Origin of the sequence: Nitratireductor sp. L15S-10 (assembly GCF_045011005.1) — a bacterium.
In the GTDB taxonomy this organism is placed as follows: domain Bacteria; phylum Pseudomonadota; class Alphaproteobacteria; order Rhizobiales; family Rhizobiaceae; genus Nitratireductor.
This window is the reverse complement of sequence record NZ_CP120674.1, coordinates 1,846,188-1,961,530: the sequence shown is the minus strand read 5'-3', so window position 1 is coordinate 1,961,530 and position 115,343 is coordinate 1,846,188. Positions and strand designations below refer to the sequence as shown.

The 115,343-nt window shown below is 58.8% G+C and carries 103 protein-coding genes, 2 tRNA genes and 1 riboswitch (2 of these 106 cut by a window edge); of the genes, 61 read left to right on the top strand and 44 right to left on the bottom strand.

Annotation, left to right across the window (positions count from 1 at the left end; translation table 11 throughout):
• Positions 1-2,738, top strand: partial view of a hypothetical protein gene (locus P2W41_RS09335; protein WP_292895899.1) — the 3' portion only. 2,068 nt of this gene lie to the left of the window's left edge; only the last 2,738 of its 4,806 coding nucleotides appear in the window; the start codon falls outside the window, past its left edge; its stop codon occupies positions 2,736-2,738.
• 211 nt (positions 2,739-2,949) lie between these two features.
• Positions 2,950-3,990, top strand: a complete 1,041-nt coding sequence (locus P2W41_RS09330; RefSeq protein ID WP_404933002.1) for a zinc-dependent alcohol dehydrogenase family protein — start codon at positions 2,950-2,952, stop codon at positions 3,988-3,990.
• A gap of 19 nt (positions 3,991-4,009) precedes the next feature.
• Here P2W41_RS09330 and P2W41_RS09325 read toward each other — a convergent pair whose 3' ends face one another.
• The 4 genes from P2W41_RS09325 to P2W41_RS09310 all read right to left on the bottom strand — a co-directional run bounded on the left by P2W41_RS09325 (position 4,010) and on the right by P2W41_RS09310 (position 8,117).
• Positions 4,010-4,612 carry an ABC-type transport auxiliary lipoprotein family protein gene (locus P2W41_RS09325; RefSeq protein ID WP_292895903.1) on the bottom strand — a complete coding sequence of 201 codons (603 nt, stop codon included), beginning with the start codon at positions 4,610-4,612 and terminating at the stop codon, positions 4,010-4,012.
• Between the two features lie 110 nt (positions 4,613-4,722).
• On the bottom strand, positions 4,723-6,096 hold the full coding sequence (locus P2W41_RS09320) for an MlaD family protein (protein ID WP_404933001.1): 1,374 nt from the start codon (positions 6,094-6,096) through the stop codon (positions 4,723-4,725).
• A 9-nt stretch (positions 6,097-6,105) separates the two neighbouring features.
• Positions 6,106-6,918, bottom strand: a complete 813-nt coding sequence (locus tag P2W41_RS09315) for an ABC transporter ATP-binding protein (protein ID WP_404933000.1) — start codon at positions 6,916-6,918, stop codon at positions 6,106-6,108.
• Between the two features lie 8 nt (positions 6,919-6,926).
• On the bottom strand, positions 6,927-8,117 hold the full coding sequence (locus P2W41_RS09310) for an ABC transporter permease (RefSeq protein ID WP_292895909.1): 1,191 nt from the start codon (positions 8,115-8,117) through the stop codon (positions 6,927-6,929).
• 114 nt (positions 8,118-8,231) lie between these two features.
• Here P2W41_RS09310 and dgcA point away from each other — a divergent pair, with 114 nt between their 5' ends.
• Positions 8,232-9,215, top strand: a complete 984-nt coding sequence (gene dgcA / locus P2W41_RS09305) for an N-acetyl-D-Glu racemase DgcA (protein ID WP_404932999.1) — start codon at positions 8,232-8,234, stop codon at positions 9,213-9,215.
• 41 nt (positions 9,216-9,256) lie between these two features.
• Here dgcA and P2W41_RS09300 read toward each other — a convergent pair whose 3' ends face one another.
• Positions 9,257-10,087, bottom strand: coding sequence for a UDP-2,3-diacylglucosamine diphosphatase (locus tag P2W41_RS09300; RefSeq protein WP_292895913.1), 831 nt, complete (start codon positions 10,085-10,087; stop codon positions 9,257-9,259).
• Positions 10,088-10,396: 309 nt separating this feature from the next.
• On the opposite strand from P2W41_RS09300, the gene P2W41_RS09295 reads away from it, so the two are divergent.
• The 3 genes from P2W41_RS09295 to P2W41_RS09285 all read left to right on the top strand — a co-directional run bounded on the left by P2W41_RS09295 (position 10,397) and on the right by P2W41_RS09285 (position 13,979).
• Positions 10,397-12,712, top strand: coding sequence for an NADP-dependent malic enzyme (locus P2W41_RS09295; protein WP_404932998.1), 2,316 nt, complete (start codon positions 10,397-10,399; stop codon positions 12,710-12,712).
• 168 nt (positions 12,713-12,880) lie between these two features.
• Positions 12,881-13,474, top strand: coding sequence for a hypothetical protein (locus tag P2W41_RS09290; protein WP_404932997.1), 594 nt, complete (start codon positions 12,881-12,883; stop codon positions 13,472-13,474).
• Positions 13,398-13,979 (top strand): DUF2865 domain-containing protein, encoded by a 582-nt coding sequence (locus P2W41_RS09285; RefSeq protein WP_404932996.1) that lies wholly within the window; start codon positions 13,398-13,400, stop codon positions 13,977-13,979. The genes P2W41_RS09290 and P2W41_RS09285 overlap by 77 nt, the downstream gene beginning before the upstream one ends.
• Here the strand turns inward: P2W41_RS09285 and gltX are convergent.
• Both gltX and P2W41_RS09275 read right to left on the bottom strand, forming a co-directional pair.
• Entirely contained in the window at positions 13,897-15,270 is a 1,374-nt protein-coding gene (gene gltX / locus P2W41_RS09280; protein ID WP_404932995.1) for a glutamate--tRNA ligase, read from the bottom strand. The two genes, P2W41_RS09285 and gltX, sit on opposite strands and share 83 nt — an antisense overlap.
• Positions 15,271-15,316: 46 nt before the next feature.
• Complete coding sequence (locus tag P2W41_RS09275) at positions 15,317-16,534, bottom strand: MFS transporter (protein ID WP_404932994.1); 1,218 nt, start codon at positions 16,532-16,534, stop codon at positions 15,317-15,319.
• A 147-nt stretch (positions 16,535-16,681) separates the two neighbouring features.
• Here P2W41_RS09275 and P2W41_RS09270 point away from each other — a divergent pair, with 147 nt between their 5' ends.
• Genes P2W41_RS09270 through P2W41_RS09260 form a run of 3 tightly spaced genes read left to right on the top strand, consistent with a single transcriptional unit; the run spans position 16,682 to position 18,026 of the window.
• A complete protein-coding gene (locus P2W41_RS09270; protein ID WP_404932993.1) occupies positions 16,682-16,996 on the top strand; it encodes an ArsR/SmtB family transcription factor in 315 nt (104 codons plus the stop codon).
• The gene (locus P2W41_RS09265) at positions 16,993-17,349 is read left to right on the top strand and encodes an SRPBCC domain-containing protein (RefSeq protein ID WP_292895925.1); all 357 of its coding nucleotides are present in this window, start codon (positions 16,993-16,995) and stop codon (positions 17,347-17,349) included. The genes P2W41_RS09270 and P2W41_RS09265 overlap by 4 nt, the downstream gene beginning before the upstream one ends.
• Before the next feature lie 38 nt (positions 17,350-17,387).
• Complete coding sequence (locus tag P2W41_RS09260) at positions 17,388-18,026, top strand: ATP-dependent Clp protease proteolytic subunit (protein ID WP_292895926.1); 639 nt, start codon at positions 17,388-17,390, stop codon at positions 18,024-18,026.
• A gap of 21 nt (positions 18,027-18,047) precedes the next feature.
• Here P2W41_RS09260 and P2W41_RS09255 read toward each other — a convergent pair whose 3' ends face one another.
• From P2W41_RS09255 to rpiA, 8 genes are all read right to left on the bottom strand, one after another.
• Positions 18,048-19,733, bottom strand: a complete 1,686-nt coding sequence (locus P2W41_RS09255) for an NAD+ synthase (protein ID WP_292895928.1) — start codon at positions 19,731-19,733, stop codon at positions 18,048-18,050.
• An 86-nt stretch (positions 19,734-19,819) separates the two neighbouring features.
• Positions 19,820-20,413 (bottom strand): hemerythrin domain-containing protein, encoded by a 594-nt coding sequence (locus tag P2W41_RS09250; RefSeq protein WP_404932992.1) that lies wholly within the window; start codon positions 20,411-20,413, stop codon positions 19,820-19,822.
• Complete coding sequence (locus P2W41_RS09245; protein ID WP_292895932.1) at positions 20,410-20,841, bottom strand: GFA family protein; 432 nt, start codon at positions 20,839-20,841, stop codon at positions 20,410-20,412. The genes P2W41_RS09250 and P2W41_RS09245 overlap by 4 nt, the downstream gene beginning before the upstream one ends.
• Positions 20,842-20,941: 100 nt before the next feature.
• The gene (locus P2W41_RS09240) at positions 20,942-22,318 is read right to left on the bottom strand and encodes a class II 3-deoxy-7-phosphoheptulonate synthase (protein ID WP_292895934.1); all 1,377 of its coding nucleotides are present in this window, start codon (positions 22,316-22,318) and stop codon (positions 20,942-20,944) included.
• A 132-nt stretch (positions 22,319-22,450) separates the two neighbouring features.
• Positions 22,451-23,053: a gamma-glutamylcyclotransferase family protein gene (locus P2W41_RS09235; RefSeq protein ID WP_404932991.1), complete on the bottom strand. Its 603-nt coding sequence runs from the start codon at positions 23,051-23,053 to the stop codon at positions 22,451-22,453.
• A 1-nt stretch (position 23,054) separates the two neighbouring features.
• A complete protein-coding gene (gene gor, locus P2W41_RS09230) occupies positions 23,055-24,440 on the bottom strand; it encodes a glutathione-disulfide reductase (RefSeq protein WP_292895938.1) in 1,386 nt (461 codons plus the stop codon).
• Positions 24,441-24,604: 164 nt separating this feature from the next.
• Entirely contained in the window at positions 24,605-25,150 is a 546-nt protein-coding gene (locus tag P2W41_RS09225) for a DUF2059 domain-containing protein (RefSeq protein WP_292895940.1), read from the bottom strand.
• Between the two features lie 22 nt (positions 25,151-25,172).
• The gene (gene rpiA, locus P2W41_RS09220) at positions 25,173-25,874 is read right to left on the bottom strand and encodes a ribose-5-phosphate isomerase RpiA (protein ID WP_292895942.1); all 702 of its coding nucleotides are present in this window, start codon (positions 25,872-25,874) and stop codon (positions 25,173-25,175) included.
• Positions 25,875-26,019: 145 nt separating this feature from the next.
• On the opposite strand from rpiA, the gene P2W41_RS09215 reads away from it, so the two are divergent.
• The 11 genes from P2W41_RS09215 (at position 26,020) to P2W41_RS09165 (ending at position 38,957) form a co-directional block, all read left to right on the top strand.
• Entirely contained in the window at positions 26,020-26,703 is a 684-nt protein-coding gene (locus tag P2W41_RS09215; protein ID WP_404932990.1) for an HAD family hydrolase, read from the top strand.
• A gap of 78 nt (positions 26,704-26,781) precedes the next feature.
• Positions 26,782-26,856 (top strand) — tRNA-Val (locus P2W41_RS09210).
• A gap of 184 nt (positions 26,857-27,040) precedes the next feature.
• Positions 27,041-27,244 carry a hypothetical protein gene (locus P2W41_RS09205; protein WP_292895946.1) on the top strand — a complete coding sequence of 68 codons (204 nt, stop codon included), beginning with the start codon at positions 27,041-27,043 and terminating at the stop codon, positions 27,242-27,244.
• Positions 27,245-27,407: 163 nt separating this feature from the next.
• A complete protein-coding gene (locus P2W41_RS09200; protein ID WP_292895948.1) occupies positions 27,408-27,893 on the top strand; it encodes a hypothetical protein in 486 nt (161 codons plus the stop codon).
• A 498-nt stretch (positions 27,894-28,391) separates the two neighbouring features.
• Positions 28,392-30,188 carry a hypothetical protein gene (locus P2W41_RS09195; protein ID WP_404932989.1) on the top strand — a complete coding sequence of 599 codons (1,797 nt, stop codon included), beginning with the start codon at positions 28,392-28,394 and terminating at the stop codon, positions 30,186-30,188.
• Positions 30,189-30,353: 165 nt separating this feature from the next.
• Complete coding sequence (locus P2W41_RS09190) at positions 30,354-32,321, top strand: type I secretion protein (RefSeq protein ID WP_404932988.1); 1,968 nt, start codon at positions 30,354-30,356, stop codon at positions 32,319-32,321.
• 22 nt (positions 32,322-32,343) lie between these two features.
• Positions 32,344-34,470 (top strand): type I secretion system permease/ATPase, encoded by a 2,127-nt coding sequence (locus P2W41_RS09185; RefSeq protein WP_404932987.1) that lies wholly within the window; start codon positions 32,344-32,346, stop codon positions 34,468-34,470.
• Positions 34,471-34,483: 13 nt separating this feature from the next.
• A complete protein-coding gene (locus P2W41_RS09180; RefSeq protein WP_404932986.1) occupies positions 34,484-35,827 on the top strand; it encodes an HlyD family type I secretion periplasmic adaptor subunit in 1,344 nt (447 codons plus the stop codon).
• Positions 35,828-35,918: 91 nt separating this feature from the next.
• Positions 35,919-36,413, top strand: a complete 495-nt coding sequence (locus P2W41_RS09175; RefSeq protein WP_404932985.1) for a hypothetical protein — start codon at positions 35,919-35,921, stop codon at positions 36,411-36,413.
• A 159-nt stretch (positions 36,414-36,572) separates the two neighbouring features.
• Positions 36,573-37,373 carry a methyltransferase, TIGR04325 family gene (locus tag P2W41_RS09170; protein ID WP_292895960.1) on the top strand — a complete coding sequence of 267 codons (801 nt, stop codon included), beginning with the start codon at positions 36,573-36,575 and terminating at the stop codon, positions 37,371-37,373.
• A gap of 129 nt (positions 37,374-37,502) precedes the next feature.
• Positions 37,503-38,957 (top strand): TrkH family potassium uptake protein, encoded by a 1,455-nt coding sequence (locus P2W41_RS09165; protein WP_292900182.1) that lies wholly within the window; start codon positions 37,503-37,505, stop codon positions 38,955-38,957.
• A gap of 53 nt (positions 38,958-39,010) precedes the next feature.
• Here the strand turns inward: P2W41_RS09165 and P2W41_RS09160 are convergent, their stop codons facing one another.
• Together P2W41_RS09160 and P2W41_RS09155 are read right to left on the bottom strand one after the other, a co-directional pair.
• The gene (locus P2W41_RS09160) at positions 39,011-40,891 is read right to left on the bottom strand and encodes a murein L,D-transpeptidase (RefSeq protein ID WP_404932984.1); all 1,881 of its coding nucleotides are present in this window, start codon (positions 40,889-40,891) and stop codon (positions 39,011-39,013) included.
• Positions 40,892-41,016: 125 nt separating this feature from the next.
• Positions 41,017-41,970, bottom strand: coding sequence for an alpha/beta fold hydrolase (locus tag P2W41_RS09155; RefSeq protein WP_404932983.1), 954 nt, complete (start codon positions 41,968-41,970; stop codon positions 41,017-41,019).
• A 47-nt stretch (positions 41,971-42,017) separates the two neighbouring features.
• Between P2W41_RS09155 and P2W41_RS09150 the strand changes: the two genes are divergently transcribed.
• The gene (locus P2W41_RS09150) at positions 42,018-42,470 is read left to right on the top strand and encodes a MarR family winged helix-turn-helix transcriptional regulator (protein ID WP_292895966.1); all 453 of its coding nucleotides are present in this window, start codon (positions 42,018-42,020) and stop codon (positions 42,468-42,470) included.
• A 30-nt stretch (positions 42,471-42,500) separates the two neighbouring features.
• Here P2W41_RS09150 and P2W41_RS09145 read toward each other — a convergent pair whose 3' ends face one another.
• Entirely contained in the window at positions 42,501-43,343 is an 843-nt protein-coding gene (locus tag P2W41_RS09145) for a helix-turn-helix domain-containing protein (protein ID WP_292895968.1), read from the bottom strand.
• Between the two features lie 108 nt (positions 43,344-43,451).
• Here P2W41_RS09145 and P2W41_RS09140 point away from each other — a divergent pair, with 108 nt between their 5' ends.
• Together P2W41_RS09140 and P2W41_RS09135 are read left to right on the top strand one after the other, a co-directional pair.
• Entirely contained in the window at positions 43,452-44,654 is a 1,203-nt protein-coding gene (locus tag P2W41_RS09140; protein WP_404932982.1) for an MFS transporter, read from the top strand.
• Between the two features lie 18 nt (positions 44,655-44,672).
• Complete coding sequence (locus P2W41_RS09135) at positions 44,673-45,023, top strand: VOC family protein (RefSeq protein WP_292895972.1); 351 nt, start codon at positions 44,673-44,675, stop codon at positions 45,021-45,023.
• Positions 45,024-45,029: 6 nt separating this feature from the next.
• Here P2W41_RS09135 and P2W41_RS09130 read toward each other — a convergent pair whose 3' ends face one another.
• Together P2W41_RS09130 and P2W41_RS09125 are read right to left on the bottom strand one after the other, a co-directional pair.
• Entirely contained in the window at positions 45,030-45,656 is a 627-nt protein-coding gene (locus tag P2W41_RS09130) for a pyridoxamine 5'-phosphate oxidase family protein (protein ID WP_404932981.1), read from the bottom strand.
• Positions 45,649-46,002: a gamma-butyrobetaine hydroxylase-like domain-containing protein gene (locus P2W41_RS09125; protein WP_404932980.1), complete on the bottom strand. Its 354-nt coding sequence runs from the start codon at positions 46,000-46,002 to the stop codon at positions 45,649-45,651. The genes P2W41_RS09130 and P2W41_RS09125 overlap by 8 nt, the downstream gene beginning before the upstream one ends.
• Positions 46,003-46,176: 174 nt before the next feature.
• On the opposite strand from P2W41_RS09125, the gene moaA reads away from it, so the two are divergent.
• From moaA to P2W41_RS09075, 10 genes are all read left to right on the top strand, one after another.
• The gene (gene moaA / locus P2W41_RS09120; protein ID WP_292895978.1) at positions 46,177-47,181 is read left to right on the top strand and encodes a GTP 3',8-cyclase MoaA; all 1,005 of its coding nucleotides are present in this window, start codon (positions 46,177-46,179) and stop codon (positions 47,179-47,181) included.
• A gap of 149 nt (positions 47,182-47,330) precedes the next feature.
• Complete coding sequence (locus tag P2W41_RS09115) at positions 47,331-48,281, top strand: DMT family transporter (protein WP_366931267.1); 951 nt, start codon at positions 47,331-47,333, stop codon at positions 48,279-48,281.
• Between the two features lie 114 nt (positions 48,282-48,395).
• Positions 48,396-49,601, top strand: a complete 1,206-nt coding sequence (locus P2W41_RS09110) for a multidrug effflux MFS transporter (RefSeq protein WP_404932979.1) — start codon at positions 48,396-48,398, stop codon at positions 49,599-49,601.
• 8 nt (positions 49,602-49,609) lie between these two features.
• Positions 49,610-50,233: a molybdenum cofactor guanylyltransferase MobA gene (gene mobA, locus P2W41_RS09105; protein ID WP_404932978.1), complete on the top strand. Its 624-nt coding sequence runs from the start codon at positions 49,610-49,612 to the stop codon at positions 50,231-50,233.
• Positions 50,230-50,748, top strand: a complete 519-nt coding sequence (gene mobB / locus P2W41_RS09100; RefSeq protein ID WP_404932977.1) for a molybdopterin-guanine dinucleotide biosynthesis protein B — start codon at positions 50,230-50,232, stop codon at positions 50,746-50,748. The genes mobA and mobB overlap by 4 nt, the downstream gene beginning before the upstream one ends.
• A 140-nt stretch (positions 50,749-50,888) precedes the next feature.
• On the top strand, positions 50,889-51,674 hold the full coding sequence (locus P2W41_RS09095) for an ABC transporter substrate-binding protein (RefSeq protein ID WP_404932976.1): 786 nt from the start codon (positions 50,889-50,891) through the stop codon (positions 51,672-51,674).
• Positions 51,675-51,832: 158 nt separating this feature from the next.
• Complete coding sequence (locus tag P2W41_RS09090) at positions 51,833-52,546, top strand: ABC transporter permease (protein WP_292895988.1); 714 nt, start codon at positions 51,833-51,835, stop codon at positions 52,544-52,546.
• Positions 52,543-53,367: an ABC transporter permease gene (locus P2W41_RS09085; RefSeq protein WP_292895990.1), complete on the top strand. Its 825-nt coding sequence runs from the start codon at positions 52,543-52,545 to the stop codon at positions 53,365-53,367. The genes P2W41_RS09090 and P2W41_RS09085 overlap by 4 nt, the downstream gene beginning before the upstream one ends.
• 36 nt (positions 53,368-53,403) lie before the next feature.
• A complete protein-coding gene (locus P2W41_RS09080; RefSeq protein WP_404932975.1) occupies positions 53,404-54,273 on the top strand; it encodes an NAD(P)-dependent oxidoreductase in 870 nt (289 codons plus the stop codon).
• 81 nt (positions 54,274-54,354) lie between these two features.
• Positions 54,355-54,840, top strand: a complete 486-nt coding sequence (locus P2W41_RS09075; protein ID WP_404932974.1) for a DUF3299 domain-containing protein — start codon at positions 54,355-54,357, stop codon at positions 54,838-54,840.
• A gap of 5 nt (positions 54,841-54,845) precedes the next feature.
• On the opposite strand, the gene P2W41_RS09070 is transcribed toward P2W41_RS09075, so the two are convergent.
• From P2W41_RS09070 to P2W41_RS09055, 4 genes are all read right to left on the bottom strand, one after another.
• The gene (locus P2W41_RS09070) at positions 54,846-55,340 is read right to left on the bottom strand and encodes an Lrp/AsnC family transcriptional regulator (RefSeq protein WP_229449103.1); all 495 of its coding nucleotides are present in this window, start codon (positions 55,338-55,340) and stop codon (positions 54,846-54,848) included.
• Between the two features lie 99 nt (positions 55,341-55,439).
• Positions 55,440-56,042, bottom strand: coding sequence for a uracil-DNA glycosylase family protein (locus tag P2W41_RS09065; RefSeq protein ID WP_404934955.1), 603 nt, complete (start codon positions 56,040-56,042; stop codon positions 55,440-55,442).
• Between the two features lie 34 nt (positions 56,043-56,076).
• The gene (locus P2W41_RS09060) at positions 56,077-56,688 is read right to left on the bottom strand and encodes a glutathione S-transferase (RefSeq protein WP_292896000.1); all 612 of its coding nucleotides are present in this window, start codon (positions 56,686-56,688) and stop codon (positions 56,077-56,079) included.
• A gap of 7 nt (positions 56,689-56,695) precedes the next feature.
• Positions 56,696-57,298 (bottom strand): thermonuclease family protein, encoded by a 603-nt coding sequence (locus P2W41_RS09055; RefSeq protein WP_292896002.1) that lies wholly within the window; start codon positions 57,296-57,298, stop codon positions 56,696-56,698.
• A gap of 69 nt (positions 57,299-57,367) precedes the next feature.
• Here P2W41_RS09055 and P2W41_RS09050 point away from each other — a divergent pair, with 69 nt between their 5' ends.
• Positions 57,368-58,909, top strand: coding sequence for a sensor histidine kinase (locus P2W41_RS09050; RefSeq protein ID WP_404932973.1), 1,542 nt, complete (start codon positions 57,368-57,370; stop codon positions 58,907-58,909).
• 23 nt (positions 58,910-58,932) lie between these two features.
• Here the strand turns inward: P2W41_RS09050 and P2W41_RS09045 are convergent, their stop codons facing one another.
• The gene (locus P2W41_RS09045; protein ID WP_404932972.1) at positions 58,933-59,832 is read right to left on the bottom strand and encodes a nicotinate-nucleotide--dimethylbenzimidazole phosphoribosyltransferase; all 900 of its coding nucleotides are present in this window, start codon (positions 59,830-59,832) and stop codon (positions 58,933-58,935) included.
• 190 nt (positions 59,833-60,022) lie between these two features.
• On the opposite strand from P2W41_RS09045, the gene P2W41_RS09040 reads away from it, so the two are divergent.
• On the top strand, positions 60,023-60,256 hold the full coding sequence (locus tag P2W41_RS09040) for a DUF1289 domain-containing protein (RefSeq protein WP_404932971.1): 234 nt from the start codon (positions 60,023-60,025) through the stop codon (positions 60,254-60,256).
• A 2-nt stretch (positions 60,257-60,258) separates the two neighbouring features.
• The gene (locus P2W41_RS09035) at positions 60,259-60,960 is read left to right on the top strand and encodes a TIGR02281 family clan AA aspartic protease (protein WP_404932970.1); all 702 of its coding nucleotides are present in this window, start codon (positions 60,259-60,261) and stop codon (positions 60,958-60,960) included.
• A gap of 60 nt (positions 60,961-61,020) precedes the next feature.
• On the opposite strand, the gene P2W41_RS09030 is transcribed toward P2W41_RS09035, so the two are convergent.
• Both P2W41_RS09030 and P2W41_RS09025 read right to left on the bottom strand, forming a co-directional pair.
• Positions 61,021-64,353: a hypothetical protein gene (locus P2W41_RS09030; protein ID WP_404932968.1), complete on the bottom strand. Its 3,333-nt coding sequence runs from the start codon at positions 64,351-64,353 to the stop codon at positions 61,021-61,023.
• Positions 64,354-64,553: 200 nt separating this feature from the next.
• On the bottom strand, positions 64,554-69,455 hold the full coding sequence (locus P2W41_RS09025) for a DUF6923 family protein (RefSeq protein WP_404932967.1): 4,902 nt from the start codon (positions 69,453-69,455) through the stop codon (positions 64,554-64,556).
• 365 nt (positions 69,456-69,820) lie between these two features.
• On the opposite strand from P2W41_RS09025, the gene rpmG reads away from it, so the two are divergent.
• Positions 69,821-69,988 carry a 50S ribosomal protein L33 gene (rpmG, locus tag P2W41_RS09020; protein WP_007008183.1) on the top strand — a complete coding sequence of 56 codons (168 nt, stop codon included), beginning with the start codon at positions 69,821-69,823 and terminating at the stop codon, positions 69,986-69,988.
• 555 nt (positions 69,989-70,543) lie between these two features.
• On the opposite strand, the gene P2W41_RS09015 is transcribed toward rpmG, so the two are convergent.
• Together P2W41_RS09015 and P2W41_RS09010 are read right to left on the bottom strand one after the other, a co-directional pair.
• Positions 70,544-71,908: a PleD family two-component system response regulator gene (locus tag P2W41_RS09015; protein WP_404932966.1), complete on the bottom strand. Its 1,365-nt coding sequence runs from the start codon at positions 71,906-71,908 to the stop codon at positions 70,544-70,546.
• Positions 71,909-71,951: 43 nt separating this feature from the next.
• Positions 71,952-72,323, bottom strand: coding sequence for a response regulator (locus P2W41_RS09010; protein ID WP_292896020.1), 372 nt, complete (start codon positions 72,321-72,323; stop codon positions 71,952-71,954).
• A 235-nt stretch (positions 72,324-72,558) separates the two neighbouring features.
• On the opposite strand from P2W41_RS09010, the gene P2W41_RS09005 reads away from it, so the two are divergent.
• Positions 72,559-72,843 (top strand): DUF3572 domain-containing protein, encoded by a 285-nt coding sequence (locus P2W41_RS09005; RefSeq protein ID WP_292896022.1) that lies wholly within the window; start codon positions 72,559-72,561, stop codon positions 72,841-72,843.
• 21 nt (positions 72,844-72,864) lie between these two features.
• Entirely contained in the window at positions 72,865-73,518 is a 654-nt protein-coding gene (locus P2W41_RS09000; RefSeq protein WP_292896024.1) for a hypothetical protein, read from the top strand.
• A 96-nt stretch (positions 73,519-73,614) separates the two neighbouring features.
• On the opposite strand, the gene P2W41_RS08995 is transcribed toward P2W41_RS09000, so the two are convergent.
• Positions 73,615-74,199 (bottom strand): GNAT family N-acetyltransferase, encoded by a 585-nt coding sequence (locus P2W41_RS08995; RefSeq protein WP_404932965.1) that lies wholly within the window; start codon positions 74,197-74,199, stop codon positions 73,615-73,617.
• 83 nt (positions 74,200-74,282) lie between these two features.
• On the opposite strand from P2W41_RS08995, the gene P2W41_RS08990 reads away from it, so the two are divergent.
• Positions 74,283-75,593: a DNA polymerase IV gene (locus P2W41_RS08990; protein WP_404934897.1), complete on the top strand. Its 1,311-nt coding sequence runs from the start codon at positions 74,283-74,285 to the stop codon at positions 75,591-75,593.
• A 61-nt stretch (positions 75,594-75,654) separates the two neighbouring features.
• Here the strand turns inward: P2W41_RS08990 and dnaE are convergent, their stop codons facing one another.
• From dnaE to P2W41_RS08975, 3 genes are all read right to left on the bottom strand, one after another.
• The gene (gene dnaE, locus P2W41_RS08985) at positions 75,655-79,179 is read right to left on the bottom strand and encodes a DNA polymerase III subunit alpha (protein WP_292896028.1); all 3,525 of its coding nucleotides are present in this window, start codon (positions 79,177-79,179) and stop codon (positions 75,655-75,657) included.
• Positions 79,180-79,281: 102 nt separating this feature from the next.
• Complete coding sequence (locus P2W41_RS08980; RefSeq protein WP_404934896.1) at positions 79,282-79,968, bottom strand: HAD hydrolase-like protein; 687 nt, start codon at positions 79,966-79,968, stop codon at positions 79,282-79,284.
• 13 nt (positions 79,969-79,981) lie between these two features.
• Entirely contained in the window at positions 79,982-81,994 is a 2,013-nt protein-coding gene (locus P2W41_RS08975) for an acetyl-CoA carboxylase biotin carboxylase subunit (RefSeq protein ID WP_404934895.1), read from the bottom strand.
• A gap of 196 nt (positions 81,995-82,190) precedes the next feature.
• Here P2W41_RS08975 and P2W41_RS08970 point away from each other — a divergent pair, with 196 nt between their 5' ends.
• From P2W41_RS08970 to parE, 8 genes are all read left to right on the top strand, one after another.
• Positions 82,191-83,318 carry an S-(hydroxymethyl)glutathione dehydrogenase/class III alcohol dehydrogenase gene (locus tag P2W41_RS08970; RefSeq protein WP_292896034.1) on the top strand — a complete coding sequence of 376 codons (1,128 nt, stop codon included), beginning with the start codon at positions 82,191-82,193 and terminating at the stop codon, positions 83,316-83,318.
• Between the two features lie 4 nt (positions 83,319-83,322).
• On the top strand, positions 83,323-83,787 hold the full coding sequence (locus P2W41_RS08965; RefSeq protein WP_292900190.1) for a YaiI/YqxD family protein: 465 nt from the start codon (positions 83,323-83,325) through the stop codon (positions 83,785-83,787).
• Between the two features lie 4 nt (positions 83,788-83,791).
• Positions 83,792-84,631: an S-formylglutathione hydrolase gene (gene fghA, locus P2W41_RS08960; protein ID WP_404934894.1), complete on the top strand. Its 840-nt coding sequence runs from the start codon at positions 83,792-83,794 to the stop codon at positions 84,629-84,631.
• A 210-nt stretch (positions 84,632-84,841) separates the two neighbouring features.
• Complete coding sequence (locus P2W41_RS08955) at positions 84,842-85,225, top strand: helix-turn-helix domain-containing protein (RefSeq protein WP_292896038.1); 384 nt, start codon at positions 84,842-84,844, stop codon at positions 85,223-85,225.
• A gap of 125 nt (positions 85,226-85,350) precedes the next feature.
• Positions 85,351-85,449, top strand: a riboswitch (glycine riboswitch).
• A gap of 148 nt (positions 85,450-85,597) precedes the next feature.
• Positions 85,598-86,701 (top strand): glycine cleavage system aminomethyltransferase GcvT, encoded by a 1,104-nt coding sequence (gene gcvT, locus P2W41_RS08950; protein ID WP_404934892.1) that lies wholly within the window; start codon positions 85,598-85,600, stop codon positions 86,699-86,701.
• Positions 86,702-86,708: 7 nt separating this feature from the next.
• Complete coding sequence (gcvH, locus tag P2W41_RS08945) at positions 86,709-87,077, top strand: glycine cleavage system protein GcvH (RefSeq protein ID WP_404934891.1); 369 nt, start codon at positions 86,709-86,711, stop codon at positions 87,075-87,077.
• Positions 87,078-87,086: 9 nt separating this feature from the next.
• Entirely contained in the window at positions 87,087-89,888 is a 2,802-nt protein-coding gene (gene gcvP, locus P2W41_RS08940) for an aminomethyl-transferring glycine dehydrogenase (protein ID WP_404934890.1), read from the top strand.
• A 192-nt stretch (positions 89,889-90,080) separates the two neighbouring features.
• Complete coding sequence (gene parE, locus P2W41_RS08935; RefSeq protein WP_292900192.1) at positions 90,081-92,138, top strand: DNA topoisomerase IV subunit B; 2,058 nt, start codon at positions 90,081-90,083, stop codon at positions 92,136-92,138.
• A 13-nt stretch (positions 92,139-92,151) separates the two neighbouring features.
• Here parE and P2W41_RS08930 read toward each other — a convergent pair whose 3' ends face one another.
• A complete protein-coding gene (locus P2W41_RS08930; RefSeq protein ID WP_292896046.1) occupies positions 92,152-93,297 on the bottom strand; it encodes a DUF2336 domain-containing protein in 1,146 nt (381 codons plus the stop codon).
• 137 nt (positions 93,298-93,434) lie between these two features.
• On the opposite strand from P2W41_RS08930, the gene P2W41_RS08925 reads away from it, so the two are divergent.
• Together P2W41_RS08925 and P2W41_RS08920 are read left to right on the top strand one after the other, a co-directional pair.
• Entirely contained in the window at positions 93,435-93,887 is a 453-nt protein-coding gene (locus P2W41_RS08925; RefSeq protein WP_292896048.1) for a MaoC family dehydratase, read from the top strand.
• A gap of 2 nt (positions 93,888-93,889) precedes the next feature.
• Entirely contained in the window at positions 93,890-94,768 is an 879-nt protein-coding gene (locus P2W41_RS08920; RefSeq protein ID WP_404934954.1) for an HpcH/HpaI aldolase/citrate lyase family protein, read from the top strand.
• A 10-nt stretch (positions 94,769-94,778) separates the two neighbouring features.
• Here the strand turns inward: P2W41_RS08920 and P2W41_RS08915 are convergent, their stop codons facing one another.
• Together P2W41_RS08915 and P2W41_RS08910 are read right to left on the bottom strand one after the other, a co-directional pair.
• On the bottom strand, positions 94,779-95,387 hold the full coding sequence (locus P2W41_RS08915) for a flavin reductase family protein (RefSeq protein WP_292900196.1): 609 nt from the start codon (positions 95,385-95,387) through the stop codon (positions 94,779-94,781).
• Positions 95,387-95,947, bottom strand: a complete 561-nt coding sequence (locus tag P2W41_RS08910; protein WP_404934953.1) for a nitroreductase — start codon at positions 95,945-95,947, stop codon at positions 95,387-95,389. Before P2W41_RS08910 ends, P2W41_RS08915 begins: the two co-directional genes overlap by 1 nt.
• 207 nt (positions 95,948-96,154) lie before the next feature.
• On the opposite strand from P2W41_RS08910, the gene P2W41_RS08905 reads away from it, so the two are divergent.
• A complete protein-coding gene (locus tag P2W41_RS08905) occupies positions 96,155-97,066 on the top strand; it encodes a hypothetical protein (RefSeq protein ID WP_292896052.1) in 912 nt (303 codons plus the stop codon).
• A 73-nt stretch (positions 97,067-97,139) separates the two neighbouring features.
• Here P2W41_RS08905 and thrS read toward each other — a convergent pair whose 3' ends face one another.
• The 3 genes from thrS to P2W41_RS08890 form a co-directional block, all read right to left on the bottom strand.
• Positions 97,140-99,128 (bottom strand): threonine--tRNA ligase, encoded by a 1,989-nt coding sequence (thrS, locus tag P2W41_RS08900; protein WP_404934889.1) that lies wholly within the window; start codon positions 99,126-99,128, stop codon positions 97,140-97,142.
• A 111-nt stretch (positions 99,129-99,239) separates the two neighbouring features.
• Positions 99,240-99,557, bottom strand: a complete 318-nt coding sequence (gene yidD, locus P2W41_RS08895; protein WP_404934888.1) for a membrane protein insertion efficiency factor YidD — start codon at positions 99,555-99,557, stop codon at positions 99,240-99,242.
• A gap of 4 nt (positions 99,558-99,561) precedes the next feature.
• Entirely contained in the window at positions 99,562-100,008 is a 447-nt protein-coding gene (locus P2W41_RS08890; RefSeq protein WP_404934887.1) for an iron-sulfur cluster assembly scaffold protein, read from the bottom strand.
• Between the two features lie 242 nt (positions 100,009-100,250).
• Here P2W41_RS08890 and folE point away from each other — a divergent pair, with 242 nt between their 5' ends.
• From folE to P2W41_RS08875, 3 genes are all read left to right on the top strand, one after another.
• Entirely contained in the window at positions 100,251-100,916 is a 666-nt protein-coding gene (gene folE / locus P2W41_RS08885; protein WP_292896060.1) for a GTP cyclohydrolase I FolE, read from the top strand.
• Positions 100,916-101,362 carry a phosphoribosyl-AMP cyclohydrolase gene (gene hisI / locus P2W41_RS08880; RefSeq protein ID WP_292896062.1) on the top strand — a complete coding sequence of 149 codons (447 nt, stop codon included), beginning with the start codon at positions 100,916-100,918 and terminating at the stop codon, positions 101,360-101,362. Before folE ends, hisI begins: the two co-directional genes overlap by 1 nt.
• A gap of 192 nt (positions 101,363-101,554) precedes the next feature.
• Entirely contained in the window at positions 101,555-102,535 is a 981-nt protein-coding gene (locus P2W41_RS08875) for a patatin family protein (RefSeq protein ID WP_229449068.1), read from the top strand.
• 9 nt (positions 102,536-102,544) lie between these two features.
• On the opposite strand, the gene recJ is transcribed toward P2W41_RS08875, so the two are convergent.
• From recJ to P2W41_RS08850, 5 genes are all read right to left on the bottom strand, one after another.
• Complete coding sequence (gene recJ / locus P2W41_RS08870; protein ID WP_404934886.1) at positions 102,545-104,326, bottom strand: single-stranded-DNA-specific exonuclease RecJ; 1,782 nt, start codon at positions 104,324-104,326, stop codon at positions 102,545-102,547.
• A 51-nt stretch (positions 104,327-104,377) separates the two neighbouring features.
• Positions 104,378-105,355, bottom strand: a complete 978-nt coding sequence (gene glpX, locus P2W41_RS08865; RefSeq protein ID WP_292896066.1) for a class II fructose-bisphosphatase — start codon at positions 105,353-105,355, stop codon at positions 104,378-104,380.
• Between the two features lie 137 nt (positions 105,356-105,492).
• The gene (locus tag P2W41_RS08860) at positions 105,493-106,806 is read right to left on the bottom strand and encodes a homoserine dehydrogenase (protein WP_404934885.1); all 1,314 of its coding nucleotides are present in this window, start codon (positions 106,804-106,806) and stop codon (positions 105,493-105,495) included.
• 40 nt (positions 106,807-106,846) lie between these two features.
• Positions 106,847-108,067 carry an LL-diaminopimelate aminotransferase gene (locus P2W41_RS08855; RefSeq protein WP_292900198.1) on the bottom strand — a complete coding sequence of 407 codons (1,221 nt, stop codon included), beginning with the start codon at positions 108,065-108,067 and terminating at the stop codon, positions 106,847-106,849.
• An 86-nt stretch (positions 108,068-108,153) separates the two neighbouring features.
• Positions 108,154-108,576 carry a hypothetical protein gene (locus P2W41_RS08850; RefSeq protein WP_292896070.1) on the bottom strand — a complete coding sequence of 141 codons (423 nt, stop codon included), beginning with the start codon at positions 108,574-108,576 and terminating at the stop codon, positions 108,154-108,156.
• Between the two features lie 113 nt (positions 108,577-108,689).
• Here P2W41_RS08850 and P2W41_RS08845 point away from each other — a divergent pair, with 113 nt between their 5' ends.
• The 7 genes from P2W41_RS08845 to radC all read left to right on the top strand — a co-directional run.
• On the top strand, positions 108,690-110,519 hold the full coding sequence (locus P2W41_RS08845; protein ID WP_404934883.1) for a PHA/PHB synthase family protein: 1,830 nt from the start codon (positions 108,690-108,692) through the stop codon (positions 110,517-110,519).
• A 253-nt stretch (positions 110,520-110,772) separates the two neighbouring features.
• Complete coding sequence (locus tag P2W41_RS08840; RefSeq protein WP_404934882.1) at positions 110,773-111,924, top strand: D-Ala-D-Ala carboxypeptidase family metallohydrolase; 1,152 nt, start codon at positions 110,773-110,775, stop codon at positions 111,922-111,924.
• A gap of 80 nt (positions 111,925-112,004) precedes the next feature.
• A tRNA-Glu gene (locus P2W41_RS08835) sits at positions 112,005-112,080 on the top strand.
• 141 nt (positions 112,081-112,221) lie between these two features.
• The gene (locus P2W41_RS08830; RefSeq protein WP_404934881.1) at positions 112,222-113,196 is read left to right on the top strand and encodes a hypothetical protein; all 975 of its coding nucleotides are present in this window, start codon (positions 112,222-112,224) and stop codon (positions 113,194-113,196) included.
• A gap of 52 nt (positions 113,197-113,248) precedes the next feature.
• Positions 113,249-113,950 carry a DNA/RNA nuclease SfsA gene (gene sfsA / locus P2W41_RS08825; RefSeq protein ID WP_404934880.1) on the top strand — a complete coding sequence of 234 codons (702 nt, stop codon included), beginning with the start codon at positions 113,249-113,251 and terminating at the stop codon, positions 113,948-113,950.
• A 54-nt stretch (positions 113,951-114,004) separates the two neighbouring features.
• Positions 114,005-114,832 (top strand): type I methionyl aminopeptidase, encoded by an 828-nt coding sequence (gene map / locus P2W41_RS08820; protein WP_292896080.1) that lies wholly within the window; start codon positions 114,005-114,007, stop codon positions 114,830-114,832.
• A 42-nt stretch (positions 114,833-114,874) separates the two neighbouring features.
• Positions 114,875-115,343, top strand: the 5' portion of a protein-coding gene (gene radC, locus P2W41_RS08815) for a DNA repair protein RadC (protein WP_404934879.1). It continues 296 nt past the right edge of the window; 469 of the gene's 765 nt are visible here — the first part of the coding sequence; it begins with the start codon at positions 114,875-114,877; the stop codon falls past the right edge of the window.

Here is a 115,343-nt window from a genome sequence, read left to right as displayed (position 1 = left end):
GTATCGACGCAACCCAGTCGCGCATGAGCGAGGCCGCGCAGCGTCAAATCCAGGCTTTCGAGGAGACACACCAGCGGCTCTCCGGCGCATTCAGCACGGATATGGAGAAACTCGATCTGGCACGCGCCACCTTCGAAGCCGGGATCGGCGAGCAGGTGCAGCAGCTAGCCAAGACACGTGACAGTTTTGGTGAAGCGCTCGACGCCAACATTGCCAGGATCGATGAACACCGCACCGCGCTCAACGCCGTGATCGAAGACGAAGCGATCCGCGTCAACGAGATCTTCACCAAGCAGACCGGGATCATCGAAGAGCGCACCCAGACAATGGAAAAAGCGCTTTCCATTGGCGTGGAAAATGTCCGCAGCACCCTGGAGAACAGCGCCGTTGTCGTTGCAGGCGCCCTGCGCGACAAGGTCATAGAGGCAACCTCGACACTGAACGAGGAAGCAGCCAAGGTGTTCGAAGATGCAGACAAGCGCATTGCCGCGCGCGCCGAACAGACCGCGTCAACCCTCGGCGCACGCATTGAGGACATCGACCGGACATTTGACGATGCCTCGGCTCGCTTTACCGAACGTGCCGGCGTCTTCGCGCAAACCTTCGCAGAGGTCGACGGCCGGATCGCGGCACGCCTTGAGACGACCGCGGAGACGTTGTCGCAGCATACCAAGACAATCACAGACACCTTTGATGCAGCGGATCGCAAGCTTCTGAACCGGGTCGACCAGACCACCGAGCAGCTCACGGCGCGCACCGAAGATCTCTCGAAGACCTTCGAGAGTTTCGACCAGCGCGTCATCGCCCGCACCCACCAGACATCGGCCGAGCTCGACGCACGTGCCAGTGCCATGAGTGAATCGCTTTCGCAACTTCAGGAACGCCTGTCGAACAGTGCAAGCATGATCGCCAGCGCGATTTCCGGAGGCATCAACGAAGCCGATACGCGTCTGCGCGAAAGTGCCGAATCGGTTGCGCAACACGTCAACCAGCAGCTCTCCACCACGCAGGCCCGCCTCGTTTCCACTGCCGACACGATCGCTCAGACCTTTGCATCGGTCGACGAGCACATCGGCAAACGTACGAACGAAACCGTATCGAGCCTGGAAGAACGCACCCGCGAGCTCAACGCCATCCTGGCGGGTCGCACCGCCGAAATGTCCCGTATCCTGGATGAGACGGCGAAGCCGCTTGTGGAACGTTTCGCTGCCAGCGGCGGCGAGCTGCGTGACAGCATTCAGGCGATCACGACGGAAACGACGCAGCGTCTGCAGTCAGAGAACGCTGCTCTCCTCAATGCGCTGACCAACCGGACGAACGAAGCTCTGTCGGCTTTCGAAAATGTACAGACGAACCTGACCGGACATATCGACGAGCTTCTTCAGAAACTCGGCGTTTCTGGCCAGCGTTTGGGTGCGTTGATTTCCACGGCGTCGAAGAATCTCTCTGAGGTAGACGAACGCCTCAGCACCACTGCGACCAGCTTTGCTGAGAATGCGGAAAAGGCTGCCGAGACCTTCTCCAATTCGGCGAGCCTCATCAATGCAAATTCCGGTCGTCTGGCCGACTTCTCCGACAGGACACTTCGCGAAATCTCGGCCATAGCAAGCCGCTTCGAAGATCACAGCAAGGTGCTGGAGACAGCATCGGAGCTTCTGGAGCGCGCGCAATCGGGCTTGAGCGGCAATCTTGAGGATCGCCAGAAAGCGCTGGAAGCCCTCGCCTCCGGCCTTGCGGAAAAATCCGAGCACATCGAGCGCACCATGAACGCGTTCGAGGATTTTGTTGCCCGCACGCTCACCACAGCCGAGGGGCGCACGCAGCAGTCCGTCGAAGGCATCCGTCAGTCGATTGCCGAGGTCGTCGAAGCTGCCACAAGCCGCTTTAGCGGAGCAACAGAAGAAATCCGGCGCACGGCTGCGGAGATCCGCAACGAACTCGAGCAGACGCGCAGTGACGTGAAGCGCGGCATTGCCGAATTGCCGGCAGAAGCCAAGCAATCCACTTCGGCTATGCGCAACGCGATCACGGAGCAGGTGAACGCGCTGAAGGAGCTTTCTGATATCGTATCCAAGTCCGGTCGGATGCATGGACGGGATCGAGCGGGCGAAAATCGCCTGCCGGCAGACACGCCTCCACTGCGCCAGCCGTCGCCTTCGCCTGCTCCGCAGGCACCGGCTGGAGCTGCGCAGCCCGTCATCGAGAGACCGCGGCAGACCACCGCTCCGGCGCCGCGCCCCACGGAGACCGCGCGTGCGCCGCAGCCAGCCAGCCAGCCAGCAGCAGGCGGCGGCTGGATTCGCGACCTCCTGCGCAGCGCTTCAAACGACGAAGGTCGCGACGAGCGCGAACGCCCGGCCTCGTCCGTTCAGAAAGAAGACCGGTCAGCCCTGCATGTTGTGGAATCGCTGAACTCGCTCTCCGTAGATATCGCCCGGGCCATCGATCATGAAGCGTCGATCGATCTTTGGGACCGCTATCGTCGCGGCGAGCGGAACGTCTTTACGCGGCGTCTCTATACGCTCAAGGGACAACAGACGTTCGATGAGATTCAGAACAAGTATCGTTCCGATCCCGAATTTCATGCTGCAGTCGATCTGTACTGCCGCGATTTCGAGAAACTGTTGCGGGATGTCTCCCGATCCGATCGCGACAATATGATGACCCAGACCTATCTGACCTCCGACACCGGCAAGGTCTACACAATGCTGGCTCATGCCAGCGGTCGCCTCCGCTAGAAGTCGGTTTAGAATCCAAATGAGCGAACGGGCCCCATGAGGGCCCGTTTTCTTTTGCGATAGCAGGATTCGGATCCGCGTCTCCTGCAGTCAGACATCGGTTGCGCCAACGCACAATTTCTGCAGGAACAAGACAATCCCTTTGCCCCTGACACATCATCGGCAGCTCTGGTAACCCTGACCTCAAGATTTCAGCCATTGTGAGATCCGTATGAAAGCCGTTCTTTTCGAAAGTTTTGCGCAAACGCCGCGGATCGCTACCCTGCCCGACCCGACGCCGGTCAACCACGGCGTGGTGATCAAGGTCCAGGCCACTGGGGTTTGCCGCAGCGACTGGCATGGCTGGATGGGGCATGACCCGGATATCCAGCTACCGCATGTCCCCGGTCATGAATTGGCTGGCACAGTGGAAGCCATCGGCAAGGATGTTCAGCGTTGGAAGATCGGCGATCGGGTCACCGTTCCCTTCGTCGGGGGATGCGGCACCTGCCCCGAGTGCCACGCTGGCCACCAGCAGGTCTGCCACAATCAGTTCCAACCGGGCTTTACCCACTGGGGCTCGTTTGCAGAATTCGTCGCCATCGATCAGGCCGACCTCAATCTCGTCGCACTGCCTGAAACCATGGATTTCGTGACCGCGGCCAGCCTTGGCTGCCGTTTCGCAACGTCGTTTCGGGCGGTGGTGGATCAAGGCAGGGTTTCTGCCGGTCAATGGGTGTCAGTCCACGGCTGCGGAGGCGTCGGACTTTCCGCTATCATGATAGCCGACGCACTGGGAGCAAATGTGGTAGCTGTAGACATCGCCGACGACAAGCTTGAACTTGCATGTCGACTTGGCGCCACAAAGGCCATCAACGCCACCAAGGTGCCCAGTGTCGCTGAAGCGATCTTCGACCTGACAAATGGTGGCGCGCATCTCTCAATCGATGCGTTGGGTCACCCCCAGACCTGCTTCAACTCCATAGTCTGCCTGCGTCGACGTGGCAGGCATGTTCAGGTGGGATTGATGCTGGCCGAACACAGCACTCCGCAAGTGCCAATGGCCAGGATCATCGCGCATGAACTGGAACTGCTTGGCAGTCACGGCATGCAGGCACATCGATACGACGCGATGCTGGCCATGGTGCAATCGGGTAAACTCGCTCCAGATCAGCTTGTGGGACGAGAGATCAGCCTTGAAGAATCAATCCACGCCCTGATGGAAATGAACCGCTTCCAATCTGTCGGAGCCACCGTGATCAGCCGCTTTTGAGCCAAGCAGGCCTTCGGCCTCAGATATTGGAGACAGTCCAGTCCACCAGCCCGGCCATGGCCGTGCCGAAGGCACGGTCGAGCGCCGAGGCGAACGCTTGCCCGCCGTTTCCGCTCACGGGCACCGACGCGCTGAATATGCGGGAAGCCCGCACCACCCCGTTTCGATCATTCAGAATGCGAACGAAGATCTCGACTTCAGCGCGATCCTGCCCGTCGACACGAACATTGAAGGCGCGCAGGTCTGCCAGAATCTGGTAATCGATAGCCAGACCCTCGCCTGGCATACCGACACCTCCAAAGCGGCCCGAGCGCTGATAGAGATCGGCCATACGCGTCTGGACAATCCTCGGCAGGCGATCTGCCCACCGCACACCGCCAAGATACTGGATGGCGCCGCTTGACGTTTTAACGACAATATCCTGCCCATCCAGCATCTTTATGGCGGTGGGCTCAGTAACCAGGATTTGCTTCCGGCTGACGCGACGCCCATCCTGCGACACCGAGGGTGTGGTGAGGTCAAACGCATCGACAGGCGCAGGCCCGCCACCTGGCAAGGCAGCACAGCCGGACAGAACGCCCCCCAGCGCCAGCAGCGCAATAATCCTCGCCCTCGTCCTCAACAACCGCTCCTCAATCCGAACGCCGGTGAACCCGGCGGGACCAGCCCCTGAAATCGTTCAAAAAACTAAAGGCCCTATCCCAACTGGTTTGGGGTGATGCCGCATGAATGTCAACGTCGCACCCGCCCGTCATAACGACGAATTGTCCCCTCTCCGCCGGTTATGATGCGCTGCGGGTTTTGCTCGAAGTCCGTGACAGCACTTTCAATCCGGTTGATGGAGCGGCGAGCGTCGCGCACCAGCGACTCGACTTCTCGCAATCCGCCGCCCGAAAAGCGCTCGAGATTTCCGGAGATCGCATCGACCCGAACCGTAAGTGTTTCAGCCATCTTGCGAAACGATTTGAGTGTCTCACGCGCATCGGCCATGAGGCCTTCACCGTCACCGGATTCGAGCATGCCGTCGAGCTTGGCGAGAACCGAATCCAGCCGCACCGACGACTTGTTCAGCTGGCTGGCCAATTCGCTGGCATTGGTTATGAACTGATCGATGTCTTCTTTGCGCTTGTCCACAGTTTCGCTGACATCGGCGATGCTTTTGGCTGCCCGGTTCACCGTGGCGCTTGCCTCTTCGAAATTTCCGACGGCGGATTTCACCGTAGCGGGATCCACGCTGTCCAGAACACCATCAAGCTTGGCTAGCGTTTGGTTGGCGTTGGTCGAAAATGTACCGATCGAGCGCACGGTCTCCTCAACACTGGACATGACCGTATCGATGTTGCGGCTCGCCTTCTCCAGTCGACCGGAAAACTCGTCAAAATTGCTCACCATGGATGAAATCTTGTCGCGATCGACCGAAGCGATCAATTCCTCGGCGGCCTTCAGAGTGCTGTCGAGTTGACCCGACACGTTAGAGATCGTCTCTGAAAGCGAACTCACATTCGCAAGAAATGAATCGATGCCGGACGCGTTGCGCTCCAGGGCCTCGGAGAATCGCTGGACGTTTTTGACCGTGTCCGTCAGCGGTTGCCGGGCGTCCTTTGTAAATCCTTCAAGCTGCGACACCACATTGTCGGCCCGCGTCAAAAGGCTCTGCGCGGTCTGAAGAAGATTGGTGACAGCCGAAGGGCTCGCCTGAATTTCCGCGACCGTATCCTGCTCTTCTGCCAGATCAAAGAGGTTGGGCTCTCTGGGGTTGCCACCGGTCAGCTCGATGTTGGCCGTGCCCGTAAGCCCGGCCAATCCGACATCTGCCTTCGTGGATTGTGTGATCGGGGTCAGGCGGTCGACCTCCGCATCGGCGATCGCAACGCTTGGGTTGGAAAGATCCAGATAAACGCGTCGAACATCGCCCACCTTTACGCCGTTGAAGAGCACCGCGCTGCCACGCGAAAGACCGGATGCAGAGCCAGGAATTCTGAACCGCAGCACAGCCGTATCGCCCCGGTCCCCTATATTCGCGCTCCAGTACACGAAACCGAATGCAGCCAGAATGACCAGCACGGTAAAGAAGCCGACAAGAACGTAGTTGGCTCTGGTTTCCATGGTAACCTGCTAATCTCTCGCGGTACGGTCGATCTGCCGAGCCCGCTTTCCTCTAAAATAGGCTTTCACCCAAGGATCGTCGCATGCAAGCATGTCCTCGACCGTGCCTTCCACGAGCACACGTTTGCCACCCAAAACGGCAATGCGGTCGCACGCCGTCAAGAGACTATCGAGATCGTGCGTGACCATATAGACGGTCAGGCCCATCGTGTCGCGCAGTTTCCCGACAAGTTCATCGAACTCGGCCGCGCCGATCGGGTCAAGACCGGAGGTCGGCTCATCCAGGAATACGATATCCGGGTCCAGCGCAAGCGCGCGGGCGAGCGCTGCGCGCTTGATCATGCCGCCCGAGAGTTCGGAGGGATATTTCGGCGCCGCACTACGCGGCAGGCCGACGAGCTCGAGTTTCAGGTAAGCCAGTTCATCCATCAGTGCGCGCGGCAGATCCAGATATTCACGCATCGGCACCTGGATGTTCTCAAGGACCGTGAGTGCTGAAAACAACGCGCCGTGCTGAAACAGCACACCCTGATGCATGTCGACTTTCAGCCGCTCTTCATCCGTCGCCGCATCGAGATCCTGTCCCAGCAGGTGAATGGTTCCCGACCTTTTTCGGATAAGACCGAGGATCGTCCGCAACAGCACAGACTTTCCCGCGCCCGAAGCCCCGACAAAGCCCAGAATTTCACCACGGTACACGTCAAGCGAAAGACCGTCGAGCACCAGCGTGTCACCGAACCCCACTGTCACATCACGCACGGAAAGAACCACATCCCGGGACTGCACCGCCTGCTCTTCCTGCCGTTGTTCGATCAGCACCATCCCGCCACCTAAAAATCGATTGCCGCGTAGAAAATGGCGAACATTCCGTCCACGACGATCACCACGAAAATGGCCTTGACCACCGACGCGGTGACATGTGTTCCCAGTGACTCTGCGCTTCCCCCCACCTTCATGCCTTCGATTGAAGCGATAATCCCGACGATCAGAGCCATGAAGGGTGCCTTGATCAAGCCGGCAAAAATCGTTGAAAGATCGATGGAATCCCTCAGACGATCGATGAATGCCTCCGGTGGGATGCCAGAGTAAAGCCAGGCGATCAGCATCGCGCCGCCGAGCGCTGCGAAATTGGCAACGATGGTGAGACAGGGAACTGCCACCATGAGTGCCACGAGACGTGGAAAGACGAGAACACCGACCGGATTAAGACCGATCACGGTCAGCGCATCCACTTCTTCGCGCATCTTCATGGAGCCGATTTCAGCGGTGATCGCGCTGCCGGAACGGCCGGCGATCATGATCGCGGTCATCAGCACCCCGAGCTCGCGCAGAATGAGGATCCCAACCAGGTCGACAACAAAGATTTCCGCGCCGAAATAACGCAGCTGGAACGCACCCTGTTGGGCGATGATGGCGCCGACGATGGCCGACATCAGCACGATAATCGGCACCGCGCCCACCCCCATCCGATCAATCTGGTTGACGATGGCGGCTGGATTAATGGCGTGCGCGCGGCCAAGCTTCATCTGGGCGCCGCCTATGGTAGCCCCCAGAATATGAGCGCCATAGACGATATCGTCCCGCGCCTCGTACATTGCGTGGCCGATACGCCCCAACAGATTGACAAGCAGCGAGCCTTTTTCCTGAGGCCTGCTTTCGCTGTCCTGTTCGACCGCGCCCCGCACTGCCGGCAGAAGTATCTTGGCGGCCTCGCTTTCGCCGCTGATGGAGACCTCGGCCCCGCGCCTCTGATGCGCATAGACGAGGCGCTCGATGATCCAGGCTCCTGCCGTATCGAGGCTGCTGATACCGGAAAGATCCATCAGGACGCGCTGTGGCTCATCCTGCGCTTCCAGTTTGCGCATACGGGCATCGACCCGCGCAACGGTGCGTGTGTTCCAGGCGCCGGTCAGGCGGCATGAAAGCACACCGTCTTCGGTGCCTGTCTCCAGGTGAGGTTCCTCACTCTGGCCGGCCGGGCTCCCCGCGTCGCTTGCGTCGTCAACGGAATTGGTCAACATGGCACCATCATTAGTGTGGAGCAGGTCCAAAGGGAACCGCTTGCCGGCTCACAGAGCCTCCATATAAGGCATGTTCCTCTGATAATTGAGATTTTTGCGAGAAGAAGGGCGGAAATGACACGCGAACTGGCCACAGGCACCGAGAGCTTTCCCATAGCTGGCGTTTTCACGATCTCCAGGGGGTCGCGCACGGAGGCGCGAGTCGTCACCTGCACGGTGAGTGAAAACGGCGTCCGTGGGCAGGGCGAATGTGTGCCCTACCCTCGTTACGGCGAATCTGAAGAGAGCGTGATCAGCCAGATCGAAGCAGTGCGTGGAGACATCGCCAACGGCATCACCCGCGCCGATCTTGTCAAATCCATGCCTGCCGGAGCCGCGCGCAACGCTGTCGACTGCGCATTGTGGGATCTGGAAGCGAAACTCTCCGGTCGGCGCGCTTCCGTAACCGCATGCACCATTCCGCCGCGCCCATTGCAGACGGCCTACACGATTTCTCTTGCGGAACCCGAGGAGATGGCTGCCCAGGCGCGCGCGCACGCAACCCGCCCGCTGTTGAAGGTCAAGCTCGGCGGCGAAAATGATGCAGCGCGCATTCATGCTGTCGCAGGCGCTGCCCCCGACAGCCGCCTGATCGTGGATGCGAATGAAGGCTGGACAGAGAACAATATCCGCGAGAATATTTTGGCGGCGGCGGAATTCCACGTTGCTCTTATCGAACAGCCCCTGCCCGCCGGAAAAGACGAGATCCTGCGCGAAATTCCACATCCTGTGCCAATCTGCGCGGACGAAAGCGTCCACACCGCCGATAGCCTTCCAGACCTCGCGGGGCTCTATGACTTCGTCAACATCAAACTCGACAAGACGGGTGGCCTTACCGCCGCACTGGAATTGCGAGACCGCGCCCGTAAAATGGGCTTCGGCGTGATGGTCGGATGCATGGTGGGTACGTCGCTCGCCATGGCGCCGGCTGTTCTTCTTGCACAGGGCGCCGACTACGTGGATCTGGACGGGCCACTGCTTCTGGCCAAGGATCGCCCCCATGGGCTTTCCTATTCCGGCTCGCTGGTCTCGCCGCCTTCGCCTCAACTTTGGGGCTAGAATTGTTCCGGGGCTAGAAGCGCTTCGGGGGTCAGGGTCGTTCAGGCGGCCTTGATCCGGTCTCTCTGGAACGCAGTCACCACACCGTTTTCCCGAACGTCGCCGGCAACAGGTTGCGCATCGAGAATCTGTGCCCACGTAATGATTTCGAAACGACCATCGAAATGTTCCACCAGGGCTGTGCAACTCTCCACCCAGTCTCCCGTGTTCATGTAGGTGACCCCGCCGATATCCTCCATCGCAGCATGGTGGATATGGCCGCAAATAACACCATCAACCTCGGACCGCTGGGCTTCCTGCGCAAGCACATCCTGGAACGAACTTATGAATTTTACAGCCTTCTTGACCTTGATCTTCGCCCATGAGGAAAAAGACCAGTAAGGGCGCCCAAGCACACGCCGTACGCGCCCGATCACGCGATTGACGACTATGGCAAGATCGTAAGCCTTGTCGCCGAGATAGGCGAGCCAGCGTACATTATGCACGACCTGGTCAAACTGATCGCCGTGAATGACGAGGAACCTACGTCCGTCGCTCGTCTCGTGAACCACCCTGTCTGCCACGACGATTCCGCCGAAATGGACGCCCTGAAACGAGCGCAGAAATTCATCGTGGTTCCCGGCGATATAGGTAATCTCGGCTCCTTTGCGCGCCTTGCGCAGGAGCTTCTGCACCACGTCATTGTGTGCTGCTGGCCAGTGCCATGATCGCCTGAGGCGCCAGCCATCGACGATGTCACCGACCAGATAGATCTTCTCTGCATCGTGGTAGCGCAGAAAATCGATCAGAAACTCGGCTTTCGCCGGTTTCGAGCCGAGGTGAACGTCTGAAATGAAGAGTGCGCGAAATCTGCGGTGTTCAGCGCCGGTCATTGTCCCGCCTGAGCCTTGTTAAGTCGCGCATTCTATGGCCCGATTCATGTCACAGACATATGACGACTACCGTTTCAATACGGAAAATCGGCTCCATCAGACCACGAAATATCCGGTCGGCGCATGATTCCAGCGCATGAAACTGCTTCACGACATTCAACGCTGGAAAAAGCCTCTGCGAGCGCCTAAGCACAGGAGATGAATCAGACCATGTAAGCGTCGCGATCTTTTCAAAAGTCTGGGCGACGCTTGGATGCAATGCCGCAAGCCAAACGGCCACGCCGCCAGAGCCATAATGTGGAGCCGCCAATGTCGTCCGACAACAAGAAGCAGCAGCGATCAGAATTTGACGAAGCCGCGCTCTTCTTTCACCGTTACCCCACCCCCGGCAAACTGGAAATCCAGGCGACCAAGCCCTTGGGCAATCAACGCGATCTGGCCCTGGCTTATTCGCCCGGCGTAGCCGCCCCCTGTATGGCAATCCATGACGATCCGAAGAGCGCTGCCGACTACACGGCCAGAGCGAACCTTGTGGCCGTGGTCTCCAACGGTTCGGCAGTGCTGGGGCTCGGCAATATCGGTCCACTTGCATCCAAGCCGGTAATGGAAGGCAAGGCTGTCCTCTTCAAGAAATTTGCCGGCATCGATGTGTTCGACATCGAGATCGACGCGCCCGAAATCGACCGCATGGTCGAAACCATCGCTGCCCTCGAACCAACCTTCGGTGGCATCAACCTGGAAGATATCAAGGCGCCCGAATGCTTCGAAGTCGAGGAACGGCTGAAGGCCCGCATGGGCATTCCCGTATTCCACGATGATCAGCATGGCACCGCTATCATCGTGGCCGCCGCCGTGCTGAACGGTCTCGAACTGGCTGGCAAGGACATTGCTACCGCCAGGATCGTTTCGTCCGGTGCGGGAGCGGCTGCGCTTGCCTGCCTCAATCTGCTTGTTTCGCTCGGCGCAAAAACCGAGAACATCTGGCTGACCGACCGGCACGGTGTCGTTTACGAAGGCCGCACGGAAGAGATGGATCGCTGGAAAGCGCCCTATGTGAAGGATACCGACGCCCGGAATCTGGTTGACGTGATTGGCGGCGCGGATGTGTTTCTCGGGCTCTCGGCGGCTGGTGTTCTCAAGCCGGAAATGCTGGCGAACATGGCCGAAAAGCCGCTGGTCCTCGCGCTCGCCAATCCCGTGCCCGAAATCATGCCGGACGTGGCACGTGAGGCAAGGCCCGATGCCATGATCTGCACCGGGCGCTCGGACTTTCCGAACCAGGTGAACAACGTTCTGTGCTTCCCCTACATCTTTAGAGGAGCGCTCGATGTCGGGGCGACCGCGATTAACGAGGAGATGAAGCGTGCCGCCGTGAAGGCAATCGCCGGTCTGGCTCGCGAAGAGCCCTCTGATGTCGCAGCGCGCGCCTATTCCGCCGAGACGCCCATCTTCGGACCGGATTTCCTTATTCCCTCACCTTTTGACCCCCGTCTCATCCTGCGCATTGCACCGGCGGTTGCGGAAGCGGCGATGAAAAGCGGTGTCGCAGCCCGCCCGATTGAAGATATGGACCAGTATCTCGATCGGCTGAACCGCTTCGTGTTCCGCTCGGGCCTGGTGATGAAACCCGTATTCTCCGCAGCCAAGGTCGCGGGAACGAAGCGCGTCATCTACGCGGACGGAGAAGATGAGCGTGTTCTGCGGGCAGCACAGGTCGTGATTGAGGAAGGCATTGCCGAGCCCATCATCATCGGCCGCCCGCATGTGGTGGAAACGCGCCTGAAGCGTTATGGCCTGCGCATTCGACCCGGCGAGGACTTCGCCATCATCAACCCGGAAGACGACCCACGCTATCGCGACTATGTCGATCTGCTGGTGCAGCTGGCGGGCCGGCGCGGCGTGACACCGGAGGCTGCTCGGACACTCGTCCGCACCAACACGACGGTCATCGCCGCCATCGCCATGATGCGCGATGAGGCCGACGCCATGATCTGCGGTCTTGAAGGGCGCTTTGAAAAACACCTGCGCTATGTCGACATGATCATCGGCAAGCGCGAAGGCGTGTGCGATCTCTCCACCCTTTCCATGCTGATCTCGCAGTTCGGTGTAACATTCTTCACCGACACCTATGTCACCCTTTGCCCAACGGCATCCGAGATCGTGGAAACGACGATCCTGGCGGCCGAAGAAATTCGGCGCTTCGGCATCGAACCAAAGGCGGCGCTGTTGTCGCACTCCAATTTCGGCTCACGCGATTCAGAGAGCTCGATCAAGATGCGCGAAGCCGCTCTGACGCTGAAGCGCGTCGCGCCCGATCTTGTATCCGATGGTGAAATGCACGGCGATTCCGCGCTCTCGGAAGTGTTGCGCCAGCGCGTCTTTCCGCAGGCGTCGCTCTCCGGCGAGGCCAATCTTCTCGTCTTCCCGAACCTTGACGCAGCCAATATCACGCTAACCACGCTGAAGATCATGACTGATGCGCTGCATGTCGGTCCTATCCTGCTTGGAACGGCCATGCCCGCGCACATTCTGACACCTTCGGTCACCTCGCGCGGGGTTGTGAACATGACTGCTCTGGCAGCCGTGGAAGCATTGCAAAAAAGCAAGGCGGTCATGACCAGCTGAGTGCCAGTCGCGCGCCGGAATGAATTGAGAGGCGCATCGGAGAAAGACTGATGTCTCTAACCGTAGCTTAACCTGGTTGCCTTATCTTCGCGGCTCAACCGGTGATGTATAGCAAAGCGCGATGCGGACTGCTCGCGCGGCAGCCGGAAAGTGCAGGCGGGGCACAAGATGCGTCTGGGTGGTAAATACCTGTTGCGATTGATTTTACTGGCTTTTACAGCCATGCCAGTCGTAGCGATCACAATTTCTCCTGCCCAAACGGCATCGCGCATTTGCAAGACACTTGAAGCGCGGCTCGCAGCCATGCCCTCCGGATCCTCCAGCAAAAGCCGGAACTACTCTCGAGCCATAGCGAAGCAGCAACAACAGCTTGGCATCGTGCGTGCGCGCATGAAGCAGGCGAAATGTGGCTTCGGCATTTTCGGCAATCGAATTCCTGAATGCGCTCAGCTGAGAAAGTCGGCTGCGAGCATGGAGAACAACCTCGCAAAACTGCGCAGGCAGCAAGGCCGTATCGGTGGCGGCTCCGAAGCTCAACGCTCGCGAATTCAGGCAAGGCTGAAAGCCAACGATTGCTATGACAAGGGTGCCGTAAAAACGCGCAAAAAAAAGCAAAGAGCGCAGCAAGCAAAGCACGCCATCGGCGGCCCGCAAGCGGCAGCGCCCCAGCACGGTTTTTCAAACCATGTGCGTGCGGTCGTGCGACGGGTACTATTTCCCAATCTCGTTTTCAGTGTCCAGGGACAAATTCTCCCGGGATGAGAAGACCTGCATGGCGCGTTGCCCTGGAGCAGAAGTCGCACTCTATGCACATGACGTTTTGAACGAGGAAGCCGAGGACATGATTTCGACGGCAGACGGCACCCCGTACCGTGAGTTGCCGAAAGCATTCAGCTACCGTCGAACAGGGGTTTCTCGCGAAACGTGCAGCTGCCGTAAGGACAGACGGTTTACAATCCTGGCAGGAGAAAAAGCGGTCGATACCGAGAGCGCCTCAACTCAAGAGACCACTCACTCGTCAGACACCCAGGTGGTGGCCAAGGAGACAACCGGGGAAACGACATCAAGCTTTTATGTGGCGGTGCCTCCGAAACAGGAGTCAGCACAAAGTGAAATCGCAGGACCGATCCTGGACGACACTCCTCAATCTCGCTCGTTCGATGATGAAGCAGCCCAACGCCGCGTCAGGATAGTCGGGCCAGCGTTTCTTCCCGACCCAAAAGAGGCAATAGACCTGCGAGCTCCGGACCCTGCTCCCGCCCCGTAAGGGCAATGCGCAGCGGCATGAAGAGCCCGCGCCCCTTGCGCCCGGTCTCGGCCTTGACTGCTCCGGTCCACGCGCGCCAGGTGTCCGCATCCCACGGTTCCTGCGGCAGATGTTTTGCGGCGGCCCGGACAAATTCCCGATCCTCTATCGGCAGATCCGCATGCTCGACCGGGCTTTTCTTTACAATCCGCCACCAATCTTCTGCTTCGGAAACCGTCTCAAGGTTGCCGCGGACGGCGAGCCAGAAAGCCTCTGCATCCTCCCCGGCGATGCCCAGCCGCGAAAGACGGGCTGCTACCTGGCCGAATGGCAAAGCCTGAATGAGGTGTCGGCTGAGGCCCGATAATTCAGCAGGATCAAATTTCGCCGCCGACCGAGACGTGGAAGTCGGGTCAAAAAGCGCGGCCAGTTCTTCCATTGAGGGGGCTGCCGTCACGTTCTCCGACGTGCCGATAAGCACCGCCAGAGAAGCGACCGCCATGGGCTCTATTCCGGCCTCACGCAGGCTGGCGATGGAAAGGGCGCCTGTACGTTTTGACAGTCCCTCACCCGATGCGGTTGTCAAAAGATTGTGATGTCCAAAAGCCGGCGGCTGCGCCTCAAGCGCCCGGAACAGGGCAATCTGGGCGCCCGTGTTCGTTACATGGTCGTCACCGCGGATGATATGCGTCACGCCTAGATCAATATCATCGACCACCGAGGGTAGCGTGTAGAGATACGTGCCATCGGCGCGGATCAGTACGGGATCCGACATGGAAGCGAGATCAACAGTCTGCGGACCGCGGACAACGTCATCCCAATGCACCTCAGTTCGGCTGGGCGCAAATGGGTCGTCAGAGTAATTCGGCAGCAGAAAGCGCCAGTGCGGCTTGCGCCCCTCGGCCTCCATTGCAGCCTTTTCATCGTCGGTTAGCTTTAGCGCTTCACGGCCATAAACAGGTGGCAGGCGGCGTGAAAGCCGGATCTTGCGGCGGCGCTCGAGTTCTTCCGTGGTCTCGTAGCAGGGATAAAGAAGACCAGCGGCCTTTAACTTCTCGACGGCCGCGTCGTAGTGGGCGAAACGATCAGACTGGGCGACGGTGAGGTCCGGGTTGATCCCGAGCCAATCGAGATCACGGGCGATGCCATCGGCGTATTCCTTTCGGGAACGCTCCACATCCGTATCGTCGAAACGCAGAATAAATCGCCCACCCTGCTTCTTCGCGTAAAGCCAGTTGAAGAGCGCGGTGCGCGTATTGCCGATATGGATGTGGCCGGTCGGAGACGGCGCGAAACGAACGGTGACTGTCATGGGTGCGGGCCTATCCAAAAGCGCTGCAATTGGCAAGGAGAACCGGCTATGCGGCTAGCTGTCGGGCAGCGAGGCCACGGGATACAAACAGAAGCATCACGCAGGCTGCAAGGCAGTAAATCCCCATTATCCCGATCTGAAGCGGATAGCTGACGCCGCGATCAATCAGGAATCCGGTAATGCCCGGGCCCATGGCGGTTGCGAAGACCATGATGGCCACGGTCAGCGCCCGGATGGAACCCAGATGCCTGATTCCATAGACCTCCGGCCACAGCGCACCGAAGAGAGTGGATGAAAACCCATAGGAGACACCCATCAGACCCATAAAGACAAACGCACTCCATTGGGCATCGCTGGCCGCAAGTATGAGACAGGCCGAGCCAAGTGGAATGAGGAAGCCGGGAAGAAGCGCGACCGCAGAAAACCGGTCGATCAATTGTCCGGAGATCAGCGCGAATACAACCGTCATCGAGGCCATGAAGGTGAAGGAAGAGGCAAACACCTCCAGCGACCAGCCACGCAATTCCACCAGATAAACCTGATGGAAGAAGATCGTGGTGCCGATAAAGCCCGGCGCCATGACACCTAGCAGGAGCAGGTAGAAGACGGGATCGCGCAGAACCTCGCCGCGCGTCCAGTCGCGTGTGGTGCTGCGACGTTCGGCAGGATCGCTGGCGCGTGGCGCACGCTCAACGGCGACCAAGCCGGAAATGACCGGCAAGGCAAACAGCAGAAGCAGGGCTGCGGCAATGAACCAGCTGTTGCGCCAGCCGACGAGAGCAGCCACCGCAACGAAGGCCAAAGGCAGAATTGCCTCACCCACATTGTGGCCGAGGGTCGCGACAGACACCGCGCGCCCGCGCTGCGCAGAAAACCAGCGCCCCATCGCCGTCAATGAATTGTGCGTCATCATCCCCTGCCCGAACAGCCGCAGCATGTAGATCGTCACCACCAGAACGAGGAGTGAATGCGATAGCGCCATGAAGATGCAGGCCAGCGCCAGAAGGGGAATGATGATGAGAGTGACCTTGCGCGCCGGGTAGCGGTCAACGATCTGTCCCAGTCGCGGCAGGGTGAAAGCGCTGGCCAATGTCGCCACCATGTATAGCGTGCCAAACGCGCCGTGGGAGAGGCCATACTCTTCGCGGATCTCACCTGCAGAAAGCGAAATGAAGAATGTCTGCCCGAACGACGAAAATAGCGTCAGAAGAAATCCGCCCGCAAGCCAGCGCGCGTTCTCGCGAAGAAAGTTCAGGTAGGACATGAAAAGCTCTGATGTTTGACCCGTGAGGTCGTGGGACTGCCGCAGATGCGGTTTGGCGCATCCTAGCCCGCCAATGCGAATGCGCAATGGGCCAGTCAACACAAGCCCTCTTGCACAAAACATAAGAATCAACTTATGTTTATACCCATGACGGAAGCAGAGATATTTAAAGCTTTGGCGGATCCCACGCGGCGGCAAATTATGGAGCGACTGTGCGGCGGCGAGCGTAACGCGACCGAATTGCGCGAAGGCCTGGCGATGTCGCAACCCGCAGTGTCGCAGCATCTCGCCGTTTTACGCGGCGCTGGGTTGATCGAAGAACAAAAACTGGGCCGGCAGATACGCTATCGCATCAAGACTGGAGGGATGGAGCCGGTGCTTGATTGGCTGACACGCTATCGCGCCTTCTGGCCGGCGCGGGTCGACAAACTCAAAACGCTGCTCAGGGAGATGGATCAATGAGCGACGCCAAAGACGATAATGCAAATGAAAACATCGTTCTGGAGTATTTTTTGGAATCATCTCCCGAGAAGGTCTGGCGCGCGATTACCATTCCCGAGCTGGTAGAAATCTGGCTTGGGAAGCCGGATGAAGCAACAGGCACGCGGGACTATGAAATTCTCGACACGATACCTTTTTCCAGGGTTCGCTATGCCTGGCGCGACACCGAGACGAATATGCCGCACACCCTGGTGACCTTCGAAATCCGACCGGCAGAAAACGGAAAGACCTGGTTTCGACTGACCCATAGCCCGCGCGCCCTGCCCCGCATGGCGGCAAACAGCAATGGAAGCCCCACGGCGCTCGCCGCCTGAGGTCCATCCTAACGACATCGACAACAAGGAGATCGCGCATGCGCGACACGATGGCGCTCGTCCCCATGGTCGTGGAGCAATCACCGAGAGGCGAACGCTCTTTCGACATCTACTCCCGGCTCCTGCGGGAGCGGATCATCTTTCTGAATGGCGAGGTGAATGACGATTCGGCCGCGCTCGTCTGCGCGCAGCTCCTGTTTCTGGAATCGGAAAACCCGGAACGGGAAATTTCCTTCTACATCAACTCGCCGGGCGGCGTCGTATCGAGCGGCTTTGCCATCTATGACACGATGAACTTCATCAACAGTCCCGTGGCAACTGTTTGCATGGGCACGGCAGGTTCCATGGGATCATTCCTCCTGATGGCGGGCGCGCCTGGTCGACGTGCGGCCCTTGCCAATGCCAGCATCGTTCTCCACCAGCCTTCCGGCGGGTTTCGTGGCCAGGCATCCGACGTGCAGCGCCACGCAGAAGATATTTTGAAGCTGAAGCGCAGGCTGATCCGGCTCTATGCGGACCATTGCGGGCGCACTGAAGAGGACGTGGAGCGCACGCTCGACCGAGATTTCTTCATGACTGCACAGGAAGCCTGTGACTGGGGCCTCGTTGACCGGGTCTATTCAACCCGGAAGGAGCTGGAAGCGCAATCGAATACGGTGCCTTCTCAAGAGAAGTAAGGAAGCAAGGAAAGCATACACTTAGGAGCGATCCCTGAATCGGTTTGTGATCGGATAACGGCGGTCACGGCCAAAATTCTTCCGGGTAATCTTCACACCGGGTGCAGCCTGCCGGCGCTTGTATTCGGCAATATAGAGAAGATGTTCGATCCGGTGCACCGTTTCGCGGTCGTGCCCGCGCGCCACGATCGCGTCGACACTCATTTCTCCTTCAACGAGACATTCCAGAATGTCGTCGAGCACCGGATAGGGGGGCAGGGAATCCTGGTCCGTCTGATCCGGACGAAGCTCGGCAGACGGTGCCTTGTCGATGATGTTTTGCGGAATGACCTCACCCGAAGGCCCGAGCGCGCCGGGCGGAACGGTCGTGTTGCGCCAGGCCGACAGGGCATAGACCTGCATCTTGTACACATCCTTGATGGGGTTGAAGCCGCCATTCATGTCGCCATAGAGCGTGGCGTAGCCGACGGACATCTCCGATTTATTTCCCGTGGTCACGACCATGGAGCCGAACTTGTTCGAGACGGCCATCAGGATGGTGCCGCGGGTGCGGCTTTGCAGGTTTTCCTCCGTCACACCTTCTTTGGTTCCCTCGAAGAGTTGGCCAAGCGCGTTGGAGAACCCATCCACCGGTTCAAAGATGGGAACGATGTCGTAGCGGCAGCCGAGCGCACGGGCACAGTCTTCCGCATCCTTGAGCGAATCCTTGGAAGTATAGCGGTACGGCATCATGATGCAGCGGACCCGCTCCTCGCCCAGTGCATCGACCGCCAGCGCGGCACAAATGGCAGAATCGATGCCCCCCGAAAGACCCAGAACGACATTCTTGAAGCCATTCTTGTTTACATAATCGCGCAGGCCCAGCATGCAGGCTCGATAGTCGGCTTCTTCCTTCTCGGGGATTTTCGACATGGGACCGTCATCGCAGCGCCACCCCTCTCCCTCGCGTTTCCAGGTCGAGATGGAAACCGCTTCCTCGAACTGGCTCATCTGAAACGCGAGAGACTTGTCAGCCTGAATGGCAAAGGACGCCCCGTCGAAGACCAGTTCGTCCTGTCCGCCAAGCTGATTGGCATAGAGTATGGGCAACCCACTTTCGATGACCTGACGAATGACCACCTGATGGCGCACTTCAACCTTGCCGCGGTAATAGGGCGAGCCGTTCGGCACAAGGAGTAACTCTGCGCCCGATTCAGCCAGCGTCTCACAAACATCGAGGTCGCCCCAGATGTCCTCGCAAACTGGAATTCCAATGCGGACACCGCGAAAATTCACCGGTCCCGGCATATGCGGGCCTGGCTGAAAGACACGCTTTTCATCGAATTCGCCGTAATTGGGCAGGTCGAGCTTGAAGCGCTCGGCGACCACCTCGCCGCCATCCAGCACCATCACCGCATTGTGCAGCCCGCTGTCGCGTTTCAGCGGCACCCCTATGATAACGCCCGGACCACCATCCCTTGTCTCTTCAGCAAGCTCGCGAACCGCCCTTTCGCACGCGTCGACAAAGGCTGGCTTCAGCACCAGATCTTCCGGCGGATAACCGGCAATGAAAAGCTCGGTGAAGAGAAGGAGGTCGGCACCATGACGGGCTGCATCCGCCCTTGCCTCTCGTGCCTTTGACAGGTTGCCAGCCACATCGCCCACAATCGGATTGAGCTGAGCGGTGGCAATGCGCAGAATGTCGGAAGGGGCAGACTTGGGGGCCATGACGTTCCTGTTCGATGTGTCTGAGGACGCGAAGTGCCTTAAGCGTGTAGCCGTTGCCCCCCCTGCTGGCAACACTGCAGCTCTGGTCAGATACCCACACCCAGCCCCTCTTCGCTGCGATCGAGAATGAGCGGAATGATCAGGTCTTCCTCATCGCCCAGATGACGCAGGAGCATGGCGAGCAGCGCCTCGTTTTCGCTCGCATAGGCGTCTGCGGAAAAGCGTTCGCGACCGTTGTTTGCCTGAAGCGCCTGCAGGAAGGACGTGCCGGCCTGTGCATTGCGCTCCAACGCATCGTGGATCACATGGTGATCGCTATCGAGCAAATCAAAGCCGCGCTTCATGCGCGGCTCGGCTTTCGCGAAAACCGGGAAGTAGTGCGTATCCTCGATATGATGGTGCCCCTGAAGCTGTTGAAGAAAAAACCGCAGCCTCGGAGCAAACCAGCGCGCAAAATCATGCGGAGCGAACTTATCCTCCCGATAGTCTGCGACACCGGCCTTCAACATTCCGCCAAGCTCACGAAACATGTCATGGCGCTGCAGCCAGAACCGCGCCATCTCGCCAAGATTGGGGTGTGTCTGCCAGTCCTCACGAGGGTACTTTTCCACGAGATAACGCAGGTCCGCGGGGAGGCCGACGCGCGTTTCAAGCTTCAAAGGCTCCGGAACTTCAGTCACTTCTCCTCACACTCGTCCGCGACGATCACGCTGGGGCTACCGCGCAGATATTGCGGCAACCCATCCGAGATATCGTAAAAATCGCCTCTGTCGGCCACGAATATATGGCTTTCAGCAGTCAGTCCGGAAGGCGGGTCGAATGCACCAGCCAGAATGGAGATCTTCTCGGCCTCAAGCCGTTTCCAGAACAGGGCCGAACCGCATGTCCTGCAAAATCCACGTCGCGCAAAATCGGAAGCCGCGTACCAGGTGAGATGATCCTCGCCCTCGATGACGACGTTGGAGACGTCGACATCCGTCGCTGCGTAGTAAAGCCCCGTCTGCTTGCGGCATTGCGAGCAATGACAATAAACCACCCCGCGCAATGCGCCCCTGGTACGAAAACGGACCGCACCGCACAGGCACGATCCGCTACATTCTTTTGTCATGGCTCTCTCCCATCACGATCAAGTCGTATCAGGGACCATGTTTACCAGCGGCACGCCGCACGCGACATCAATTATCGCTGAAGCAATGGCTCAATCCGTTTCACCCGTTGGCAACCTTGCCGGCCGGCAATGACTCGCGGTCTTTCTTCAAAAGCTCCGCCACCAGGAAGGACAGTTCCAGCGCCTGATCGGCATTGAGACGCGGATCACAATGCGTGTGGTATCGATCCTGCAATTCCTCATCGCGAATGGCGCGCGCACCGCCCGTGCACTCCGTGACGTTCTTGCCGGTCATCTCCACATGCAGCCCACCCGGATGCGATCCCTCGGCGCGGTGCACCTCGAAGAATGTCTGAACCTCCTTGAGTATCCGATCGAAGGGCCGTGTCTTGTAACCTGCGGCGGTGACAGTGTTGCCATGCATGGGATCGCAGGACCAGACGACCTTGCGGCCTTCCTTTTCCACCGCTCGAATGAGCTTGGGCAGATACTCGCCCACCTTGTCCGCACCGAAGCGGGCAATCAGGGTCAGGCGGCCCGGTTCGTTCTCCGGGTTAAGGATGTCGATCAGCTCCAGCAGGCCGTCCGGCGTAAGCGAAGGACCGCACTTCAGGCCCAGCGGGTTCCTGATGCCACGGCAGTACTCCACATGCGCGTGATCGGGCTGGCGCGTGCGGTCGCCGATCCAGATCATGTGACCAGAGGTGGCATACCAGTCGCCGGAGGTGGAATCGACACGCGTGAGCGCTTCCTCATAGCCAAGAAGCAGACCCTCATGGCTGGTGTAGAAGTCCGTCTCGCGCAGAGCATGCGTGCTTTCACCGGTAATACCGATAGCGCGCATGAAGTCGACCGTTTCAGAGATACGATTGGCCAATTCCTGATACCGCTCCGCCTGCGGACTGTCGGACAGGAAGCCCAGCATCCACTTGTGAACGTTTTCGAGGTTGGCAAAACCGCCTTGTGCGAAGGCACGAAGCAGATTGAGCGTCGCGGCCGACTGGCGATAGACCATCTCCTGGCGCGAAGGATCGGGGATGCGCGAGGCTTCGTTGAACTCGATGCCGTTGATGATGTCGCCCCGGTAGCTCGGGAGAACCACATCGCCCTTGGTTTCGGTATCGGAGGAACGCGGCTTGGCAAACTGGCCGGCAATGCGCCCGACCTTCACGACAGGCTGTGATCCGGCATAGGTCAAGACCACGGCCATCTGCAGAAACGCACGGAAGAAGTCTCGGATATTGTCCGCGCCGTGCTCGGCAAAGCTCTCGGCGCAATCGCCCCCCTGAAGCAGAAAACCGTTGCCTTCGGCCACCGCAGCTAAATGCTTCTTAAGCTTGCGGGCCTCACCAGCAAAAACGAGTGGCGGATACGTGGCCATGCGTGCCTCGACCTCGGCCAGGGCGTCAGCGTCCGGATAGGCCGGAACCTGCTGGATTGGCTTGTTTCTCCACGAATTCGGCGACCACTTCGTCATCTTGCTTACTCGACAGTTGCTACAGGATCATGCCCTCTATCCGCTGAAATCTCAAAGACGGATACTGGAAGGCCGCTTCTTAACCAAAGGAAGCGCCCGATACTAGCCCGCAATTGTGGCACAGAGGAAACACTAACGCACGAAAGATGCAAAATCAGGAATTTTCTGCATTAAAAGTGCATCGAAGAACGCCTCTTCCTCGGCCTCAAGCGTCACCGCACGCGGATAAGTCGGCGTCTTGCGATCCGCGATCACTGCAGCATCGAACCCATCAGTGTCGCGGACAAATCGCTCGACCCCGGCACGGCCGTGTTCCCGCAGGAAGCCCTGAAGCACCGCATCCAGATAAGATTGTATGATCTCCAGGCGAACGTTACCCAGCGCAGCGGACGCCTCGTAGACGTAAAGGGGGCAATCAGACGGCAAATCTGCGGATAGCTCCAGCTCGGCTGCGTCGAGCCGCACACGCCGGTAACGCTCTTCTCGCAGATCAACTGCTGCCAGATTTTCCGCACGATCAATGACAAGCAAGCCATCAATTGTAGAACAGCTATCACGCCTGACACTCAAAAGCGCTCGACTGCTCCCGGCATCACGCCGCACCCACTGCCGACGCCAGCCCTTGAGCCTCGCGGGCTGGGCATCGAGTATCCCGGTGCGATGGGTATCGCGGTTGACGAGCGACCCGTAGCCGAAATACCCGACCAGACCAACAGCGCCCACGCTCTTTCCCATGTCAGTCGACCCGATGGCCCTTCTCGACGCGATAAGTCGGCTGGTACATCGTCACCAGCTCTTCTGCCGCAGACGGGTGCACTGCCATGGTGCGATCAAAGTCGTCCTTGCTGAGCCTTGCCTTGAGCGCAATCCCCAGCACTTGTGCCATCTCGCCGGCATCCGGCCCCATAACATGCGCACCAAGAACCCGTCGGCTTTCGCCGTCGACGACGAGCTTCATCAGCATCTTCTCCTGACGGCCCGAAAGCGTATGACGCATGGGACGGAAGCTCGCGCGGTAGATCTCCAGCGTCTCAAAGCGCTGTGCAGCCTCGTCCTCGGAAAGCCCGACCGTGCCGATTTCCGGCTGGGAGAACACCGCCGTGGCAATCGTGTCATGGTCGACCTCGGTCGGATTGCCCTTGTATTCGGTCTCGATGAAGCACATTGCCTCATGGATTGCGACAGGCGTCAGTTGCACCCGGTTGGTCACATCACCCAAAGCCCAGATATTGTCGACATTGGTGCGGGAAAAACCATCGACCGGGATTTCACCAAGCTTACCGGTCGTCACGCCGGCGGCCTCCAACCCGAGCCCTTCTGTGTTGGGGATGCGACCGATGGCAAGCATCACCTGACCAGCCTCAAGGGTGGCACCGGATTTCAGTTGAACGAGAAGGTCTCCCTCCCCGCGCTTTTCGACTTTCGTCAGGACGTCCTGACACAGGATGTTGATGCCTTTGGCTTCCATCGTAGCATGAAGCTCACGACGCAGATCCAGGTCGAAACGCGAGAGAATTTCCTTGCCCCGGTAAACCAGGGTCGTCTTGACGCCGAGACCATGGAAAATGTTGGCGAACTCCACGGCAATATAGCCGCCACCTTCGATGATGATGGAGCCAGGCAGTTTTTCCAGATCGAATGCTTCGTTGGAAAAAATGCAGTGCTCATGGCCTGGAAGCGCCAGGTGAGGATTGGGGCGACCTCCGACGGCGATGATGATCTTGTCCGCGGTCACGCGTTTTCCACCGACATCCAGCGTGTGCCGATCCACCAGCGTGGCGCGCGCCTCGAAGATCTCGGCGCCGGCATTCTCGAGCCCTTTGCGATAGAGCCCTTCAAGCCGGGCGATCTCACGGTCCTTGTTGGCGACGAGCGTTTTCCAGTCAAACGTGGGTTTGGAGACCGACCAGCCATACCCGGCGGCATCTTCGAAATGCTCAGGAAACTGCGAGGCATAGACATAGAGCTTTTTGGGTACGCAGCCGCGAATGACGCATGTGCCGCCGAAGCGGTACTCTTCGGCAATCGCAACGCGTTTACCAAGCCCCGCTGCAAGGCGCGCAGCGCGCACCCCCCCGGATCCACCGCCAATCACAAACAGATCGTAATCGAAATCGCTCATTGTCTGATCCTCGCCCCTTGAACATCAGGAGCTCGCCACGCCCATGCGCTTTTCGAGCTCCGCAGCAACAGGAATGCTGCATCGCCGCATTCACTTAGAAACGCCGGCAGAAGAATAAAAGCCCGGTGCGAAGACCGGGCTCTAACTGTTTCGTGATCGAAAGCTTACTGAGCTTTCGTGCCCTCCTCGGACGCCTCACCATTTCCAGTCGCTTCAGTTGCAGCCTGGATCTGCTGCCCGACCATCTGAGCGAGATCACGCGCGATACCGCGACGCCAGATTTCACCAGCCTTCAGAACCTCGCGAGTGACGATCGGTCCATCCTCGATCAACTTCATGCCTGTGGGAGAGGTATAGAACTGCGCAATCTCGGTGAGCTCCTGCTCCGAGAAGACGCGGGCATAAGCCTGTGCTGCTTCGCGCTCCAGATCGACCCGGCGGCTCGCCAGCTCAATGGCCTTTTCGTCAACCGTGGCATTTATCAGTGCAACCATGTCCGGATTCTTGCGAATGAGCTCGGACTTCAAGGCCGCCGCCGCCTGTGGCAGAACGCCATCGAAATCATCTGTCGCATTGATCGCATCGATCGCGGAGCGCGCCGCGGCAAGATGCGAAGCGGAAATCTCCTGCGCTCCGGCAGGGGTGAAAGCGAACGTCATCGCCACGGCTGCGGAAGCTGCAACAAGGCGGATGCGGGTTGCCAGATTCATATGTTTCTCACTCCATTCTTGTTCATGCGGCCCCGAGGGTTCGCACCTCGCCATCACCAGCCACGAAGGCGGTGTCCGCAAGGTCCAGGAACAGGCCGTGTTCTACAACACCCGGTATGGCGTTCAAAGCGCTTGCCAATGCTCTTGGATCGGGAATGCGGCCAAAAGATGCATCGACGATCAGATGGCCACCATCCGTAACGAACGGTGCTCCGTTCCTTTCCCGAACCTCCAGGCTCCCGTCGAGTCCGAGCTGGCGTGCAACTTTGCCGATTGCCCGCACCGTGGCGCCAAGGCCGAACGCATTGACCTCGATCGGCAACGGGAAACGACCGAGCGTTTCAACGATTTTCGACTTGTCGGCAATGACGATCATCCGTTCGGAAGCCGCTGCCACGATCTTTTCGCGCAGCAACGCACCTCCGCCTCCCTTGATCAGCCCGAGTTGCGGCCCGATTTCGTCGGCACCGTCGACAGTCAGATCCAGTTCTGGTGTTTCCTCGAGCGTGGTAAGCGGCACACCAAGTTCGCTGCACAACGCCGCCGTGCGTTCGGAAGTGGGAACACCGATCACGGACAGGCCACCAGCAACACGTTCGGCCAACAGGCGGACGAACTCCTCGGCGGTGGACCCTGTCCCAATTCCGAGTCGCATACCATCTTCAACCTGATCAAGTGCAGCCCGAGCAGCCTCGATCTTCAATTCCCGCATATCCGCCGACATTTCGCCCCCGGTCGTATCTCAGCGGTTCCTAACCCGTTTTATCGCTCCCCGCAATGCAGGCCTACGCACCTGCGCCCGGACAGTACCCAACTTGCTTCACCCAGCCTTGCGCGGTATCCCAGTGAAACTCAACGAAGGGGACATCATGTCAGCGCCAATCATTGTCTTCGATCTCGATGGAACACTGGTCGACACGGCTCCAGACCTGCTCGACAGCCTCAATCACTGCCTCGAGACTGTCGACATGGAGCCGGTGAAACAGGAAGACATCAACCGTATCGTCGGTTTTGGCAGCCGCGTGATGATCGAGCGGGCTTTCGCCCTTCGCAAAAGGCATCTCGCCAGGGACCAGTTGGACACACTTCAGGCGATCTTCCTCGATCACTATACAGCCAACGTTCCCGGACATTCCCGCCCCTTTCCAGGAGCAATCGAGACCATCGAACGCTTTCGGGCGGCCGGGTACACCGCGGCTGTGTGTACCAACAAGCTGGAAGGCATGTCCCTTTCGCTTCTTGAAGCGCTCGGTCTTGTCGGGCATTTCCGGGCAATATGTGGCGGCGACACCTTCCCCATGCGCAAACCCGATCCAGGCCATCTCCTGAGGACCATTGCCATGGCAGGCGCAGATCCGCAACGGGCAGTGATGATTGGCGATTCGCGTACGGATATCGACACCGCGAAGGCCGCCGGCATCCCCGTCATTGCGGTCGATTTCGGCTATACCGATCAGCACGTAAGCACATTCGAGCCCTCGCGCGTGATCTCCCGTTTCGACGAGCTGACGGTCGAAATGGTGGAAAATCTGATTGCTGCGACAGCATCCTGACTGCAGGGCCGAAAGCCCGCTTGACACCCCCCCGCCCCGCCCCTTATATCGCGGCTCGCTTGACGATACTTCGTCAGCGGGCGCGTAGCTCAGCGGGAGAGCACACCCTTCACACGGGTGGGGTCGCAGGTTCAATCCCTGCCGCGCCCACCATCGCATCTTACCTTATTCAGCTTTTCTGACAGACCTGACGGCCACGCTTTCCGCGGCATCAGGCCCGGCCGGATCATTAGAATTTTATTCTTATCTTATTGTTTTTACTTACTTCTCCTTCATCAGAATCATTGATCTCCTAACAGGCAAGGCATGGAGATCAACCCGATGCAGGAGACGGGAGATGACATCCCGCTACGAGATAATCCTGGACCCCTCAGAGCTCTGGACTGTCTGGGACAATCTGCGAAACGAACCGGCAATGATCGGCATGACGGTCGTGGCCGGTATCAGCAAATCTGAGGCAGAAGACGCCTGCTATGTTCTCAATGAGGTAGAGAAGCGCCGCCTCGCGCGCGAGGAACGCAAGAAAGTCGCCAACTCCTGAGCGGGTGCATACGGCTCTTTGCCGCGGGTAGAACGCACCCGCTATAGCGATGGTGGCGCGCCGACGATGCCGAGACCTTGCGCTGAAGTTGCGATTCCAGACTTTTCAAGACCCGCGGATCAGCCTAAGCGGAGGGAGTGACTGAATACCGGAGTGATCCCGCATGAACCGCACAGCGTCCGCCTTTCTTCTCGTTGCCGTTTTAACGGGATCGCTGGCAGCCCTTGGGTTTGCGCTTCAGATCAAGGGATACGGCTTTGGCAGCCTCGGCAATGAAAGGCTTGACGGATTGGCCAGCGCAACAAGCTTCGTGCCACTGGCCGCTCTCTACGCCCTCGCAGCCATGCTGGTCACGATACTGCCCATCCGGGCAGCAGCGGTGGTCCATGCAAGCGGCACGACCCCGGTCTATCTGGCGGCTGTTGTTCTTTTGGCGACGATAGTCGGTGTCCAGGGAGCGCGACTGGCTTTCGGCAATACGGAAGCACTACGAGCGCTTCTCGATTGGCAGTTCCTTTTCGCCGCGGGAATCGTAGCGGCTCATCTTTCGCTCGACACTCTAAGGCGCAATGTGCTCCTGCGGACACTGGCCTTTATCGGCTTCGGCGTGGCTACTCTCGCCTGTCTCTACTGGACTTTCCGATTCTGACAGGTCTCCCATACTGACGGCCCGTCGAATCGCTGCGATCCCGTACAGTAGCCTTATAGGTACAAAGCTGTGGAAAGCGGCATATTCCGGCCATGCGTTCCCCGACTCACCCAAACCTGGCTACCCCGTCTCTACCCATTTTGATGTGGTGGGTGGACCTATGGTCAGGCCTCGGTGCGCCCCAATCGACCGAATTTGCAGGTTTTTTGTTCGCTGCCCCGGCACGACAATTCCTCCCGTCGGATAAGCCCGTCCCTGACGTGAAAACTGTTCATGGGTCGCAACGATGATGTGGGCGGTGGGGATTCACACCTGGTTCACGGGTCTCATCCGGCAGAGGGAGGAGTGCATCTTCATTCGATGTCCGAACGTGGCTCTGCACTTCCAAAGGCGGCCCTTGGGTCGCGAAACAGCAGGACCGTGTAGACACAATATCACCTGAGAGATGAACAGTGATCGTGTCCACACGGTTCTCATTTTGAGGATGAGGACACGATCATGCCCAAGCAAAACGGTTTTGGCGTTTTCTTCCCTGGCTGGCCTGGCAACAATCAGGACCAGGACCAGCATCAACATCAGCATCAAGGTGAATGGCAGCATCAGGGCCAGGAACAGACCGCAATCAACGCAGCGGAAAACACCGCGGGCAACAATGCGGACAACGGCGCTACCAACGATGCCGATAACACCAGCAACAATGCCGGTACGAACGTCGCATCCAATGCGGCGCAGAATGCAGCAACCAATCAGGCTGGCAACACTGCTGAAAATGCGGCCACCAATGCAGCTGACAATGCTGCCAGCAACAATGCCCGCAATGCGGCGCAGAACAACGCCGAGAACAATGCGACCAACAATACCGACGTGGCCACCAACGTCGCCACCTCGGTCAACACATCCGTGAACGTCGGTCTGGACGGCTTTGTGCCTACCGACAACGACTTCGCTGATGTGGACATCTACGGAGGTGGAACGGTCGACCAGCTGTTCATCAACCGCGATGGCGAGATTTCATACGACCCGGGCGACGACATGTCGTTCGACGACATTCTCAACAACTCGCTCAATGGCGGTGGAAACGACAACGCCTTCGTGATCGGTCAGGTGAACGATCTGGTCGACAACGACACTCTTGAGAACCCGAACGTCTCAAATGAGGCCGCGTTCAATCAGAACGGCCATGCGACGGGCGGCAATGCGACAGCCGATGATGGCATCGTAGCCGGCGGCGACGGTGGCGAAGGTGGCGGCGATGCCGACGCGGATGGCGGCAATGGTGCGCACGGTTATGCCGACGGTGGCTATGCCCGCGGCGGCATGGCTGACGACGCCAAAGCCTATGGCGGCAACGGTAACGGCGCTGCAGGCGGGGCAGGCGGAACGGCGACCGGCACGGGTCTCGGCCTTGGTGGTCTGGGCGTCGGCGTCGGTCTTGGCGGCGATGGTGGCACAGGTGGTGCCGGCGGCGCAGGCGGAACTGGTGGCGCAGGCGGCCTGGGCGGTTATGGCACAGGTGGCGCAGGTGGTACCGGAACGGGTGGCGCCGGCGGTGAAGGCTCCGGCGGCGAAGGCGGCTCGGGCGGTGAAGCCGGCAGCGGCGGAAACGCCGCAGCAGACGCCGCAGCTGCAGCCGATGCAGCCGCAGCTTCCGGCGGTCTCGGACTTGGCGGCGCAGCAGACGCAGCCGCTGCCGCCGATGCGGCCGCAGCCGCAGGTGGTGCAGGCGGCGCAGCTGGCGCTGGCGGGGCCGGCGGAACCGGTACCGGTGCTGCAGGCGGTGAAGGCTCCGGCGGCAACGGCGGAACAGGCACCGGCGGCGACGGCGGTGTAGGCGGCATGGGCGGTATAGGTGGCCTGGGCGGCGCAGCCGATGGCGGCGCAGGCCTCGGCTTCGGCCTTGGCGAAGGAGAAGGCTTCGGCCTGGGCGCTGCACGCGGTGGCGACGGTGGAAATGGTGGCAACGGCGCAGGCGGTTGGGCTTCTGCTATCGGCGGTGACGCTGGTGACGCATGGGCCGGACCGGTCTCAGGTGGCAACGGCGGCGCCGGCGGCATGGGCGGCATCGCGACCACAGGTGCAGGCGGCGCAGGCGGCGCCGGTGGCATGTGGGGTTCCAACAATGGCGATGACGGCTATGTGAATGGCATCTCAGAAGCAAGTGCGGATGCACTTGTCGACACCAGTGCCTTCAATCAGCAGATCGTCATGGGCGCGAACGTGCTCGGCAACACCGTGGATACCACAGTGGTAGGCGGCGATCTCAACAGCACCGTCGTCGGTGAAGACGACGCCTGACGACAAGCGACTTCCGGCGCCCACCCCCCTGGGCGCCGGAATCGGAGGTTTGCGCCATTCACCCTTCGTCTGACACCCGCAAACCTCCGCACCTTTCAAGCGGTGCACAGGCAATGATGGTCGGCAGAATGTCGATCCAGCCAGGTCGAAGCAAGGTGATGCTTTATGCATATGGATCAAACCACGGAAGCTATCGCCCACTTCATAGGACTGTTCTCCCAGGCCGTTGAGGAAGCCAGGCTGCGACTGGACTATGAAGACTTCAAGGCGTTGCCCGACACCACTCTTGAGCCAAACGAACTTCTCAATGTGAAGATTAACATTGTCAGCCCTTACGCCCTTGAAGGCTTCTCCCCACAGATCGAATACACTCCACCGCCAACCGATGGATTTGACGCTCATGTCATTGTCCATGTGCGTTACAATCCAATCCCCTTCCAGCTCGGCGGCCAAAGCGCTGGTCCTGTTCCGACAGTTGGCGGCACACCCTCCTCGGCAGGCGACACGGAGTTCTTTGCCGAATACCAGCCGCCCGGCTCCCTCGCGTTTTATCTCAAGCAGCAGGCGTATCTGGAGGACAATGATTATCTGAGCATAGGAAATCACGGACTACGCCTCACCCCGGTCGCTGACGCTGACGCGGCACTCGCAAACCTCATCGAGGCAGCCTCGCCTCTACAGCCGTTTTCCGATCTTGAGGAGCCCGGCTCCGCGGCGGAGATCGGCGACTTCATCATGCATGCTCCCGACCTCGCCGATGCGTTCATCAGCACACTTGGCGAAGGTGACGGTGTGATTGTTCTGCGGGGCGAATCTCTCGAAGGCAGCTTTCTGAACGGTGAGGAAGTCGAGGAACTACCTGACTTGGAAGCGCATCTCCCAAAGAAAATCACGGGAAATGAAGACGCGGACGCGGTCGAGACCGATTTCTCAACGCAATCGACAATGCATGTAGAGGCGGGAGCGAACCTCCTGGTCAATGAAGCGACCCTCGTGAACGACTGGTACGGAGCTCCCGTACTCGCGGTAGCCGGCGACTATGTCCATTTCAACGCGATCAGCCAGTTGAACGTATGGAGCGATAACGACACGACGAGCGCGGCGCTCAACGGCTGGAAATCGCTGATCGAAACGCCAACCAAAGCTCTCAACACGGCCACCATCCAGACGATCGACAACCCGCCTCCGGCCGGTCTCCAGAATGCAGAAGGTGCCCCTGTGTTCCCGACTCACTGGCAGGTTTCAAGAATCGACGGCGACCTGATGCTGACCAACTGGATCAAGCAGGTTAGCTTCGTGGAAGACAACGACATAACCATAATGTCGGTTTCCGGTGGCGGAACGGAGATCATTCTCGGCAACAACACCGTCATCAACGCATCGTCGCTTGCCGAACTGGGCAATTATTATGACCTCATCATCGTCGGCGGCAATGTCTACCACGCGAACATCATAAGCCAGACAAACATCCTTCTGGACGACGATATCGTGGGAACGGTCGGCGACTTTCAGACCGCTGGTTCTGCCTCGTTGTCGACTAGCGGAAATCTCCTCTGGAACGAGGCTTCCATCACCCAGTATGGCACAATGTCGTTCGATGCGATGCCCCCGTCCTACATGGAAGCATTGAACCAGTTGGCCGGTGGGGCAGACCCTGCCCCGCAATCGCTTCTTTCGTCAGTGGATTTTGCCGGAGTGCCGGCCATTCGGGTTCTCTACATTTCCGGCGACGTGGTCGATCTACAATATGTCAGCCAGACCAATGTGCTGGGTGATGCAGACCAGGTCGCGCTTGCAAAAAGCCAGAGCTCGGCGCACGCCGATGCATCATGGGAGATTTCTACCGGCTCCAACGCACTCGTCAACCAGGCGACCATTATCGATGGGGGCGTTAACTCGACGACTTACACTGCGGGCTCTGTCTATTCGGACGAGTTGCTCATTCAGGCTGAACTGATCTCCAGCGATACCAACCTCTATACGCAGAGTGCTGACGCATTGATCAGCGAGGCCGTGGTGTTTCTGAGCGATGATCTCGTAGCGCCAGGCGAAGGAGACGCTAACCAAAATCCGTCCAATGCCTCCAACCCTGACGGTGGCACAGCGGACGTGATGCAGACAATGCTTGGATAGCAGAGAGCCGGGGGGGAACAACATGCTGGACAAACCTACAAAGCGACCGGCCCATGTGAATGATGCATCGTCCTGCGCGCCAGGCATGGAAGACCAAGCGCGCAAGCAGCGTATTCTGCGCGCTGCCGATGAAGAGATTTCACGCATTTTCAGGGAAGTGGATGCGCGGGCTGCAAAGCAAAGCCCCGAAGTGGGGAAGGAAAAATCCACTGACGATTTCATCCCCGGAGATGACAACGCGTCTGGGACGCCCGAGGACAAACCGGTTGCCAGGTCAGCGTGTCCCGACGACATTCCCGTCGAGGCACCGGTTCAGCAACCCCAAAGTGCCCCCGGGCAAAGCGAAGTCCATGAAGCTCGATCAAGCGGCAAAACTGCGGAAATGGCGAACAGCAGCGGCGCCAAAGGCTCGTTTCACCGCCGGCTTGGTCCAGTAGACTTTTCAAAGAGCCTCACCGCGGGTCTGTCAGCGGTTCGCAAAAACATGCTCATGGTGCTCCTCTTCACCAATGCGAGCAACATCCTCGTCCTCGCCATCCCGATCTATCTCTTTCAGATTTCCGACCGCGTTCTGACAAGTCGCTCAACCGATACGCTCATTATGCTGACGATTGTCATCGTGGGCGCGGTGCTGCTCCAGGCCGTTTTCGACGCTATAAGAAGATTTATCCTGATGCGCACTGCGGTCGAGGTCGCGGCTCAATTGGGGGCGCCGATCTTGAGTGCGGCGGCGCGCGCTTCGCTGCACGGAACTGGACGCGAGTACCAGACCCTCGGCGACCTGCAGCAACTGCGCTCATTTCTGGTGTCAGGCACGCTGCTCGCCTTCCTCGACATCCCTTTCGCCCCGATCTTCGTGCTGGCCGTATTCCTGGTCCATCCTCATCTGGGAAGCATAGTGGTCCTGTCGGCACTCCTCCTTACCCTGGTCGCCTTCATCAACCAGCGCGCCACAGCCGCCCCGTTTGGCGAAGCGAATGTCTATCAAAGCAAAGCCAATCTGCATCTCGACTCCATGGCGCGGAATTCGCAGATCATCAACGCTCTGGCGATGATCCCGGAAGCGGTGAAGATCTGGGGGCAGGACACGGCCGGTTCGCTGAAGGCTCAGGTCAAGGCACAGGACCGCAACATCGTTTCAGCAGCCACCTCGCGCGCCATCCGCCTTCTGACGCAGGTGGCCCTGCTTGGCTGGGGGGCATATCTCGCCATCCAGGGACACATAACCGGTGGCATGGTGATCGCTGCCTCCATCATCGCAGGCCGAGCACTGGCGCCGATAGAAGGTTCAATCGAAGGCTGGAACCAGTTCATTCTTTCCCGGGGAGCCTACCGGCGGATCAGCACGCTGCTCCGCTCCTCTCCCCTGAATCTCGAACGGCTGGTTCTCCCGAAGCCCGAAGGCAGGCTGGATGTGGAACGGGTGCTGTATGTGCCGCAGGGCACGAAACGGGTCGTTCTCAACGGCATCAATTTCTCTCTGCGACCAGGGGACTCCCTCGCCGTGATCGGCAATTCCGGCGCAGGAAAGACGACGCTCGGCAAAATGCTCGTGGGGTCGATATTGCCCACCTCGGGCAGCGTCCGGCTGGACCTCATGGACCTGCGCAACTGGGATCAGCGGCAATTCGGCGACAATATCGGTTATCTCCCGCAGGACGTTCAGCTCTTCCCCGGTTCGATCAAAGCCAACATTGCGCGCATGCGCGACGATGTGGAGGATCAGGAAATCTATCAGGCGGCAATTCTCGCCGATGTGCATGAGATGATCGCAACATTCCCGCAAGGTTACGAAACAATCGTGGCGGCCGACGGCTCCCCCCTGTCAGGTGGACAAAAGCAGCGCATCGCCCTCGCCCGTGCCTTCTTCGGCAATCCGCGCATGATTGTCCTCGACGAACCCAATTCGAACCTGGACAGCGCCGGCGATGCCGCCCTTGCGCGGGCGTTGAAGCATGCCAAGCAGAACCGGATCACTGCGGTCGTGATCACCCAGCGCCCGTCCCTGCTCCAGCATGTCGACAAGATCCTGCTGATGACGAACGGAACGATTTCCATGTTCGGCCGCCGCGAGGACGTGCTGCGCGCCCTTGCAGCCCATCAGGCCGGGCAATTGCAAAATGGCCCTCTGGCCACTCAGCTTCCCTGAAGGCAGGCTTCCGATGAGTTCCTCAGATATCGCAAAACTCCAGGACATGACATGGTACGCGGAAGTTCCGCGTTCGATACGCAAGCAATCCATAGCCGGGGTCGTTCTACTGGTTCTTTGTTTCGGCGGTTTCGGTGTCTGGGCGAGCTTTGCCCCTTTGGCCGCGGCCGTCATCTCGCAGGGCAGTTTCGTCGCCACTGGTCAGAACAAGATCGTCCAGCATCTCGAAGGCGGCGTCATCAAGGAAATTCTTGTTTCGGAAGGTGACCATATCATCGCCGGTCAACCCTTGTTGCAGCTTGATGAGACGTCAGCTCTTGCCAATGAGCGGCAGCTTTTTCTCCGGCGCGCCCGCCTGCTGGCCATCGTCGCCCGATTGAGCGCAGAGTATCAGGAAAGGGATAATATCGACTTTCCTGACGAGCTGACGGAGCGAATGATCGATCCGGAAGTCGCTGAAATCCTCGATAGCCAAAAACTCAACTTCGCGTCCTCAAAACGTAAATTGAACAGTGAAATTGAGCTGCTTAACAACAACATCGCCGCACTTGAAATTCGCGGCCGCGGCTACGAGGCTCAGCATCAGGCACTCACCCGCCAACTTGCGTTTCTTTCCGACGAGTTCAACGGCAAGCAAAAGCTCTATGAGCAGGGGCTGATGCGCAAACCGGAGATTTCGGCGATCAAACGGGCCATGGCCGAAGCGGAGGGACAGATCGGACGCCTTGCCGCCGAGGTGGATGAAACGCAGGCGCAGATCGCCCGGTACCGTCAGCAGGCAGCTCAAACCCTTGCAGCCTATCGACAGGCCGCCCTCGATGAGCTGCAGGCAATCGAAGCAGAGCTTGATGCGGTGCGCGAACAATCACGTGCAGCCGAAAACGTCTTGCGCCGCGCCACTATCAATGCGCCCGTTACCGGTACCGTCATAAGACTGTATTATCACACCCCGGGTGGCGTCATCGAAAGCGGCAAGAGTATCGCTGAAATCCTGCCTTCCGATGTTCCCCTGATCATCGAGACCCAGATACCGCGCACCAAGATCGACAGCGTGCGAGTAGGCCAGGAGGCCACGGTCCGACTGACCGCACTCAATCAGCGCACCACACCTGTCCTGATGGGCGAAGTCTTCTATGTTTCCGCCGACGCTCTGCGTGATCAGTCCGCTGCCGACAAGAGCGAGATCTATCTTGCGCGCGTGCGCCTGCCGCCAAGCGAACTCGCACGTGTCCGGGGTTTTCTGCCGACACCGGGCATGCCAGCGGAAGTTCTGATCCAGACAACGGAACGCACCTTCTTCGAATATCTCTCGAAACCAATCATGGACAGCATGAACCGCGCCTTCCGTGAGGACTGAACGGCTTTTCAGTGGCAGCGTGGACGCTGGAAATCAGCAGTGCTAGCATGGCTTCATTGAGCCATCCGAGCTGAGTGCGAGAAGTCTTGCGATGAAGGAAGGCAACCCGCGTTTCCGCGACTTACTGACCCTGCTGGGACAGCTGAACTACACATGGACCAACACGGAAAGTCTTCTGATCCATCTTATCGCGGGGCTCGCCCGGGTGGACATGGAAACCGCCACGGTGATTTTCCTGACCCTCAACACCTCCAGAGCCCGTGTCGATCTGGTTGAACGCCTCGCCAAGCTCGGTCGAACTGATCCGCAGATACGTCAGGACGTTCTAAGCGTCACACGCAGCATGATGAGTGAGGCCAGGCTTCGGAACAAGTACAATCACTGCATTTATTCCTTCGATGACGCCGGAGAGAATGTCTCGACACTACTCATGCGGATTTCGGATTCCGGCGACCGTCTGAAGTATGGAAAGGTCGACGCAATCGATGATGCCGAAATCGCCAACATCACCACTTCCATCAATCGTCTGATCGCCACGAACCGTGAGATCTGGGCGCTGGCGAAGAAGCATGGTTTTCCGGTCTGAAGCCTTCGGCATTGTGCGTCCTCCCTGCTCTCTAACCCGATTGGCTCTCCTCTCAGCCGGATTGATGAATTGGTAGATGCAGGCCGCTGAGGTTACGGTTTCGTCAGAACATCCGCTTTTTTTTAAGAAAACGGACGAAACGGGCCAAAATCTCCGAAAATGTCGCTGAACCATCTCAAACAGGGCCTCAAACAAGCGCATGGAACAGCGCTCCTGCCGTTTCGGGCGGCGGCGGGCCGCATACGGATGGTCGCGCATCGTTCGGTGCGCTTTTCCGGCGTCTACGCCAACTATGACGATGCCTTGAGCGCCGCCAGCCGGCGCGGTCTTGCCGGGTACGATCATGACGCAGTCGCTGGCGTGGCTTTCGAGCAGATGTGCCGATTGATGCCGTGGGACTACCCGGTTCTGTTCTGGCTCAGTCAACTACGGCAAGACATCCGTTCACTGCTTGATGCAGGTGGCCATATGGGCACGAAATTCCGCGCGTTCAGAAGCATTCTGCCTGAAATCGACTGCCTTGAATGGACCGTTTACGACTTGCCTGCCATTGTCAAAGCTGGAGAAGAACGCGCGCGCGACGATGATATCTGGAGTTTGCGCTTTACGGGCAGCCTGGACGATCGCGGCCCCTACGACCTGTTTCTCGGATCAGGCTTGTTGCAATATCTCGATCTTCCGTTGGCCGTTCTTCTGGGACGTCTGGTGGCGCTCCCAAAACATCTGCTCCTGAACAAGGTGGCACTGCGGAAGGGAAAAACCATCGTCACGCTGGAAAGGATCGGGCCGGCACTGGTCCCCTACCACATCCGTAGCGAGGCCTCGTTTCTGGAAGCGATCGAAGGGATGGGCTATCGGGTCGTTGACCGCTGGAATATTCCTTCACTGTCTCACGTCATCGACACGCACCCCGAATACGGTGCGAGCGAAAGTGCCGGTTTCTATTGCGTAAGGGACTGACCGGCATCACGCACCGGGTACCAGTACCCACAGTCATGCCGATTGCGCATGTCTGCACTTCTCCTGTGTCTCTTTCCTTGGAGCGCATTCTCCTCTACCACGGAGCCGGTTCATTTCGAGGTAGAGAAAGTGCAACCATCCACGATCCGGACGGCCACCTATCCAGCGGCCATTTTCGCTGTTTATGTCGCTGCTTCGATGCTTCTCCCAGCTGCAGTTGATCTCTATTACGGAAATGATGATTGGCAGATTTTCGTTGTCTGCTCGTTGGCGACGGGCGCCATCGCCCTCACAATTGCTGCAGCTACGCGTGCGCCGCTCACTCGTGGCTCCACGCAGTCGACGTTTCTGGTCGTGGTGCTGCTATGGCTAATGCTTGGCCTGGTTGGTGCCCTGCCATTCTACACGGCGTCGCTGAAACTCGACCTTGCCGAGGCCGTTTTCGAATCGGTGTCTGCCATCACCACCACAGGATCGACCGTCATCGCCGGACTGGACACCCTGCCTCCCGGGCTGCTGCTGTGGCGCTCGATCCTGCAATGGATTGGCGGTATTGGCGTGGTCGCGCTCGGCCTTTTCCTGCTGCCGCTGCTCAAGGTGGGTGGCTTTTCCTACTTTCGGGTCGAATCATCGGACATCGAGAACCGTCCCTTTGAACGCTTCATCAGCTTTCTCATCGCGCTTGTCGGCATCTACTGTCTTTTGACAGCGCTTTGCGCCCTTGCATATGCGGCCGCCGGCATGAGCAATTTTGATGCGGTCAACCACGCCATGACCACCATCGCGACAGGTGGTTTTTCCACGCATGACGCATCCTTTGGCTATTTTGAAGGCAATGCCGTGTTGTGGGTGGGAACAGTCTTCATGCTGCTCGCCGCCCTGCCCTTCTCAATCCTGGTGTTGTTCTTCGCGCGTGGGCGCCTTGACGCCCTGCGTGACCCGCAGATCAGGCTTTTCCTGAGTTATGTGGCGGTGATCGTTCTTGTTCTGGCCGTACAGCGTCGCCTTGCCAGCGGTGATCCATTCGACGACATTCTTGCGTCCACCGCTTTCAATTTCGCTTCGATCATCACCACGACCGGCTTTGCCAGCGAAGATTATACGCTTTGGGGGCCGTTCGCAGTGACATTGGCCTTTTTTGCGACCTTTTTGGGAGGTTGTTCCGGTTCAACCTCCGGCGGCGTCAAGGCATACCGCTTCCTCATTCTGGGAGCGATGCTGCGCAACGGCCTGCGTTTGCTCATTCATCCCCATTCCGTCCAGGCCCTGCGGTATGGCAAACGCGTCGTCGACGAAGAGATGCAGCGCTCCGTGGTTCTGTTCGTGACCGGCTTTCTGATATCGTGGGTGGTGGCAACGCTTTTGCTGGCTGCAACAGGTCTTGACTTCCTGACCTCGATAACCGGTTCGCTCACCGCGTTGACCAATGTTGGTCCCGGACTGGGGACGACGATCGGCCCCGCCGGTAATTTCGTACCGCTCAGCGATTTCGCAAAATGGGTCCTTTCCGGGACAATGCTGCTCGGCCGGCTGGAAATCCTCGCAGTTGTGGTTCTCCTGGTTCCGACATTTTGGCGCGACTGACCGGTGGCATGTTCGGTCCGCCGGGCGGTATCTCCCGCCGGGGCGGGGCGCAATCAGATGCTGGAAGAACGCAGATCCGTGGTCTTCTCCAGCGCAGCTTTCAAGTGCGCATCGCGCTCGTATATATCACCATGATAGGCAATCACCCCATCCGTCTGCGGCCAGGCAGTGAAATAGCCGATATAGACCGGTATGTCGCGCTCGACCTTGCGCCGGGTGGGACGGCTGCGGTCGCCGGTCTCGATAGCGCGCGAGACCTCGTCAACAGAGATGCCGAGGACCGCTGCCGCCATGGCGCGCGGGTCCGCAAGCCTAACACAGCCGTGGCTGAACGCGCGCGTGTCTCTCTGAAACAGGCTCTTGGCCGGTGTGTCGTGCATGTAGATCGCATGGCGATTGGGAAAGAGTATCTTAAGTTCGCCCAGCGCATTGCTGCGTCCGGGCTTCTGGCGAACGCTGTAGGGAACATTCGCTCCATAGCGTCCCCAGTTTACGGCGGAAGACGAGACCTTGCGTCCCTGACTGTTGATCACCTCATAGCCATTCCGGTCGAGATAGCTCGGGTCGCGCCAGAGCTTCGGAAGCATCTCGTTGACGATGATGGACCGCGGAACGCCCCAGTATGGGTTGAACTCCACGGTTTCCAGCTTGTCGTAGAAGAAGCTCGTCTGATTGGCATTGCGTCCAACCACCGTGCGCATGGAAAGCCGCGGTTCTCCATTCTCGAAGAAATCGACGTTGAAGGCGGCGGCATTGATGACAACGCGCGTATCACCCAGTTCCGAGGGGTGCCAGCGCAACCGTTCGAGCGCATAAAGCACCTTCTCGATCCGCGCGGTTTTTGAAACGCCCGCGATCGCCGCGACCGTCCGTGGCCCAATGATGCCATCCGGTTTGAGACCGTGAATTTCCTGCGCGGCCTTGATCACCGGAACAAGGGCATCATCGTACGCTTCACTGCCTTGATGCTCCTTCAAAACAGCGCCATGAGCCTCCAGAAAGGCATCGCTGGCATCACGTTCGATGATTTTGAGTAGCTTGGCGAATTCAGTAGATCTTCCACCGGGTCGGACAAACGCCTTCGGGTCAACGATGATCTCCCGCTCGGCAGCGCCGCGCAAAACCTCCAGCTCGGCACGAAGCTGGCGATAAACGTCATTGCGCGGGTGCAAACCCTCAAGATAGAGATCCGCCTCCGTCATGTTCGCCATGAAGCCAATGCTCTGAACCAGATCCATCGGTTTCTCGGGAAAGTCATGATAACCGGAGAGCTTGTTGGGATTGACACGGCCAGCATGCGCATCACGCGCGTACCGCAGAGCACGTGCGGTTAGCGTCATCTCGAAGCGGATCAGCTCTTTCTGGCGGCTTGCGATGTCGTCGTAGGAAAAGTCGCTCGAAGGGACCCCGACCGTATAATCGACATCGGACAGCCCGTGGCTGGAGGCTTCCGAGAGCACCCGCAGAACGCGTTTTGCCCGTTCGTTGACCTGGTAACCGGAAACCCAAATGAAGTCGGGATTCTTCGAGTAAAACGCTACGATTGCCTGGGCAATGTCCTTTTCCGCGTATAACTCGACCCCTTCCAGCATGGGTAGGGCTTCCCGGAAGGATACGCCCTCAAAGGTCGGCGCGAATGCCCCTTCAGCCGGCGAGAGCGAAATCTCGGAAAACTCGACATGAGCGAGCGGTTCCGCCTTGTAGCTATAGTATGAGGGACCGGCAATCCTCGGCGCTTTGGCAGGCTTCCGCTTTACCGGAGCGGGCTTGACTGGCCTCGGGGGCTCGCTTCGGACTCGGGCAGGTTTTCGATTGCTCCCTCCGAAGAGCATGTCAAAAAGATTATCCGACTGCGCATGGGCCTGCCCCACACCTCCAGCGAACAGCATAGCCGCCATACAGGTCAGCCCGCTTTTGCGCATGGACTTCAACATAATCGATCACCCCGCCGAGATTCGAACTCGTTGCCACAACCAGAATAGTCAGTTTCACAACCAAAATAACAGGTCTCCGCCACAAGGTCGCGGGCTGATCGATAAAATTGTTATGAAATTCACGCTCAATCGGAGACTGGTAAACAATCTTCTAATGCTACAGTGGCAGATGGCTTCAACCATCTGGACCTGCGCGTTGCCACGAAGGCCGCGGCACGTGCAGCAATGGCTCCGTCGGCAAGAATGCGGCGATGTCCAAGGCCGGGCGCCCATACCACGGTGACATGCTCCCCCGCCCCGCCCATTGCACTCGCATCCGATGCCGGCACCTCCTTGTCTTCCGGAGCGTGTATGACAAGTGTGGGAATCTGGATCTGCCGCAATTGATCAGCAGCGACGAACGCCTGCAAAGGCGTTCCGGCGATGTCCTCGACACAACCTTCAAGTGCCTTTTGTGTCCGTTGACCAAGACCGAGAAAAGCACCGAACTGTGAGAAGAGCTCTGGAAGCGCATTGGGTGACGCAATGGTCACCAGACGTCGTACACGCACGGGCGCGATCCCCGCGACGGAACCCGCAATCGCATTGAGCGCAACCGCTCCACCAAAGGAATGCCCCACCATGGCATCGAACGGCCCCAGCCATTGAGCGGCAGAACTTACCGCAGCAACTGCCTTGGGTATATTCAGGTTTCTCCCACCTGACGCTCCATGGCCAGGCAAGTCGACTGAAACGACTCGAAAACCTCGCTGAAGCAATGCTTCCACTATCACCCGCATATGTTCCGAACGTGAGCGCCACCCGTGAAGAACCAGTACTGCCGGACCATCGCGCCGAGCGCCCCAATTCGTGAATTCATAAGCGACGATCTCGCCATGCGACGTCGTCAGCGAGTGTCTGCGTGCCTGTTGCATGAACTCCCTGGACTGGGCGAGTATACGCCTTTCCTTCTCTGTCAGTCGCCTCGGGTCGGGCGTTCTGCAAAACAACCAGAACGCCACACGACCGCCGAGACTTGGCGCGACATATTCGAATGTGCCAAAAAGGTGTTTCAGGATGAGCAGGCTGAAACGAGTCATGGTGGAAACCCAGATAATGTTCAAGCATGAACAAAGTTAGTTCAATCATGAACAAAATACAAGAACTCCCCTGGGACAATCCGCGCTTTCGCACATGGATCGCCGTTGCACGTGCTGAGAAAGCCATTGTGCGAGCGCTCAGCAAGTCGCTCGAGCCCCTCGGCCTGAAGATTGCGCAACTCGACATGCTGATGAACCTCTATCGTCATCCCGGCCAATCTCAGCATGATCTCGCCCGGCGTCTTCTGGTCGGACGCTCAAACATCACCATGCTGTTGCCCCAACTTGAAACACAGGGATTGGTACGTCGCGAAAACGACGCCAATGACCGGCGTGTGTTACGCCTCTACCTGACGCCGGATGGCGAGGAGCGCTTGATGGAAGCGCTTGCGGTTTACACCAAGCTCATTGATCGCGTGATGGCACAATCGACGCCTGCACAATGTGAAGCGATGGGGGAGCAAATGCGCCGCATCAGTGAGGCGCTCGCCGAAGATTGAAGAGCCGGTTTTCGACCGACGCTGCCTTTCTTACGTGTCGCTTTCAGCGTCCGGTGTTTTCAGATAGTTGCGCGGCGATGCACCCAGCATTCGCTTAAACATCGTCGTGAAGGCAGCGACGCTCTCATAGCCCAGGTCCAAAGCCACAGTGGTCACGGCTTCTCCGCTTGCCAGCCTCGGCAACGCAGCAAACAGGCTGGCCTGCTGGCGCCAAAGCGAGAGGCTGAGCCCCACCTCCTGCTTGAAACGTCGAGTAAACGTGCGGCGGCTCATGCCCGCCGAATACGCCCATTGATCAATGGTGACGCGACTTTCCGGTGTTTCAAGAAAGGCACGACACATACGCGCAAGCCGCGGGTCAGACGGAAATGGCAATCCCAGCGGCAGTTCGGGCAAACGCGGAATTTCATGCATGATGAGCTCGTAGAGCAAACCGTTCCGGCCGGTCGGCTGAGCCACATGTGGCAGCGACGCCACTTCTTCCAGAAGGCTGCGCATAAGCGGGGTGATACGGACAACCCGGGGCCGCGATGGCAAATCAGGGATCGCTTCAGGCAGAACATAAACCGATTGCATACGCACATCGGTCATCATCTCCACCGCATGCTCCAGCCCCGAGGGTATCCAGATCGCCTGTCCGGTCGGTACAATCCAGTGGCCGAACCCTGTTTTGACCAGCGCCACCCCGCGGCTGGCATGAAGGAGCTGCCCCCGCCTGTGTCGGTGGACCGGCACCTCGGCATGTGCCGCCTGCGCGATTTCACCGATGACAAGATCGCCCTCAACTTCCTCGAGCCATGAGCGACGCTTTTCATCGTCGACCGGCCGGTCCCTGTTGAAAACAACCTTATTGGGACTGGGAGGAGAATTCATTTGGCCCACTTGCGAAAAAACTAGACCAAATCACCGAGGCAGGTCATTTGCAAGAGGCGTATAAGCGGCTGCCCTTCAATTGGCAGCCTCTTCCCATGGAGCATTGACGTGACCGACACCACCGCCGACCGGCCCTCCGTACCAGCAGAACAGACCGCGTTTGCGGTACTTCTGGCCGTCAGCTTCTGCCACATGCTGAACGACATCATGCAGTCGATGCTTGCGGCGATCTATCCAATGCTGAAAAGCGATTACGGGCTGGATTTCTGGCAGATCGGTCTCTTGACCATGGCATTTCAGGTGACCGCATCGCTGCTCCAGCCGGCAATCGGGCTGACCACCGACAAGAAACCCATGCCCTACTCCCTGCCGGTTGGCATGGGTTCGACCTTCATCGGATTGCTTCTGTTGGCGACGGCCGCCAACTACTCGCTGCTCCTGATCGGCGCTATGTTCATTGGACTGGGCTCAGCAATCTTTCACCCAGAATCCTCCCGTGTGGCGCGTCTCGCCTCGGGTGGACGGTATGGGCTGGCGCAGGCGGTTTTCCAGGTGGGCGGCAATGCCGGCACGGCAATCGGTCCGCTGCTCGCCGCATTTATCGTGGTACCAAGGGGTCAGGGCAGTGTCGCGTGGTTCTCTCTCGCAGCACTCCTCGGCATGATCGTTCTGTGGCGCGTAAGCGCATGGTATGCCGCATACCGCCAGCGCACTGCAAAACGTGCAGGACCTTCTCCGGCCCTCAACCTACCACGCGGCAAGATCGCCATGTCGCTTGCGATTCTGATCTCACTGGTGTTCGCGAAGAACGTCTACATGGCAGGAATTTCAAGCTATTATACTTTTTTCCTGATCGAAAAATTCGGCGTCACCGTCCAGCAGTCGCAGATCCTTCTGTTCGTTTTCCTCGGCTCGGTCGCGGCCGGAACCGTTCTGGGCGGATTGATCGGTGATCGTATCGGATCGAAGACGGTGATCTGGTTTTCCATTCTTGGCGTCTTGCCGTTCACCCTGGCTCTTCCCTACGCCAACCTCTTCTGGACTCCGATCCTCACTGTCGCGATCGGCCTTATCCTCGCATCCGCTTTCCCGCAGATCGTGGTCTTCGCGCAGGAGCTGCTGCCGGGCCGTGTGGGCATGGTTGCCGGCATGTTCTTCGGCTTTGCCTTCGGCCTCGGCGGCCTCGGAGCAGCGGTGCTGGGGATCATCGCGGACAGCTCGGGGATCGAGTTCGTCTACAAGATCTGCTCCTTCCTGCCGCTGCTTGGCCTGTTGACCGTGTTTCTTCCAAACCTCAAGAAGACAGGGTGAAGCTGAACGGAGCCTGACGTGAAAGTAAAGCGAATTGTCGCCAACATCGCCTCGGACCAAATCGACAAGGCGAAGCAATTTTATGCCGATGTCCTTGGGCTCGACATCCTGATGGACCAGGGCTGGATCGCAACCTACGGCGCGCAGGAGAAGATGAGCCTGCAGGTGAGTGTCATGTCACAGGGCGGATCGGACACGCCAGTGCCCGATCTTTCCATAGAGGTGGACGATCTCGATGAGGCACTTGAGAGGGTCCGGAAGGCAGGATACCCGGTTGAGTACGGGCCAGCTGTAGAGCCCTGGGGCGTCAGACGCTTCTACACCCGGGACCCCTTCGGAAAGCTGGTAAACATTCTCGTTCACCGCTGAGAGAAACTACCACATGGTCTTTCGGGCACGGCCGGACCACTCCCTGTCATAGGAAGCGCCGTCGATCTCCGCCCGGCTCGTCACCTGGAGAATCTGCCCGGGCGTCGGCAGGTTCTTCGGATCCACATACTTTTCGCTGTTCCAGAGGTCGGAACGAACGATCGCCCGCGCACACTGGAAGTAAACCTCATCCACCGAAAGGACGATGACCGAACGCGGTGCGGCTTTGTCGACGGCAAATGAAGCACACAGGTTCGGATCGGCCGAAAGCCTCGCACGGCCGTTGACGCGCAGCGTGGTTCCCGTACCCGGAATAAGGAAGAGAAACGCAACCCGTTCATCACGAACGATATTGCGCAGCGAATCCATACGATTGTTGCCGCGCCGGTCGGGCATCATCAGCGTTTGCTCATCATGGATGCGCACGAAGCCGGGTTTGTCGCCGCGCGGCGAGCAGTCAATCCCCTCAGGCCCGATGGTGGCGAGGGCGACGAAGGGCGACGCTTCGATCAGCGTCGCATACTCTGGTATCACCCGGTCCGTGACCTTGACGAGTGAGGCTTGGCCGGGCGTCCCGTAAAGCGCTTCAAGGGCGTCAATCGACGTAATGGAATGTGCGTCCTGCTCAAGCATCACGGCTCAATCCTTTTTGCTGCAAGTCGTCCAGATACCACTGCCACTTGGCCTCTTTGCTCGTGACGAGTTCATGCAGATAGACCCAGGTGAAAATGCCGCTTTGATGCCCGTCGCTGAACACAAGCCGAACAGCATAGTTGCCGACGGGCTCTGCCCGACTGATGGTTACATGCCGTTTTCCAGAAACTGTCACGCGCTGTTCGGGCGAGTGTCCCTGAACCTCAGCCGAGGGGGATAGCACGCGAAGCATTTCAGCCGACAACTCTGCTGGTTCGGAATCCGAAAACAGAACCGTCATCACGGCACGATCCTTTGAAACACGTAGTTCCTTGGGAGGTTTCATCCGCCACCACCTTTCGGATGTAGACCTATTCACCTTTGGTCCAACTGAAAAGCCCTGCCCTGCAATTGCCCGGACGATTGCACCAATGCTAGCCTGCAGCGCTTGACCAGCGAACCTTGTGTCACGACATAACAGAGTACCAACCCGATGAAGAATGCCAGCGGAAGCGAGCCCATGACGCAGAGCACCATGATCGATCCTTTCGGGCGCGCGATTGACTATCTGCGTGTTTCGGTGACCGACCGCTGCGATTTTCGTTGTGTTTATTGCATGGCGGAGGACATGACATTTCTCCCCAAACGGGATTTGCTCAGCCTCGAGGAACTGGACCGACTCTGCACCGTCTTCATCGAAAAGGGCGTTCGACGCCTGCGTCTGACCGGCGGAGAACCGCTGGTACGCAAGAACATCATGCATCTGGTGCGCCAGATTTCGCGACATTTGAAATCCGGTGCGCTCGACGAGCTTACCTTGACAAGCAACGGCTCTCAGCTCGAGCGCTTTGCCGGTGAGCTGGCCGACTGCGGAGTGAAGCGCATCAACGTTTCGATCGACACGCTGGACCCGGACAAGTTTCATGCAATCACCCGGTGGGGTAGGCTGGAAAAGGTCATGCGCGGCATTGACGCAGCAGAGGAAGCCGGCCTGAAGATCAAGCTCAACACTGTGGCACTCAAGGGGTTCAACGAAGATGAAATTCCCGCCATGTTGCGCTGGGCGCATGGTCGCGGAATGGATATGACCGTGATCGAAACGATGCCCATGGGCGAGATCGACGGTGACCGCACGGACCAGTATCTTCCGCTGTCCCTCCTTCGGGCTCAACTGGAGCGGCAATTCACACTGAAAGACATTCCCTTCAAAACAGGTGGCCCGGCGCGCTATGTCGAAGTCGCTGAAACCGGCGGAAAGCTCGGCTTCATCACACCGATGACGCACAATTTCTGCGAAAGCTGCAACCGCGTGCGCATCACGTGCACTGGCATGCTTTATATGTGCCTTGGCCAGGACGATTCAGCCGATTTGCGCGCCGCTCTCAGAGCATCGGAAGGCAACGACCTTCTGGCAACAGCCATCGACAGCGCCATCGCCCGCAAGCCCAAAGGGCATGATTTCATCATTGACCGGCGTACCAACCGCCCGTCGGTCTCACGGCATATGAGCGTCACCGGCGGCTAGATCGCAGCCTCCGGTTTTTCAGCCATGAACCGATTGCCAATTCCATAAGGTATACTTAGCATCGGATCCCATAGTGGAGGTGGGATTCGTTTTTCCCGAAGACCATAGGAACTCATTCCAGGTGGGCACAGTGCGTTGAAAACCGCCGCGTGTTCGCCACTGTGCATCGCGAGGTGGTCGTGTCGTTTTCGCCAAATGCGCGCGGTGCGCTTTTCATGTCCATTGCCATGGCTGGTTTCACCGTCAATGACGGCCTGACAAAGCTCGTGGCCGAAAACATGAACATGGCGCAGGTCATGCTGGTACGAGGGGTCATGGCCACACTGGTGATGCTTCTGCTGGCCTGGCACTGGAAGGCACTGAAGGCGCCGCGTGCGATCTTCCACCCCATGGTGGCATTGCGCGTCGCCGGAGAGACCGGCGCGACCATATGTTTCCTTTCGGCCCTTGCCAATATGCCGATTGCAAACCTTTCAGCCGTCATGCAGGCGCTTCCTCTGGCGGTCACACTCGGCGCAGCCTTCTTTCTGGGCGAGCCCGTCGGCTGGCGCCGCTGGAGCGCGATTCTGGTGGGGTTCATCGGCATCCTGATCATCATCCGGCCTGGCTTTGGTGCCTTCAACGCCTATTCGCTTTACGGCGTCGCAGCGGTCGCCTTTGCCACGATGCGTGATCTCACCACCCGAAAGATCCCACCCGATATTCCCTCGCCCCTGATTTCGGCCGCAACCGCCGCTTCGGTGACGAGCGCCGGCGCGGTTTTACTCGTACCCTACGGAGGCTGGGCCCCGATGAGCGGAACAGATTTCGCTGTTCTCGTGGGCGCCACATTGTGCATCGTTTGCGGCTACCATTTCATCGTGCTGTCCCTGCGTGTTGGCGAGCTCTCCTTCATAGCCCCGTTCCGCTACACAGCACTCCTGTGGGCTATCGGCCTTGGCATTGTATTTTTTGCCGACTGGCCCGATCGCGTAATGATTGGAGGCGCGTTGTTGGTCGTATGTTCGGGTCTCTACACGCTTTACCGCGAACAGATCGTCAACCGGACAAAACCAGCCGCTAAAAGCACCAGTCCTGGAATGGCCACTGAAGGCACATGACGTGCTTCAGCAAATCGCCCAACTCCGCCGGCCAAAGTGAGCATCTCCCGACAAGGCCGGCACCACTCGGCCAAAGTCCTCAGGCCGATGAACATGCAAGGTTCGCAAGACGTTATGGAAAAAATCTTATCCCGCTCCGCAACACCACCTCACATCGTGACACTCGTGATCGCGACCGCAACGGCGGCCGTTTCCATGAACGTTTTTCTGCCATCCCTTCCCGGCATGGCAGAGTATTTCCAGGCGGACTACAGCATCGTTCAACTGGCGGTCTCGCTTTACCTTGCGGCCACAGCCGTCCTCCAGCTGGGGATCGGCCCCGCTTCGGACCATTTCGGTCGCCGTCCGGTCATGCTCACCTGCTTCGCAATATTCATTCTGGCAACCATCGCGGCATTGATGGCGCCCAACATCACCATTTTCCTGATCTGCCGGGTGATGCAGGCCTTCGCGGCCGCCGGCATGGTTCTCTCAAGGGCAATCGTGCGCGACACCGTTGGCGCGGACGAAGCGGCCAGCCGCATTGGTTACATCACCATGGGCATGACGCTCGCCCCCATGCTCGGCCCCCTGATCGGAGGATTTCTGGATGAGCTTTACGGATGGAAAGCAACGTTCTACCTGATCCTCGGCTTCGGGATCATCTCGTTCCTCGTGGTGTATCTCGACCTGGGCGAGACAAACCGCAACCCATCCGCCAGCATGACCGCACAGGTAAGGAATTATCCGGAGCTCTTCCGGGCGAGGCGCTTCTGGGGCTACACGGCAACGGCTGCCATGGCATCCGGCGCTTTTTTTGCCTTTCTTGGGGGTGGACCCTACGTCGCCACCGAAATCCTTGATCTGACGCCATCGCAATACGGGATGTATTTCATCCTGATCTCGGTTGGTTACATGATCGGAAACTTCCTTTCAGGCCGTTTTTCAAGGCGCATCGGCATCAATCCCATGATGCTAGCGGGCAATATTCTTGCCGCTCTCGGCCTCGTTCTTTCACTGGTGCTGTTTGCAGCAGGGCTTTTTCATCCGATGTCGCTTTTCGGCCCATCGTTTTTCGTCGGTATCGGCAACGGCATGACCATGCCAAATGCCAATGCCGGCATTGTCAGCGTAAGGCCGCATCTTGCCGGTTCGGCCTCCGGCCTCGGCGGAGCGCTCCAGATCGGCGGCGGAGCGGCGCTCTCAGTGATAGCCGGAGCTGTTCTTTCTCCGGAAACCGGGCCATTCCCGCTAATATGGGTGATGCTTGCATCTTCCACGCTCGCCATCGTCGCATCGCTCTACGTGATCTATGTGGCCCGCCAGGCAGGAAACATCTGAGGGAGACGATGGGCTTGGGCGTTGCTGGAGTAATCCTTGCCGGCGGAACGGCACAGCGCATGGGTGGCGGCGACAAGGGATTGCTGCGTCTCAACGCGTCAACGATCATTGAGACGGTAATGGAGAGGCTCGCGCCTCAGGTTGACCGCATGGTGCTCAACGCCAATGGCGACCCGCACAGGTTCGCCCCGCTTGGGCTTGAGGTGGTTCCCGATCCCCTCCCCGAACCCATGGGTCCGTTGGGCGGCGTTCTCGCCGGCCTTGAATGGGCAAAAACCAGCACTCCCAGACCATCACATATCGTGACAGCGGCAGCAGACACGCCTTTTCTTCCCGGAAACCTTGTTACGCGCCTTATGGAGGCCACCCGTGTTTCCGGCGGACCGGCAATCGCACGCAGCAACGGCGCACTTCATCCGGTCTTTGCTCTCTGGCCTGTACACCTTGCCGATGACCTCGCCCGCCATCTTGCCAGCGGCGGAACCCGCCGGATCCGCGCCTACGCCTGCGATCGACACAACGCGGCTCTGGTGGACTTTGCTTGCCATCCCGAGGCCGATCCGTTCTTCAACATCAACACGCCCGAAGATCTCCAGACAGCGCGTGAAAGGCACCGAAGGGAAGCGACGTGAAACAGGCGATTTTTGGCATTGTAGGCTGGAAGAATTCCGGAAAAACCACCCTGACGGCGGCACTTGTGAGGGAGTTGACGAAACGCGGTTTTCGGATCGCCACGCTGAAACACGCACACCATGCGTTCGACATAGATCATGAAGGCACCGATTCTCACCGGCATCGAAGCGCCGGGGCTTCGGAGGTGGCGATCGTCTCCGCAAAACGCTGGGCGATCATTCACGAACTGGAGGGTGCACAAGAGCCGACCCTGACCGAAATGCTCGCGCGCCTTTCACCGTGCGACCTCGTCCTGATCGAAGGTTTCAAACGCGAAAATCATCCCAAGCTGGAATGCAGGCGGCGGGAAGCGCGCGATCAGACCTGCCTGGCAGTGGCAGACCCGACCATCGTCGCTGTTGCCGGAGATTACGAGACTGAGACTGGGGATCTGCCACGGTTTGATCTCGGAGATGTGGAGCAGATTGCCGACTTTGTCATCAGCCACACCGGCATCGGCGAGCAGGCGCGCTAGGGTCACGATCCGTCCATTCATTGCATGGGACCAGTCACCTTTAAGGTTGCAATTTGAATAGGATCGGTGGGAATATCCGGCTTCATGTTCCGCCCGGCAGGAGGCCGGAAGCGGCAGATAATTAGATGAGAGGAACCAGAATGCGTATTTCAAGGCGTATCGCGCTTGCACTGCCTGCGGCAGCTTTGGCTCTGGTAGTGGGCTCGGCTCATGCCCAGGACATGATGAAGCTCAAGATCGGCACCGAAGGCGCCTATCCTCCCTTCAACAACCTGACCGCAGACGGCTCCCTTGAAGGGTTCGACATCGATATCGCCAAAGCGCTTTGCGACGAGATGAAGGCTGAATGCGAGTTCGTCACGCAGGACTGGGACGGTATTATTCCCGCGTTGCAAGCGGGCAAGTTCGACGCAATCGTCGCGTCCATGTCGATCACGGAAGAGCGCAAGAAGCAGGTCGACTTCACCAACAAGTATTACAACACGCCGCCAGCTCTGGTCGTGCCTAAGGAATCAGATATTGCCGGCACCTCACCGGAGGATCTGGCCGGAAAGGTTATCGGCGCGCAGGGTTCGACCACCCACGCGAATTTCGCCGAAACCACATTCACCGACAGCGATGTGAAGGTCTATCCGACCGCTGAGGAATACAAACTCGACATGGTCAATGGGCGACTTGATGCGGTCATAGATGACATCATCGTTCTCCAGGAATTCCTGGACAGCGACGACGGCGCCTGCTGCAAGGTTCTGGGCACACTCACCCCGCGTGAGGACATCTATGGCCCCGGCATCGGCATCGCTGTGCGGCAGGGTGAGGACGAGCTTCGCGAAAAGCTGAATGCCGCCATTACAGCCATTCGTGAGAATGGAAAATACAAGGAAATCAACGACAAGTATTTCACGTTCGACGCTTACGGCGACTGAGCGTCGTTGCGATGTCCTGATTTAATGTCACAGGCGGCCGCCTCCGGGAGTTCGGCCGCCTGAATTGCATGCGGCTCTGGTGACAGAGCTCGAACAAGAAAAATCGCCAATTCGCATCTAGATGCCGGGTCAGGCGGTTCGGACAGGGGTGTTGGGAGATGGAAAGGGTCTGGACCCTTTTGAGTTTTGGGCCGGAAGGCTGGGGCGATGATATCGCCAAGGGCGTGCTTCTGACGGTTTCTCTGGCACTGGCAACGTTACCGCTTGGACTGGCGATCGGTTTTTTCGTCGCGTTGGGAAAACGTTCCAGCGACAAGACCTTACGTCTCGCGGCCAACATCTATACGACGATCTTTCGCGGTCTGCCGGAGCTTTTGACGCTCTTTCTGGTCTTCTACGGCGCGCAGATTGGCCTGCAGCAAATCGTGCGGCTGTTCAATCCGGACGCTAGTATAGAGATCAACGCTTTTGTAGCAGGCATGGTCGCGCTCGGCGCCGTGTTCTCCTCCTACGCCAGCGAAGTGTTTCTGGCCGCCTTCCGGGCCATCCCACAGGGTCAGTATGAGGGCGGTCAAGCGATCGGGCTTTCTAACCCGCAGACCATGCGCCTCATCATCCTGCCTCAGCTCCTGAGACTGGCGCTGCCTGGCCTTTCCAATCTCTGGCTCATCCTCCTGAAAGATACCGCGCTCGTTTCCGTGATCGGCCTCGCCGATATCCTGCGTCAGACCGGCATTGCCGCACGCGTCACCAAGGAAGCATTCTTGTTCTTCGGGATCGCATGCCTCCTCTATCTCGTTTTGGCCATGTTGTCCTCAATCGTCCTGGGCATGATCGAGAGCTGGACCAAACGCCACGGAGTCCAGCGATGAGTGCTGAGACACAAGCCGCAGTCGAGCGCCCGCCCGTCATCAAAGAGGGCTGGACACGTGCCCGCACAATCGGCGTGGTCCTGCTGACGATCTGGGCCGCGCTCGGCCTTGCTGTTCTGGGCTTCATGATCAACGCCTGGGATCCGGATATTTTCACGCGCTACGCACCGCGCTATCTCTCGGGCCTGTGGATCACCGTCCAGCTTGTCGTTGTTTCGGTTTTTCTCGGCGCAATCCTCTCCGTGCCCATCGCCCTTGGACGCACTTCAAAGAACAAGCTGATAGGCGCCCTCGCCTATGCATATGTCTATTTTTTCCGTGGGACCCCGCTGCTCGCCCAGACCTTCCTGGTCTACTACGGACTTGGCTCTTTCAGACCTGAACTTCAGGCTGTCGGATTGTGGACGTTCTTCCGGGAAGCCTGGTACTGTGCCGTCTTCGCCTTCACGCTCAACACTGCCGCCTATCAGGCGGAAATTCTGCGCGGTGCCATCGAGAGTGTCGGCAAGGGACAATGGGAAGCTGCCGCCGCACTCGGCCTGTCGAGGTTCCAGACCGCGCGCAAGATCATTCTCCCCCAGGCGCTCATTGTCGCGCTCAGGCCCTATGGCAATGAGATCATATTGATGATCAAGGGGTCCGCCATCGTCGCCATCATCACGGTCTATGACCTGATGGGCGAGACACGTCGCGCCTACGCACGCACGTTCGACTTCCAGACTTACATATGGGCTGCCATCATCTATCTTGGTCTCGTCGAGGTCCTCCGCAACGCCGTTGATTGGATCGAGCGTCGAATTACCAAGCATTTGAAGCGCTGACGCGCGCAACACAGCATACAAGGAGAAGTTTTCGAAATGGCGGACGTCGCATTCATCGGGCTCGGGGTCATGGGATATCCGATGGCCGCACATCTTCAGAACAAGGGGGGGCATACGGTTACGGTGTACAATCGCACCGCAGCGAAGGCACAGAGCTGGGTCAACGAGCATGGAGGCGCGCACGCGCCGACGCCCCGGGACGCTGCAATCGACAAGGATTTCGTTTTCGCCTGCGTGGGCAATGACGACGATCTTCGCTCGGTGACACTCGGCCAGGATGGGGCTTTTCATGGCATGAAAAAGGGCGCGGTTTTTATCGACAACACCACCGCGTCTGCCGAAGTTGCGCGTGAGCTCGCCGAAGAGGCTGAGAAGCGTGGCTTCGGTTTCATCGACGCACCAGTCTCAGGCGGACAGGCCGGCGCGGAAAACGGTGTTTTAACGGTCATGTGCGGAGGCGAACAAGCAGTCTTCGAAAAAGCAAAACCGGTGATCGAATCCTTCGCCCGTATGGTTGGCTTGATGGGGCCGGCGGGGGCCGGACAGCTAACGAAAATGATCAACCAGATCTGCATCGCAGGGCTGGTGCAAGGGCTGGCTGAAGGCATTCATTTCGGCCAGAAAGCCGGGCTCGATATTGAGAAAGTCGTCGACGTCATCTCCAAGGGAGCAGCCGGTTCCTGGCAGATGGAAAATCGTCACAAGACGATGAACCAAGGCAAGTACGACTTCGGTTTCGCGGTCGACTGGATGCGCAAGGATCTGGGCATTTGCCTGGCCGAGGCCGATCGCAACGGCGCGAGCCTGCCCGTCACCGCTCTCGTGGATCAATTCTACAAGGACGTCCAGAAGATGGGGGGCAATCGCTGGGATACATCCTCCCTGCTTGCCCGACTCGCGAAGTAGGGGCCAACAATGACCAGCCGGTGCGCGGCATATCTTGCAACATTGCTCACAGCTTTGCCCGCATCGGCCTGTATCGCTTCAATGGCTACCGGTTCCGAAATCCCGGAGCAACCGGAAGGTGTTCGGCCCGTCACCTGGGCAGATCTTGCCTCGTCCGCTCCGGATGAGAAAAAGAGGGCTCACCTGACCGATTTCAGCGGGCAGACGGTCAGCCTCTCCGGCTACCTTCTGCCCGCTGACCTGGAAGGCGAGCTTGTCTATTCCTTCATCCTGGTGGCACGCCCCGGTGCCTGCAGCCACATGCAGCAACCATCCCCCAGTCAGGTCATTCGGGTCGTGCCATCGACCCCCTACCGCTTAAGTTCCAACTACGAACCGGTGACCATAACCGGGGCTCTGCAGCCCGTTTTTGAAAAAACACAGCTTTTCATTCTGGACGGCGCAGCGATCATAGAGTCGGGCTTCACGATGCGGCGCGCCGCGGTTAACCCAAACAGCAGCCCGCCGGCATGGCAAGCGCCCTCGCCCGGCAATCCCTGGCGCAGTGTTGTCAAAGGCGGGAATTAGCCAGCTCAGCCACCATTGCCTCCGCCTGAATCCTTGTCCAGGACAAGATAGTCGAGCGGAAGCTCGGTCGTATATTTGATCTGCTCCATCGCGAATGTGGATGAAACGTCGCGGATCTCGATCTTCGCGATCAGCTTCTTGTAGAATGCGTCATAAGCGGCGATGTCCGGCACCACGACACGAAGCAGATAATCCACCTCGCCGCTCATTCGGTAAAACTCCACCACCTCGGGGAATTGCTGGATCACCTCGGAAAATCGCTTCAGCCATTCGTGGCTGTGCATGTTGGTTCGGATCGACACGAACACATTTACCCGGGCATTGACCTTTTCCGGATCAAGCACCGCCACGCGCCGACGAATAACCCCTTCTTCCTCCAGCTTCTGGATACGCCGCCAGCATGGTGTGGTGGAAAGCCCGACCTTTTTTGCGACATCGGCTACGGCAAGGGTTGAATTTTCCTGCAACAAACGCAGGATCTTGCGATCAAGGCGGTCCATGAGGAACTCCGGAGAAAATGATTTCCTAAAATGGCAAGAGATTATCAAGGTAACAAGAAATTTTTTGCCTTCAAAGAGAGTTTTGCGATCAGATATTCCTCATTTCCGTGGAAGAAGCCGATGAATTTCCTCACGCAGGACGGGCAACAATTCACGTTCAAACCAGGGATTCGTTTTTAACCATCCTGTATTGCGCCATGAAGGATGAGGCAGCGGCAACACGCGGGGGCACAGGTCGAGCGCCAGCAGTCGACGCCAGTCATGCACCGTCTCGGTAAGGGTTCTGGATTTTTCGGCCCCAAGGTGCCAAGCCTGGGCATACTGGCCGATAACAAGAACAAGTTCGATCTGAGGCATTGCCGACATCAACTGCGCCCGCCAGGCCGGTGCGCACTCCCGGCGTGGTGGCAGATCGCCGCCTTTGGCGTCAAGTCCGGGAAAACAAAATCCCATCGGGGCAATGGCAAAGCAGGCGGGATCATAAAATTCAGATCGATCCACCTGAAGCCAGTCACGCAATCGATCACCGGACCGGTCGTCGAACGGCAAACCCGAGGCATGGACCCGCGTCCCCGGTGCCTGCCCGGCAATGAGGATACGAGCCGTGTTCGACCCCACCACAACTGGCCGCGGTTCATGCGGCAGAGGGGCGCCAAGCGGTTGTTCCACGCAAATCCGGCAACTGCGAATTCGCGCCAGCAATGGCTCGAGAGGCGGCGTCTGCACGTTTGAACTCTCAGGCTTTCGCGCTCGGGCGCCCGGCAACCGTGTGATACCAGCGCATCAGATGATCGAGCCCGTCCGGAACTGAAATGCGCGCAAGCTTCATAAAGTCAATGCTGACGAGCCCGGTAATATCGGCAATCGAATACTCATCACCCGCGATGAATGGGCGATCGGCCAGGGCCTCATCGAGATAGGTAAGAAACTGCAGGGCCTTGGGTTTGTTTGCTTCCCCCCATTCCGCAACCTGCGGCACCTCCCAGTCCTTCATGGCCGGATGCAGGTGCCGGAAGGCTTGCGCAATGGGATAAAACAGATGCATCTCAACACGGCGCTGCCACATTTCGACTGTGGCGACGCCCAGCGCACCCGTGCCGAAAAGCGCGGGTTCGGGCTGGAGCCCCTCGAAATAGCGGCATATGGCAACGGTTTCGGTCAAAACCGTCCCGTCATCAAGTTCCAGTACGGGCAAGCGCTGCAGCGGGTTGAGACGCGTCAGCGCTTCAGACTTGTGCTCCATGGCTCCCATGTCCACCGGCTCGATGGGCACGTCGATCGCCTTTTCCGCCAGAAATATCCGCACACGCCTAGGGTTGGGCGCCCGGTTACCATCATAGAGCTTCATGTTTCGATTACTCCTCACCTGAAAACCATCTCACGAGTCGCCCCCAAAGGCGCCTCAACAGATCGCCGTCACCAGGGCGCGGCTCTCCATGATGCTCCTCGCGCCAGTCGCGTGGCGCTTCGAATCCGCCCCCCCATATGCCGCGCTGTGCCCGGCGTGCCTCCGCTTCGACCGCGTCATAATCGCCATAGGCGAGCGCCCATCCCGCCGCAACGAGCGCTTCGCCAATATCCGTCTCATTCACCTTACAGCGCGCCAGAAGGCGATCATAGCGATCACGCTGAAAGCCTTCGCAGACTACCTCCGCCCCGCCGACCAACCGACGCAAAGCCCGAAGCGCCTCACGCCCGCATGCATATTCCTTGCCCCCTAGGGTGCAGCGTTGCTGGAATTCGGGCGCGTCGATGCCTTCAAGGCGAATGCGCTCGCCTGCGACCGTCAGCGTATCGCCGTCATGAACGATCACGACACCTGTCAGTGTCTGGCCCCCAAAGCGCTGCAATCTATCGACCAAGAGCGCTACTCCGCCCAAAAACAGGAGCGTCAGCACCACATCCACGATGCGGATTGACCTGCGGCCGCGGCTCCGTCTGTTTCGGCGGCCTCTCATGTTTTGAAGGGTCTCTTAATCATTCACGAATAAGTTGAGCGGTGAATAGCGGGAATTCAAAAACGGGTCATGGTGGCGGAAGCGTCAAAATCGGCTGACAAGTTCGCCGACAAGTTCATTGTGGACCGCACCAAGCCGCATCGCAACAGCAATGTGGGGCTTGCCGTGCGCCGTACGCGTGACCGGCTGTCTCAAAGCCTCGGCCCCCCCGACTTCAATCGCGACATGCTGAAACTGCACGCGCGCGACATTCTTTCAAACATCATCAAGCCGACTTTGCTCATCCTGGCGATTAGCCTTGGCGGAATTTATCTCGGGCTTGATCCCCAAGCCACGTCTCTGTGGGCCCTAAGCTGTCTTGCCGGTTATGTACCACTCATTTTTCTCGCACGTCGTCTGGAGCGGATGCCGGAGAATGAGATTGAAGTCACACGCATGCGGCAATGGCTTTTCTCCGCCCATTTCACGAGCGGCCTTGGATGGGCGTATTTCGCATTTCTGCCTCTACCCCATGGCCCACTCTCCGAACCACAGATAATGCAGGGTGCGGTTCTGCTTCTCGTGATCGCGGGAGCCGCCATCGTCACGGCGAACCTTAGCGGTGCGCTGGTGGCCGCATTTGCGCTGCCGGTCTGTCTGTTCGCCTTTAAGGTCAGCAGTGATCCGACAACGGGTTCGATGATGATGTGTCTGGTTCTGGCCGCCTCGCTCCCCTTCCTCGCCTATGTTGCGCACCATCGAAACCGTGCGGCGTTGACGCTTCTTTCTTTCCAGAGCGAAAAGAATGCGCTGGTGGGGGAGCTGGAAACGGCCAAATCCATGTCGGACGAAGCCCGCCGCCGCGCAGAAGAAGCCAACCTGGCAAAATCGCGTTTTCTCGCTTCCATGAGCCATGAGCTTCGAACGCCGCTCAATGCCATTCTCGGTTTCTCAGAAGTTATGGCCAACCAGGTTCTGGGACCACTCGAGAACTCGACCTATCGCGATTACGCGAATGACATACACAGTTCCGGGAAGCATTTGCTCAGTCTCATCAACGAGATACTCGATCTTTCGCGCATAGAGGCCGGACGCTACCGGCTCAACGAGGAACCGATCTCCCTCGGCGCTATTGTGGAGGATTGCTGCCGCCTGATGGAAATGAAGGCGCGTGGCAAGGACATTTCCTTCCGGATCGACGTCGAGCCTACGCTACTGAAACTATTCGCCGATGAACGCGCAGTGCGCCAGATCACCCTCAATCTTCTATCCAACGCGATCAAGTTCAGTCCGACGGGCAATTCCGTCCACATCAGGGTCGGCTGGACAGCAGGTGGCGGTCAGTACATCGCCATAAAGGATAATGGTCCCGGCATCCCGGAAGACGAACTGGCGGTGGTACTCTCTGCATTTGGACAGGGGTCCATAGCCATCAAGAGCGCGGAACAGGGTACCGGGCTCGGTTTGCCCATCGTGCAGGGCCTGGCAGCCCTGCACAATGGAGTTTTCGAACTCAACTCAAGACTTCGCTCAGGCACCGACGCTATCGTCGCCTTCCCCCGCTCGCGCGTGATGGAGGAACTCCCGGCTGTTCCAACCGAACGCAGACGCGCATCAAGCGGGAGCGCTTGAGCCCCCCGGCGGGAGTGTTTCGCTTAGCCCAGACGCCGGGCAACCTCTGCAACCCCACCGGCAAGCGCAGCAGCTGACTTGACAAGACCAGCAGCCACAGCGCCGGCACATCCCGCCTCCCTTGCAATCCGCAGTTCAAGCAGCGGCTGAAGCTCGACTTGCTGGGCCGCCCATTTCTCAAATGGACTGTGGCAATCTGCGAGAATGCAATGACAAATCGCATGCGGCGCCAACTTGTAGAGAACCGCAGCCGCTGCCAGAGCCGGCAAACCGTCAAGAATAACAGGGATGTTTTGTGCCCGGGCTGCGAGGATGGCGCCCGTCAGCGCGGCCATATCCCGTCCCCCCAGCCGCCGGAGCACTTCAAGTGGATCCGTCAGGTGATCGGCGTGAAAGGAGAGCGCCTGGGAAACAACGTCCCGATCAGGCTCGTTTAGTTGTCCCACCTCTCCTTTCAGAAGGGCGAGAAGCATCGCGCTTGCGACAACCGTGGCCTGCGAGCCCAATGCCCCGACACAGAGTAAATCGACCCCTTCGGCCGTGGCTTCCATACCGAACGCGATCGTTGCAGCACATGCCCGTTCGTCCAATGAGGCATCCCTGCGCATGTCGCTGGACGGCAAATCAAGCGCCAGATCAAAAACATTGAGAGAAAGATCATTGGCCACGCACAAATGCGATACCGCAGCAGCCCCGGCTGCTACCGCATCAACCCGCGCCCGCTGCTCGGATTGGTCCTTCTCTGCAAAGCCATGTGTCGCGGCGTAGAGTGCAACACCGGATTTGCCGATCAAGGGCGGCACCGCGCCACGTGTGCGAGAGAGCCAGACGCCGATCTCGTGCAACCGTCCCAGTTCTTCCCCGGTGTAACCTGCCCGGGCGAACGCCCTTGCCATCGTTTCGGCTGTTTTGCTGTCAGGCACGTTCAGTTGGGAAAGCAGAGAGCGGACGTCATCGAAAGGCATTCCGGAAATGGGCATAAATCTGGTTCCCGTTTGGTGTCGGAAACGAGATAGCCACCAACAGCGTCAAGCGCAATGGTAGACAGACCGCGCTGATAGCTTGCGTCAATGGACACGACGCCCCATGTCTTGTTGAAACGATGGAAAGATGATGGTCGACATCAGATCCCCCTGCACCCTTGTCTGCTCGATCGATGTGAAATCCGGGTTTTGTTTTGGCTGCGGGCGCACGCGCGCCGAGATTGCCAGTTGGCTCTCACTGACTTCGCAGGAGCGCGATACAATCATGGCTGAACTTCCGAGACGTTTGGAAACGGTGGAACGCAGACCACGCCGCGAAACCCGACGTGCCCGCATCGCTCGCCAGCGACGGGAGGGCCAATAGCCATGCGCCTGTTCTGGACATCCATGGCGCTGCTTGGAGGCGGTTTGATCCTTCTGATCGCCAACCATGATTCAGGCCGGGTATTGGGCCTGGAAAGCTCGGCATTCGCAGCCACCCTGTATCTCGGTCTCTGGGCAGCCGTCCTTCTCGCAGGTTTTTTGGGGTCGGGTATGCGGATCGGGGAAGTTGCAAGAACCCTCGCCTTCTGGGCCTTTTTGCTTTTAACGCTGGTCGCGGCCTATCAGTACCGCTACGAGCTTCAGGATATTGCAAGCCGCGTAACGGCTGGCCTGATACCCGGCAGCCCTGTGTCCACGGTCGGCAAAGACGGCCAGATAAACGTGATTGTCGAGCGTTCTGCCAGTGGGCACTTCGAGGTTATCGCAAATGTGAATGGTACCGATCTGCGCATGCTGATCGACACGGGCGCGAGCAGTATCGTACTGGCGGATGCGGATGCACGCGCGGCAGGTTTCGAGCCGGAGGGATTGCGTTTCCAGACACCAGTCGCAACTGCCAACGGCACCACTTTGGTAGCCCGCGCCCGTGCTGAAACGATCAGTATAGGAGCCATCTCGCGAAGCGATATGCCGATTTACATCGCACAACCGGGACGCCTCGAGCAGAGCCTGCTCGGCATGAGCTTCATAAACACACTGGACGGTTTCGATCTGCGCGGCGACCGCATCGTCCTTCGCGATTAAAAGTGACATGGGAAGCAGAATGTGAACACCCGGATACTGTTTCCGGGTGTTCACCAGAGTCTATCTATAGACAGCGTTTCTCGCGGGCCTCGAGCCGCGGGGGGCCTCGGTTTGCACGCGCGTTTCGATATCCAGTTGATAGCGCCGACCGACATCACGCCATTCGTTTGCAACCAGTCTGCGCAGCGCATTGATACGCCTCTTTGCAAGTCGTCTCCCTTCTCCGCCTTCCGCATAAACAAGACGCAGAACTGAAGGTTCGTGATCCAGAAGATCGATAAGCTGGGAAACATGGCCCCGCCACTCGGTCATCAGGTGGTGGGTCCCTGGCACAAAGGCAGCATCCGACAAATCAAGTCGCACCACGCGCCCGATGGAAGCGCCGAACATAAACTCCGATGCCTTACCTGCCGTGAGGCGAACAACGCGTGGATTTTCCGTCGTAAGACGATAGCCGGACGGAAGCGAGCGCGGATCAAGCTTCATGATGTAGTTCGTGCCTATCCGCTGATCGGGCAGATCCGCGCAAGCCACATGAAAACGCCCGTGATCATCTGCCGTCAACAACAATCCTTTGACCGTCGCGATCCGGACACCGGGCAGACCCGGCTCTCCGGCATCCTGGTATCCATTGCGGTTTCTGTCGTCGAACACCTTTCCGATAATATCACCACAATCAAAAAACGCTTCAACCATCACCTCGACGGTTGCTGCAGCAATCCGGGACAGGGTCGCGCCGGACAGATCCTCGACCCAAGACTGGTTAACATACTCGCCGGGCTTGGCTGCCGACGTCACGCCCAGTTCGAGATCAATCGACACCTCTCCTCCCGCGGGCAGCGTCACATTCTCGAATGTCAGCTTTCGCCCTTCCGCTTTGGGAGTGACAGAACTGCCGTCCAGCATGGCCGATCCGCGCACATAGGTCAGACCGGATGGGGTCATGTCGATGATATTGACAGTGCTTTCCCCTGGAAGCCCCAGGGACTTCACGCGGATAGTGTATGGCACACGGCCGCCGCGGGCTACTTCTGCCATAGGCGTCACCTTGCTGATCGAATAACCTGGCAGGTCAACGACAGCGTCATCCTCGGGCGAGTCTACGTCCTGCCCCGAAGGATCGTTGCCTGTTGCGGTCGCCGTGTTCTTTACTCCACCTTCGATACCCTGAGCGGCGTCGATATCATCTTGTGTCACCGTATACGTCGCCGTGAACGTCTCACTCTCCCCTGCCCCCAGTTCACTGCTGGACGGTGAGAATGATGACAATTCACCACTGCCGGGCTGTCCATTGAACCGGGGCCCGGCATCGGATGGCACGACATCCGTAACCGTTACATTGCCGTCATTGGTAACCTCAAACATGTAGAGGATAGTATCGCCCGGTTCAGCAAACTGTCCGTCCGCCCCCTGGAACCCGCCGGATTTCTCCAGCGCCAGGGAGGCTATTTGCGGCAACGGCGTTGGGGTGGGATCGTCGGGCTCCCCGTCACTTTCGACATCCAGATCAGCGGCTTCGTCCGGGTCGTCAGATATGTCGGAGACGGGTGTGTTGTTGGGTCCGGTCGCCTCTGCGTTGGCCGTTGCAACAATCCCGCCGGCATCTATATCGGCCTGGGTTAGCGTATACGTGGTTGTGAATGTCGTCCTGTCCTCACTACCGGGCAAAAAACCCGACAGGCTACCGCCCGGAACAGGCGCTGAGGATGGAGATGTGGATGTACTCGAACCGATCAGCAATGATGAGAATGCAACGTTGTCGAGTGTTACATTCCCGGTGTTGCGCACCACAAACGTGTAGCTTACCGGCTCACCCGGATCGGGGTACCCGTTTCCGTTTGTGTCGGTCCATTCGTCAATCAGGTCCACTTCTAGCCCGGGATTTGCCTGGAAAGTGATCACCGTCGGGTCACCGGAAACGCCCTCAATCGCCCTGGATAGCCGCTCAATGTCCAAGCCCTGTGGATCCTTGGCATTTGCCGTTCCCAGATTCTCGACGAATCCGTTGTCGATGTCCTGCTGCTCAATCGCATAGACACCGGCCAAATCTGACCGCTTCTCCCCCGGGAGCAGCGAATCGATCGGACTATTGGAGACTGCGACCTTGTTATCCGACACGACGATATCCGTGAGCGTCACGTTACCCGTATTCTCTATGCTGAACGTGTAGTTGATCAGCTCCCCGGCATCCGCCTGACCATTGCCGTTGGAATCTTCCAGTTCCCCTTGCTTCACAAAGTCATAGTCGGGGCCTGGGGGGATCGACACAGTTGTGGGATTCTCGTCAACCCCTGCCGTATCGCTGGAAATATCGTTGAAAAGGTTTCCGCTCTCGTCGGTTCCTTCCGCAGTCGCCTGATTAAACAGTCCGCCGGCGTCGATATCTTCCTGCGTCAACGTGTAGGTTAGCGTGTAAGTGGCTGTTTCCCCCTCAACCAGCGTCCCCTCGGACGAACCGGATGTAGCGGACACGAACGTCGGACCGCTGTCGGGTGTCAACGGCGTGCCATCAGCCCGCATCAGATTGTCTTCGCTGATCGAAACGCCGGTCAAGGGACCAATACCCTGGTTCTCCACCGTCATCGTGAACGTCAAAACATCGCCTGGCTTATCGCCTTCCGAAACCGTTTTGATGATCTCGATGACTTCAGCCCCCAACGCGAAGCTGATCAGGCAGTTGGAAGACCCGTCCGCGGCAACTTCGAGTGTCTGCGAGTTCGACACTGCAGTGAAGGCAAACACGGACTGCTCCCAGGCGGTTGTATCGGGAAACAGAATCGTTTCATTGGTGCCGTTAGTCGTCAGCTTTAGCCCTTCACAAGCGCTGGGGCGCCCACCGGCGGTCGATCCTCGCCCGATCGCATAGAACGGAACTCGATATGTCCGACCCGGCACAAGCCCGTTCATGGTGGTGCGAATGGATTCCTGCCAGTCCGGCCCACCAATCATGGAGGTAAAGGTAGTATCCCCTGTCGGTACGACAGGAAGTGGCGCACTATTCCAGGCATATGAGCCGGCCCATTCGGCTCGCGTTGAACAATCTGGGGTACCTTGCCCGTTCGACCACCCAGGCGGTGTTTGACCGAGCCCTGGCGTACAGGGTGACGTGGGAGGGATTTCCTGTGCTTTCGCTGGTCCCTCGCCGAGTGCCAGCAATCCTAAGGCAAAAATGAGCGCGAGCAGCATCGTGCGGATCGCGGCTTGCGCCTTCCCGCTAATCTGCTGCCTGCTGCAGTGTGTAAAGTTGGAACGCCGCTGCAGCTGAGGCAATTTCTTTATCCCTCGCTGGCCTGTCAAAAGACCGCCTACGGCCCCGGCAAAGCTTTGAAAGGATCTGGATGCGCTTGCCGCACCCTGCGGCTCGAGCGACGTCGTCTGGAGCTTCTTGAACATGACAAGCCTCGTCATACTATCGTCCACGGTTCGGTTTCTGATTGGGCCTTCTTGGCCAGACGCGGGAACGAGAGACTGAAACAGCGTTCGCAAATCGAAGTGTCGGAGCACTAGGAGAGATGAACGCGATACGTCAGTTACAGAGAGGTAGTATTACAGTTGGTGGTGCTAGCATGGTGTGCACCACCAACATTGAGGGGTTACCTGCGATCGAATGCCTTTTGCCGGTCACCGCGTTGAGTGGCTTTGGTTCCCAGCCTCGTTTCGATCTCGAGACGGTACCCGCGGCCGGTCTTGCGCCACTCAGAAGCGATCTGCCTGCGAATTTCCCGAAGGCGCCTGAGCCCCGCCCGCTGGCTTCCATGAGAGTCCGAATACACCAACCGCAAAACAGACGGCTCCTGGTCGAGGAGCACAATCATCTGCTTGATGCGCTCACGCCATTCGGGTTTAAGCTCCTGAGAGGTGCCAACAAATGCGGCGTCACTCAGATCAAGTCGCACAACCCTACCGATCGACGCTCCGAACAGAAATTCCGATGCCTTGCCGGCCGTCAGCCTTACAACACGCGGGTTTTCCGTCGTGAGCCGGTATCCGGAAGGCAACGAACGCTGATCGAGCTTCATCATGTAGTTCGTGCCGATCTTTTGGTCCGGTAGATCCGCACAGGCCACATGAAACCGCCCGTGGTCATCCGCCGTAAGCAACAGTCCCTTCAACGTCGCGACACGCACCCCCGGCAGACCGGGCTCGCCCTTGTCCTGGTAACCATTGCGGTTTTTATCGTCAAAAACCTTTCCGATAATGTCGCCGCAGTCAAAGAGGGCCTCCACCACAACTTCCACCGCTGCCGTAGCAACACGAGAGACCATGACACCAGCCGAGGTCTCGACCCAGGCTCGGTTTACATATTCCCCGGGTTTGGCAGCACCAGTCACGGAGAGTTGGAGCTCGATGATCATCTCGCCCTCAGCGGGCAACACGACATTCTCAAATACTAGCCTCCGCCCTTCGGTTTTTGGTTCCACCGCAGCGCCATCCAGCTTTGCGGATCCGCGTACAAAGGTCAGCCCGGGTGGGGTCATATCAACGATGTTGACTGCAGCATCGCCCACAGAACCGAGCATCTTCACATTGATTGTGTAAGGGACCCGATCACCCCGCCGAACTTCAGCCAAAGAAGTCATTTTGCTGATTGCGTATCCAGGCAGGTCTACAGCTGCTTCCGCAACAGGCGAAGGTACAGATTGCCCGTTGGGGTCAATACCAGACACCGTCGCCGAATTCTGAATACCGTCTCTGAGCCCTTGGGCCGCACTGATGTCGCTTTGCGTCACGGCATATTTGGCGGTGAAGGCCACGCTCCCACCCGCACCGAGATCGGCACTCGGCGGGGAGAACGATGTCATCGTTCCGGTCCCAGGGACCCCACCAAACAGTGGTCCGGAATCTTGAGGCGAGACATTGTAAACAGTTACGTTGCCTTCATTGGTTGCAGTCAACGTGTAGAGAATGGTGTCGCCTGGTTTCGCGAGCCTGCCAGAAGCTCCCTGAAAAACCCCGGTCTTCTCAAGTCCGAGAGCTGCAACTTGTGGCAGAGGGGTGGGTGTCGGATCATCCGGCTCACCATCATCTTCAATGTCAATATTGCCGATCTCGGCTGGGTCGTCGGATGCATCCACCACTGGGGTTCCATTGAGAGCCTGCCCGCCAATGCTTGCTGTCGCAATAATCCTACCAGCATCAATGTCTGCCTGTGTCAAAGGATAGGAAACTGTAGGTAGGGAAACATCCTCACTACCGGGCGCAAGCCCCATGAGCACACCGGTAGGAGGAGGAACGGATATAGGTGGTGTTGCACCACCCTCAGGCACCACATTAAGTGAAGCAATTGCAAGATCCTTCAGCGTCACATTGCCAGTGTTTCGAACCACGAAAGAATAGGTGACTGGCTCTCCAGGATCAGGAAAACCATTTCCATTTGTGTCGTTCCATGAACTCTGCAAATCCAGTTCAACCGAAGGGTTGGTGGCGAAAGGTATGATGGTCGCTTCGCCAGGCTGACCATCCGGCGGACGTGCCTCTTTCGGCACATCCTCACCTTGCGGGTTCTTACCGACGGCGGTTGCTACATTCTCGAAGGAACCACCATCGATATCGTCCTGTGTGATCACATGTGTACCAGTCACGCTGGTATCGACTACACCCGGTGCAAGCGTGGCAATTGGACTGCCTGTGATTTCCGCCTTGTCGTCTGTGACCACAACGTCCGTTAATGTGACATTGCCGGTATTGATTGTCGTAAACTTATAGTTGATCAACTCACCCGCATCAGCAAACCCGTTACCATTGGCATCGTCCAGCACCGCTTCCTTGACAAAATCGTAGTCAGAAACCGTAGCAATACCTCCAGGCGGCTGGGTTGGACTACCCTCTTCGCCATCAGGCGGACGAGACTGTTTGGGGACTTCGGTGCCGTTCGGGAGCTTTGCATTTGATGAAGCGACATTATCGAGATCACCTGCATCAATATCCGCTTGAACAACGGTGTAGACGCCCGTAACGCTCGTGCTGTCCACTGCTCCCGGTGCCAGTGGTCCTTCAAGCGGACTGCCCGAAATTGTTGCCCGCGAATCCGTTACGACCACATTGGTAAGCGAGACATTGCCGGTGTTTTCAACGGTAAACTTGTAGTTGAGCACTTCGCCGGCATCAATCAGGTTGTTACCGTTGGCATCCACATGCTCCACTTCCTTCACAAAATCATAGTCTCCCTCAGTGGGCGTCTCAATGTTCGTTGTGTCACCTTCCGTGCCGTTTGGCGGACGTGATTGCTTGGGGATGTCATTGCCCTTGGGGTTTTGGGCTATGGCCGATGCAACATTGTCAACACTGCCCGACGCAAGATCTGCCTCGGTGATCGTATAAACGCCGGTTACGGAGTTCGTATCGATCTCGCCCGGTGCAAGCGATGGGATCGGGCTACCGGAGATCGTCGCCTTAGAATCGGTCACAACCACATCGGTCAGTGTTACATTGCCGGTATTCTCCACTTTGAACGTGTAGTTGACCACTTCTCCAACATCCGCCCGCCCATTCCCGTTCGCGTCGTCATGCGCGGCTTCCTTGACAAAATCATAGTCTGAGACCGGGTCATGATCGCCAGGCGGCCTGGTCGGATCGCCCTCACTACCACCAGGCGGACGAGACTGTTTGCCGATTTCGCTTCCATTCGGGAGTTTTGCTGTCGATGAGGCAACATTGTCTAGGTCTCCTGCATCGATATCTGCCTGCGTGACGGTGTAAGTGCCCGTGACGCTTGTGGTGTCGATTGCCCCCGGCGCCAGCGGGCCGCCCAGTGGACTACCTGAAACCGTTGCTCGCGAATCCGTCACGACCACATTGGTCAGTGAGACATTACCCGTGTTTTCGACTGTGAACTTGTAGTTAAGCACCTCCCCCGCATCGATACGCCCGTTGCTGTTTGTATCTGCATGTACCGCTTCCTTGACGAAATCATACTCGCCCTCCAGCGGCGTTTCGATGCTCGTCGAATCTCCCACCTCGCCATCGAGTGGACGCGACGGCTTCGAGAGTTCATCGCCATCCGGATCTTTCGCGGTCAATAAGGCAACATTTTCAATGCTCCCGGAGACTAGGTCAGCTTCCGCAATTGTGTAGGTACCAGTCACTGAGGTGGTATCGATCGCACCGGGAGCCAATGTTGGAATTGGGCTACCGGAAATCGTTGCCTTGGAATCCGTTACAACCACATCGGTCAGGGGCACGTCACCGGTGTTCTCAACCGTAAAATTGTAGTTGATAGTCTCGCCGACGTCGGCCCGCCCGTTTCCATTGGCATCGTCGTGTACCGCATCCTTGATAAGAGACATCGAGGCTTCGCGATCGACATCGGAATCGTTGTTGTCCGGCGGGGTAGTGTCTATGATCGTGTCGGGAAGTCTCAACGTTGCCACGTTGGTGAGGTCACCGGAAAAGTCCGAAGGCACAGGGATCGTAAAGTTGTAGGTAACCGAGCCGCCTACAGGAAGACTGACCGTTTGATTGTCAAGCGCGCCAGTGCCACTCGTGGCATCGCAGACACCGCCACCAGAGCCGGCGCATGTCCAGCTTGCCGACGTGATACCCACCGGCAAAGGATCGTCTATTCCGATATCTGTAGCACCGAATGGTCCGTTGTTCCTTACTGTTATCTGATATGTCACGTCGTCGCCGGGCGTATAGGCTTCCTGCCCATCGGTCTTTGAGATGCTTATATCCGCCTGAAAGCTGAGTTTTGTGGTAGCGCATTTCATACCGTCGTTGACTGACGAACCCGGTGCGCTCGAAATGCGGGTCGCCCGTCCGGTTTCGAGATCGAACTCGAAGAAGCCCTCTCCATCGTTGCCCGAGCCATACACGGCGTTCGGCGCGCCGAACATGGCTCCAAAATTACTAGAGGTGGAAAGACCCGTATTGCCGACATTGGTGACAGCCCCCGTGACTGGGTTGATAGAAATGAGCTGAGATGAGTTGCCTTCCTTGGAATAAAGGAGGCCATTCGACCACGCCATATCCGAAAGAAAAACACTTCTACTTAATGTAATTCTAGAAGCGGCCCTTGTAGATATATTTACTTTATATATGTATCCAGGATGACTTCTTCCATAAATGTAGTACGAACCATCATCTGAAATCTCTCCTGTATTTACCTGCAATGTTGATTGAACACCGGATATCGAACCGAGGCTTTGTACAGATCCATTAGAACCAACTCTATAAAGAATTGGCGAATTTTTATTAACGGCATAACCATAATTATCTATTGGATTGAAGGCGGTTCCATTGTATGCGAACGTTACCCCTCCTTGATTCACAAAAGTGAACGGGTTGGTGGTTGTATTGATTGCATTAAGGCGGGTCTGATTTCCCTGCGACAGCCACATTCGGGAATCGCATGTTCCGAAATCAGGTGGAGTTTGAGCATCTGCACCGCCGCCTAACAGTCCTAAAATGACTACTAGAAAGAGGCCCTCCTTAAACAAGGTAGGAAAGAGAGCGTCAAAGAATCCAAATCTTGATGAATAAATAAGTTCTTTCATAATATATTTCCCGTCATTCCGGGAAAACGCTATTTGTTAATAAATTTATACAAAAGTAACACCTCACTGCACCGTTCAGTTCTGGACAGCTATCGCCGGGCATCGAAAATCCCTTTCGAAAGTAATGTCGAAAGAGGCATGAGATCGTGGTCAGAAATTTTGATATTTCCCCAACCTGCTCAGCTCCTTGTATCGATGACTTAAGGGGGAAGGCAGGTCGGTTGAGCACCGTTCCTGCCCGCCACTCGAACAACCCGGCTTGACTTTCCGCGCGTACCCTTTATGTGTCCGCCAGACTCTTTAAGCGCTGGTGGAGAGATTCTGCTTTTGCGCGACCGACAAACCACCAGAAACGGACGACAGATATGGCGAAGGCCACGACCATCAAGATCAAGCTCCAGTCGACGGCGGACACGGGCTTCTTCTACGTCACGAAGAAGAATAGCCGCACGATGACAGACAAGATGACCAAGCGGAAATACGACCCCATCGCCAAGAAGCATGTGGAGTTTAAGGAAACCAAGATCAAATAGATCCGGTTTCACCGCATTTCGTTGAAACGCCGCCTTCGGGTGGCGTTTTCTTTTTGAGAAATCAGCATCCCGCGAGACCCGAAGACTGCGCGTTGCAGAAAACCTTCCGAGAACCCCGGAAGCCGAAGATCATGATTTGAAGAAACTGGGGGCCGGTCGGCAAACTGGCAGCGGTACGAGGAGGCCACTATCAACCAGCGCCGGCCGGCCGACCCCACGGACCCAGGAGATGCGGCGGACCTGAGCATCATGGGGTATCCCGAGACGGCTGCCCGGCAACGCCGAGACGTAAGCCCGCCCCTTTCGGCCGAGAGATTTGCGCAGGGCGGTCAGAAAATCAATACTTACTTAACCATTCCCGCCAACTCACTGGCGTTAGGGTTAAATATGGGGCGCATGTAGCGTTCCGTCAGCCCCCAAATTGGTGGAATGCATCATCACTCTTTCGTGCTGCAGCATACCCGCAATGCGCCAGGGAATGACGCTCGCTCCAAAACCTGAAGGCAGGGCTATCGACTACCGCCGGACCTTTGGTGGCTTTCTCTGTGGCGGGCTTCAGGCGGCAGAAGCCACCACGCGATTGCGACCTTTGCTCTTCGCATCATAGAGCGCAATGTCCGCGCGCTTTATCAGATCAGCCGGATCATCATTGCCATCTGCGCAACCGACAACCCCCAGGCTCGTGGTAACGGCAATCGCATTTTTGCCTCCGTCGACCGTGAAGGGTTCGCTGGCAATGGCAACCCGCAGGCGCTCCGCCACCATCTCTGCCACGTCATGCTCGGTATCCGGCATCACCACAACGAACTCTTCGCCGCCGAACCGGCAAATCAGGTCAATACCGCGGATATTCTGGCGTAACCGGTCGGCGAACTCGCGCAACACATCATCACCACTGGGATGACCCCAGCGATCGTTGATTGCCTTGAACCGATCTATATCAGCCATCATCACCGACAAAGGCCTTCGCCGCGCGACGGCGCGCGCCAGGAGCTTCGGCAAGTGTGTTTCGAGATAACGGCGATTGTGAAGGCCCGTCAGTGGATCGGTGACGGCCATACGAAAACTCTGACTGACGCTCGAGCGCAAACGATCATTGTAGCGCTTGCGCCTCAGCTGTGTCCGCAGACGCGCCTGCAGTTCCTGCTCGTCAACCGGGCGGACGATGTAGTCGTTCACTCCCAGTTCCAGCGCCCGCGCAATCATCGCCTCCTCTTCCCTTTCGACCACCAGCATCACCGGAAGAAGCCGGGTGCGATCCAGCGCCCGCAGCTGGGCACAAAGCCGCAGCGGATCATAGGTCGTGTAGTTGGAGGTCACCAGAACGCATTCATAACCGCCTTCGGCAGCACGAAACAATCCGGCCTGCGGATCGTCCTCCACATCCAGAGAGAAACGTCCCTGCAGCATGGCAGAAACCGCGGAAGAAGAGCGGATATCCTCATCGATCAACAGAATGGGAGGCACGCCGCGCCGGTCGTCCTCCATACCCGGTTCAAAACCCACATTGTCGATCGTCTCGGTGCGCAGCCGCAACTCGTCCGTGAGCATTTTCAGACGAACCAGGCTTTTTACTCGCGTCACCAGCTGGAGATCGTCCACCGGCTTTGAAAGGAAGTCGTCAGCGCCGGCCTCCAGCCCTCGTACCCGATCCGATGTTTCGCCAAGTGTTGTCACCATCACGACCGGGATGTGCTGCGTGGCATCGTCCGTTTTGAGCCTGCGGCAGACCTCAAAGCCATCCATTTCCGGCATCATGACATCCAACAGGACGACATCCACCGTCCCACCGGAGCAGATTTTAAGCGCCTCTGCCCCGCTATGGGCGCAGACAACCTCGAAATACTCGGCCAGGAGCCGGCTTTCGAGCAGCTTCACATTGGACGGGACGTCGTCGACAACCAGAATGCGCGCGGTCATGGCCGGCTCCTCACGAATGTCTTCGGGAAGCCAACCGTAGGCATCAGGCATCCCCCAGATAGGATTTGATCGTTTCGATGAAATTCGGCACGGAAATCGGCTTCGAGATATAGGCTTCGCATCCGCCCTGCCGGATGCGCTCCTCATCGCCTTTCATTGCGAAGGCCGTCACTGCAATAACGGGGATCGCATGGAGGTCATCATCCTGCTTGAGCCATTTCGTGACCTCAAGCCCAGAAACCTCCGGCAACTGGATATCCATCAGAATAAGGTCCGGGCGGTGCTCGCGTGCAAGGTCGAGCGCATGCAGCCCGTCACGGGTCCGCACAGTGTCATAGCCGCTTGCCTCGATAAGATCGCGAAAGAGCTTCATGTTGAGCTCGTTGTCTTCGACGATCATGACTTTCTTCGGCATCTCACCCCGTCCCACTCAACCCCGCGTCGCCGCTTGTCACCAGCCCTCGCCGACACCACTTCAAACCGCGTCAAACCGCGAAATTTCCGGCCCCACCCTTGCACGATTTGATTTATGAATCGGTAATGGGCGCCTGCGAATCGTAGCTTTACAGCATAGCGCCCCAGGATCGACGCGCAATTCGTCTGATCGACAGGCCACAATGGCTTTTCATGTCCAATGAAGAGGTTCTACCATGCAACGAGAGGACGCCGAGACCATCGCCGTTTCCGCCCTTGCTTTTATTGCGGCAGACGATCAGCTCCTCCCCCGGTTTCTCTCACTTACCGGTATCGAGGCAAACCAGATCCGCGTGGTGGCAGCCGAACCAGGTTTTTTGGCCGGGGTCTTGCAATTCGTCCTCGCGCACGAACCGACTCTGCTGCGTTTTTCCGAGGAAAGCGGCATCGCTCCGGAGATCGTTGCGCGAGCACCATCCTTCCTGCCACATGGCAACACATTCTACGACATCCAGCCTTAATACCACTTTGGACAAAAACACATGACGATTGATCCTGAAACCGCCAGGCAGATTGACGAACTATCCCTAAGCAACGACCCTCTGCTTGTGCTGGACGTTGACGACGTGATCCTGGAGTTCATCAGACCGTTTCCGGAATACCTGCGCACCCGCGGCTTCGAACTGAAGCTAGAAAGTTTCGGCTTGAACGGAAACGTCGTCGACCTGTCCTCTGGTAAGCGCGCCAACGACGAAACGGTTGCACAGCTCGTCGATTCCTTCTTCGAGGTTCAGCACGACTGGCAGAAACTCGCCGAAGATGCGTCAGAAACCATCGCGCGCCTTTCCACTTCGAGCCAGGTTGTGCTCCTGACCGCCATGCCACACCGGTATAGGCAGACGCGGCGCACCTTGCTCGATCAACTTGAAATGCACTATCCGCTGCTGACGACTGAACGCGCCAAGGGTCCTGCGATCAAGCGCTTGCGTGGAGAGCATCCCCGCCCCGTCGCCTTCGTGGATGACATGTATTACAACCTCGTTTCCGTGCGCGACACGGTCGAGGATGCTCATCTTTTTCATCTCATGGCCGACAATTCCGTCCGCGCGCTCATGCCGCCAATCCCCGAGGGGATCACGGTGGTGGAGCACTGGAAGGAGGCCGGTGAAAAGATCGCCCGCTCGCTCGCGCTGTAGCCAAGAAGCTTTCTCACATGGTCATTCGCGGTCGGAAGCGCTTCGTGCGCCGCCGGAATCTGTTTCGGGCGCGACCTGGTGGTACAGCCAGGACGGCTACGGAGATTGCAGTGTCAGCCGCATGAGAGGGCGGCCTGCCTTGCGCTCCACAACCGTCTTGAAACCTGCCTTTTCAAAGACCCGTGTCGCCCCGACGAACAGACCGATGGAGCGCGAATCCTTGGAGTGGGATATCGGACAGGCTTCCAGAATACGGGCTCCTTCAAGTCGGGCATGCTTGATCCCCGCAGCAACGAGCTGATGTGACAGCCCCTTTCGTCGCACAGACGGTCTCAGGAAAAAACAGGATATCGCCCAGACTTCGGGATCTCCGGCATCGCCATCCTCCACCGGTGCTGAAACCCGGCCCCTGTTGTTCCATTCCGGAACGTCACCGCGAGGGCCGATCTGCATCCAGCCATCGGCACGGCCGTTCTCAATCAGTAGCAGTCCGGGTGGCGGACCAGCTTCGATCCGCGCCTTGATGTGATCCTTGTTGCGCTCGCGATTGTTCTCGCGCCGCACCGCCGGCGGCAGCCGGAAATGCGTACACCAGCACCCGTAGCAGGCCCCCTGTTTGCCAAACAGTTCCTCAAATACCGGCCATCTCTCCGGTGACAGAGGCGCGACTTCATAGACCACCCGGCCCTCCTCCACGCCGCAACTTGTGCTGCGCCGGCGTTTCCAGTAATATGCATGTTCACTTTATGTTCACATGATCCGCCATGCCTGTCAACGCCCTTCCGCACGGCCTTTGTCGTGATTGCCTGAGCCCGGCGCAGACTGCGTCCAGGCGTTGCCGGTCATGCGGCAGTCCGCGCATACTCGACCATGTGGAACTGGAAAATCTTTTCCTGGCCCATATCGATTGCGATGCCTTTTACGCTGCAGTCGAAAAGCGTGACAATCCGGCGCTGCGCGACAGGCCCGTTATCATCGGTGGCGGGAAACGGGGGGTCGTGTCGACAGCCTGCTACATTGCCAGGATCAACGGCGTACGCTCTGCGATGCCCATGTTCAAAGCTCTTGAAGCTTGCCCGGAAGCCATCGTCATCAAGCCCGACATGGAAAAATATGCGCGCGTCGGCCGCCAGGTACGCTCGATGATGGAAGCGCTCACCCCGATGGTCGAGCCCATTTCCATCGACGAAGCCTTTCTTGACCTTTCCGGTACCGAGAAACTGCACGGCGCTCCACCGGCACTGGTGCTCGCCCGCTTTGCTCGCCAGGTGGAAGAAGATGTCGGCATCACTGTTTCGGTCGGGCTTTCCTATTGCAAATTCCTGGCCAAGGTCGCCTCCGATCTGGACAAGCCGAGAGGCTTCTCGGTCATCGGCAAAGCAGAAGCTTTCTCCTTTCTCTCACAAAAGCCTGTAACCCTGATCTGGGGTGTGGGAAAGGCTTTTGCCGCAACGCTGGCGCGGGACGGACTGAACACCATTGGGCAATTGCAGACCATGGAGCGCGGCGACCTCATGCGCCGCTATGGAACCATGGGAGATCGTCTTTATCACCTGTCGCGCGGACTGGACGACCGTAGCGTAAAGCCACGCAGTGAGGCGAAAAGCGTTTCTTCGGAAACCACGTTCAATATCGACCTGTCGACTGCGGAGGATCTGGTTCCGGTGCTGCGTGCGCTTTCGGAGCGGGTTTCAGCGCGCCTCAAGAAAGCGGATATTGCAGGCCGTACGATTGTCCTAAAACTCAAAACCGCCGACTTCCGTATCCGTACGCGCAACCGACAACTGGGAGACCCGACCCGGTTGGCCGACCGGATTTTTCATACCGGGCTCGAACTGCTGAAGCGCGAAATCGACGGCACTCGCTTTCGCCTGCTCGGCATTGGGGTGAGTGATCTTACGGATGCAGCCAAGGCCGATCCGCCCGATCTTGTAGACCGCCTTTCCCACAAACGTGCCCTCGCAGAGGGTGCAATGGACAGTCTGCGCGAGAAATTCGGCAAACAGGCCGTTGAGACCGGCTACACTTTCCGACAGGGAAAGGCTGGCCGGCCGCAGCGTGATGAAGAGGATTGAAAGCTAGGCAGATTGCCGGCTTTTCCTTCTGCGCTCCGCCCGGCTCGGCGGCAATCAGACCTTAAACAAGTTCTACCTCGACGACACCCGGCACAGCCCGCATCGCAGCAGCAATCTGTGGCGATATGCGGTACCGGTTGGGCAGACCGACCTCGATTTCCCCCTGGCCGCCATCCTTGATCACCACCAGGCTCACCTGCGCGTCGCCACGCTGCGTGAGTTGCGAGGAGATCGCCGGAAGGGGCCTGGGATCACGAAGATAGATCCGCAACGCCTTCTGCATCCGGCAGGCTTCCTCTTCGAGAGACTGCACGGCCTGTATACGCAGATTGACACCTTCAGGTCTGTTCTCGGCCCCCACCATGATGACCACGGAAGAGCCCGCCTCCAACAGATCCCGGTACTGCGCCAAAGCTTCGGAAAACAGCACCGCCTCATATTGGCCGGTGGCATCGGAGAGCTGAATGATCCCCATTTTGTTACCGGTACGCGTGCGCCGTTCCTGCTTGGACGTAACGGTGCCGGCAAGCCGGCCGGCCGTCGCGCCGCGTTTTACCGCGGCCTGGAAATCGGCCCAGTTCTGCACCCGCATCTTCTCAAGGATTTCGGCATATTCATCAAGCGGATGCGCCGAGAGATAGCAGCCGACAACCTGGAATTCCCGGTGGAGCTTGTCGGCGGCCGACCATGGCTCGACCGCCGGCAGGTGAATTTTCTGCGGCTCACCGCCCCCTGACATGCCGAAAATATCGCCCTGCCCCATCGCCGCATCTTCGGCAGCGCGCGCCGCCATCCCCATCAAGCGGTCTATCCCACCAAAAAGGGCGGCCCGGTCATGCCCGAAACAGTCGAAGGCCCCAGCCTGAATAAGGCTTTCGAAGACCCGCTTGCCGACGATCTTGGGATCGATGCGGGCACAGAAATCCTCAAGGCTTTCGAACTGCTTTTCATTGCGTTTTTCAACGATGTGCTCGACCGCCGCATCGCCCACGCCCTTGATCGCGGCTAACGCGTAGTAAATCTTGTTCTCGCCCACTTCGAAGGGCCGATGCGACGTCAGCACCGAGGGAGAAACGACCTCAATCCCAAGCCGCATGGCATCGCGCCGGAAATCGTTGAGCTTGTCTGTGTTGGCCATGTCATAGGTCATGGACGCGGCCAGGAACTCGACCGGATAATGCGCCTTCAGATAGGCCGTCTGATAGGAGACGATGGCGTAGGCGGCGGCGTGCGACTTGTTGAAGCCATAGTCGGCGAATTTGGCCAGAAGATCGAAGATGAAATCGGCCTGCGGTTTGGAAACGCCCCGCTCGGTAGCGCCCTTCACGAAGATGCCGCGCTGCTTTTCCATCTCGGCGCGGATCTTCTTGCCCATGGCTCGGCGCAGAAGGTCAGCCTGTCCGAGCGTGTAGCCGGCCAGCTCCTGCGCGATCTGCATCACCTGCTCCTGGTAGACGATAACGCCCTGCGTCTCCTTCACCAGATGGTCGATCTTGGGGTGGATCGAAGCGATTTCCTCTTCGCCATGCTTGCGCGCATTGTAGGTCGGGATGTTCTCCATCGGACCCGGACGATAGAGCGCCACAAGCGCGATAATGTCCTCGATCCGGTCAGGCTTCATACCGATCAGCGCCTTGCGCATGCCCGCCGATTCCACCTGGAACACACCGACCGTCTCACCGCGTGAGAGCATGGCGTAAGTGTCCGGGTCGTCCAGCGGAATGCGCGACAGATCGATCTCGATCCCGCGCCGGCGGATGAGCTTTACCGCTGTTTCCAGAACCGTCAGTGTCTTGAGCCCGAGAAAGTCGAACTTGACCAGTCCCGCCTGCTCGACCCACTTCATGTTGAACTGGGTGACCGGCATGTCGGAGCGCGGGTCGCGATACATCGGAACCAGTTCCGATAGCGGTCGATCACCGATCACGATGCCGGCAGCGTGCGTGGAGGCGTGGCGGTAGAGCCCTTCCAGCTTCTGCGCATAGTCGAGAAGCGTGCCGACAATCGGCTCCTTCTCCACTTCCTCGGCAAAACGCGGTTCGTCCTCGATGGCCTTTGGCAAGGGCGTCGGGTTGGCCGGATTGGACGGCACCATCTTGCACAGCCGGTCCACCTGCCCATAAGGCATCTGCAGCACGCGCCCCACATCACGCAGTACGGCGCGGGCCTGCAGCGTACCGAAGGTAATGATCTGGCCCACCTGATCACGGCCGTACTTCTCCTGCACGTAGCGGATCACCTCTTCACGACGATCCTGGCAGAAATCGATGTCGAAGTCGGGCATGGACACGCGGTCGGGATTGAGGAAGCGCTCAAACAGAAGCGAGAAGCGCAGGGGATCCACGTCCGTGATCGTAAGCGCATAGGCGACAAGCGAGCCCGCACCCGACCCACGCCCCGGCCCCACCGGAATATCCTGCGCCTTGGCCCATTTGATAAAGTCCGAAACGATCAGGAAGTATCCGGGGAACTTCATGCGTTCGATGATGCCAAGCTCATAGTCGAGCCGCTCGACGTAAGTCTCGCGCGTGTAGCCCTCCGCCAGCCCCTGCGTTTCGATTCGCCGCTCCAGCCCCTCATGGGCCTGCCGACGCAGCTCATCCGCTTCGGCCTGTAGGGCGGCTTCCGCATCGACGGCATCCGCGCCCGTAAAGCGCGGCAGGATCGGCGGATGCGTCTGCGTGAAATAGGAACAGCGCCGGGCGATCTCGATCGTGTTGTCGATGGCCTCGGGCAAATCGGAAAAGAGCCTGGCCATCTCCGCCTGGCTCTTGAGGTAATTGTCAGGCGTGAGTTGCCGGCGGTCATCCATGGCGATAACAGCCCCCTCCGCAATGGCAATCAGCGCATCATGGGCTTCATAATCGTCACGGGCAGGGAAAAACGCCTCATTGGTGGCAACCAGCGGCAATTCATGCCTGTAGGCAAGGTCGACAGTAGCCGCCTCCAGCGCCCGGTCGTAGCCCTCAAACCGCTCCAGTTCCACATAGAGCCGGTTGCCGAAACACTCTTTGAGGAAAAGCAGTCGCTGCTCGGCCACCTCCTGCCGGTCAGCCTTCAGCGCCGCTCCGATGGGTCCGCGCGGTCCTCCGGTCAGGCAGATAATCCCCTCAGCAAGTTCGGACAGCCATTCCGTGGTTATGTGGGTGGCTTCGCCGGGCTCGTTTTCCAGATAGGCCCGGCTCACCAGGCGCACGAGGTTGGAATACCCCTCCCTGGTAGCCGCGATCAGGACCAGGGGCTCATACTGCGCGCCCCCGCCTTTACGACCATTGCCGCGGCGGGCCTCCGTCAGCGCATCCTCAAACGCGGTATCAAGCTGACAACCGACGATGGGCTGCAACCCTTCCTTTGAGGCCTTTTGTGAGAATTCGAGCGCACCGAAGAGATTGTTCGTGTCGGTAATTGCGATCGCCGGCGCTTCGTCTTTCAGCGCATGGCCGATGATCTTTCCAAGCGGCAGCGCTCCTTCAAGAAGCGAATAGGCCGAATGCACACGCAGATGTATGAATGGCCGTTCGGGCCTGTTTTTCACACGCTCTGCTGCCGCGAAAATCGGATCGCGCAAACGTCGGTCGCTCGCCATGAATCGATGCCGTCTCTTTCCTGAAGACTCAGATCGACATTGTTCCGTATTGAGCATCGAGCGTAAAGGCCGACGCTCGGCCGCCAACGACTTATTCAGAGGTCAGATCGCCGGTGCAGGTACCAGAACCCGATCGATCGCAGCGGTAAGCTGCGAAAGCCGCTCCACAACAGCCACTGCACCAGCCTCTTCGAGTTCAGCCCTGTCACCGAACCCCCACAATACGCCGATGGTCGGAACGCCGTTGGCATTGCCACCGGCGACATCATGAAGCCGGTCTCCGATCATGACGATGTTTGACGGATCGATGGGTTCGGTCGCCAGAATATGCCGGATCAGGTCCGCCTTGTTTGAGTTACTCCCATCGGGCGCGGAACCATGAATGGCATGAAAATATTCCGAGAGGCCGAAATGGGCGATGATGTCTTTGCTGTAACGCTCCAGCTTCGATGTCGCCACCGACAGAAAATACCCCGCCTCAACGCAATGGGCGAGCACATCCTTGATGCCGGGGATCAGTTCGTTTTCGAACTTACCGATCCGCTGATAGCGTTCACGATAGTGCCCGACCGCCTCCCATATGCGCGCGTTGTCATCCGTTTCCAGAAAGTCGGCGAATGTTACCTGCAAGGGCGGTCCGATGTGAGATCGGATCGCATCATCATCCGGAGCCCTGCATCCCATCTTCTCCATCGCATGGCGGATACAGTTCGATATTCCTGCGAACGGGTTGGTCAACGTGCCATCGAGATCGAACAGCACCGCTGCCCGCATGGTTCCTTCCGCCATTCAGAAAAAGCTCCTATTCGAATTCCATGATGACCGCGTCCACGGCGAGACTGTCACCCGGCGCAGCGTTGATCTTCGATACCATGGCATCACGCTCCGCACGCAGCACGTTTTCCATCTTCATCGCTTCCACAACCGCCAGTGTCTCACCGGCTTTGACCTCCTGCCCCTCACTCACCGCTATGGATACCACGAGCCCCGGCATCGGGCAGAGCAGCATCTTCGATGTATCCGGCGCTTCACGCACCGGCATCAACCGATCGAGTTCAGCAATTCTTGGCAACATGACGCGAGCGTCGGCAGAGACACCCTGCCACGCGAGCTTCACACCATTCAGAATAGGCCGCACCTGAACGGCTACGGCACGGCCATTGACCTCCCCTTCCCAGACCGGCTCTCCAGGTCGCCAACTGGAGCGCACTGTCAGTGGATCAGCACCATCGATTTGAATGTCCATTTCCAGCGGGATCGAAATCATGCCTTCGACAACACTGACGGAAAGGTAATCGTCGTCCAGTCGCACCACCCAATCCCGCTTCAACTCGCCCGAGTGAGGCGCCAGCCGGTCAGCCAGTCGGTCCAGCCGGTCACGCCGCAGAAGTTCCACGGCGAGCGCCACTGCGGCGAGGACCACCCGCTCCCCTGCCATGGGACGAGGTGGCGAGAATCCCTCAGAGAATTCCTCGGCGATAAAGCCCGTCGACAGGCGTCCCTCACGCCAGCGTGGATGGCTCATCAGCGCGGCAAGAAAAGGAATGTTGTGTTCGATACCGTCGATGACAAAACGATCCAGCGCTTCACTCATCGCGTTGATCGCGTCCAGGCGTTCGGGTGCCCAGGTGCACAGCTTGGCGATCATCGGGTCGTAGAACATGGAGATTTCCGAGCCCTCGGTGACACCAGTGTCGTTACGCAGCACTGCGTCCCCAAAGCGCCCTTCCCGTGGTGGGCGATACCGTGTCAACCGGCCGATGGAAGGCAGAAAATTGCGCACCGGATCCTCGGCATAGATACGGCTTTCAATGGCCCAGCCATTGAGTTTTACATCCGCCTGTCCAAAGGACAGCGCCTCTCCCGCCGCCACCCGCAGCATCTGCTCCACCAGATCGATGCCGGTGACAAGCTCTGTCACGGGATGTTCCACCTGAAGGCGTGTGTTCATTTCCAGAAAATAGAAATTCCGGTTCTTGTCGACGATGAACTCGACCGTGCCAGCACTCTGATAATCAACGGCTTTTGCGAGCGCCACCGATTGCGCACCCATGGCAGCGCGGGTCTCCGCATCGAGAAATGGGGACGGCGCTTCCTCCACCACTTTCTGATTGCGGCGCTGAATGGAGCATTCGCGCTCACCGAGGTAAAGGCAGTTGCCATGCGCGTCGGCCAACACCTGAATTTCAATGTGCCGCGGCTCTTCGACGAACTTTTCGATGAAAATGCGGTCATCGCCGAAAGACGATGCTGCCTCTGATTTCGAGCGTTCAAAACCTTCACGCGCTTCCGCATCGTTCCACGCGATCCGCATGCCCTTGCCGCCACCGCCCGCCGATGCCTTGATCATCACCGGATAACCGATTTCACCGGCGATCTTCACCGCATGTTCGGCGTCTTCGATCAGGCCCATGAAACCCGGAACCGTTGACACCCCGGCCTCTGCGGCAATCTTCTTGGACGTGATCTTGTCGCCCATGGCCTGAATGGCCTTCGGTTTGGGTCCGATGAAAACAATCCCCTCCGCCTCAAGCTTCTCGCAGAAGGCGGCATTTTCGGACAGAAACCCGTAACCCGGATGAACGGCTTCAGCGCCGGTTTGCTTGCATGCGGCAATGATCCGTTCACCCAACAGATAGCTCTGATTGGCGGCGGCCGGGCCGATATGCACCGCCTCGTCTGCCATCTCCACATGTACGGCATCCGCATCGGCATCGGAATAGACTGCAACGGTCGCTATGCCCATGCGCTTTGCTGTCTTCATCACCCGGCAGGCGATTTCACCGCGGTTGGCAACGAGGATCTTCTTGAACATGAACGGTGTTTCCCCCCAGCGAACAGCTTTGTCACTGTTCTATGGCCTTGCATGCTCGTGCTCAAGCGTTTCCCGAGCTTCTCGCACGAGAAGCGGGTTTGTCTCTTTGCGAGAACCTGCTGCCCGATCGGGCTTGCGGTCCAAAACGATTCCTGAAACTTTCGTTGTAGATTCCGGACTTGCAGGAGAAGTGTCCATGAAATCCCGTGCCGCTGTTGCCGTTCAGGCAGGAAAACCACTTGAAGTCATGGAAGTGGACCTCGATGGTCCTCGCCACGGCGAAGTGTTGATCGAGGTGAAGGCAACCGGCATCTGCCATACGGATGAATTCACTCTGTCGGGCGCCGATCCCGAAGGCATTTTCCCGGCGATTCTGGGCCATGAAGGTGCCGGCATTGTCGTCGATGTAGGCCCTGGCGTAACAAGCCTCAAAAAGGGCGATCACGTCATCCCGCTCTACACGCCCGAGTGCCGTGAATGCCCGTCCTGCCTGTCGCAGAAAACCAATCTTTGCACCGCTATCCGCTCCACCCAGGGCCAGGGGCTGATGCCGGATGGCACGAGCCGATTCTCGATCAACGGCGAGAAATTGCATCACTATATGGGCTGCTCGACATTCTCGAACTTCACTGTGCTGCCCGAGATCGCGGTGGCGAAGGTCAATCCCGACGCCCCCTTTGACAAGATCTGCTATATCGGCTGCGGCGTGACCACGGGCGTCGGCGCCGTCATCAACACGGCCAGGGTGGAAATCGGCGCGACCGCCATCGTGTTCGGCCTCGGCGGCATCGGCCTCAATGTCATTCAGGGCCTGCGGCTTGCCGGAGCCGACATGATCATTGGCGTCGACCTCAACAATGACAAGAAGCCGTGGGGCGAAAAATTCGGCATGACGCATTTCGTCAATCCGAAGGAAGTCGGCGAAGACCTCGTTCCATATCTCGTCAACCTGACCAGGCGCGGCGCGGATCAGATCGGCGGCGCGGACTACACGTTCGATTGCACGGGCAATGTCCATGTCATGCGTCAGGCGCTGGAAAGCGCGCATCGCGGCTGGGGCGAGTCCATCATCATCGGCGTGGCCGGCGCGGGTCAGGAAATCTCCACCCGTCCCTTTCAGCTCGTCACCGGTCGCACCTGGAAAGGCACTGCCTTCGGTGGCGCGCGCGGCCGCACCGACGTGCCCAAGATCGTCGACTGGTACATGGAGGGCAAGATCGACATCGACCCGATGATCACGCACACGCTTTCGCTCGACGAGATCAACAAGGGCTTCGATCTCATGCATGCAGGCGAATCCATCCGCTCCGTGGTGGTCTACTGAGGCCATCACCTTGACCACCATCTATGTGGATGCAGATGCCTGTCCGGTGAAGCCGGAAGCAGCCCGTGTCGCCGAGCGGCACGGGCTTGTCATCGTCTATGTCTCGAATGGCGGGCTGCGCCCTTCACGCGATCCCATGGTGCGGCATGTGGTGGTGCCCGGCACCGCCGACGCCGCCGACGACTGGATCGCGGAGAATGCCGTTAAGGGCGACATCGCCATCACGGCCGATGTGCCGCTGGCCGCCCGCCTCGTTCAAAGGGACGTCCATGTGCTTGGCCCCACCGGCCGGCCGTTCACGCCAGAAACCATCGGCATGGCGGTTGCCATGCGCAACCTCAAGCAGGATCTCCGCGAATCCGGAGAGATCAAGGGATACAACCCCGGTTTCACCGCCCGCGACCGCTCCGATTTTCTGCAGGCGCTCGACCGCACCGTGCGGCGCGCCGTGAAAGAACAAAGGGACTGAACCTATGAAAACCGTCTCCACCGCCCGCTCGCACGGCGGGGTTCAGGGCGTTTACAGCCATGCATCTGAGACCTGCCGGTGCGACATGACCTTCGCCGTCTTCATGCCTCCTCAGTCCGCTGATGGTCCCCGCCCCGTTCTGTGGTATCTGTCCGGCCTCACCTGCACGCATGCGAATGTCATGGACAAGGGCGAATACCGGCGCATGGCGGCAGAGCACGGCCTGATCATCGTCTGCCCGGACACGAGCCCGCGCGGCGATCACGTGCCGGACGAGGCGGACAACTGGCAATTCGGCAAAGGTGCCGGGTTCTACGTGGACGCCACACAGGAGCCTTTCGCCCAGAACTACCGCATGTATTCCTACATCACAGAGGAACTGCCGGCGCTGATCGCAAAGAAATTCCCGGCTGATATGAGCCACCAGGGCATTTTCGGCCACTCCATGGGCGGGCACGGCGCGCTGACCATCGCGCTTAAAAACCCCGACCGGTTCAAAAGCTGCTCTGCCTTCGCTCCCATCGTCGAACCCTCGACAGCAGACTGGTCGAAACCGGCTCTTGAAAAATATCTCGGAGAGGACCCGGCGGTTTGGCGCCAATACGACGCCTGCGCACTTGTGGCCGATGGCGCACGCTTTCCCGAATTCCTCATCGATCAGGGTTCGGCAGACGGTTTCCTTGACGAGGGTCTGCGGCCATGGCTGTTCGAAAAGGCATGCGAGAAGGCGGGCATTCCGCTCACGCTCAACATGCGCGAGGGCTATGACCACTCCTATTTGTTTATCTCGACCTTCATGAATGACCACCTCGACTGGCACGCCAGGCGCCTTGCTGGCGATTGAGCTGATTCAACGCATGAAACCCATGAATCATCCTCTTACCTTTTTCACCTAAATCACTGTCACAAAAAGCGTTTTAGCCTCACTACAAGCGGCGCAGCGACACAAACTTGTGCCGGCGCGTCGCTTCCGGCATGCTTCCTCGCGAAATCCCGCCATCAGGCGGGGGCATCCAGCCAACGATGTTCGTTTAAAAATCGGAGGTGCCGACTGGTGCAGGACACCGCACACATCTATGCAGAGTCACCCGACCGGGACACGATGGGGGGGCGTCTTTCCAGGGCTCGCGACGCCATGGGCCTCTCGGTTTCAGAGCTTGCCCGTCGCCTCGGCGTCAAGGCCGCAACGATCCAGGCGTGGGAAAGCGATCGATCTCAGCCCCGTGCCAACCGTCTGGCCATGCTCGCAGGCGTTCTGAATGTAAGCCTTTCCTGGCTCCTGCACGGCGTCGGCGTCTCGCCTGTTGACGAAAGCCGCTCGGAACTCGTGAACGCGGTTTCAGCCAATCTGAAACGCATCCGCAAGCTCCAGGAAGAAACCAATCGTATCATCGCCCGGATCGAGACGGATCTTGCCCGTGCGCAAGGCGCCGGCTGACGCAGGAATGCAGGACGGTGAGGCATTGTGCACAGAAAGCGTGATGCCAAAACAACAGTCAGCGTTATGGCAGGTGACAAACACCGCGGCCTGCGCTAGTTTCCAGCCGTCGAGGGCAGAAGCCCTGCCTGTCTGCGGGAGAGAGCCAAACCGGCATGTGCCGGAGCGGACGCCGAAGGGGAAATCGCCCGAAATCTCTCAGGCAAAAGAACCGTAGGCGGGCCAAGACACTCTGGAAAGTCGGGGAGCGATCCCCGCGCCGAAGGTGTAAGCGTGGTCGACAGGGTTCCGGCTGCGCGAGTCTCTCAGGCTTCCGACAGAGGGGCACGAACATGTCGCTGATCGCGGCATGCGTGCGATTCTGGAGGAATGATGAGCGACACGAAACCTCAGAAACATCTGCCGCTGGAAGCGTTGCATGAAGAGGCAAACGCCCGGTTCGGCACGTTTGCCGGCTGGCGCATGCCGCTGACCTACCCTGCCGGCGTGATGAAAGAGCATCTTCACACGCGCGAAAGCGCGGGGCTCTTCGACATTTCCCACATGCAGCTTTTCGAGGTTGAAGGCTCAGATGCTGGCGAATTCCTGTCGCGCGCCTGCCCCCTCGACGCAGCCGCCCTGAAGGAAGGCCAGTCGAAATACACCGTTCTTCTCAACGAGAACGCCGGCATCATCGACGATCTGATTGTCACGCGTCTTGGCGAAAACCGCTTCATGGTCGTTGCAAACGCCGGCAATGCCGACAAGGACGAAGCGCATTTCCGGGCCATTGCTACCGCGTTCGAGGTTTCGCTCACCCCGCTAGAACGCGTGCTCTTGGCGCTGCAGGGCCCTGAAGCCGAAGCTGCCATGATTGCGGCGGGCCTCGATCTGAGCGACCTCACCTTCATGACCGGCACAGAACCCCGCGAGGGCTGGTTCGCAGCCCGCTCGGGCTATACCGGTGAAGACGGTTTCGAGGTCGCCCTGCCCCTCGATGAAGCCGAGCGCTTCGCCCGCACGCTGCTCGACGATGAACGCGTCCATTGGGTCGGTCTTGCCGCCCGCGACAGCCTGCGCCTGGAAGCAGGCCTGTGCCTGCATGGTCAGGATCTTGACGAAAACACCGATCCGGCAAGTGCAGCCATCCTCTGGGCCGTCCCGAAGGCACTGCGAGAAGAAGGCAAATTCATCGGCGCGCAGGCATTGCAGAAAATCATCGCGGACGGCGCAGTGGAAAAGCGCGTCGGTCTGAAGCCGGAAGGGCGTCAGCCGGTCCGTGCCGGTGCACTGTTGATCAGCGACGCGGGCGAGACGGTCGGTCGCGTCACATCCGGCGGGTTTGGCCCATCGGCTGGGCATCCGGTGGCCATGGGCTATGTGGCCAGATCGCTCTCTGAACCCGGCACCCGTCTTTTTACCGAAGTGCGCGGCAACCGCATCGCACTCGATGTTCATCCCCTTCCCTTCACGCCGCAGCGCTACAAAAAAGGATAACAGCCAGATGAGCCAGACCTACTTCACCGAAGACCACGAGTGGATCAAAGTCGAGAACGGCGTCGCAACCGTCGGCATCACCGACTATGCGCAGGAACAACTCGGCGATCTGGTTTTCGTGGAACTGCCCGAAATCGGCGCGACGCTTTCAAAGGGCGACACAGCCGTTGTGGTGGAATCCGTGAAAGCTGCATCCGACGTGTACGCGCCCGCCGACGGCGAGATTTCCGAGGTGAACGATGCTCTTGCGAGCGACCCCGCGCTTATCAACTCCGCCCCAACCGGCGATGGCTGGCTTTGGAAGATGAAGCTCTCCGACGAAAGCCAGTTTGAAGGCCTGATGGACGAAGCCGCCTACAAGGCGTCGATTGCCTGAGGAAACACCATGCCCGCCAAATCGCTCCCTTTTGCCGCCCGCCATATCGGCCCGCGCGGTGAGGAAACCAAGGCCATGCTGGCCACGCTTGGTGTTCCCTCACTGGAAACGCTGATCACGCAGGCGGTGCCAAATTCCATCCGCTTCGACCGCCCGCTCGACCTGCCGCAGGCAGCCAGCGAAACCGAAGCCCTCAACGAGCTCGGCGCCGCCATGCGCCAGAACAAGGTGCTGAAGAGCTTTATCGGGACCGGCTATCACGGCGTGAAGGTGCCGCCGGTCATACAGCGCAATCTGTTCGAAAATCCGGCCTGGTATACGGCGTACACGCCCTATCAGTCGGAAATCAGCCAGGGCCGCCTGGAGCTTTTGTTCCACTTCCAGACACTGGTGACGGAACTGACCGGCCTGCCTGTCGCCTCGGCGTCACTTCTGGATGAGGGATCGGCAGTGGCTGAGGCCGTGGGCATTGCCTGGCGGCACCATCGCTCCAGACGCAACAGGCTGGCACTCGCCGGTGAACTCCATCCGCAAACGCATGATGTGGTCGTCACCCGCGCCGAACCATTGGGCATCGAGGTCGACGGCAACACGATCGACGAAGACACATTCGCCCTTATCGTGCCTTGGGCGGATACATATGGCGTCTATGGCGACCACGGCGCACTCATCGCCGAAGCCAAAGACAAGGGCGCCATTGTCATCATGGTGGCTGATCCTCTTGGCCTCCTTCTCAGCGAAACGCCGGCATCGCTCGATGCAGACATCGCGGTGGGCTCGATGCAGCGTTTCGGCGTCCCCATGGGTTTCGGCGGACCGCACGCAGCTTACTGCGCCGTTTCCGACAAGCTCACGCGCCTGATGCCGGGTCGCCTTGTCGGCCAATCCGTCGATGCACATGGCCGTCCGGGCTACCGCCTCGCACTGCAGACCCGCGAGCAGCACATTCGTCGAGACAAGGCGACCTCCAACATCTGCACTGCGCAAGCCCTGCTTGCCAACATGGCGGCGGCCTTCGCCATATGGCACGGACCGGAAGGGCTCGTTGCCATTGCCGAAGGCATCCACGCGCGTTCGTCACGTCTTCATGCAGCGTTGAAAGCCGCAGGCATCGGGCTTGCAGGCGACACGATCTTCGATACGGTGACCGCCATCGTTCCGGGCAAGGCCGAGGAAATCGCCCAGAAAGCCGAGGCTGGCGGCCGTCTCCTTCGCGTAATCGACGCGGATCGGATCGGGATCAATGTCGACGAGACCACCGACGAAGATGATCTTGCAGCCCTTGCCGCCCTGTTCGGCGCGAAACTGCCGGATGATGCACCGCGGCTCGCGCCGTCAAAAGCGCGCGACGAAGGCTTTCTCACCCAGCCCGACTTCCATGCCCACCGCTCGGAAACGGAAATGATGCGCTTCCTGCGCCGGCTCGCCGACAAGGATCTGGCACTGGACCGCGCCATGATCCCGCTCGGCTCCTGCACCATGAAGCTCAACGCTGCAGCCGAGATGATGCCCGTGAGCTGGCCGGAAGTGGCAGGCCTGCATCCGTTTGCTCCGGCCGAGCACACGGCAGGCTATCGCCGGATGATCGATGATCTCGACCGCTGGCTGTCGGAAATCACGGGCTTCGATGCGGTCTCGCTTCAGCCCAATGCCGGCAGCCAGGGCGAATATGCCGGGCTTCTGGCGATCCGCCGCTATCATGCCGAGCGCGGCGAGGCCGATCGCGATATCTGCCTCATCCCCTCCTCCGCCCATGGCACCAATCCTGCGTCTGCCTCCATGGCGGGTATGCGGGTGGTGGTCGTGCGCTGCACCGACGATGGCAATATCGACCAGGACGATCTGAAGGCGAAGGCGGCGGAACATTCAGACAGGCTTGCCGCTCTCATGCTCACCTACCCGTCAACCCACGGCGTGTTCGAGGAGGGCGTGCGCGACATGTGCGCGGTCATCCACGAGCATGGCGGCCAGGTCTATTTCGACGGCGCCAACCTCAACGCCATGGTCGGCCTTGCCCGTCCGGGCGATCTGGGCGCGGATGTCTGCCATCTGAACCTGCACAAAACCTTCTGTATTCCCCACGGCGGCGGAGGACCGGGTGTCGGACCCATCGGCGTCAAGGCACATCTGAAGCCGTTCGTGCCGGGCCATGTGGCTCTGGGCAGCGGCCAGGCGGTGGCGGCCGCGCCCTATGGCAGCGCGTCGATCCTGCCGATCACGTGGATGTATATCCGCATGATGGGTGGAGACGGACTCAAACGGGCGACGGAAATGGCAATCCTCAACGCCAACTACATCGCTCACAGGCTGAAGGAGCACTACCCCGTGCTCTATAAGGGCCGCAATGACCGGGTCGCGCATGAGTGCATTCTCGACACGCGCGTTTTCAAGGATCGTGCCGGCATCACCGTCGACGACATCGCCAAGCGGCTCATCGACTATGGCTTCCACGCCCCCACCATGAGCTTTCCCGTTGCGGGAACACTGATGGTGGAGCCGACTGAATCGGAGCCGAAGAGCGAGGTTGATCGCTTCTGCCAGGCGATGATCTCCATTGCCGAGGAAGCAGCGAAAGTGGAAAAGGGCGAGTGGCCCAGGGACGACAATCCGCTGGTCAACGCTCCGCACACGGCGATGGAGCTGATGGGAGACGTATGGGAACATCCCTACAGCCGCAGTGAAGCCGCCTTCCCCGAAGGTTCGCTCGCTTCTGCTTCCAAATACTGGCCGCCAGTATCACGGGTGGACAATGTCGGTGGCGACCGCAATCTGGTCTGCGCCTGCCCGCCCATCGAAGCGCTGGCAAGCTGACGCTTGCCCCACAGATCATCTCCCCGCGCTGGGGAGATGATCGCTCATTTTTACCACACCTCTTGGCTGGGCCCCGCGCTTTCTGTTAAAGCGTCGTCTACACACTCCGAACGGAACCGGAACAGGCTTCGCTTTGCCTTGTAAACCATGGCAAACTGCGATGTGATTCGCGGACAGGACACCACACGCTTCATGGACGACAACAACGACCTCTTCGCCGGAATGCCCGCAAATGTGGAACGTGCGAAAGCACCGGAGCCGGCAGCACCGGCGCGCAAGGCCGCATCGCGGCCCGCGCCTTCTGCCTCATCCGTGAGCTCCAGCGAGGGTTATAGCGCCGCAGACATCGAGGTTCTGGAAGGACTTGAGCCTGTTCGCCGACGTCCCGGCATGTATATCGGCGGCACCGACGACAAGGCGTTGCATCACCTCTTCGCCGAAGTCATCGACAACTCGATGGACGAGGCGGTGGCCGGTCATGCCACCTTCATCGAAGTGGAGCTTGACGCGGAAGGCTTTCTCTCCGTCACTGACAACGGCCGCGGCATCCCGGTCGACCCGCACCCGAAGTTCAGGGACAAATCGGCGCTCGAAGTCATCATGACCACGCTGCACGCTGGCGGAAAATTCGATTCCAAGGTCTACGAGACCTCCGGCGGTCTGCATGGCGTCGGCGTTTCTGTCGTGAATGCACTCTCCGAACTCCTCGAAGTCGAAGTGGCGCGCAATCGCCAGCTCTTCCGTCAGACCTTTTCGCGCGGCCTGCCGCAGGGCGGGCTCGAAAAGCTCGGCGACGTTCACAACCGTCGCGGCACGAAGGTGCGCTTCAAGCCGGATGAGCAGATCTTCGGCAAGGGCGCCAGGTTCGAACCTGCGCGCCTCTACCGCATGGCACGGTCCAAGGCGTATCTTTTCGGTGGTGTCGAGATCCGCTGGGTCTGTGCACCCGAACTGATCGGTGAAAAGGACCAGACACCGGACAAGGCCACCTTCCACTTCCCCGGCGGTCTGAAGGACTATCTGATCGCCTCGCTTGACGGGCAGTTTCAGGTCACGAAGGAAGTCTTTTCCGGCCGTAGCGAGAAAACCTCAGGACATGGCGCAGTCGAATGGGCCATCACCTGGTATGGCGGCGACGCCATGCTCAATTCCTATTGTAACACGGTGCCCACGCCCGAAGGCGGAACCCACGAAACCGGCTTCCGCAACGCGCTCCTGCGCGGTCTTCGCGGCTATGCCGAGCTCACCGGCAACAAGCGCGCTTCCATCATCACCTCCGAAGACGTGATGATCTCGGCCGCCGGCATGCTCTCCGTCTTCGTGCGCGAGCCGGAGTTCGTTGGCCAGACCAAGGACAAGCTCGCAACGGCTGCCGCCATGCGCATCGTTGAAAACGCCGTGCGCGATCCGTTCGATCATTGGTTGGCCGAAAACCCGCAGGAAGCCTCGAAGCTTCTCGACTGGGTTGTCGCGCGCGCTGACGAGCGACTTCGCCGCCGTCAGGAGCGGGAGGTCAGCCGCAAGAGCGCGGTGCGCAAGCTGCGCCTTCCCGGAAAGCTCGCCGACTGCACCATGGGAGCTGCAGCGGGCGCTGAAATCTTCATCGTTGAGGGCGACTCGGCCGGCGGCTCCGCCAAGCAGGCTCGCAACCGCGCCAGTCAGGCCGTTCTGCCACTACGCGGCAAGATTTTGAACGTGGCAAGTGCGGGCACGGGAAAGCTCGCCGCCAACCAGCAAATCTCCGACATCGTTCAGGCGCTCGGCTGCGGCACCAGGTCGAAATACCGAGAAGACGATCTGCGCTACGATCGCGTGATCATCATGACGGACGCCGATGTCGACGGCGCGCATATCGCCTCTCTGCTGATCACCTTCTTTTACCAGGAGATGCCGCAGCTTATCGAGAACGGGCATCTCTACATGGCCGTACCCCCGCTCTACCGCATCAGCCAGGGCGGCAAGACCATGTATGCGCGCGATGATGCGCATAAGGACGAGCTTCTGGAAACGGAATTCACGGGACGCGGCAAAGTCGAGATCGGGCGCTTCAAGGGTCTTGGCGAGATGATGGCGAGCCAACTCAAGGAAACGACCATGGATCCGGCCAAACGCACATTGCTGCGCGTGTCGGTTCTCGATGGCGAGGAAGCGACAAAGAGCGCCATCGATTCCCTGATGGGCACCAAACCGGAAGCGCGTTTCCGCTTTATTCAGGAAAACGCAGAGTTCGCCGACGAGCTGGATATCTAATCCGCCCGATTCTTCAGGCGGCTGCTATCGCCTGCGCCTGAATGCGCGCATTTTCGCGCAGGGCATCGAGATGAATGGACCGCAAGAGACCGGCCAGTTCTGCAGCATCTGCTGCAGGGCCGCCCTGTCCCGGCGTTGCACCGATGCTCTCAAGCATCAGCCAGGAAACTTCCTGGGCGCCCGCTACCCTTTTGCCCAGCGCAACCTCACGCCAGACGGCCAAGGCTCGAGTGATCGGTGCATGAACAGGCTTTGCGAGACCTGCTTTCTTAAAAAGCGCGGCCAACGGTAAATCCCGTCCGTTCACCAGAAGCCCCCCGATCCGTGCCAGAGACTCCCCTGTCAACGTTGCGAGTACATGACCGAAAAAGTCGATCTTCCCATGGGCAACAAGTCGGACGATGAAGCTGGTTGTCAGCTCCCCCTGAATGCGAAGATGCTCGACCATTGCCCCATGCTCTTCAGCCTCAATGGTCTCGATCAGCGTAAGCGAAGCACGGATACATGCATCCCGGGTGAGCTTTTCCGCCCGCGCCGCGCCCACCAGCGCTCGCACGAAAGGAGCGTCACGCAAGGTTTCACCCAGCTGTCGCAAGAGCACGTGACGGCAATCCGATGGCAAACGAGGGTCCGCAGCCAGTTTTTCGCGCAGGCGCGCGTCGTGTCCATGGCGTTCGATCATGCGGCGGAAACTCACGGCCGCGATGTCCGCGCTCGAATTTTCCGCCAGTGCCAGACAAGCCTCGAGCGCCCCAACCTCCGCAATGGCGGCCGAAACACTCATACTCAGATGTGCACGGCGCGCTATAAGGCATTGGGTGGCCTCTCTCTCGTCCGCGACCCGATCGATGAGATCGGTGTCGGACAAAACCGGCGAGCGCGCCAGGATCGGCGCGGCAACGTCGGGCTGATCGGAGGCAAGAGCCGCCACGACCTGTACGGGTGCGTGCCGGCTCATGGAAAGCGCCTCTGCGAGCGCGAATCGCACCTTGGAAGATGGATCGTCGAGCAAAGCCGTTAGCGCGGCTTCGGCCGCGTAGCGATCATCGAACGGCAGTTCTCCATCGAGATAAGCTCTGGCGAGGGCCGCTGCCGCGCCCGCACGTTCGGCCACTTTTGCCGTCTGCGTCCATTTGAGAAAATGCTGAACCACCTGCACGAAGTCACACTCCCGCCCTGACTAAGTCAAACCTAGCGTGAATTCGTATAGGAAACGTTTACCATAAGTGCCGACTTGCGGCCTGCGTCCGCCCCCCCTATCAAGAGACAGATCATGCTTTGGACGGGAGGAGCCCAATGGCGGGCCTTTATCTTGAGGAATTCCAGCCAGGACAGGTGTTTCAACACACACTGCGCAAAAGCGTCACCGAAAGCGACAACGTGCTGTTTTCAACCATGACGCTGAACCCTCAGCCCTTGCACATCGATTTTGATTTTGCACAGAAAACTGAATGGGGCAAACCTCTGGTCAACTCACTCTTCACCCTCGGTCTGATGATCGGAATCTCGGTCCACGACACCACGCTCGGCACAACGATAGCCAACCTTGGAATGACCGACACCAGTTTTCCGAACCCGGTGTTCCACGGCGACACCATCCGCGTCGAGACGGAGGTGAAGTCGGTGCGTGAATCGAAATCAAAACCCGATCGGGGCATCGTGGAGTTTGAGCATCGCGCCTTCAATCAGGACGACAAGCTCGTGGCCCGCTGTCTGCGCCAGGCGATGATCCTCAAGAAGAATGCTTGAACATGCGCTCTCTGCTCTTTGTTCCAGGGGATTCTGAACGCAAGCTTGAAAAGGCTCTGCACACGTCGTGCGACGTTCTGATCGCTGATCTGGAAGATTCTGTAGGTCTAGACAAGAAGGAAGAAGCTCGTCGCGTCACCGCGGTATTTCTGGAACACGCGCGAGCGCACACAAAAGCCCGGCTCTTTGTGCGCGTGAATGACCTGACCTCCGGATTGATCAATGATGATCTCGCAGGCGTCATGAAAGCCAAACCGGATGGCATCATGCTGCCCAAGGCCGAAGGCGGCGGCGACGTGGCGCGTCTTGCAACGGCGCTGCGCGTTCACGAGGCAGAAATCGGGGTTGCAGACGGACAAACACGCATTCTGCCGATTATCACGGAAACGGCGCTGGGTGTTCTGAGTGCAGCCAGCTATCGCAACTCCAGTCCACGCCTTTGCGGGCTCACCTGGGGAGCCGAAGATCTCTCCGCACATATCGGCGCGCTTACCGCTCGCCATGAAGACGGCAGCTATACACCACTATTCCAGCTCGCACGCAGCATAACGCTTCTGGCTGCGGCGGCAGCGGGAGTTCCGGCCATTGACACCGTGTTTCCCAATTTCTCCGACACAGAAGCATTTGAGAGAGAATGCCGCACAGCCGCCCGCGATGGTTTCGTCGCCAAGATGGCTATTCATCCAGCCCAGATCGAGCCCATCAACGACATCTTCACCCCCTCCGCTCGAGAGGTAGAGGAAGCGCGCGCGGTGGTGGAGGCATTTTCGGCCGCTGGCAATGCAGGCGTTGTCAACATCGGTGGACGCATGTTCGACCGCCCGCACCTCGCCCTTGCCAAACGCGTGCTTGAACGTGCCGCGCAGGTTTCAACGGTTTGATCGAGGAAGCTCAGTCACCCTTCCATTGAGGCCGTGTCATCTCGAAAGTCTCGGTGACAGCCGCATAATCGCGATAGCCCAGACGCGCCAGATTGCTTGCGGCGACGGCATCGAACTGGCCATTCTTCAGCACGGCCTCGCTGATATGCACTCCCACCACCTCACCGGTAACCACAATCACGCCTGCCGGAGATCCGTCGAGACCCAGCGGGCGTCGGATCTCGGTTACCCTGCATTCAAGCGCCGCATGACATTCAGCCACGCGCGGCGGCCTTACAAGCTTTGAAGGAGCTTCTGTGAGCCCCGCATAGGCAAATTCATTGACACCGCGTGGTGCATCGACCGAGCTGGCGTTCAGTTGCTCCGCAAGATGTCGGCTGGCGAGATTGACGACGAACTCACCATTCTCCTCGGCGTGCGTCGCGCTATCTTTCGCTCCTTCCGAGGAAAAAAACACCAGATGCGGATTGGACGAGATCGCGTTGAAGAAGGAATAGGGAGCGAGATTGGCTATCCCCTCCTGCGACAGCGTGGAAATCCAGCCAATGGGGCGCGGCGATACAATAGCCTTGAACGGGTCGTGGGGAAGCCCATGCCCCTTGGACGGTTCGTAAAACATCATGCCTCCCACGGTCCGGTATACTCGGAGACAATATCAACAAGGTCCGGACGCGGGCGCTCCTGAAGTTCCCCCTCATAGGAGCCAATATGCACAAAGCCAACCACGCGCTCCTGCGGCGCAAGCCCCAGTATGCGGCGTCCTTCGGCATCATCCGAATACCAGTTCGTGATGAGATTGGTCCCATAACCCAGCGCGTTGGCGGCAATCATCAGGTTCATTGCAGCCATGCCGCCGGAGAGGAACATCTCCCATTCGGGAATTGTCGGGCTGTCCTTCGGGACACAAACCACGCCAATGACCAGCGGGGCCCGCGAAAAGCGGGTCCGCTCCTGCTCGATTCGTGCCTCTGGCAAGTCCGGTTCCCGCTCCATCGCGCGAGCCGCCAACGCCTCACCCACCTGATTTCTGACATCGCCCCGGTAAAGGATGAAACGCCAGGGTGTTAACCGACCATGATCGGGCACCCGCGAGGCCACCTTCAATATGGTCTCGATTTCCTTGTCGGACGGAGCCGGTTCCGCAAGATCCTTCACCGGCGTCGAGCGGCGCACAAGCATGAAATCAAGCACGGATGGGTGCAATTTTCTGTCTCCTGTAGGATATGATGGCCTGAATCAGGCAGAGTGTTCTGCGAGAGCTTTCGTTTCGTGGAATTCAGATCGCACAATCGCCTTGAAATTGCCACCGCCTTGGGCTTCATGTCAGACATGCGCAGTCCTTTAAGATCGATACTTTCCTGTTTTGCCCTGTGTGCTTCTCCGCTGATGGCGTTTTCCGCTCATGCACAGGAAGACGCGGCAGAAAAAGTCGACGGTCTTCTACGCCTGCCCGGCCTCAATAACTATGCACCGGCTTCAGTGGACGACGCCCTCGCCACTGCGGAGACCGGTGAGGTAACACTTGTCGCACATCTGCAAGAAGGTGGTGATGAGATCCCGAATGGTCTCGTGTGGCGCATTTTTGGCACGCAACCAGGAGCCGATGAGAAGCTTCCGCTCGTGGCAACCGCACGTGGCGGCAACACTGTTTTCCAGCTCGCCCCCGGGAGCTATCTGGTTCATGCAGCCTACGGCCGAGCCGGTGTCACAAAGAGGATAACGGTCGGACGTGAGCCGATGCGTGAGGATCTGTTCCTCGATGCGGGTGGCCTAAAGCTGAACGCAATCCTCCCCGGCGGCGTAAGAATTCCCCAGAATCAACTCCGCTTCTCAATCTATGAGGCAGGCGAGGACAATATCGGCGACGGCACCCTGATCCTGCCAGACGTTGAGCCTGGCAGCATCGTGCGTCTCAATGCAGGCACATATCATGTGGTCGCGAAATACGGCGCCATGAACGCCGTCATCCGCTCCGATATTCGTGTCGAAGCCGGAAAACTCACGGAGGCAACGGTCGAGCACCGCGCTGCCGATCTCACGATGAAGCTCGTGCGCGAACGCGGCGGCGAAGCCATTGCCGACACCGCTTGGTCGGTGCTTACCGACACGGGTGAGATCGTCTACGAAACCGTCAGCGCCTATGCGTCCATGGTACTCGCCGAGGGTGATTACACCATTGTCGCCAAGAACCGTGACAGAATCTATCAACGAGATTTTTCTGTCATCCCCGGCCGTAACCAGGACGTGGAACTCCTTCCCACAGACCTGCTGGACACGCGCAACCAGTTTCCGGATTGATCCGGCTTTCACTGCATATGAAAAAAGCCGCGCAGTGTGGCACGGCTTTTCCGGAATGACGCGCTGAATGGCCTCAGACAGCCGCCACCTTCGCAGCCTTGCGCTTGAGGTCGGGCGGTGTTGCCTCATCCGCCAGCATCGCTGTCACATCAGCCAGCGACATGGATGCCTGGTCGCGGCTGCCAAGACGGCGGATATTGACCGTGCCTTCTTCCGCCTCACGCTTGCCACAGACGAGGATGACCGGGACCTTGGCCAACGAATGTTCGCGGACCTTGTAGTTGATCTTCTCGTTGCGCAGATCCGCTTCCGCAAGCAGCCCTGCTTCCTTCAGCGTCTCCGTCACTTTGAGCGCATACTCATCGGCATCGGAGGTGATCGTTGCCACAACCACCTGCACAGGCGCGAACCACAGCGGGAAATGTCCTGCATAGTTTTCGATCAAAATGCCAAGGAAGCGCTCCATCGACCCGCAGATCGCCCGGTGAACCATCACCGGTTGCTTCTTCTCCGAATCCTGATCGATATAGAACGCGCCAAAGCGCTCCGGCAGGTTGAAGTCGATCTGTGTTGTGCCGCACTGCCACTGGCGGCCAATGGCGTCCTTCAGCACATAATCGAACTTCGGACCATAAAACGCTCCGTCGCCAGGATTGATCGCCGTCTTGATCCGTCCGCCCGACTGCTCGGCGATCTGCACCAAAACCTTGCTCATTATTTCCTCGGCGTGATCCCATAGCGCATCGGAACCGACACGTTTCTCAGGCCGCGTGGAAAAATAGACCGTGATCTCCTCAAAGCCGAAATCGGCATAGGTGGACAGAATCAGATCGTTGATCTTGAGGCACTCGGCGGCGAGCTGCTCTTCCGTGCAGAAGATGTGGGCATCGTCCTGCGTGAAGCCGCGCACGCGCATCAGCCCGTGTAGCGCGCCGGACGGCTCATAGCGATGCACATTGCCGAATTCAGCCAGACGAATGGGCAGGTCGCGATAGGATTTTAGGCCATGCTTGAAGATCTGCACGTGACCGGGGCAGTTCATCGGCTTCAGCGCGAACGTACGGGTGTCTTCCGCCTCGTCGTCCGCGCACTCGACCTTGAACATGTTTTCCTTGTACCAGCCCCAGTGGCCAGACGTCTCCCAGAGGCTCTTGTCGAGCACCTGCGGTGCATTCACCTCGTCATAGCCATCGGTCGCGAGCCTGCGGCGCATATAGCTGACAAGGTTCTGGAACATGCGCCAGCCCTTGGAATGCCAGAAGACAACGCCCGGACCCTCTTCCTGGAAATGGAAAAGGTCCATCTCGCGTCCGAGACGACGGTGATCGCGTTTTTCGGCCTCTTCCAGCATATGAAGATACTGGTCGAGCTCCTCCTGGGTTTGCCAGGCCGTACCATAGATGCGGGTCAGCATCGGATTGTTGGCATCGCCGCGCCAATAGGCGCCGGCCACCTTCATCAGCTTGAATGCCTTGCCGATCTGGCCAGTCGAGACCATGTGCGGACCGCGGCAAAGGTCGAACCAGTCGCCCTGCGCATAGATCTTGACATCCTGATCCTCGGGGATCGCATCAATTAGTTCGACCTTGTAGCTCTCGCCCTTCTCGGAAAACACCTTCTTTGCCTTTTCACGCGACCAGACTTCCTTTGTGAAAGGCTTGTTGCGCGCAATGATCTCCGCCATCTTCTTCTCGATAACCGGCAGGTCCTCGGGCGTGAAAGGCTCATTGCGGGCGAAATCGTAATAAAAACCGTTCTCGATCACCGGGCCGATGGTGACCTGCGTGCCGGGCCACAATTCCTGCACGGCCTCGGCCAGCACATGAGCAGCATCGTGCCGAATGAGCTCCAGCGCGCGTGGATCGTCACGAGTGATGATCTCGATGTCGCCGGACTTGCCGACGGGATCGGACAGGTCGCGAACGGTTCCGTTCAGCGCATAGGCGACGGACTTCTTGGCAAGCGATTTGGAAATGCCGCCGGCAATATCGGCACCGGTCGTTGCCGCGTCATAGTCGCGAACGGATCCATCGGGAAATTTCAGGGAAACGGCTTCGGCCATCAGAGACTTCTCCTTATCCAGTCCCGCCAACGAGCGCGGGTGGTCTTGGTGTATGTAAGCAAGGGGCGTTTAGCGCCATCAGCCCGGGGCGTAAACCCCTTTTCGGGTCGTTTAAAGCCGCCAGTAGCGCCACGGTGTCCACCATTTCAGGCGGTTCCCTAGACGATCCGGCACCGGATCGACACCGTGGGTACCGCCCGGCCCGCAGCGCAAGAGGCGAAAAAGCCCCATCCAGCCGCCAGCCCACAGACCATGGCGCGCAATCGCCTCATAAGCATATTCGGAACAGGTGGGGAAATGCCGGCAGGAATTGCCGATGAAACCCGACAGAGTGAGCTGGTAGAACCGCACCAGCGCCGTGCCCAGCACACGCCCCGGGGTTTTGGGCCAGGGACCCTGCCAGTTTCGGCTTCGCGCGGCGTCTGACATACTGTCAGGCGGCAGCGCCCGCGCGCGCCTTCTCGATCTGATCGATCGCATCCACCACCGCATCGAACGTCAGCAGCGTGGACGCATGACGTGCCTTGTAGCCACGCACCGGCTCCAGATATCTCAGGTCTTCAAAACGACCGGATGGCGGTGCACCCTCTTCCTTGAGCATGGCGTACATTTGTTCACGGACCTGCCGCAACTCGCCGAAACTCGCTCCCAGCACATGAGCAGCCATAATTGACGATGAAGCCTGTCCAAGAGCGCAGGCTTTTACTTCATGTGCGAAATCGACCACCGTGTCATCCTCAACCCTGAGGTCGACCACAACAGTCGAACCACAAAGCTTGGAATGCGCCTTCGCAGAAGCATCCGGCGCTTCCAGCCGCCCGATGCGCTGAATATTGCCGGCAAAACCAAGAATTTTCGCGTTGTAGACGTCATCGAGCATGGAATTTCCGTTCTGCCGCAACCGAAACACATCAAAGTCGCTTCGGCACCTTCCCTTCTGCCTCAAGCCACTTATATAATGAACGCTGTGGGCCCACGACAAGGCATGATGCCGTTGTGGGTGCCAGTTTCGCGCACGCCGCTGTCGGGCCGGGCTGAGATTTTTCTCCATTACCCGCTGGATAAGGCCGTGAACCGTTCAACTCGTCCCTGCCGAGACAGGGACTACGGGAGACGCCTTCTATGGACGCTGTTATCAAGAATTTTCCGCCTCATGCCGAGAAGGGTGAGAAAATCGCGGAGACAAAATCTTACATGGACAAGCCGGCTACTGATCGTCCATCTCAAGAAGAGGTGGAAAACGCTGTGCGCACCCTTTTGCGCTGGACCGGTGACGACATCGCCCGTGAGGGCCTTGTCGAAACGCCCAAGCGCGTGGCCAAGGCCTACCGCGAGATGTTCTCCGGTTACGATCAGTGCCCCGCCGAGGAACTGGGGCGAACCTTTGAAGAGGTGCAGGGCTACAACGACATGGTCCTTATCAAGGACATCTCGTTCCACTCGCACTGCGAACATCATATGGTGCCGATCATCGGCAAGGCGCACGTAGCCTATTTGCCGGATGGGAAGGTGGTCGGCCTGTCCAAGATCGCCCGCGTCGTCGACATCTTCGCGCGCCGCCTGCAGACGCAGGAAGCCATGACCGCGCAGATTGCCCATGTGATCCAGGATGTTCTGAAACCACGTGGCGTGGCCGTTCTGGTTGAGGCCGAGCACATGTGCATGGCCATGCGCGGTATCCGCAAGCAGGGCTCCGTCACGCTCACCACCACGTTTACGGGCGCATATCGAGAAGATCTTCAGGAGCAGGCGCGCTTCATGACCATGCTGCGCGACAATCACCGCTGATGACGACATTGAGCTTTCCTCCGGCCCCATCCGACAAGGCCGCGCTTGAAGAAGGCGCGGCTTTTTCGCCGCGCTTTGACGCCAACGGCCTTCTTACGGCGGTGGTAACGGATGCCGAAACCAACGCAATCCTGATGGTTGCACACATGAATGCCGAGGCATTGGCGATGACACTACAGACCGGCATTGCCCATTACTGGTCGCGCTCGCGAGGTCAGCTCTGGAAGAAGGGCGAGACCTCCGGCAACGTCCAGCACATTGTCTCCATCGCCACGGACTGCGATCAGGATGCGGTGCATTTGAGCGTGAAGGTTGCCGGCGATGGCGCAACCTGCCACACCGGCCGGCGTTCCTGTTTCTACAGAAACGTCTCCGTGCGTGATGGCAAGGCGGTTCTGATCGACCTCGGCATGAAGCCTTTGGATCACAAAGACGGACACGCTTGACCAAAAGTCGGTCTCGATTTCTTGATCGCCTGCGGCGTAGACTTTCTTCTCGGGAACGCACATCTAGAGTCTGGCATATCCGCCAGGTTCCCCGGTGAGGCAGCGTTGAACCGTTCGGTTCGCCAAAGCGACGCATATTCACCAATTTGATACAGTTCCCGGGCATGATGCCAAGGGGACGAGGAGATGATCATGCTCGATTGGGCATCTCTACGCAGGAAGCAAGACAGCAGGCAGGGCGACTTGGGTTCGCCTGAACCACCCGTGGCCGAGCGGGTGCCTGCACCAAATCCTCGCAACGGTATCGCCCTTGCCCTCGGCGGCGGCGCTGCACGCGGCTGGGCCCATATCGGTGTCCTGCGCGCGCTCGACGAAGCGAACATCCCCATTGGCATGATTGCCGGCACCTCCATCGGCGCGCTGGTGGGTGGCTGTTATCTGGCGGGAAAGCTGGATGAACTGGAAGATTTTGCCCGCTCCCTGACCAAGCGGCGTATCTTCGGATTGCTCGATATCAATTTCGGCGGCAGCGGTCTGTTTGGCGGCATGAAGCTCACGGCGCGCATGGAAGAGCATCTACGGGGCGTGACCTTTGACGATCTCTCAAAGCCGTTTGTCTGCGTCGCAGCGGAAATTCGCACCGGCCACGAGATCTGGCTATCGAGCGGGTCGCTGATCACCGCGATGCGAGCCTCCTACGCCTTGCCTGGCGTTTTCGAACCAGTCACTTGCAACGGTCGAGTGCTTGTTGACGGTGCACTCGTCAACCCGGTCCCTGTTTCTGCCTGCCGAACCTACGAGCAGCCTCTCGTCATGGCCGTCAACCTCCATTACGATCTGTTTGGACGCGCGGCAGTCATCAAGCATGCAGCAGATATGCCCCGGGAAACGGAGCAAGGCGACAAAGCTCCGCTTGTGGTGGAAAAGGGCCCGCATCAGCGCGATCAGCGGCTCGGCATTACCGGTGTGATGGTCGAAGCCTTCAACATCATTCAGGATCGAATTTCGCGCGCCCGTATGGCGGGCGACCCGCCGGACCTGTCGCTCCAGCCCAAGCTCGGCCACATCGGCCTTACGGAGTTCCACCGTGCCGATGAAGCCATTGCGATCGGCTACGAGACCACCCAGGCCCGCCTCTCAGAGCTCGACCGGATCATCACCGTCCTGGGGTGACCCGCGCTTTCATGCGCTGGCCGCATCCTGAAGCCGCATCTGGATGCGCTTCGTTCCATTCCAGTGATTGGCCGCCAGCGTCCCCGCAACGTGGATCGTCGCGCCGCGGTTGGCGAAAAGGAAATTGCCGAGGTCAGTTTCGGCGGCCCGGAAGGCAATGGCCTCCATACGCGCACCTGTCTGGGAGCGCAGATCAACACGCACATGACCGTTGCCCACGATGCGCGCATCGGCCAGGCGGTGGCGCGGCAGCGCCAGAACCGGTGTCGAGTGACCAGAACCAAATGGCCCAGCGGTCTCCAACGCATCGAGCAGCGCAAAATTCGCCCCATCGGCAGAGAGTGCAGCATCGATCTTCAGGCTTTCGGCATCCCTCAGCTTCTTCACCGCGCTAGCGGCTCGCTCCTCGAAATACGCCCGAAGCGGCCCGAGCTTACCGCGCTCGATGGTAATCCCGGCAGCCATGGCATGGCCGCCGCCTTTGACCAGCAGCCCTTCGGAGACGGCTTCACGAACAATTTTGCCCAGATCGAAACCCGGAATCGAGCGCCCGGAGCCTGTGCCCTTGCCGCTCGGATCGAAAGCGATCGCAAAGGTCGGTCGCCTTGCATGGTCCTTGAGACGAGACGCCAGAAGACCAACGATGCCCGGATGCCAGCGATCGCTCGCGGTAACAAGCACGGCGGGCCCCTCACCGGCCATCAACTCCGCGTCCGCCTCGGCCTTCGCCTCCGCGAGCATCACCGTTTCCATGTCCTGACGCTCGGTGTTCAGCCGGTCGAGTGTCTCTGCGATTTTCGCGGCTTCGGCCGGATCGTCGCTGGCGAGCAGATTGCTGCCCAGAGCCGCGTTGCCTATACGGCCACCGGCATTGATGCGCGGCCCGATCATGAAGCCGAGATGGTAAGGGTTGAGTGGTTCGCCGATGCGCGACACGCGTGCCAGCGCTGCCAGTCCCGGCGTTTTCATCTGACGCGCGGCCAAGAGCCCCTTCACCACGAAGGCGCGGTTGACACCCACAAGCGGCACCACATCGCACACCGTTCCAAGCGCCACGAGATCAAGAAGCCCCAGCAGATCCGGCGCTGCCTTGGGCGCCCCCTCCTGGCGAAGACGTTTAACCGTTTGCACCAAAGCCAGGAACACAACCCCGGCGGCACACAAGAAGCCCTGCCCCGATAGATCATCTTCCCGGTTCGGGTTCACCACCGCGACCGCCTCCGGCAACTCGCCGCCTACCTGGTGATGATCGAGAACCACCACGTCGGCGCCCGCCTCAGTCGCCGCTGCGATGGCGGCGGCGCTGTTGACCCCGCAGTCGACGGTGACAATCAGGCTCGCCCTGCCAGCGAGTTCTCTCATCGCCTCGGGATTTGGTCCATAGCCCTCGAAAATCCTGTCCGGAATGTAGATTTCGGATGCAATGCCGTAGTGCGCCAGAAAGCGCTTCATCATGGCCGAGGAAACAGCGCCATCGACATCGTAGTCGCCGAAGATCGCGACCCTCTCGCCGTGCTGAACAGCGCGAGCCAGCCTTTCGGCGGCTTTCTCCATGTCGGTCAGGCTCGCTGGATCGGGCAGGAGATCACGAATTGTGGGGTCGAGAAACCGCTTGGCCTCGTCCATCTCCACCCCGCGGCCAGCCAGAACGCGCGCAACGATTTCGGGAATACCATGGGTCTGCGCCATCGCCAGCGCGACATTCTCGCCGCGCAGGTCCAGCCGATGTTCCCACGCAAGGCCGCGTGCAGAGTGCCGTACATCCAGGAAGTATCGCTTGTCGCCTGTCATCGTCGACTAGGTTTCACAGAGGACGAACAATGGCAAGCGGCCTTGAGGTTCTCAGAACTTGTCCAGGTCCTGATGACGGGCGATGATCTCGCGCACCGTCTGAGAGGAGGAACGCATGACAATGGTGTGCGTGGATATCTGGTCCCGGCCGAACTTGACGCCGGAAAGCAGGTTGCCATCCGTCACACCGGTTGCGGCAAACAACACATCTCCCTTGGCCATCTCATCCATGCGATAGACCTTGTTTGGGTCTGAAATGCCCATCTTCGCCGCGCGCGCGATCTTTTCCTCGGTATTGAGTTGCAGACGTCCCTGCATCTGCCCCCCGATACAGCGCAATGCGGCTGCCGCCAGAACACCCTCAGGCGCACCGCCGATGCCAAGATAAATATCGATCCCGGTTTCATCCGGATCGGTCGTATGAATCACGCCGGCCACGTCACCGTCGCCGATCAGCCGGATCGCAGCACCCGTTCCGCGCACTTCCTCGATCAGACGCGCATGGCGGGGCCGGTCGAGAATGCAGGCAGTGATCTCGTTGACCGGCACACCCTTGGCCTTTGCCAGCGCCTCGATATTTTCCACGGCGGGAGCATCGAGATCGACGACGCCTTCGGGATAACCGGGACCGACAGCGATTTTTTCCATGTAGACGTCGGGCGCGTAAAGCAGGCTGCCTCGCTCGGCGATGGCGATTACCGCCAGAGAGTTGGGCAGGTTCTTGGCGCAGATCGTGGTGCCCTCAAGCGGATCGAGCGCGATATCGACCTCAGGACCTTCGCCCACACCCACTTCTTCTCCGATATAGAGCATCGGCGCTTCATCGCGCTCGCCTTCGCCAATCACCACAGTGCCCTTGATCGGCAGGCGGTTGAGCTCCGAGCGCATCGCATCTACGGCAACCTGATCGGCCGCTTTTTCGTCGCCACGGCCACGCAGCCTTGCCGCAGCCACAGCCGCGCGCTCCGTCACACGAACGAGTTCCAGTGTGAGTATGCGGTCGAGACCCGCCTGCGTGGCTTTCAACATGTATCCAGATCCTGATGTTCACCGCCTTCCATGGGCGGCGGCTTCTTGTGGCAAAGACGGCGCGGCACGGCAAGACCCCGGTCGCCCCGTCAAAAACATGAATCGATTGAATAAATGTGACAGGCTCGAAATGTGCGTCAGGCTGCCCGCTCGATGCGGATAACTTGCGGCTTGTCCACGAGATGACCGTCCTTCATCACACCGTCAACCGCTTTGCGAACGGCCGCTTCCGTTGTCTCATGAGTGACGAGAATCACGTTCTTCTGCTCGTCCGGCAGGCCGCCATCGGCATGCTGGACGATCGATTCGAGCGAAATCTCGTTATCGGCCATGCGCTTGGCAATGGCCGCGAACACACCGGCGCGGTCATGCACCGTCATACGGATGAAGTACCCTCCCTCGTGCGAGCGCATTCGCGCCCGCTTGTAGGGTTTCAGCTTGGCCGCCGGACGCCCGAAGACCGGACCGTGCTGAAAACCCGGGCGGCTCTTCGCAATGTCGGCCATATCGCCGATGACCGCGGAGGCTGTAGCACTTCCGCCTGCGCCAGGTCCTGAAAGCAGAAGCTCGCCAAGCACATCGGTTTCGATCGCCACGGCATTGGTCACGCCATGCACCTGCGCGATCACCGAGTGCGTGGGAACCATCGTCGGATGGACCCGTTGCTCGATCCCGCTCTCGGTCTTGACGGCGACGCCCAGCAACTTGATGCGATAGCCAAGTTCGCTCGCAGCCCGGATATCTGCCTGGCTGATATTGGAAATGCCCTCCATGTAGATGTCGTCAGCAGAGATCTGACAGCCGAAAGCGAGACTCGTAAGGATCGAGAGTTTATGTGCCGTGTCGTGTCCCTCGATATCGAAGGTGGGATCGGCTTCGGCATATCCAAGGCGCTGCGCTTCTGAGAGACAGTCTTCAAAGGAGAGCCCTTCTTCCTCCATGCGTGTCAGAATGTAGTTCGCCGTGCCGTTCATGATGCCGAACACACGGCTCACTTCATTCCCGGCGAGCGCTTCACGCATGGTCTTGATAACGGGGATGCCGCCGGCCACTGCGGCTTCGTAGTTGAGAAGAACGCCCTTCTCCTCCGCGATCGCCGCCAGCGCGACACCGTGTTTGGACAGCAATGCCTTGTTCGCCGTCACCACGTGACGCCCCGCCTCCAATGCCGTCTTCACGGAATCATAGGCAGCACCGCTGTCGCCACCGATCAGTTCGACGAACACGTCGATCTCGGCGGATCCGGCCAGCTCGACCGGGTCGTCAAACCATTGCGCATTGCCCAGTTCGATGCCGCGGTCGCGATTGCGGTCACGTGCAGAAATTGCGGTCAGGGCCATTGTGCGTCCGCATTGCCTGGTCAGTTCCGCTTCCTTGTCCGTCATGCAACGCACGACGGAAGCGCCTACGGTTCCCAAACCCGCAATTCCAATACGCAACGCTTCGGCCATGATGCGGCGTGCTCCTTCTCGATAGTTCAGTGATTAAGACTCAGCGTCGGGCGCCGAGCGGGATGACGTTGTCAGTGTTTTCCGGTGCGGTTGCAAGGAAGCGCTTGATGCTGCGAGCAGCCTGCCGGATCCGGTGCTCGTTTTCCACCAGCGCGATACGCACATACTGGTCCCCGAACTCACCAAAACCGATGCCAGGTGCAACCGCCACCTCGGCCTTTTCCACCAGAAGCTTGGAAAACTCCAAAGAGCCAAGTTCACTGTAGGCGTCCGGGATCGGCACCCACGCAAACATGGTAGCTGGCGGAGGCGGCACGTCCCAGCCGGCGCGGCCAAACGATTCCACTAGCACATCCCGGCGGCGACGATAGACTTCGCGGACCTCTTCAATCTCCGTGCCATCGGAATTCAAAGCAGCTGCAGCCGCCACCTGAATCGGTGTGAACGCCCCATAATCCAGATAGGATTTGACGCGCGACAACGCAGCGATCAGCCGCTCATTGCCGACCGCAAACCCCATGCGCCAGCCTGGCATGGAAAAAGTCTTGGACATGGAGGTGAACTCCACCGTGACGTCCATCGCGCCAGGCACTTCCAGAACGGAAGGCGGCGGATTACCCTCGAAATAGATCTCCGAATAGGCAAGATCAGAAAGGATGATCAGATCGTTTCTGCGCGCAAACGCGACCACATCCTTGTAAAAATCCAGCGACGCCATGCAGGCTGTCGGATTCGACGGGTAATTGAGGATGAGCGCGATAGGCTTCGGCGTCGAATAGCGCACGGCACGTTCGAGCGCCGGAATGAAATTCGTGTCAGGTTCGGCGGGGATGGCACGCACAACGCCACCCGACATAATGAAACCGAAAGCGTGAATCGGGTAAGTCGGATTGGGACACAGGACCACATCGCCCGGCGCAGTGATCGCCTGGGCCATATTCGCAAACCCCTCCTTCGACCCCAGGGTCGCGACCACCTGGGTTTCAGGGTTGAGCTTTACGCCGAACCGACGCTCGTAATAGGCCGCTTGCGCCCGCCGAAGACCGGGAATGCCGCGCGAAGAAGAATAGCGATGTGTACGCGGATCGCGCACGACGTCACACAGTTTGTCAACAATGGCCTGAGGGGTTGGAAGATCGGGATTTCCCATGCCGAGATCGATGATGTCGGCACCGCGCGAACGCGCACTCGCCTTGAGGCGATTCACCTGCTCGAAAACATAGGGCGGGAGCCGACGGATTTTGTGAAATTCTTCCATCATCATACCTCGATGCAGGTGACGCGAGACCGGTGACCGGTCCTCATATACCCATTCCCTCGACTGGTCGAGGGGAAGGAGAGCAGAGGTTATTCGCTCTTTTCGATTTCCTCGAGCTGCCGCTCGGCATGCGTTTTGGCAAGTCGGCGCAGACGTGCCGCCTCGGCTTCGGCGTTGTTGCCTGGAGCGCGGACAGCCAGACGTTCCCGCACAGCGGAGAGATCGCGCGTGAGCGCGTCCTTCTCGGTGGCATCAATCGGCGTCGCTGCCGATTCCGGCGGGATGTTGAGATCGGGATAAGCGCCGGTATTGCGTACAGCAGGGGCGGACGTTACCTCTGGCGCGGGCTGCGACCCAGGCCTCGGCAAGGGTGTTGGCGTCCTGATCGCCGCGGACGGCACAGCGTCTTCCAGACTTGCGCTGACACATCCACCGAGCGTCAGCGAGAGGGAAACCGCCAGGCCAAGTACTTCGGTGATGCGAAAAAAACCGCGGTGAGCTCTGATTTTCATATTCTCTTCCGATTCAAGCCACTACCATGCATGATGGTCGCGGGGGAGCCTCCCGTGAGATTACGTTAACACCGCGCCGCTTGAAAGGCGCGTTCAGGTTGCAGGCGCAAATTATGGCTCAGGAAAAGCAGACCAACGGCGCAGGAAACCACGCAGACTCAACGCTCCACCAGTATTTCGCAAAAGATCCCGAACGTCTGGCGCAAAATTTGGCGCGCGCGCTTGAGGAACTCGGCAAGGCTGCGGCCTCCTGGACGCAAGCGAGAGAAAAGGGCGAGACGAGCGACATAACGGCCGCGCCGATTGCCGACATGATCAGGACATTCTCGCGGGTTAGTGAATATTGGCTGGGCGACCCCACTCGTGCGCTGGAAGCTCAGACACGTCTCTTCGCCGAATTCATGGGCATCTGGGCAAATGCCATCCGCCGGCTGAGCGAAGAGAATGTCGGTGACTACGTTCCGACCCCAGCCACCGACAAGCGTTTCCAGGACCCCGAATGGGCGCGCAACGCCTTTTTCAGTTTTCTCAAGCAGGCCTATCTCGTAACCGCGCGTTGGGCCGCCGAGCTGGTGGATGGCGCTGATGAGCTCGATGATATAACGCGCCACAAGGCGCGGTTCTACGTCGAGCAGATGAGTCAGGCCCTGTCACCGTCGAATTTTCTCCTGACGAATCCCGAGCTCTATCGCGAGACAATGGCGAGCGATGGGGAAAACCTCGTGCGCGGCATGCGCATGCTTGCCGAAGACATTGCCGCTGGAAAAGGCGATCTCAAACTCCGCCAGTCCGACAGTTCCAAATTCGAGATCGGCGAGAATCTGGCTACGACGCCGGGCAAAGTCGTTGCCCGCAACGATCTGGTCGAAGTCCTCCAATACGCCCCTGCGACGAAGAATGTATTGAAGCGGCCACTCCTCATCGTCCCCCCCTGGATCAACAAATTCTACATCCTCGACCTCAACCCCAGACGTTCCTTCATTCGCTGGGCGGTTGAGCAGGGACATACGGTTTTTGTCATTTCCTGGATCAATCCTGACGAACGCCACGCACGTTACGACTGGGCAGATTATATCGACCGGGGCATAAAGTTTGCCCTCGACACCATCCAAGCCGCGACAGGAGAAAAACAGGTCAATGCCATGGGGTATTGCGTCGGCGGAACGCTGCTGGCAGCCTGCCTTGCCCTGATGGCCAACGAGGGCGATGACCGCATTGCCAGCGCCACCTTTCTAACCACACAGGTGGATTTCACCTTTGCAGGAGACCTAAAGGTCTTCGTCGACGAAGAGCAGATCCAGGCGCTGGACTCGGCAATGCGCGAACGGGGGTACCTGGACGCGACACGCATGGCTACCGCATTCAACATGCTACGCGCCGGCGATCTGATCTGGCCCTATGTCGTCAACAATTACTTGCGCGGCCAGGCTCCGCTGCCCTTCGACCTCCTTTACTGGAATTCCGATTCCACCCGGCTTGCAGCCGCCAACCACTCCTACTACCTGCGCAACTGCTACCTTGAGAACAACCTTTCGCGCGGCCGCGCTGTCCTGCGCGGCAAAACCCTTCGTCTCGAAGATATAAAAATCCCGATTTTCAACCTTGCCACGCGTGAGGATCATATAGCGCCTGCGAAATCCGTCTTCCTTGGCAGCCGGTTTTTCGGAGGGCCGGTCGAGTTCGTTCTTGCAGGTTCAGGGCACATAGCAGGCGTCATCAATCCGCCCGAAATGAAAAAGTACCAGTTCTGGACCGGCCGGGAGCCCCGTGGCGAATTTGATGAATGGATGGCAGATGCCCGGGAGCATGGCGGCTCCTGGTGGCCCCAATGGCAACGCTGGATCATGTCGCAGGGCAGCCGACAGGTGAAAGCCCGTAACCCTGCGAAGAACAAGAAGACGCTTGGCGATGCCCCCGGAGAATACGTGCGCATCCGCGCGTAATCACACAAAATGACAGCATGAAACAATGCTTTTAGGGGCCTTGAATGAACTTTGACGTAGTCTCGTGATGAAACATGTTCTTGCCTCAATTGTTTTCTAACGCCTATATGGTTCTTCATCGGGCTGGGATTCGCAGGCAAGACAAGCACTTGCTACAGATTTGCGATCCGAATTCGGTTCACCGTTGCGTGCTTAATACAACCAATTGAGGGGCATATTTCTGTTGTTGGGGGACGAGAGCGGAAAACGCTGTATGACGGTGTTGGGCCATGGTCGGATCAGTCTGACAGGTGTAATTTGCGCGCTGTTTCTGGCCTCCTGCTCCACCACGTCTGACCCCGTAACCCAACTTGGCCTCGCGCCGACTGCGCTGCAGAGCGGCGACAGCGGGCCTGATCTGTCAACCAGCGATGGCGTCCTGTTTGCAGCCGCCGACGGCGCTGACGGATCGGAAACCTCGGGTTCGCTACCTCTCCCCTCCGAACGTCCTGGCCAAAAAGAAGAGGTGGCGTCCACCGAAGAGGTTTCGGCAGAGACAGCAGCGGCTGCGCAGGAGGAATCTGTCTCGGCAACCGAGACTGCCGCCGCCGGGAGCCCGTCAGAGGAAACCGCCTCTCCGACCGAGAGCGCCCCTACACAGACGGCGGCCGCCTCTCCTGTTCCGGAAGACACTTCCGATGAGGTCTCAGCAGCCGATGCAACACCGCCGCCCGAAAGCGAATCAGCGTCCAAGCGACAGAGTTTCCTTTCAGCCTTCTTCTCTGCCAAGGAACCGAAAGCCGCAAAAGCAGCGGAGAAAGCCACTCGCCCCCTGATCGACACGAGCAAAGCCAAGCCCGCGGAGACGTCGAAGGTTATGCTCGCCTCGGCTTCACCCGACACGAAGCCCGTGCAGGCATCGGTCAATATGGGCTCAGCGCTCCCTGGGGTACGGCAGGGCGAAAGCCTGTTCGAGTTCTCAAGCAAGACAGGCAGCGGTGATGCCGACGCAGATATTTACGAGGAGGAGCCAGCTTACCAGGTCGCCTCGGCTGCCGGTATGGCGAGACTTGCTCCCAATGGTCTCCTCAAACAGCGTGAAAGCGTTGATACCGCCTGTCTGAAACCTGCCCTGGTCGGCATGCTCAAGGCGATCGAACGGCATTACGGCAAACGAATCGTCGTCACATCGGGTTATCGCAGCCCCAGTTACAATCGCCGTGTACGCGGCGCCCGTAAGTCTCTCCACATGTATTGCGCCGCCGCCGACATCCAGATTGATGGCGTCAGCAAGTGGGAACTGGCCAAATATGTCCGCTCTATGCCCGGTCGTGGTGGCGTGGGCACCTATTGTCATACAAAATCGGTGCATGTGGACGTCGGCCCGGAGCGCGACTGGAACTGGCGCTGCCGTCGCAGAAAATAAATCACAAAAAAAGCATGGAACCATCACAAGACGGGTTGCCCCCGGCAACGAAGCTCACTATAAGCCGGATCGTCTTGAGCGCGCCCATCGTCTAGCGGTCTAGGACGCCGCCCTTTCACGGCGGAAACACGGGTTCGAGTCCCGTTGGGCGTGCCAGTTTTACCTCCTGACATCGTAGATCGGCCAATGGAATTCCTTGGCGTTTGACCCGACCTGCCAGCCCGCGTACTTCTCGCTCATGGTTGTGGAGCGATGGTGGCGTAACGGTTTCACCGGCATGAGCAGGAAGGCAGTGAAATGCAGGGCCCGTTGATTGTTGCCGAAAAGGCGCTTGGTTTTGCCGCCTCGCGCGCCCGGTTCTTCCTCATCGCAGGGCTATTGGTCGGCACCGCCTCGCCGACAGCTGCGCACGCGGCAAAACCCTGGATCGCCGAAATGATTGCAGCTTTGCTCTTTCTGGCAGCCCTGAGGGTGGGACCGAAGGCCCTTGTCGGTGCGCTCGGTGAGCTGCGCCACTCGCTTGCTGCCACCCTCGCCTTTCAATTGTTTTTACCCATCAGCTTCGCGCTGGTGTTCCTGGCGATCGGCTGGGAAGGCGTCCTGCCTACGGCGCTGGTGTTGATGGCAGCTGCTGCTCCGGTTTCCGGGAGCCCGCATCTGGCGATCATGACCGGCAATGATCCTGCCCCAGCCATGCGGGTTATGACGCTTGGAACCGCACTCTTGCCGCTGACGGTTCTGCCCGTCTTCTGGCTCACACCCGCGCTTGGCAGCGCAGACGTGATTTTGGCGGCCGCCGGCCGGCTTCTGGCTGTCATCGTGCTTGCCGTGTCCGCAGCTTTTATTCTTCGCCGTTTCGCATTCGCAAACCCGACGCCGGTTGCGATCCGGTCGATTGACGGTCTTTCTGCCATTCTCATGAGTGTTGTGGTGATCGGTCTCATGTCGGCGGTCGGTGAGACGATTTTTGTTGATCCGGCACGGGTAGGCCTCAATCTCGCGATTGCCTTTGCGGCCAATTTCCTGTTGCAGATCGGCGTAACGGTCCTGCTCGAACGCTTTGGCAGGAAGACAATTGCAGCGCCATTGGGGATTGCTGCTGGTAACCGCAATATTGGCCTCTTCTTGACCGCCCTCCCCGCCGGCGTGACCGATTCGCTTCTGCTGTTCATCGGTTGCTACCAGATACCCATGTATCTGACGCCACTGGTCCTCGGCCCATACTATCGAAAACGCGCTGCCGCGCTGTCCCGGCATCCGGCGCGCAACTGATCAACCTGCAAAGACACCGTAATCCCAAGCAGATACGCATCGAAAGGCCCTCATGGAATTTTCAGCACCGCTGATCGAGGCACGCCTGATCCGCCGCTACAAGCGCTTCCTGGCAGATGTCATGCTCATGGACGGCACTGAGCTCACGGTCTCGGTACCGAACACCGGTTCCATGCTCGGGCTGACGGCCAGGGGATCGCGCGTCTATCTCTCCCACTCCGATGATCCGAAGCGCAAATATCGCCACCGTCTGGAGATCGTGGAGGCTGACGGCACCCTGGTCGGGATAAACACGGGACTGCCCAATAGACTTGCCGAGGAAGCAATCCATGCAGGCCTGGTCTCCGACCTTGCCACATACGACACTTTAAAGCGCGAACAGCGCTACGGGGAACGCTCCCGCATCGACATGCTTCTGGAAGATCCTCGGCGTCCCCGCGCCTATGTGGAGGTGAAGAATGTGCATTTCATGCGCGAAGAAGGTCTCGCGGAATTCCCCGATACAGTGACGGAGCGCGGAGCACGGCATCTGCACGAACTTGCCGCTATGCGCCAGGCAGGCCATCGGGCGGTCATGATCTATCTGGTACAAAGAGGCGACTGCCAGCGCTTTCGTTTGTGCGGCGATCTCGATCCTGCTTACGCAAAGGCTTTTGCACTCGCTGACAAGGCCGGGGTTGAAGCTTACGCCATCAAGTGCCAAATCACCCCTGAAGCAATCAAGCCCGATCGTCTGATAGACATCGTGCAATAAAAACAGCAAAATCCGGCAACCATATCCAATCGAAGTGCAAGCGATTCAAACCTCATGGTCACCTACCTCGAAGCAGACTCCGCCCCGATGCGAAACACTGGCCAGATTCGCCTGTACGGCGAGGAAGGCTTCGAAGGCATGCGCCGGGCATCGAACCTGACCGCACGCTGCCTGGACGAGCTTGCAGGCCGGGTTGCACCAGGTGTGACCACCAATGAGATTGACAGGTTTGTTTTTGAATTCGGTATGGATCACGGAGCGATCCCCGCGACGTTGAACTATCGCGGTTACACAAAATCCACCTGCACCTCCATCAATCACGTGGTTTGCCACGGGATTCCGGATGATAAACCGCTGCGCGATGGCGATATCGTCAACATCGATGTCACCTATATCCTCGACGGTTGGCATGGAGATTCGAGCCGCATGTATCCCGTCGGCACGATCAAGCGCGCCGCCGAACGGCTCCTCGAGGTCACCCATGAGTGCCTTATGCGCGGCATCGCCGCAGTAAAGCCCGGTGCACGCACGGGCGCGATCGGAGCGGCCATCCAGTCTTATGCGGAGGGAGAACGCTGTTCGGTTGTGCGCGACTTTTGCGGCCACGGGGTCGGTCAGTTGTTCCATGACGCACCCAACATCCTGCACTATGGCAGTGTGAACGAAGGTGTCGAAATGCGTCCCGGCATGATCTTCACCATTGAACCGATGATCAATCTCGGTCGCCCGCACGTGAAGGTTTTGTCTGATGGCTGGACTGCGGTGACCCGCGATCGTTCACTGTCAGCCCAGTACGAGCACTCGATCGGTGTCACAGAGACCGGCTGCGAAATTTTCACGCTTTCGCCCGCGGGGCTCGACCGGCCCGGTCTCCCGGCCTAGACTGCCATCAGGACGTGCGTCATCGGCAAACCGCACGTTCCCATGGAACAGTGGCGGGGACATTTCATGGAAGAGGACGACGACCACGGTTTTCTGGCCGAACGGCCGCTTGTACCCACTCGAAAATCCGGCATGAAGCCGCATTATCATGGACATCGGGACCGCTTGAGGCAGCGCTTCGCAGAAGCTGGCAGCACGGCGCTTTCCGATTATGAGTTGCTGGAACTCTTTTTGTTCCGCTCGATACCGCGTGCAGATACGAAAGGTCCGGCAAAAGCCTTGCTGGAACGCTTCGGCTCGCTTCCCGAGATTTTCGGCGCCCCGGAGCGCCTGCTGCAGGAAGTCGACGGTATAGGAGAGGCCGCCGCCCGCGATATCAAGGTGGCCGCTGCCCTGGCTCAGCGGATGCTTAAGGCAGACTTGCGCGACCGCCAGCTCCTGACCTCATGGTCACAGGTGATTGAATATTGCACCGCGGTAATGGCCCATGAGGACCGAGAGCAATTCCGCG

Coding starts and splice junctions, on each gene's coding strand:
- P2W41_RS09315 (WP_404933000.1), bottom strand. CDS start 6,918: ATGGTGCTGATCGAACAACGGCAGGAAGAGCAGGCGGTGCAGTCCCGG.
- P2W41_RS09195 (WP_404932989.1), top strand. CDS start 28,392: ATGCCCAAGCAAAACGGTTTTGGCGTTTTCTTCCCTGGCTGGCCTGGC.
- P2W41_RS09190 (WP_404932988.1), top strand. CDS start 30,354: ATGCATATGGATCAAACCACGGAAGCTATCGCCCACTTCATAGGACTG.
- P2W41_RS08850 (WP_292896070.1), bottom strand. CDS start 108,576: ATGAAAATCAGAGCTCACCGCGGTTTTTTTCGCATCACCGAAGTACTT.
- P2W41_RS08840 (WP_404934882.1), top strand. CDS start 110,773: ATGACGGTGTTGGGCCATGGTCGGATCAGTCTGACAGGTGTAATTTGC.
- P2W41_RS09125 (WP_404932980.1), bottom strand. CDS start 46,002: ATGAAACCTCCCAAGGAACTACGTGTTTCAAAGGATCGTGCCGTGATG.
- P2W41_RS09010 (WP_292896020.1), bottom strand. CDS start 72,323: ATGCCGAAGAAAGTCATGATCGTCGAAGACAACGAGCTCAACATGAAG.
- P2W41_RS09150 (WP_292895966.1), top strand. CDS start 42,018: ATGAACAAAATACAAGAACTCCCCTGGGACAATCCGCGCTTTCGCACA.
- P2W41_RS08830 (WP_404934881.1), top strand. CDS start 112,222: ATGCAGGGCCCGTTGATTGTTGCCGAAAAGGCGCTTGGTTTTGCCGCC.
- P2W41_RS09320 (WP_404933001.1), bottom strand. CDS start 6,096: ATGGAAACCAGAGCCAACTACGTTCTTGTCGGCTTCTTTACCGTGCTG.
- hisI (WP_292896062.1), top strand. CDS start 100,916: ATGACGACATTGAGCTTTCCTCCGGCCCCATCCGACAAGGCCGCGCTT.
- recJ (WP_404934886.1), bottom strand. CDS start 104,326: ATGACAGGCGACAAGCGATACTTCCTGGATGTACGGCACTCTGCACGC.
- P2W41_RS09015 (WP_404932966.1), bottom strand. CDS start 71,908: ATGACCGCGCGCATTCTGGTTGTCGACGACGTCCCGTCCAATGTGAAG.
- gor (WP_292895938.1), bottom strand. CDS start 24,440: ATGAGCGATTTCGATTACGATCTGTTTGTGATTGGCGGTGGATCCGGG.
- P2W41_RS09290 (WP_404932997.1), top strand. CDS start 12,881: ATGCGTCTGGGTGGTAAATACCTGTTGCGATTGATTTTACTGGCTTTT.
- P2W41_RS09070 (WP_229449103.1), bottom strand. CDS start 55,340: ATGGACCGCCTTGATCGCAAGATCCTGCGTTTGTTGCAGGAAAATTCA.
- P2W41_RS09245 (WP_292895932.1), bottom strand. CDS start 20,841: ATGACAAAAGAATGTAGCGGATCGTGCCTGTGCGGTGCGGTCCGTTTT.
- P2W41_RS09085 (WP_292895990.1), top strand. CDS start 52,543: ATGAGTGCTGAGACACAAGCCGCAGTCGAGCGCCCGCCCGTCATCAAA.
- P2W41_RS09170 (WP_292895960.1), top strand. CDS start 36,573: ATGTCGCTGAACCATCTCAAACAGGGCCTCAAACAAGCGCATGGAACA.
- P2W41_RS09235 (WP_404932991.1), bottom strand. CDS start 23,053: ATGGGAAAGAGCGTGGGCGCTGTTGGTCTGGTCGGGTATTTCGGCTAC.
- rpmG (WP_007008183.1), top strand. CDS start 69,821: ATGGCGAAGGCCACGACCATCAAGATCAAGCTCCAGTCGACGGCGGAC.
- dnaE (WP_292896028.1), bottom strand. CDS start 79,179: ATGGCGAGCGACCGACGTTTGCGCGATCCGATTTTCGCGGCAGCAGAG.
- P2W41_RS09185 (WP_404932987.1), top strand. CDS start 32,344: ATGCTGGACAAACCTACAAAGCGACCGGCCCATGTGAATGATGCATCG.
- P2W41_RS09260 (WP_292895926.1), top strand. CDS start 17,388: ATGCGCGACACGATGGCGCTCGTCCCCATGGTCGTGGAGCAATCACCG.
- yidD (WP_404934888.1), bottom strand. CDS start 99,557: ATGTCAGACGCCGCGCGAAGCCGAAACTGGCAGGGTCCCTGGCCCAAA.
- P2W41_RS09040 (WP_404932971.1), top strand. CDS start 60,023: ATGGTCGACATCAGATCCCCCTGCACCCTTGTCTGCTCGATCGATGTG.
- P2W41_RS09090 (WP_292895988.1), top strand. CDS start 51,833: ATGGAAAGGGTCTGGACCCTTTTGAGTTTTGGGCCGGAAGGCTGGGGC.
- P2W41_RS09270 (WP_404932993.1), top strand. CDS start 16,682: ATGACGGAAGCAGAGATATTTAAAGCTTTGGCGGATCCCACGCGGCGG.
- P2W41_RS09255 (WP_292895928.1), bottom strand. CDS start 19,733: ATGGCCCCCAAGTCTGCCCCTTCCGACATTCTGCGCATTGCCACCGCT.
- P2W41_RS09300 (WP_292895913.1), bottom strand. CDS start 10,087: ATGACCGGCGCTGAACACCGCAGATTTCGCGCACTCTTCATTTCAGAC.
- P2W41_RS09095 (WP_404932976.1), top strand. CDS start 50,889: ATGCGTATTTCAAGGCGTATCGCGCTTGCACTGCCTGCGGCAGCTTTG.
- gcvH (WP_404934891.1), top strand. CDS start 86,709: ATGAGCCAGACCTACTTCACCGAAGACCACGAGTGGATCAAAGTCGAG.
- P2W41_RS08910 (WP_404934953.1), bottom strand. CDS start 95,947: ATGCTTGTGCGCCGCTCGACGCCGGTGAAGGATCTTGCGGAACCGGCT.
- P2W41_RS09145 (WP_292895968.1), bottom strand. CDS start 43,343: ATGAATTCTCCTCCCAGTCCCAATAAGGTTGTTTTCAACAGGGACCGG.
- P2W41_RS09110 (WP_404932979.1), top strand. CDS start 48,396: ATGGAAAAAATCTTATCCCGCTCCGCAACACCACCTCACATCGTGACA.
- P2W41_RS09265 (WP_292895925.1), top strand. CDS start 16,993: ATGAGCGACGCCAAAGACGATAATGCAAATGAAAACATCGTTCTGGAG.
- P2W41_RS09295 (WP_404932998.1), top strand. CDS start 10,397: ATGTCGTCCGACAACAAGAAGCAGCAGCGATCAGAATTTGACGAAGCC.
- P2W41_RS09330 (WP_404933002.1), top strand. CDS start 2,950: ATGAAAGCCGTTCTTTTCGAAAGTTTTGCGCAAACGCCGCGGATCGCT.
- P2W41_RS09035 (WP_404932970.1), top strand. CDS start 60,259: ATGCGCCTGTTCTGGACATCCATGGCGCTGCTTGGAGGCGGTTTGATC.
- P2W41_RS09080 (WP_404932975.1), top strand. CDS start 53,404: ATGGCGGACGTCGCATTCATCGGGCTCGGGGTCATGGGATATCCGATG.
- P2W41_RS09060 (WP_292896000.1), bottom strand. CDS start 56,688: ATGAAGCTCTATGATGGTAACCGGGCGCCCAACCCTAGGCGTGTGCGG.
- thrS (WP_404934889.1), bottom strand. CDS start 99,128: ATGGCCGAAGCCGTTTCCCTGAAATTTCCCGATGGATCCGTTCGCGAC.
- P2W41_RS08905 (WP_292896052.1), top strand. CDS start 96,155: ATGGCGTTTTCCGCTCATGCACAGGAAGACGCGGCAGAAAAAGTCGAC.
- P2W41_RS08845 (WP_404934883.1), top strand. CDS start 108,690: ATGGCTCAGGAAAAGCAGACCAACGGCGCAGGAAACCACGCAGACTCA.
- rpiA (WP_292895942.1), bottom strand. CDS start 25,874: ATGTCGGCGGATATGCGGGAATTGAAGATCGAGGCTGCTCGGGCTGCA.
- P2W41_RS09225 (WP_292895940.1), bottom strand. CDS start 25,150: ATGAATCTGGCAACCCGCATCCGCCTTGTTGCAGCTTCCGCAGCCGTG.
- P2W41_RS09075 (WP_404932974.1), top strand. CDS start 54,355: ATGGCTACCGGTTCCGAAATCCCGGAGCAACCGGAAGGTGTTCGGCCC.
- P2W41_RS09275 (WP_404932994.1), bottom strand. CDS start 16,534: ATGTCCTACCTGAACTTTCTTCGCGAGAACGCGCGCTGGCTTGCGGGC.
- P2W41_RS09160 (WP_404932984.1), bottom strand. CDS start 40,891: ATGTTGAAGTCCATGCGCAAAAGCGGGCTGACCTGTATGGCGGCTATG.
- moaA (WP_292895978.1), top strand. CDS start 46,177: ATGACGCAGAGCACCATGATCGATCCTTTCGGGCGCGCGATTGACTAT.
- P2W41_RS09180 (WP_404932986.1), top strand. CDS start 34,484: ATGAGTTCCTCAGATATCGCAAAACTCCAGGACATGACATGGTACGCG.
- mobA (WP_404932978.1), top strand. CDS start 49,610: ATGGGCTTGGGCGTTGCTGGAGTAATCCTTGCCGGCGGAACGGCACAG.
- P2W41_RS09285 (WP_404932996.1), top strand. CDS start 13,398: ATGTGCGTGCGGTCGTGCGACGGGTACTATTTCCCAATCTCGTTTTCA.
- P2W41_RS08970 (WP_292896034.1), top strand. CDS start 82,191: ATGAAATCCCGTGCCGCTGTTGCCGTTCAGGCAGGAAAACCACTTGAA.
- P2W41_RS09055 (WP_292896002.1), bottom strand. CDS start 57,298: ATGAGAGGCCGCCGAAACAGACGGAGCCGCGGCCGCAGGTCAATCCGC.
- gcvT (WP_404934892.1), top strand. CDS start 85,598: ATGAGCGACACGAAACCTCAGAAACATCTGCCGCTGGAAGCGTTGCAT.
- P2W41_RS09240 (WP_292895934.1), bottom strand. CDS start 22,318: ATGACGAAGTGGTCGCCGAATTCGTGGAGAAACAAGCCAATCCAGCAG.
- glpX (WP_292896066.1), bottom strand. CDS start 105,355: ATGTTGAAAGCCACGCAGGCGGGTCTCGACCGCATACTCACACTGGAA.
- P2W41_RS09050 (WP_404932973.1), top strand. CDS start 57,368: ATGGTGGCGGAAGCGTCAAAATCGGCTGACAAGTTCGCCGACAAGTTC.
- folE (WP_292896060.1), top strand. CDS start 100,251: ATGGACGCTGTTATCAAGAATTTTCCGCCTCATGCCGAGAAGGGTGAG.
- P2W41_RS09000 (WP_292896024.1), top strand. CDS start 72,865: ATGACGATTGATCCTGAAACCGCCAGGCAGATTGACGAACTATCCCTA.
- P2W41_RS09005 (WP_292896022.1), top strand. CDS start 72,559: ATGCAACGAGAGGACGCCGAGACCATCGCCGTTTCCGCCCTTGCTTTT.
- P2W41_RS09025 (WP_404932967.1), bottom strand. CDS start 69,455: ATGAAAGAACTTATTTATTCATCAAGATTTGGATTCTTTGACGCTCTC.
- gltX (WP_404932995.1), bottom strand. CDS start 15,270: ATGACAGTCACCGTTCGTTTCGCGCCGTCTCCGACCGGCCACATCCAT.
- P2W41_RS09200 (WP_292895948.1), top strand. CDS start 27,408: ATGAACCGCACAGCGTCCGCCTTTCTTCTCGTTGCCGTTTTAACGGGA.
- P2W41_RS09130 (WP_404932981.1), bottom strand. CDS start 45,656: ATGCTTGAGCAGGACGCACATTCCATTACGTCGATTGACGCCCTTGAA.
- P2W41_RS08920 (WP_404934954.1), top strand. CDS start 93,890: ATGCGCTCTCTGCTCTTTGTTCCAGGGGATTCTGAACGCAAGCTTGAA.
- P2W41_RS08975 (WP_404934895.1), bottom strand. CDS start 81,994: ATGTTCAAGAAGATCCTCGTTGCCAACCGCGGTGAAATCGCCTGCCGG.
- P2W41_RS08890 (WP_404934887.1), bottom strand. CDS start 100,008: ATGCTCGATGACGTCTACAACGCGAAAATTCTTGGTTTTGCCGGCAAT.
- gcvP (WP_404934890.1), top strand. CDS start 87,087: ATGCCCGCCAAATCGCTCCCTTTTGCCGCCCGCCATATCGGCCCGCGC.
- map (WP_292896080.1), top strand. CDS start 114,005: ATGGTCACCTACCTCGAAGCAGACTCCGCCCCGATGCGAAACACTGGC.
- P2W41_RS09175 (WP_404932985.1), top strand. CDS start 35,919: ATGAAGGAAGGCAACCCGCGTTTCCGCGACTTACTGACCCTGCTGGGA.
- P2W41_RS09030 (WP_404932968.1), bottom strand. CDS start 64,353: ATGTTCAAGAAGCTCCAGACGACGTCGCTCGAGCCGCAGGGTGCGGCA.
- P2W41_RS08855 (WP_292900198.1), bottom strand. CDS start 108,067: ATGATGGAAGAATTTCACAAAATCCGTCGGCTCCCGCCCTATGTTTTC.
- P2W41_RS08875 (WP_229449068.1), top strand. CDS start 101,555: ATGCTCGATTGGGCATCTCTACGCAGGAAGCAAGACAGCAGGCAGGGC.
- P2W41_RS08860 (WP_404934885.1), bottom strand. CDS start 106,806: ATGGCCGAAGCGTTGCGTATTGGAATTGCGGGTTTGGGAACCGTAGGC.
- fghA (WP_404934894.1), top strand. CDS start 83,792: ATGAAAACCGTCTCCACCGCCCGCTCGCACGGCGGGGTTCAGGGCGTT.
- P2W41_RS09310 (WP_292895909.1), bottom strand. CDS start 8,117: ATGTTGACCAATTCCGTTGACGACGCAAGCGACGCGGGGAGCCCGGCC.
- parE (WP_292900192.1), top strand. CDS start 90,081: ATGGACGACAACAACGACCTCTTCGCCGGAATGCCCGCAAATGTGGAA.
- sfsA (WP_404934880.1), top strand. CDS start 113,249: ATGGAATTTTCAGCACCGCTGATCGAGGCACGCCTGATCCGCCGCTAC.
- P2W41_RS09155 (WP_404932983.1), bottom strand. CDS start 41,970: ATGACTCGTTTCAGCCTGCTCATCCTGAAACACCTTTTTGGCACATTC.
- P2W41_RS08990 (WP_404934897.1), top strand. CDS start 74,283: ATGCCTGTCAACGCCCTTCCGCACGGCCTTTGTCGTGATTGCCTGAGC.
- P2W41_RS08915 (WP_292900196.1), bottom strand. CDS start 95,387: ATGTTTTACGAACCGTCCAAGGGGCATGGGCTTCCCCACGACCCGTTC.
- P2W41_RS09205 (WP_292895946.1), top strand. CDS start 27,041: ATGACATCCCGCTACGAGATAATCCTGGACCCCTCAGAGCTCTGGACT.
- P2W41_RS09215 (WP_404932990.1), top strand. CDS start 26,020: ATGTCAGCGCCAATCATTGTCTTCGATCTCGATGGAACACTGGTCGAC.
- dgcA (WP_404932999.1), top strand. CDS start 8,232: ATGACACGCGAACTGGCCACAGGCACCGAGAGCTTTCCCATAGCTGGC.
- P2W41_RS08980 (WP_404934896.1), bottom strand. CDS start 79,968: ATGGCGGAAGGAACCATGCGGGCAGCGGTGCTGTTCGATCTCGATGGC.
- P2W41_RS08925 (WP_292896048.1), top strand. CDS start 93,435: ATGGCGGGCCTTTATCTTGAGGAATTCCAGCCAGGACAGGTGTTTCAA.